81 protein-coding genes, 1 pseudogene and 2 other annotated features (2 of these 84 cut by a window edge) are annotated in these 115,343 nt (G+C 53.0%); of the genes and pseudogenes, 51 read left to right on the forward strand and 31 right to left on the reverse strand.

The window, feature by feature from the left end; all coding sequences use genetic code 11:
- Both NST69_RS03520 and NST69_RS03525 read right to left on the reverse strand, forming a co-directional pair.
- Nucleotides 1–751, reverse strand: the 5' portion of a protein-coding gene (locus tag NST69_RS03520) for a helix-turn-helix transcriptional regulator (protein WP_036723150.1). It extends 275 nt beyond the left edge of the window; 751 of the gene's 1,026 nt are visible here — the first part of the coding sequence; it begins with the start codon at nucleotides 749–751; its stop codon lies beyond the left edge, outside the window.
- A gap of 117 nt (nucleotides 752–868) precedes the next feature.
- Nucleotides 869–1,645, reverse strand: coding sequence for a polysaccharide deacetylase family protein (locus NST69_RS03525; RefSeq protein WP_342548502.1), 777 nt, complete (start codon nucleotides 1,643–1,645; stop codon nucleotides 869–871).
- 192 nt (nucleotides 1,646–1,837) lie between these two features.
- Here NST69_RS03525 and dgt point away from each other — a divergent pair, with 192 nt between their 5' ends.
- Together dgt and NST69_RS03535 are read left to right on the forward strand one after the other, a co-directional pair.
- Nucleotides 1,838–3,247 (forward strand): dGTP triphosphohydrolase, encoded by a 1,410-nt coding sequence (gene dgt / locus NST69_RS03530; protein WP_342548503.1) that lies wholly within the window; start codon nucleotides 1,838–1,840, stop codon nucleotides 3,245–3,247.
- Nucleotides 3,248–3,465: 218 nt separating this feature from the next.
- The gene (locus NST69_RS03535; protein ID WP_342548504.1) at nucleotides 3,466–5,250 is read left to right on the forward strand and encodes a HAMP domain-containing methyl-accepting chemotaxis protein; all 1,785 of its coding nucleotides are present in this window, start codon (nucleotides 3,466–3,468) and stop codon (nucleotides 5,248–5,250) included.
- Between the two features lie 388 nt (nucleotides 5,251–5,638).
- Here NST69_RS03535 and NST69_RS03540 read toward each other — a convergent pair whose 3' ends face one another.
- Entirely contained in the window at nucleotides 5,639–6,595 is a 957-nt protein-coding gene (locus NST69_RS03540; RefSeq protein WP_342548505.1) for a D-2-hydroxyacid dehydrogenase, read from the reverse strand.
- Between the two features lie 90 nt (nucleotides 6,596–6,685).
- On the opposite strand from NST69_RS03540, the gene thpR reads away from it, so the two are divergent.
- Both thpR and NST69_RS03550 read left to right on the forward strand, forming a co-directional pair.
- Nucleotides 6,686–7,291, forward strand: coding sequence for an RNA 2',3'-cyclic phosphodiesterase (thpR, locus tag NST69_RS03545; protein ID WP_036723156.1), 606 nt, complete (start codon nucleotides 6,686–6,688; stop codon nucleotides 7,289–7,291).
- A gap of 83 nt (nucleotides 7,292–7,374) precedes the next feature.
- Nucleotides 7,375–8,277: a cell wall hydrolase gene (locus NST69_RS03550; protein ID WP_036723157.1), complete on the forward strand. Its 903-nt coding sequence runs from the start codon at nucleotides 7,375–7,377 to the stop codon at nucleotides 8,275–8,277.
- Between the two features lie 125 nt (nucleotides 8,278–8,402).
- Here NST69_RS03550 and NST69_RS03555 read toward each other — a convergent pair whose 3' ends face one another.
- On the reverse strand, nucleotides 8,403–9,599 hold the full coding sequence (locus NST69_RS03555; RefSeq protein ID WP_036723158.1) for a UDP-N-acetylglucosamine--LPS N-acetylglucosamine transferase: 1,197 nt from the start codon (nucleotides 9,597–9,599) through the stop codon (nucleotides 8,403–8,405).
- A gap of 300 nt (nucleotides 9,600–9,899) precedes the next feature.
- Between NST69_RS03555 and NST69_RS03560 the strand changes: the two genes are divergently transcribed.
- From NST69_RS03560 to NST69_RS03580, 5 genes are all read left to right on the forward strand, one after another.
- The gene (locus NST69_RS03560) at nucleotides 9,900–10,475 is read left to right on the forward strand and encodes a TetR/AcrR family transcriptional regulator (protein WP_076081070.1); all 576 of its coding nucleotides are present in this window, start codon (nucleotides 9,900–9,902) and stop codon (nucleotides 10,473–10,475) included.
- A gap of 246 nt (nucleotides 10,476–10,721) precedes the next feature.
- Nucleotides 10,722–13,076 carry a YhgE/Pip domain-containing protein gene (locus NST69_RS03565; protein ID WP_342548506.1) on the forward strand — a complete coding sequence of 785 codons (2,355 nt, stop codon included), beginning with the start codon at nucleotides 10,722–10,724 and terminating at the stop codon, nucleotides 13,074–13,076.
- Nucleotides 13,077–13,451: 375 nt separating this feature from the next.
- On the forward strand, nucleotides 13,452–18,047 hold the full coding sequence (gene gltB / locus NST69_RS03570) for a glutamate synthase large subunit (RefSeq protein WP_342548507.1): 4,596 nt from the start codon (nucleotides 13,452–13,454) through the stop codon (nucleotides 18,045–18,047).
- A 941-nt stretch (nucleotides 18,048–18,988) separates the two neighbouring features.
- Nucleotides 18,989–19,915 carry an ABC transporter ATP-binding protein gene (locus tag NST69_RS03575; protein WP_036723164.1) on the forward strand — a complete coding sequence of 309 codons (927 nt, stop codon included), beginning with the start codon at nucleotides 18,989–18,991 and terminating at the stop codon, nucleotides 19,913–19,915.
- Complete coding sequence (locus NST69_RS03580; RefSeq protein ID WP_036723165.1) at nucleotides 19,908–20,696, forward strand: ABC transporter permease subunit; 789 nt, start codon at nucleotides 19,908–19,910, stop codon at nucleotides 20,694–20,696. Before NST69_RS03575 ends, NST69_RS03580 begins: the two co-directional genes overlap by 8 nt.
- Before the next feature lie 51 nt (nucleotides 20,697–20,747).
- On the opposite strand, the gene NST69_RS03585 is transcribed toward NST69_RS03580, so the two are convergent.
- Entirely contained in the window at nucleotides 20,748–21,197 is a 450-nt protein-coding gene (locus NST69_RS03585) for a polymer-forming cytoskeletal protein (RefSeq protein ID WP_339253933.1), read from the reverse strand.
- Nucleotides 21,198–21,225: 28 nt separating this feature from the next.
- Complete coding sequence (locus NST69_RS03590) at nucleotides 21,226–22,503, reverse strand: M23 family metallopeptidase (protein WP_342548508.1); 1,278 nt, start codon at nucleotides 22,501–22,503, stop codon at nucleotides 21,226–21,228.
- Nucleotides 22,504–22,780: 277 nt separating this feature from the next.
- Here NST69_RS03590 and cls point away from each other — a divergent pair, with 277 nt between their 5' ends.
- Together cls and NST69_RS03600 are read left to right on the forward strand one after the other, a co-directional pair.
- Nucleotides 22,781–24,211 carry a cardiolipin synthase gene (gene cls / locus NST69_RS03595; protein ID WP_209878257.1) on the forward strand — a complete coding sequence of 477 codons (1,431 nt, stop codon included), beginning with the start codon at nucleotides 22,781–22,783 and terminating at the stop codon, nucleotides 24,209–24,211.
- A 167-nt stretch (nucleotides 24,212–24,378) separates the two neighbouring features.
- Nucleotides 24,379–25,287, forward strand: coding sequence for a YitT family protein (locus tag NST69_RS03600; protein ID WP_036723169.1), 909 nt, complete (start codon nucleotides 24,379–24,381; stop codon nucleotides 25,285–25,287).
- A gap of 175 nt (nucleotides 25,288–25,462) precedes the next feature.
- On the opposite strand, the gene ligD is transcribed toward NST69_RS03600, so the two are convergent.
- Complete coding sequence (gene ligD, locus NST69_RS03605; RefSeq protein ID WP_342548509.1) at nucleotides 25,463–26,359, reverse strand: non-homologous end-joining DNA ligase; 897 nt, start codon at nucleotides 26,357–26,359, stop codon at nucleotides 25,463–25,465.
- Between the two features lie 187 nt (nucleotides 26,360–26,546).
- Here ligD and NST69_RS03610 point away from each other — a divergent pair, with 187 nt between their 5' ends.
- From NST69_RS03610 to NST69_RS03620, 3 genes are read left to right on the forward strand one after another with little or no spacing between them, the layout of a single operon-like run.
- On the forward strand, nucleotides 26,547–27,122 hold the full coding sequence (locus tag NST69_RS03610) for a sigma-70 family RNA polymerase sigma factor (protein ID WP_342550073.1): 576 nt from the start codon (nucleotides 26,547–26,549) through the stop codon (nucleotides 27,120–27,122).
- Nucleotides 27,086–28,282, forward strand: a complete 1,197-nt coding sequence (locus NST69_RS03615; protein ID WP_342548510.1) for a hypothetical protein — start codon at nucleotides 27,086–27,088, stop codon at nucleotides 28,280–28,282. The genes NST69_RS03610 and NST69_RS03615 overlap by 37 nt, the downstream gene beginning before the upstream one ends.
- A 37-nt stretch (nucleotides 28,283–28,319) precedes the next feature.
- Nucleotides 28,320–29,138 (forward strand): hypothetical protein, encoded by an 819-nt coding sequence (locus NST69_RS03620; protein WP_036723173.1) that lies wholly within the window; start codon nucleotides 28,320–28,322, stop codon nucleotides 29,136–29,138.
- Nucleotides 29,139–29,142: 4 nt separating this feature from the next.
- Here NST69_RS03620 and NST69_RS03625 read toward each other — a convergent pair whose 3' ends face one another.
- Together NST69_RS03625 and NST69_RS03630 are read right to left on the reverse strand one after the other, a co-directional pair.
- Entirely contained in the window at nucleotides 29,143–30,141 is a 999-nt protein-coding gene (locus NST69_RS03625) for a DNA ligase (RefSeq protein ID WP_081751031.1), read from the reverse strand.
- Complete coding sequence (locus NST69_RS03630) at nucleotides 30,134–31,114, reverse strand: Ku protein (protein WP_036723174.1); 981 nt, start codon at nucleotides 31,112–31,114, stop codon at nucleotides 30,134–30,136. The genes NST69_RS03625 and NST69_RS03630 overlap by 8 nt, the downstream gene beginning before the upstream one ends.
- Nucleotides 31,115–31,256: 142 nt before the next feature.
- On the opposite strand from NST69_RS03630, the gene NST69_RS03635 reads away from it, so the two are divergent.
- From NST69_RS03635 to NST69_RS03670, 8 genes are all read left to right on the forward strand, one after another.
- Nucleotides 31,257–31,436, forward strand: a complete 180-nt coding sequence (locus tag NST69_RS03635; protein WP_036723176.1) for a hypothetical protein — start codon at nucleotides 31,257–31,259, stop codon at nucleotides 31,434–31,436.
- Between the two features lie 15 nt (nucleotides 31,437–31,451).
- Complete coding sequence (locus tag NST69_RS03640) at nucleotides 31,452–31,637, forward strand: H-type small acid-soluble spore protein (RefSeq protein ID WP_342548511.1); 186 nt, start codon at nucleotides 31,452–31,454, stop codon at nucleotides 31,635–31,637.
- 245 nt (nucleotides 31,638–31,882) lie between these two features.
- A complete protein-coding gene (locus NST69_RS03645; RefSeq protein ID WP_036723367.1) occupies nucleotides 31,883–32,857 on the forward strand; it encodes a multidrug resistance efflux transporter family protein in 975 nt (324 codons plus the stop codon).
- A gap of 109 nt (nucleotides 32,858–32,966) precedes the next feature.
- A complete protein-coding gene (gene tsaE / locus NST69_RS03650; RefSeq protein WP_036723368.1) occupies nucleotides 32,967–33,437 on the forward strand; it encodes a tRNA (adenosine(37)-N6)-threonylcarbamoyltransferase complex ATPase subunit type 1 TsaE in 471 nt (156 codons plus the stop codon).
- A complete protein-coding gene (gene tsaB, locus NST69_RS03655; RefSeq protein WP_342548512.1) occupies nucleotides 33,434–34,261 on the forward strand; it encodes a tRNA (adenosine(37)-N6)-threonylcarbamoyltransferase complex dimerization subunit type 1 TsaB in 828 nt (275 codons plus the stop codon). The genes tsaE and tsaB overlap by 4 nt, the downstream gene beginning before the upstream one ends.
- Nucleotides 34,258–34,782, forward strand: a complete 525-nt coding sequence (rimI, locus tag NST69_RS03660) for a ribosomal protein S18-alanine N-acetyltransferase (RefSeq protein ID WP_051477836.1) — start codon at nucleotides 34,258–34,260, stop codon at nucleotides 34,780–34,782. Before tsaB ends, rimI begins: the two co-directional genes overlap by 4 nt.
- On the forward strand, nucleotides 34,779–35,828 hold the full coding sequence (tsaD, locus tag NST69_RS03665) for a tRNA (adenosine(37)-N6)-threonylcarbamoyltransferase complex transferase subunit TsaD (RefSeq protein WP_342548513.1): 1,050 nt from the start codon (nucleotides 34,779–34,781) through the stop codon (nucleotides 35,826–35,828). The genes rimI and tsaD overlap by 4 nt, the downstream gene beginning before the upstream one ends.
- Before the next feature lie 54 nt (nucleotides 35,829–35,882).
- Nucleotides 35,883–36,225, forward strand: a binding site (T-box leader).
- Between the two features lie 51 nt (nucleotides 36,226–36,276).
- Nucleotides 36,277–36,566, forward strand: a binding site (T-box leader).
- A gap of 75 nt (nucleotides 36,567–36,641) precedes the next feature.
- Nucleotides 36,642–38,204: a 2-isopropylmalate synthase gene (locus tag NST69_RS03670; RefSeq protein WP_340955724.1), complete on the forward strand. Its 1,563-nt coding sequence runs from the start codon at nucleotides 36,642–36,644 to the stop codon at nucleotides 38,202–38,204.
- A gap of 620 nt (nucleotides 38,205–38,824) precedes the next feature.
- Here the strand turns inward: NST69_RS03670 and abc-f are convergent.
- Nucleotides 38,825–40,780 (reverse strand): ABC-F type ribosomal protection protein, encoded by a 1,956-nt coding sequence (gene abc-f, locus NST69_RS03675; RefSeq protein WP_342548514.1) that lies wholly within the window; start codon nucleotides 40,778–40,780, stop codon nucleotides 38,825–38,827.
- A 216-nt stretch (nucleotides 40,781–40,996) separates the two neighbouring features.
- On the opposite strand from abc-f, the gene NST69_RS03680 reads away from it, so the two are divergent.
- The 7 genes from NST69_RS03680 (at nucleotide 40,997) to groL (ending at nucleotide 46,255) form a co-directional block, all read left to right on the forward strand.
- Nucleotides 40,997–41,659: a 5-formyltetrahydrofolate cyclo-ligase gene (locus tag NST69_RS03680; RefSeq protein ID WP_339253958.1), complete on the forward strand. Its 663-nt coding sequence runs from the start codon at nucleotides 40,997–40,999 to the stop codon at nucleotides 41,657–41,659.
- Complete coding sequence (moaC, locus tag NST69_RS03685) at nucleotides 41,650–42,126, forward strand: cyclic pyranopterin monophosphate synthase MoaC (protein ID WP_036723188.1); 477 nt, start codon at nucleotides 41,650–41,652, stop codon at nucleotides 42,124–42,126. The genes NST69_RS03680 and moaC overlap by 10 nt, the downstream gene beginning before the upstream one ends.
- Nucleotides 42,127–42,217: 91 nt before the next feature.
- Nucleotides 42,218–42,703 carry a MogA/MoaB family molybdenum cofactor biosynthesis protein gene (locus NST69_RS03690; RefSeq protein WP_036693720.1) on the forward strand — a complete coding sequence of 162 codons (486 nt, stop codon included), beginning with the start codon at nucleotides 42,218–42,220 and terminating at the stop codon, nucleotides 42,701–42,703.
- 131 nt (nucleotides 42,704–42,834) lie between these two features.
- Nucleotides 42,835–43,077 carry a twin-arginine translocase TatA/TatE family subunit gene (gene tatA / locus NST69_RS03695; RefSeq protein ID WP_036723189.1) on the forward strand — a complete coding sequence of 81 codons (243 nt, stop codon included), beginning with the start codon at nucleotides 42,835–42,837 and terminating at the stop codon, nucleotides 43,075–43,077.
- A 104-nt stretch (nucleotides 43,078–43,181) separates the two neighbouring features.
- Nucleotides 43,182–43,946, forward strand: a complete 765-nt coding sequence (gene tatC, locus NST69_RS03700; RefSeq protein ID WP_339253960.1) for a twin-arginine translocase subunit TatC — start codon at nucleotides 43,182–43,184, stop codon at nucleotides 43,944–43,946.
- Nucleotides 43,947–44,270: 324 nt separating this feature from the next.
- Nucleotides 44,271–44,552, forward strand: a complete 282-nt coding sequence (gene groES, locus NST69_RS03705; RefSeq protein ID WP_036723192.1) for a co-chaperone GroES — start codon at nucleotides 44,271–44,273, stop codon at nucleotides 44,550–44,552.
- 68 nt (nucleotides 44,553–44,620) lie between these two features.
- Entirely contained in the window at nucleotides 44,621–46,255 is a 1,635-nt protein-coding gene (gene groL, locus NST69_RS03710) for a chaperonin GroEL (protein ID WP_036723193.1), read from the forward strand.
- 143 nt (nucleotides 46,256–46,398) lie between these two features.
- On the opposite strand, the gene NST69_RS03715 is transcribed toward groL, so the two are convergent.
- The gene (locus NST69_RS03715) at nucleotides 46,399–47,376 is read right to left on the reverse strand and encodes a tRNA-dihydrouridine synthase (RefSeq protein ID WP_342548517.1); all 978 of its coding nucleotides are present in this window, start codon (nucleotides 47,374–47,376) and stop codon (nucleotides 46,399–46,401) included.
- Nucleotides 47,377–47,639: 263 nt separating this feature from the next.
- On the opposite strand from NST69_RS03715, the gene NST69_RS03720 reads away from it, so the two are divergent.
- The 13 genes from NST69_RS03720 to NST69_RS03780 all read left to right on the forward strand — a co-directional run bounded on the left by NST69_RS03720 (nucleotide 47,640) and on the right by NST69_RS03780 (nucleotide 84,216).
- Nucleotides 47,640–49,304, forward strand: a complete 1,665-nt coding sequence (locus NST69_RS03720; RefSeq protein ID WP_342548519.1) for a clostripain-related cysteine peptidase — start codon at nucleotides 47,640–47,642, stop codon at nucleotides 49,302–49,304.
- Nucleotides 49,305–49,357: 53 nt separating this feature from the next.
- Nucleotides 49,358–56,176, forward strand: a complete 6,819-nt coding sequence (locus tag NST69_RS03725; protein ID WP_342548520.1) for a hypothetical protein — start codon at nucleotides 49,358–49,360, stop codon at nucleotides 56,174–56,176.
- A gap of 3 nt (nucleotides 56,177–56,179) precedes the next feature.
- Nucleotides 56,180–61,870 carry a hypothetical protein gene (locus NST69_RS03730; protein ID WP_342548521.1) on the forward strand — a complete coding sequence of 1,897 codons (5,691 nt, stop codon included), beginning with the start codon at nucleotides 56,180–56,182 and terminating at the stop codon, nucleotides 61,868–61,870.
- Nucleotides 61,867–63,480, forward strand: coding sequence for an S-layer homology domain-containing protein (locus NST69_RS03735; protein ID WP_342548522.1), 1,614 nt, complete (start codon nucleotides 61,867–61,869; stop codon nucleotides 63,478–63,480). The genes NST69_RS03730 and NST69_RS03735 overlap by 4 nt, the downstream gene beginning before the upstream one ends.
- A 220-nt stretch (nucleotides 63,481–63,700) precedes the next feature.
- Nucleotides 63,701–77,782, forward strand: a complete 14,082-nt coding sequence (locus NST69_RS03740; RefSeq protein ID WP_342548524.1) for an S-layer homology domain-containing protein — start codon at nucleotides 63,701–63,703, stop codon at nucleotides 77,780–77,782.
- A gap of 142 nt (nucleotides 77,783–77,924) precedes the next feature.
- Nucleotides 77,925–79,700 carry a histidine kinase N-terminal 7TM domain-containing protein gene (locus tag NST69_RS03745; protein WP_342548525.1) on the forward strand — a complete coding sequence of 592 codons (1,776 nt, stop codon included), beginning with the start codon at nucleotides 77,925–77,927 and terminating at the stop codon, nucleotides 79,698–79,700.
- A gap of 29 nt (nucleotides 79,701–79,729) precedes the next feature.
- Entirely contained in the window at nucleotides 79,730–80,887 is a 1,158-nt protein-coding gene (locus NST69_RS03750; RefSeq protein WP_342548527.1) for a response regulator, read from the forward strand.
- A 205-nt stretch (nucleotides 80,888–81,092) separates the two neighbouring features.
- Nucleotides 81,093–81,347, forward strand: a complete 255-nt coding sequence (locus tag NST69_RS03755) for a hypothetical protein (RefSeq protein WP_036723207.1) — start codon at nucleotides 81,093–81,095, stop codon at nucleotides 81,345–81,347.
- Entirely contained in the window at nucleotides 81,344–81,520 is a 177-nt protein-coding gene (locus tag NST69_RS03760) for a hypothetical protein (protein ID WP_155991288.1), read from the forward strand. The genes NST69_RS03755 and NST69_RS03760 overlap by 4 nt, the downstream gene beginning before the upstream one ends.
- Nucleotides 81,507–81,869, forward strand: coding sequence for a hypothetical protein (locus NST69_RS03765; protein WP_339312976.1), 363 nt, complete (start codon nucleotides 81,507–81,509; stop codon nucleotides 81,867–81,869). Before NST69_RS03760 ends, NST69_RS03765 begins: the two co-directional genes overlap by 14 nt.
- 190 nt (nucleotides 81,870–82,059) lie before the next feature.
- Nucleotides 82,060–83,016 carry a peptide-methionine (S)-S-oxide reductase MsrA gene (gene msrA, locus NST69_RS03770; protein WP_339312977.1) on the forward strand — a complete coding sequence of 319 codons (957 nt, stop codon included), beginning with the start codon at nucleotides 82,060–82,062 and terminating at the stop codon, nucleotides 83,014–83,016.
- 74 nt (nucleotides 83,017–83,090) lie between these two features.
- Nucleotides 83,091–83,822 (forward strand): ZIP family metal transporter, encoded by a 732-nt coding sequence (locus NST69_RS03775; protein ID WP_339312978.1) that lies wholly within the window; start codon nucleotides 83,091–83,093, stop codon nucleotides 83,820–83,822.
- Between the two features lie 94 nt (nucleotides 83,823–83,916).
- Nucleotides 83,917–84,216, forward strand: a complete 300-nt coding sequence (locus tag NST69_RS03780) for a hypothetical protein (protein WP_340978705.1) — start codon at nucleotides 83,917–83,919, stop codon at nucleotides 84,214–84,216.
- 192 nt (nucleotides 84,217–84,408) lie between these two features.
- Here NST69_RS03780 and NST69_RS03785 read toward each other — a convergent pair whose 3' ends face one another.
- From NST69_RS03785 to NST69_RS03800, 4 genes are all read right to left on the reverse strand, one after another.
- Complete coding sequence (locus NST69_RS03785) at nucleotides 84,409–85,317, reverse strand: aldo/keto reductase (protein ID WP_342548528.1); 909 nt, start codon at nucleotides 85,315–85,317, stop codon at nucleotides 84,409–84,411.
- Nucleotides 85,318–85,527: 210 nt separating this feature from the next.
- Nucleotides 85,528–86,517, reverse strand: a complete 990-nt coding sequence (locus tag NST69_RS03790) for an aldo/keto reductase (protein WP_036723221.1) — start codon at nucleotides 86,515–86,517, stop codon at nucleotides 85,528–85,530.
- A 95-nt stretch (nucleotides 86,518–86,612) separates the two neighbouring features.
- Entirely contained in the window at nucleotides 86,613–87,455 is an 843-nt protein-coding gene (locus NST69_RS03795; protein ID WP_036723222.1) for an AraC family transcriptional regulator, read from the reverse strand.
- Between the two features lie 161 nt (nucleotides 87,456–87,616).
- Nucleotides 87,617–87,928 carry a (2Fe-2S) ferredoxin domain-containing protein gene (locus tag NST69_RS03800; RefSeq protein ID WP_051477839.1) on the reverse strand — a complete coding sequence of 104 codons (312 nt, stop codon included), beginning with the start codon at nucleotides 87,926–87,928 and terminating at the stop codon, nucleotides 87,617–87,619.
- Nucleotides 87,929–88,269: 341 nt separating this feature from the next.
- Here NST69_RS03800 and NST69_RS03805 point away from each other — a divergent pair.
- The 4 genes and pseudogenes from NST69_RS03805 to NST69_RS03820 form a co-directional block, all read left to right on the forward strand.
- A pseudogene (locus NST69_RS03805) lies at nucleotides 88,270–88,764 on the forward strand (general stress protein); the annotation flags it as partial.
- 863 nt (nucleotides 88,765–89,627) lie between these two features.
- Nucleotides 89,628–90,002: a lactococcin 972 family bacteriocin gene (locus tag NST69_RS03810; RefSeq protein WP_339312982.1), complete on the forward strand. Its 375-nt coding sequence runs from the start codon at nucleotides 89,628–89,630 to the stop codon at nucleotides 90,000–90,002.
- A gap of 94 nt (nucleotides 90,003–90,096) precedes the next feature.
- On the forward strand, nucleotides 90,097–92,319 hold the full coding sequence (locus tag NST69_RS03815) for a DUF1430 domain-containing protein (RefSeq protein ID WP_342548529.1): 2,223 nt from the start codon (nucleotides 90,097–90,099) through the stop codon (nucleotides 92,317–92,319).
- Between the two features lie 4 nt (nucleotides 92,320–92,323).
- Nucleotides 92,324–92,965 carry an ABC transporter ATP-binding protein gene (locus NST69_RS03820; protein WP_342548531.1) on the forward strand — a complete coding sequence of 214 codons (642 nt, stop codon included), beginning with the start codon at nucleotides 92,324–92,326 and terminating at the stop codon, nucleotides 92,963–92,965.
- A gap of 88 nt (nucleotides 92,966–93,053) precedes the next feature.
- Here NST69_RS03820 and NST69_RS03825 read toward each other — a convergent pair whose 3' ends face one another.
- The gene (locus tag NST69_RS03825) at nucleotides 93,054–94,004 is read right to left on the reverse strand and encodes an EamA family transporter (protein WP_036723227.1); all 951 of its coding nucleotides are present in this window, start codon (nucleotides 94,002–94,004) and stop codon (nucleotides 93,054–93,056) included.
- Between the two features lie 261 nt (nucleotides 94,005–94,265).
- Between NST69_RS03825 and NST69_RS03830 the strand changes: the two genes are divergently transcribed.
- Both NST69_RS03830 and NST69_RS03835 read left to right on the forward strand, forming a co-directional pair.
- A complete protein-coding gene (locus NST69_RS03830; protein WP_036723228.1) occupies nucleotides 94,266–95,690 on the forward strand; it encodes a PLP-dependent aminotransferase family protein in 1,425 nt (474 codons plus the stop codon).
- Between the two features lie 59 nt (nucleotides 95,691–95,749).
- Nucleotides 95,750–96,472 (forward strand): hypothetical protein, encoded by a 723-nt coding sequence (locus tag NST69_RS03835; protein WP_155991294.1) that lies wholly within the window; start codon nucleotides 95,750–95,752, stop codon nucleotides 96,470–96,472.
- 206 nt (nucleotides 96,473–96,678) lie between these two features.
- Here NST69_RS03835 and cysC read toward each other — a convergent pair whose 3' ends face one another.
- From cysC to NST69_RS03880, 9 genes are all read right to left on the reverse strand, one after another.
- Complete coding sequence (cysC, locus tag NST69_RS03840; RefSeq protein ID WP_339254007.1) at nucleotides 96,679–97,239, reverse strand: adenylyl-sulfate kinase; 561 nt, start codon at nucleotides 97,237–97,239, stop codon at nucleotides 96,679–96,681.
- Nucleotides 97,239–98,108 carry an STM4011 family radical SAM protein gene (locus tag NST69_RS03845; protein ID WP_036723230.1) on the reverse strand — a complete coding sequence of 290 codons (870 nt, stop codon included), beginning with the start codon at nucleotides 98,106–98,108 and terminating at the stop codon, nucleotides 97,239–97,241. Before NST69_RS03845 ends, cysC begins: the two co-directional genes overlap by 1 nt.
- Nucleotides 98,105–99,463 carry an STM4012 family radical SAM protein gene (locus NST69_RS03850; protein ID WP_342550076.1) on the reverse strand — a complete coding sequence of 453 codons (1,359 nt, stop codon included), beginning with the start codon at nucleotides 99,461–99,463 and terminating at the stop codon, nucleotides 98,105–98,107. Before NST69_RS03850 ends, NST69_RS03845 begins: the two co-directional genes overlap by 4 nt.
- 72 nt (nucleotides 99,464–99,535) lie before the next feature.
- Nucleotides 99,536–100,321, reverse strand: coding sequence for an STM4013/SEN3800 family hydrolase (locus tag NST69_RS03855; RefSeq protein WP_339254010.1), 786 nt, complete (start codon nucleotides 100,319–100,321; stop codon nucleotides 99,536–99,538).
- A 15-nt stretch (nucleotides 100,322–100,336) separates the two neighbouring features.
- On the reverse strand, nucleotides 100,337–101,773 hold the full coding sequence (locus tag NST69_RS03860) for an STM4014 family protein (protein ID WP_342548532.1): 1,437 nt from the start codon (nucleotides 101,771–101,773) through the stop codon (nucleotides 100,337–100,339).
- Nucleotides 101,773–102,618, reverse strand: coding sequence for an STM4015 family protein (locus tag NST69_RS03865; protein ID WP_342548534.1), 846 nt, complete (start codon nucleotides 102,616–102,618; stop codon nucleotides 101,773–101,775). The genes NST69_RS03860 and NST69_RS03865 overlap by 1 nt, the downstream gene beginning before the upstream one ends.
- 782 nt (nucleotides 102,619–103,400) lie before the next feature.
- Nucleotides 103,401–104,810 carry a nucleoside recognition domain-containing protein gene (locus tag NST69_RS03870; protein WP_342548535.1) on the reverse strand — a complete coding sequence of 470 codons (1,410 nt, stop codon included), beginning with the start codon at nucleotides 104,808–104,810 and terminating at the stop codon, nucleotides 103,401–103,403.
- A complete protein-coding gene (locus NST69_RS03875) occupies nucleotides 104,788–105,519 on the reverse strand; it encodes a FeoB small GTPase domain-containing protein (protein WP_342548536.1) in 732 nt (243 codons plus the stop codon). The genes NST69_RS03870 and NST69_RS03875 overlap by 23 nt, the downstream gene beginning before the upstream one ends.
- Entirely contained in the window at nucleotides 105,516–105,770 is a 255-nt protein-coding gene (locus tag NST69_RS03880; protein ID WP_036723378.1) for a FeoA family protein, read from the reverse strand. Before NST69_RS03880 ends, NST69_RS03875 begins: the two co-directional genes overlap by 4 nt.
- A 246-nt stretch (nucleotides 105,771–106,016) precedes the next feature.
- On the opposite strand from NST69_RS03880, the gene NST69_RS03885 reads away from it, so the two are divergent.
- A complete protein-coding gene (locus NST69_RS03885) occupies nucleotides 106,017–106,919 on the forward strand; it encodes an AraC family transcriptional regulator (protein WP_342548539.1) in 903 nt (300 codons plus the stop codon).
- Here the strand turns inward: NST69_RS03885 and NST69_RS03890 are convergent.
- From NST69_RS03890 to NST69_RS03915, 6 genes are all read right to left on the reverse strand, one after another.
- Nucleotides 106,911–108,005, reverse strand: a complete 1,095-nt coding sequence (locus NST69_RS03890; RefSeq protein WP_036723239.1) for an endospore germination permease — start codon at nucleotides 108,003–108,005, stop codon at nucleotides 106,911–106,913. The genes NST69_RS03885 and NST69_RS03890 overlap by 9 nt on opposite strands.
- Nucleotides 108,006–108,015: 10 nt before the next feature.
- The gene (locus tag NST69_RS03895; protein ID WP_076079529.1) at nucleotides 108,016–108,249 is read right to left on the reverse strand and encodes a hypothetical protein; all 234 of its coding nucleotides are present in this window, start codon (nucleotides 108,247–108,249) and stop codon (nucleotides 108,016–108,018) included.
- Between the two features lie 12 nt (nucleotides 108,250–108,261).
- Nucleotides 108,262–109,497: a Ger(x)C family spore germination protein gene (locus NST69_RS03900; RefSeq protein WP_342548540.1), complete on the reverse strand. Its 1,236-nt coding sequence runs from the start codon at nucleotides 109,495–109,497 to the stop codon at nucleotides 108,262–108,264.
- A complete protein-coding gene (locus tag NST69_RS03905) occupies nucleotides 109,494–110,597 on the reverse strand; it encodes an endospore germination permease (RefSeq protein ID WP_209878812.1) in 1,104 nt (367 codons plus the stop codon). The genes NST69_RS03900 and NST69_RS03905 overlap by 4 nt, the downstream gene beginning before the upstream one ends.
- Nucleotides 110,594–112,216: a spore germination protein gene (locus tag NST69_RS03910; RefSeq protein WP_342548541.1), complete on the reverse strand. Its 1,623-nt coding sequence runs from the start codon at nucleotides 112,214–112,216 to the stop codon at nucleotides 110,594–110,596. The genes NST69_RS03905 and NST69_RS03910 overlap by 4 nt, the downstream gene beginning before the upstream one ends.
- A gap of 214 nt (nucleotides 112,217–112,430) precedes the next feature.
- Nucleotides 112,431–113,597, reverse strand: coding sequence for a phosphodiester glycosidase family protein (locus NST69_RS03915; protein WP_209878807.1), 1,167 nt, complete (start codon nucleotides 113,595–113,597; stop codon nucleotides 112,431–112,433).
- A 196-nt stretch (nucleotides 113,598–113,793) separates the two neighbouring features.
- On the opposite strand from NST69_RS03915, the gene NST69_RS03920 reads away from it, so the two are divergent.
- Both NST69_RS03920 and NST69_RS03925 read left to right on the forward strand, forming a co-directional pair.
- A complete protein-coding gene (locus NST69_RS03920) occupies nucleotides 113,794–114,372 on the forward strand; it encodes a histidine phosphatase family protein (RefSeq protein WP_036723243.1) in 579 nt (192 codons plus the stop codon).
- A gap of 202 nt (nucleotides 114,373–114,574) precedes the next feature.
- On the forward strand, nucleotides 114,575–115,343 hold the 5' portion of the coding sequence (locus NST69_RS03925; RefSeq protein WP_209878805.1) for a GGDEF domain-containing protein. Its footprint extends 83 nt past the window's final position; the window shows 769 of its 852 coding nt (coding positions 1–769); it begins with the start codon at nucleotides 114,575–114,577; its stop codon lies beyond the right edge, outside the window.

Genomic DNA, 115,343 nt, shown 5'->3' on the forward strand with positions numbered 1-115,343 from the left:
CATTAATGTATCCGTTCAAGCGGGAGGACGGAATTCCATGCAGGCGCAGCTGTTCATCCAGCAGCACCCGGGCGCCGGAGCCGCGCTCACGGTTAATCAGCGTTAGCCCGTCCTGCCGGAGATCCCCCCAACTGCGGATGCCTAGCGGATTGCCCTTTTGCACATAGAAGCCTGCGCTGCGTGTTAGCAGATGCACTACAATATAGGTGAAGCCTACGAGCAGCTTACGGATATAGGGCAGGTTATACTCGCCGCTGTCGCCATCCAGCAGATGGGTACTTACAATATCTGATTCGCCCTGATACATGGCGATAAGGCTGTCCAGACTGCCCGCATAGGAACGGAGCGGGCGGGTGGAGGGCAGGGCCCGCTCCAGATGGGTCGCCAGAATATCAAGGGACATATCCTGCCCGGTAATGACTACATGTACACCGCTGCTCTTCATGCTGTGTGGCGGCGGGGAGGCGAAGGCCTGGTAAGGAGCGGCGAACGGGGGGCCCGTCTGCTGCGCTGGCTGGGCCTGCGGCAGTGCAGCTTCGGTCAGCCCGCCTCCGGGCAGCGGATTCGCATAGGCCCCGCTGTTGCGGGAATTCTGCTTGTACCTCTCCAGATCAGAGAGGTCAACCCGCATCTGCTTGCCGACACGGTAAGAGGGCAGCTCGCCCTTTTTAATGAGATCATAGACCTTGAGCTTGGAGATTTTGAGCAGCCGGGCGATTTCCTCGGTTGTATAGGAAGTATTCTCGGTCATGTATTGTACCCTCCTGGGGGATGGACTGCGGCAGATTCATAAATAGCCATATTAGGATAGCCTTATTATGCTCAAGACTACCTTATTTTGTGAACCTGTGCAATCCGGGCAGGCCCCCTAATAGGTCATATGCCGGTCTGTCTTCGCCTGCTGCACATCGGATAGCTGGATCAGCTCCGAGACGGTAACAAACCGGAAGCCCTGCTTCTTCAGCTCAGGCAGAATGATTCTCAATGCTTCCTTCGTCTGTGACGGCCCGTGGACATGATCGTGGAACAGAACGATATCGCCGCTCTTGGCATTGCGGATCACCCGGCTTGAGATGTTCCAGACGCCGGGGCGGTTCCAGTCGCGGGTGTCCTGATGCCAGGACCACAGCACGGGCTTAAGGCCCATGCTGTTGGACACATCGATCAGCGTCTCGTCATACATGCCGCCCGGCGGTCTGAACAGGCTGCTGTGTCTGCCGGATATCTTCATAATTTCCTTCTCCGTCAGCGCAAGCTCCTCCTGAATCTGCTCCCCGGAGATCGGTCTTTTGAAATAGACATGATTATAGGTATGGTTCGCCAGCTCATGTCCTTCATTAATCACGCGTCTGGCGACATCGGGATAAGCGGCGATCCGCTTGCCAATCGCAAAAAATGTGCATTTCGCTTGATACTCATGCAGCACCTCCAGAATGCCGTCCGTCTCCAGGGGGTCCGGGCCGTCATCGAAGGTCAGCGCAATCACCTTCTGACTGGTGCGCACTTCCCAGATCATATCGCCGCGCTCCTCATAGTAGTAGCGGTTTTTTGCCTTGTTCGGACTGCCAAGGGCCAGATCGGAAGGGCTGTGCATCAGCGCCAGTGCGGCAAGAACTGCGGCGGTCAATCGGGTGGCTGTTCTCATGGCTCTCAGATTCACTCCACACTTGTTTTTATAAGCGGTTCTTGCTGCTTAAGTCTTAGAATGCTCTATCCCCCTTGGTTGCTATGCATTTATAGCAGCCCGCAGGGCGATTTGCATTTTAGAGTGAAAGTTCCGGCAGAAATGACTTATAATAAGTTACTAAATACAGATCAAGGAATAGGGGCGGCGGAGATGACACTGATTGAACAAAGAGAGCATAGACAATATCCCGAAATCACGAAGCTGGAGACCTCCAGAGCCGCATATGAACGCGACTATTCGCGTCTGATCCATTCGCCGACCTTCCGGCGGCTGCAGGGCAAATCGCAGGTGTTCGGGGCCGGAACCGGGGACTACTACCGGACGCGCTTGACCCACTCGCTGGAGGTGGCGCAGATTGCCCGCGAAGCGGCCAAGAGTCTGCTGCGTTCTTACCCGGAAGTAGAGACAGGAGCCGCGGAGAATCCGGGCCTGGTCATTGATCCCGAGGTAGTGGAATGTGCGGCAATCGCCCATGACTTCGGACATCCCCCATTTGGGCATAAGGGAGAAGAGGTGCTGGACAGCCTGCTGGAGAAGCTGGTTACCCGCAAGACGGTGGAGGCATTGGCCAAGTCAGGGGCAGGTCCGGTTCAGCAGCAGACGATTCATGAGAGCATGAAGCGCAAATATGAGCATTTTGAAGGTAACGCCCATAACTTCCGCCTGATCATGTTCCTGGAGAAGCGCGAGAATATCGACGGTCTGAACCTCTCGGACGCGGTGCTGCTGGGCATTAACAAATATCCTTTTCCCGGGACGGTGCTGAAGAAGGGGATGTATCTGCACGAGTGGGAGTATATCCACGAGATCCGCACCCAGTGGGGAATTCCGGCAGGCAAAAAGACGCTGGAAGCGCAGCTGATGGACCTGTGTGACGATATTGCTTATTCGGCGCATGATCTGGAGGACGGCATCAAGGCCGGTAAGATTGAGGTACATGAGCATTTCCTGCATGACGACTATATCCAGCGGCTGATTGTGGAGAAGATCACTACGCTTGAGGATGCCTTCTGGTCCGGCTGGAACAAGTCCGCGATCCGCTTCAAGGTGGAGGAGGTGCTGAGTTCATTCCTTCGGGTCTGGAAGGAGAAGATGCCTACCTGTGAGAATGACTATTCCCGCACCCGCCGTGAAGTCAAGGCCTATTGGGTCAGTACCTTTGTCGCCAGCCTTGGCGTGATCGGGGACGGGGACTGGAAGAAGGTTACCTTCATTAAGGAAGGCAAGGAGGATGAGGATATGCTGCGGACCGTCAGTGTGCTCAAAAGCTTCGCCTGGGTAACGATGATCCGTGATTTGCGCGTGCAGCGTCTGCAGAAACGGAGCGAGTGGATATTGCGGCGGCTGTGGGAGGCATTCCTTGATCCCGAGACCTCCCGGAGCATTATCCCTTCGGACTGGCTGCAGCGGTTCGAGAAGGATCAGAAGTCGGCCAAGCCGATCTGGACCTGGGAGCATATGGTGACCGATTATATCGCCGGAATGACCGACGCCTTTGCCGAGAAAATCTACAATGAGCTGTACGGGCTGAAGGTCGGTTCGATTTACGATCTGGATTAGACCTATACTGGATTAGACCTATATATGTAGAGCCTTTACCTGTCCGCCGTTTGGGCTGGCAGGTAAAACCTTACATCGAGAGAAACATGTAAATTTTTAACCGACTGTTGCCGACATAGTAAATGTAACCTATTTTTTTTTGCTTTTTTTATGAAAATAAATGAAATCAGATGGAAAATGGTGTAAACATCCAGATATTATCAAGGGGGCACACAGGTGTGGGTATAGGTCAGCGACTGAAGGATCTGTTAGGAAAAGGGAGGAAAGGAGCAGACAAGGAGCAGCAGGCAAGTCTGTTCCGGGGCAGAAAAAGCATCGGCTCCAAGATAGCCTACGGTTATGCGGCTCTGGCTGTATTCGTTATCATCAGCGGCGTGGTTTCGCTCTATCAAATGAACAATATGCAGAAGAACACCGGGAACATCATTAAAAATATCATTCCCGAGCTGAACAAAATTCACAATGTCAATTACCTCACGGAGCATGTTATGGCCCTTAGCCTGCAGCATATCCTGAGCACTGATAACGCGGACAAAAACGCGCTTGCGGAAGAACGGTCCAAATTCATCGGCAAAGTAGCGGATACTTTTAAGGAATATAAAGCCAATCTGAAAGGAGAGCAGGAGCTGAAGCAATTACAGTCGCTCGTCGGGAAATGGGGCGAGTTCTTGACTGTCAACAATCAAGCGATCCTGCTCAGCAGCTCGAATGACGAGAAATTAGCCCTGGAGGTATCGCGGAAAGGGATTGACGCTTTTAATTCCATGCAGGTAGATCTGGATGCGCTGGTGGCGCACAGCCAGAAGGATGCTGAGGACGAGGGCAAAACTTCTGCGAGTATTTTCAATACCGCCGGGAGAATGAATATTGCGACTGTGCTGATTGTCCTGATCGTTATCGGTGTGGTGAACATGTTCGTCCGCAGAACGATCATCAATCCGCTGAAGAAAGTAACGGCGCAGCTGCAGCAGATCTCGAGCGGGGATCTGACGGCGGAAGAGACGCTGATCCGCAACAAGGACGAGATTGGCCTGCTGGCCAAGACCGTGAATGAAACGAACCGCACGCTGCTGGAAATGGTCAGCCGGATCAGAAATGTATCCAGGGTCATTACGGAGCAGGGCGATGAGCTGATGCATACAATTGCTGAAACCAAGGAAGGCAGCAGCCAGATTGCGCTGACGATGGAAGAGCTGGCCACAGCCTCCGGAAGCCAGGCCGAAGCAGCGGTGGATGCCTCCAAGGCGGTGGAGGAGCTAAATACGTTAATTGAGAATTTTGCCGGCAGAGGTACGGATCTCTCCAATCATTCAGAGCAGGTACGGCAAAAGGGTGAAAAGGGCCGGGCGCTCATGGAAAGCTCCGTGGCGCAGATGAACGAGATTGCCGATGCGGTCTCGCAGTCCATGGATACCGTAGAAGAGCTGAACCGCAAGAATGAGGGTATCTTCCATCTGGTAGGCTCCATCCGGAGCATCTCGGAGCAGACTCATCTGCTGGCGATCAATGCCGCTATTGAAGCCGCACGGGCAGGTGACAGCGGACGCGGCTTCGCCGTTGTCGCACAGGAGGTGCGGAAGCTGTCAGAGGATGTGCAACAGACGGTCTCGGAGATTACAGAGATTACGCAGGGCATCCAGCTCGACTCCAGAACCATGGTAGAGCAGCTGCGCGGCGGGGTAGCCAAGACGGAGCAAGGCAGCCGGCAGATTGTCGAGACCGGTGATGCGCTGGCTGAGATCAACGGCTCGGTCCGCATGATGGCGGTGACTATCGACGAGATGAGCCAGGATCTGCAGCAAATGACCGGTGCCAGCGAGACCATGAACGAGTTCAGCCAGCATATCTCGGCACTCTCCCAGCAATCGGCGGCAGGTGTCGAAGAGACCTCCGCTTCAGCGCATGAGCAGCTCAGCTCGACCACCGCTGTGGCTAACGGCATCTCGGAGCTGAAGCTGCTGCTTGCGGAGCTCCGGGAGTCGGTGACCCGCTTTAAGGTGTGAGGGGGATAGATTGAAGCAGCGAAATTTCGGAGATTAGGGATACGCCGTGACTGCAGAGAATGTTTGGACTTCCGGCCGCTGTTAGATTTGTATTTCCTCATTTAAGCTGCTGTAAGCAGTAGAAATACAAATCTAAAGGCGGACGCTAACGCTCCTACAGTTCCAAACCTCTCTTCCGCCACTGCTCCCTAATGGGTGAATTTCAAGTTCAATCGATTTAGTGATGGAAGTAAATAAAGAGCCTCTGCTTAGTTCTGCAGAGGCTCTTTATTATGCGTGAATTCGTGAATCACTGAATGAACTGAATTGCTTAAATTAGTTAAAAGAGTTGAACGAGCTGGGCATGTATGCGACACAGCGCACCAGTCTCCCCGGCCGCCCAAGCCCTCTAATACTGGCGGCTATAATCCACCAGGTTGCGCGAAGGCTTGCCGGATTCCAGGTAGGCCTTCATGTTCTCCACGAAGATGTCGACCACCCGGTCGGCATAGCGGTCGGTTACCCCGGCACAGTGAGGGGTGATGATGACCTGCTCCATACCCCAGAGCGGGTGGTCCTCCGGCAGCGGCTCGGTCTCGAAGACATCGAGGCCCGCACCGGCCAGCTGGCCGCTGTTCAGTGCAGCGATCAGGTCCTCCGTATGCGTGGTGACGCCGCGGCCAATATTAATATAGTAGGCCCCCTGCTTGCAGGCGGAGAAGACCTCAGCATCGAACAGCCCGCGCGTTTCGTCGGTGAGCGGCAGCGTGTTGACTACGAAGTCTGCTTCGCGGACGGAGTCCTTCAGCTCCCCGGTGGTGAAGATCTGGTCGAAGCCGTCCACCGGTCGCCCGGAGCGGCTGACTCCGACCGTCTTCATATGGAAGGCTTTGGCGATTCTGGCAGTCTCGCTGCCGATGGCGCCGGTTCCGGCGATAACAATCGTCTTGCCGGTCAGCTCGCTCTCCTGTCCGTTCGAGTGCCAGCGGCGGTTCTGCTGGTTACGGATGGCTGTGTGCATATTCCGCGTGAACATCAGCATGAAGCTGAGGATGACAGCAGTAATCGGTTCCGCATGCACGCCGCTGGCGTTCGTCAGCTGAATTTCGCGTTCCTTCATGGCATCCAGCGGAAGCTTCTCTACTCCGGCGGACCAGGCTTGTACCCAGCGGAGCGGTGAGCCCTGGCGCAGCACAGTGTCCCGGATGCCTTTGCCCCAGCCGATAATAATCTCTGCGCCGGAGAGCAGCTCCAGATCAGGGTTCCTGGAATCTCCAAGGGTAAGGGTGTACTCTGGTGCAGCGGCGCGGATCAGTTCCTGTTGAGCAGAGGACAGCTGCTGCATACAAACGATGGATTTAGTCATGATGGTTCCCTCCTGTTCTACATTTCAGTAGAGAAATAGACGATAAGTATAGATAAGCATAACAAATCTGTCTGGAAAGGTGAAATTCGCATGAGCCATTTGGACCCGGAGCAAGAAGTGGAGCGTCTGTTCGTTGCGGTGCCGTTGCCTGATACGCTGCTTGAATATCTGAAGAATGAGTCTGCCCGTGTGTCGTCCGGACTTAAATTTGCCAGATGGACACATTTCAAAGATTTCCATATTACGCTTCAATTTCTTGGAGATACCCCCAGGGAAAATATTCCACCTCTCTATGAGGCACTCCGGAAGGTTGCGCGTTCAAGTAAAGGCTTTCAGCTGAAGCTCGGCGAATGGGGCACCTTCGGTCTTCCAGACTCGCCAAGAGTGCTCTGGGCCGGGATTTCCGGCGAATTGGAGCCGCTGAAGGAGCTGCAGCAAAAGGTGGTTTCAGCGACCCTTCCCCTAGGCTATACCCCAGAGATGCGAACGTACAATCCCCATTTGACAGTAGCCCGCAAATACCGAGGAGAAGATCCGTTTACGCTGGAGCAGCTGGAAAATTTACGGATAAAGAATCAGCCCCCGGGCGAATTACTTCCAGACATAGGCTGGACGGTAGAGGGTTTTGTGGTGTATGCTACCAGGATGCATGCCATTCCTATGTATGAAATGACTGAAAAATTTACATTTTTCTGAATATAAAATCGACAAGAAAGTTTTCAAAGCTTCCATTTTCGGTTACATACAATAGGAATGTGCCGTAAAATAGGAGGTAAAACATGTTGATTTTCAAACAGAGCCGCTATATTGCGCTGCTGGTTGGTGTAATCCTAGTGTCTTTCTCAGCGATAAGTTTGATGAACCCCGAAGGAACTGCTGCTACCGGGGAGAATGTAATAGAAATGGGTAAGCTGAAGTCTGCAAGCCATCAATCGGTAGAGCAGCTTATTCCGCAAGCCGCATCGGTCCTGCACAGGACAAGCCATTCAGCCGGAATCATTACACCCATGCTCTACACCACAGCTGCCAAACCGGTTCATACCTGGACCCGCACGGTGAGTGCAGGATGGTTAAGTCCCGAGAAGCTGCAGCGCAAGGACGCTGTCAAGCCGGCTTCCATTGTGACTAAGCCTAAGGTAACTGTGGTGAAAGCATCGCCGCCAGTGGCGCAAGCGCCCAAGATCGCGGCAACGGGGACGAAGAGTGTGAAATCAAGCAAGGCTGTAACTCAGCAACATCCCCCCGCAACATTGTTCTTCTCCCGGACCAAGCTACTACCCAAGGAGCAGCAAGCTGAAGCTACCTGGAGCTACGCCGTATCCGGAGAAGACCTGCATCTGCTGCAAAAAATCGTCATGGCAGAGGCAGAAGGCGAACCGTACAAGGGCAAGGTGGCAGTTGCCAACGTTGTTCTAAACCGGCTGCGGTCAGCCAATTATCCCGACACTATTAGAGAAGTTATTTATCAGAAAAGGCAGTTCAGTCCTGTGGCCAACGGGCGTCTTAAACGCGTGAAGCCAAATGCGGACAGTATTAAGGCTGTGAATGCAGCGCTTATGGGGGTCAAAGAGGTTACGGATGATACCTATTTCTTCCTGTCGCTGACGCTGGCACAGGATCTGACCGTGCATCATTCACGGACATTCGCCAAGACCATCGGCAATCATACCTTTTATAAATAAAAAAGCCCGCTGCACATCAGACGCTATACGTCTATTCTGTTACGGCCATATGTAATACAAAAAACCTCCAGCCCGCAGGATCTATGGGCTGGAGGTTTTTTGTGTTAGGGAATCAGGATAAGGGCTTAAGGTGTGACATAGACGGCTTCTTCGCTCCGTACTTTGGGCGGAGGGGCGCTCCACGCCTCGGAGAAGACCGCTTCCGCAGCTGGCTTCCCAAGCATCTTAAGAATGGTGGCGGCGCAGTGCTGCGGCTGCTGGAGGTCCGGAGAGGCCTTGCGCTTCTGCGGTCCCCCGAATCCGGCATATTCGCTTAGCAGCATGGAGAACCATTTGTCCACGACGCCCGGATTCAGCATCTCGGCCAGCCCCAGCTCGACGAAATACTGGCTGTTCTTCTCTTCCTGGCCGGGGATGGCGTTATAGAACAGCATCGGAATGCCTTTGGCCTGACCTTCAGTGCAGGTCATTCCGCCAGGCTTCGTGATCAGCAGATCCGAGGCATCCATCAGCTTGTTGATCTCACTGCTGTAACCGAGAATCCTTACATTGGGATGGTTCAGCAGGGGGTTGGCCTGCATTTTGGCTATAGCCTTGTCGTTGCTGCCCATACAGAAGATAAGCTGGATCTCATTGATCCGGGCGGTGAGCGAGTTCATAATATCCTTGCCGAACATCAGGCCCCAGCCGCCGCCCATAATAAGCGCAGTCGGGATGTCGGCAAGCCCCAGCTCTTTGCGCAGCTTAGTCTTACCCTGGGACTCCCAGAATTTCGGATGCACGGGAATCCCGGTCACTGTCACCAGCTCGGAGGGGACGCCGCGCCCCGTAAGAATGGATTTGACCCTTGAGGTCGATACCAGATATCGGTTGGCTTCCGCATTCACCCAGCTGCCGTGGGCATCATAATCTGTAATCAGCGTATAGAACGGTACATCAAGACCCTGGTGCTTCAGCCTGGAGATGACCGCAGCGGGAATCGGATGCGTGCAGATAATCAGATCCGGCCGCAGCTGTTCAATGACCTGAGAGGCATGGGTATAAAAAATCCGGTGAAGGGCCAGCTTGGTCAACCGGTTCAGTGATTTATGATATTGGGTCTTATACATCATGCCGACCAGCTTCGGCTGGCTGCTGACAGTTTTGCGGTAAGCGGAAAGAATCCAAGGAGCGACCGTAGGATTCAGGAATTTTCCGAGCTCGAAGACCCGGCACTGAACATCGGGGTTCAGCAGTCGTATTCCTTCAGCCAGAGCATAGGCTGCCCCTGTATGGCCCGTGCCGAAGCCTTCCGAAAACAGCAGTACTCTTTTCTTTCGCATAAGTTCACCTGCAACTTTCCATTATAGATAGGTTTGTTAGATAGCTTCATTAGTAGTCCGTTTGCGGTTACCGCGTACATGCTTCTCCTAATATTATACTAGGGATTTTGCTTCTTTTCTCACATTATACAAATAAGACGTAAATAGAAAGTTAAAACACTGCAATAAAATAAAAAAATTTAGCAAAAGTATTGCAAAGGCATAGGCAAAGTGGTAAAGTTGGTCTTGACCGAATGACCGGATCAGTAAAATGGTCAAAACGGAAGTGGTAGACGATCCTTCAGGAAAGGGAGTGTATGAATGGCTGTGGTAGATCGAAGGCAGCAGGTGCTGCAGGCGGCGACGAAGTCTTTTTCATTATTCGGATATAAGGCAACAACGATGGACCAGGTCGCCAAGATTGCCAATGTCGGCAAAGGGACGATTTACACCTTTTTTACGAACAAGGAACAGTTATTTGATGAAATCCTGCGCGATGTTATCCTCGAGATGAAAATGATCGCCGAGCGGGAGATTAGGCGCGATAAGCCGTTTTTTGATAATCTGCACCGTGTGTTGGATGCCCTGCTGGAATTTCGGAGCGAACACGAGCTATTCATCAAGCTCTCCCAGGAGAGTCTGGACTTCGGAACGCCGCAGGCTGGTGAAGGACTCGACAAGATCGAGAGTGTGGTGCTTGAATATCTGGAACGGGAGGTGGAGCAGGCCATTCGTCAAGGGGAAATCAAACCCTGCGATCCCCAGATTGTGTCGGTGGTAATGTTCAGGTTATATATCGCGCTTACTGCTGAGCTGAGCAAGGTACATGTGCCGTTGACCAAAGAACAGATCAAGTATTACTTTCATCTGTTTTTGGCAGAGGGGTTGTCACAGTAGAAGTTAAGTCCGGTATAGGGATGGCGTCTCGCATTGCTGCGCTTTCCCTGATTGGAATTGATGGGCTGAGGCGGATGGTGCTGAGTTGGATCGTACTGAACAGGATAGACCCATTTTTTTTGCCTTTGAATGACCAAATGGGGAAAACAGTCATCCGGTGTTACTGTAATATTCACGAAACTATCATTTCACAGCAAGACATCGTATTTTCAAGAGAGAGCATATGATCATAAGGAGAGAACCAGAATGAAATCTTTATCCGTGTTTATGAAGGATCTTGGCGCGGTATTCAAGAATCCCAAGATGCGTATTTCCATGTTCGCCATTCTATTTATTCCTGTTCTGTACAGCGGATTGTTCCTGAAAGCATTCTGGGACCCTTACGGTAAAATGAACGAGCTTCCGGTAGCGGTTGTCAATCAGGATAAGGGTGCTGATTATGAAGGCACCAAGCTGACCGCCGGAGAAGATCTGGTCACGGAGCTGAAGAAGACGGACGGGTTCAAGTGGAATTTCGTCAGCCGGGAGCAGGCGGAAGCCGGGCTTGCGGACAATACCTATTATATGGCGATTGTGGTTCCGGAAGACTTCTCGGCCAAGGCAACTACACTGCTGGATGCAGATCCGCAGCCGGCCAAGATCATCTACGAGCCGAATGAAGGCTACAACTTCCTGGCAGGCCAGATTGGCGGCACGGCAGTGAAGGATATCAAGAGCAAGGTATCCGCCAAGATTACGGAAGCTTATACCAGTTCTGTGTTTGATAAAATCACCAAAATCGCAGACGGTCTGGGCGAAGCCGGAGACGGTGCGACCAAGATCGCAGACGGCGCCACCAAGCTGGATGACGGCGCGCTGAAGCTGAAGGACAATCTGGTTGTCCTCACCGAAGGCACCGGCAAGCTGCTGGATGGTGTAGCGCCGCTTACGCAGGGCGTGAGTGATCTGAATAACGGTGCAGCCGCACTCAAAACCGGCAGCAGCACGCTGGCCGGAGGACTGCAGCAGTTATCCGCAGCGCATAAGCAGCTGCAGGATGGGGTGACGCAGTCGGCAGCGGGCAGCAAGCAGCTGAATGCCGGGCTGCAGAAGACGGCAGCCGGAACAGCTTCGCTACAGGCTGGAACACAGTCGGCTGTCGTCGGCACCGAGAAGCTGCAGACAGGTACGAAGGCAGTTGTGGATGGCAGCGCGAAGCTTGCGGCCGGATTAAGCTCCTCCGCCGAGGGCAGTGCGAAGCTTGAAGCCGGACTTACGGCTTCGAAGGACGGCAGTGCCAAGACAGCAGCCGGAGCCAAGGCTGTAGCTGACGGTCTGCAGGCGCTGGCGAAGTCGAATCCTCAGCTGGCAGCAAGCCCTGAGGTGCAGAAGCTGGTGGCAGCAAGCGCAGCAGTAGCTGCGGGCACGGCGCAGCTGGACCAGGGCCAGCAGCAGCTCCTGAACGGAGCTGCGGCCCTGAACAGCGGCCAGGAGCAGCTGCTGCAGGGAGCGAATCAGCTGCACAGCGGTTCACAGCAGCTGGATACAGGTGTAGGTCAGCTGCATGAGGGAGCGCAGAAGCTCTACGCAGGCAGCACGCAGCTGCTGGATGGCCAGAATCAGCTGGCAGCCGGAGCAGGCGCACTGGAGAACGGCGGCGCGAAGCTGGCCGCAGGCATGAAGCAGTTCGGCGCGAAGCTGGACGAAGCTGCAGCGGGCGGCGTGAAGCTGGCAGACGGCGGCAAGGCGCTGGAAGCCGGCACCACGAAGCTGCTGGCTGGAGCAGGCAAGCTGGGCACCGGCCTCAGCTCGGTAGCCGATGGCTCGAAGAAGCTGAGTGACGGAGCGGGGCAGCTGAAGGATGGCCTGGATGAGCTGAAGACAGGCTCCGGTGAGCTGGCAAGCAAGCTGGGCGATGCGGCTTCACAGACCAAATCGGTGAACAAGACCGATGGACTGGTATCGATGTTCGCCCAGCCGGTACAGATCGAAGAAGTGAAGGTTAACAAGGTGCCTAACTACGGCACAGGATTCGCTCCTTACTTCCTGTCCCTCGGATTGTTCGTAGGTGCTCTGATCTGTACGATTGTTATCCCTATGCGTGATTCCGAAGTCATTGGCGCCAGCCGGTTCAACCGGTTCATGAGCCGTACACTTACATTCTCCATGATGAGTGTGCTTCAGGCTCTGCTGGCTGTCCTGATTGTCTTGTATGGTCTGGGACTTGAAGTACAGAATGTACCCTTGTTCTACGCCTTCTCGTTCATTACCAGCCTGGCCTTCATGTGGATGATTCAAGCGATTGTTACTTGGTTGGATCAGCCTGGCCGCTTCGTAGTTATTCTGATTCTGATCTTCCAGTTGACTACAAGCGCAGGAACCTTCCCGCTGGAGCTGATTCCTAACTGGATGAAGATCTTCAATCCGCTGCTGCCGATGACTTACAGTGTCAAAGGCTTCAAGGCAGTAATCTCTACGGGAGACTTCGGCTCCATGTGGGCCGATGCAGGAACGCTTGGCGCTTATGGGGTAATCTTCCTGGCTCTCACCTTTACCTACTTCATGACCCGCGACCGCGGCAATGAAGCGGTACTGAAAAGTGAACAAGTTTTGACTGTATAAATCAACAACATTCTTTGTAAAACATACGAACCAAAAGCGCCCCTTTACGGGGCGCTTTTGGTTTATTCATAAATATAAATAGCTAAAGGAAGTGCTGTTTTCAGGCCGGGAAAATGATTGAAACGCTTTCAGTGCATAAGCGCTTATTCGTCATTTATGCATAATTATACATTCGACAGTTTTTTTACGCTTTTATTCGCTAAAGCTGCAATGCAAAAGCAAATGTTAATCAAGCTCATAAAAAAGTTTAAATTGCGCTCATGTCAGCTCGATGATAAAATAATAACACCAATTCTGCCTGAATAATTATTAAGATTTTCCGCTGAAAAATTTTCCTGGAATTCCGTCTACTTTATAATAGAGAGGTTGCATGTGATGAGACACACTGAACTGCCCGGCAAACAGGGCCTTTATGATCCCCAGTTCGAAAAAGACGCTTGCGGCATGGGATTTGTCGCGCATATAAAAGGCAAGCCGTCCCATGATATTGTCAGTAATGCACTGACTATGCTCTTCAATATGGAGCATCGGGGAGGCCAGGGAAGTGAGCCGAACTCTGGAGACGGAGCCGGCATTATGCTGCAGATTCCCCACCGTTTCTTTGCCGGCGAAGCTGCGAAGCTGGGCTTTGAGCTTCCGGAGCCAGGCCATTATGGCGTGGGCATGATCTTTCTGTCTCATAACGAGGAGATCCGCGCCCGCCACGAGGCGCTCCTGAGCGAGATTATCGCGGAAGAGGGGCAGCAGGTACTCGGTTACCGCGATGTCCCGACCTTTGACGAAATGCTCGGCAAGACGGCCAAGGCTGCTAAGCCTTACGTACGCCAGGTATTTATCGGCCGCTCGGAGGGAATCAAGGATGATCTGTCCTTCGAACGCAAGCTGTATGTGATCCGCAAACGGGCAGAGCTGGCAATCCGCTACGGCGGGGCAGAAGAGGGCGAATCCTTCTATGTGCCGAGTCTTTCCTGCAAGAAGATCGTATACAAAGGCATGCTCACTACCGTACAGGTAGGACAATTCTATCTGGACCTCCAGGAAGAGACGCTGGAATCAGCGATTGCGCTGGTCCACTCCCGCTTCAGTACCAACACCTTCCCAAGCTGGGAACGTGCCCACCCTTACCGCTTCATGATTCACAACGGTGAAATTAATACCCTTCGCGGCAATGTGAACTGGATGCATGCCCGCCAGTCGCTGTTCAAGAGCGAGAAGTTCGGAGAAGACATCAGCAAAGTTAAGCCGGTGGTGAACCCGGACGGCTCCGATACGGCCATGTTCGATAATACCTTTGAATTCCTCTACCTGAGCGGACGCTCCCTGCCCCATGTGGCGATGATGATGGTTCCTGAGCCTTGGAGCAATCATGACAGCATGGACGAGAAGAAGAAAGCCTTCTATGAATACCACAGCACCCTGATGGAACCGTGGGACGGACCTGCCGCAATGGGCTTTACCGACGGTGTACAGATCGGGGCCATCCTGGACCGTAACGGCCTGCGTCCTGCACGTTACTATGTCACCAAAGATGATCTGATTATTCTTTCCTCTGAAGCGGGTGTCCTCGACATTCCGGCAGAAGATGTTCTATACAAAGACCGGCTGAGACCGGGCCGCATGCTGCTCGTGGATACGAAGCAGGGCCGGATTATCTCGGACGAAGAGGTCAAAGCCGAGATCGCCTCCGAGCAGCCTTATCAAGAGTGGCTGGATGAGCATCTGATCGGTCTCGATCAGCTCCCGGATGCACCGGAGCTGCCGAATCCGAAGCATGATAATGTGCAGCAGCTGCAGCAGTCCTTCGGATATACTTTCGAGGATCTGCGCAAGGTGCTGGAGCCTATGGCCTCCACAGGCGCCGAAGCTGTCGGCTCCATGGGTTACGATTCGCCGCTGGCCGTGTTATCAGACCGTCCACAGCGCCTGTACAATTACTTTAAGCAGATGTTCGCCCAGGTCACCAACCCGCCGATTGACGCCATCCGTGAAGAACTGGTAACGTCCACAGCGACTACGATCGGACCTGAACGCAACCTGCTGAAGGCAGAACCGGAGAGCTGCCGGCAGATCTCGCTGGATTCTCCGATTCTCTCGAACGAGGATTTCGCCAAAATCCGTCATGTCCGCCGTGCGGGCTTCAAGTCGATGTCCATTCCGATTCTCTTCCCGGCAGAGCTGGGGGCAGAGGGTCTCAGAATTGCGCTTGACCGGATGAATGAGGCGGCAGACCGCGTCATGGGCAAGGGACATAATATCCTTATTCTGTCCGACCGGGGTGTAGACCGCGAGAATGCGGCAATTCCGGCGCTCCTGGCAGTCTCCAGCCTGCATCACCATCTGATCCGCTCGGGAACCCGTACCAAGGTCAGCATCCTGCTGGAATCCGGCGAACCGCGTGAAGTTCATCATTATGCGCTTCTGCTGGGTTATGGTGTAAGTGCGGTCAATCCTTACCTGGCCTTCGAGAGTCTCGATGACATGATCAGCCAAGGCCTGCTCCGCGGAATCTCGCATGAGAAGGCTGTGAAGAACTACATCAAGGCAGCTACGAAGAGCGTGGTCAAAATTCTGTCCAAAATGGGAATCTCCACGATTCAGTCCTATCGGGGGGCACAGATCTTTGAAGCGGTCGGTCTGAATTCCGAGTTCGTAGACCGTTACTTCACTTGGACACCTTCGCGTATCGGCGGAATTGGCCTGGAGGAAGTGGCGCAAGAAGCACTTGCCAGCCATAACCGCGCCTTCACCGACAAAGACGGCAACGATATGGTGCTGGATTCCGGCGGTGAATACCAGTGGCGCAGCGACGGGGAAGAGCATCTGTTCAACCCGCAGACCATTCATCTGCTTCAGCACTCCGTGCGCAGCGGTGATTATGAGATGTATAAGAAGTATGCAGCGCTCGTTCAGGGTGAAAGCGAGAAGCACCAGACGCTGCGCTCGATGCTGCAGTTCAAGAGCGTAGGTGCTCCGGTATCGCTGGATGAGGTAGAATCGGCTGAATCGATCATGAAACGCTTCAAGACCGGTGCCATGTCCTTCGGCTCGATCAGCAAGGAAGCACATGAGACGCTGGCTATTGCCATGAACCGTATCGGCGGCAAGAGCAACACCGGGGAAGGCGGAGAAGATCCGGCGCGCTTCCTTACGGACGCTAACGGCGATTCCCGCCGCAGTGCGATCAAGCAGGTGGCTTCGGGACGGTTCGGCGTTACCTCCAACTATCTGGTGAACGCCGACGAGATTCAGATCAAGATGGCGCAGGGCGCGAAGCCGGGTGAAGGCGGACAGCTTCCGGGCCGCAAGGTATATCCTTGGGTTGCGGAGGTCCGCGGTTCAACGGCAGGCGTGGGACTGATCTCGCCGCCGCCGCATCACGATATCTATTCGATTGAGGATCTGGCCGAGCTGATCTATGATCTGAAGAATGCCAATCCGCGTGCCAGCATTAACGTGAAGCTCGTTTCTGAGGTTGGCGTAGGCACCATTGCCGCAGGTGTGGCGAAGGGCCGCGCTGATATTATCCTGATCAGCGGTTATGATGGGGGGACCGGCGCTTCGCCGATGAACTCCATCCGTCATGCCGGACTGCCTTGGGAGCTGGGCCTGGCGGAGACCCACCAGACGCTGATGCTGAACAATCTGCGCGACCGTGTCGTGCTGGAGACTGACGGCAAGATGCTCAGCGGGCGCGACCTCGCGGTAGCCGTTCTGCTGGGTGCTGAAGAATACGGCTTCGCTACTGCACCTCTGGTAGCCGTAGGCTGTATCATGATGCGTGTATGCCAGATGGACACTTGTCCTGTGGGCGTAGCTACCCAGAACCCTGAGCTTCGCAAGAACTTCATGGGTGATCCGCAGCATGTGGTGAACTTCATGACCTTCGTGGCACAGGATCTGCGCGAGATTATGGCAGAGCTGGGCTTCCGGACGATTGAAGAGATGGTCGGCCGTACCGATTGTCTGGATGCGGTTAAGGCATCCACGCACTGGAAGAAGAAGGGCGTCGATCTGAGCAGCCTGCTGCACATTCCGGCTATGCCGGAAGGAAGCACACGCTTCCGCAGCAAGTTCCAGAACCACGGTCTGGAAGAGACCCTGGATATGACGCATCTGCTCGATATTGCTGCACCTGCGCTGGAATCCGGCACGGCAGTAGAAGCTTCCCTGCCGATCACGAACGTGAACCGTGCCGTGGGTACGATTCTCGGCAGTGAGCTGACACGCAAATACGGCGCAGCCGGATTGCCGGACGATACGATCCGCCTGCACTTTACCGGATCTGCGGGACAGAGTCTGGGCGCATTCGTGCCGAAGGGCGTCACCATTACCGTTGAAGGCGACTCGAATGACTATGTCGGCAAAGGGCTGTCCGGAGGCAAGCTGATTATCCGGCCTTCGCGCAAGGCTACCTTCGCGGCAGAAGAGAATATCATCATCGGAAATACGGCGCTGTACGGAGCAACCGGCGGCGAAGCTTACGTGAGCGGTATTGCCGGTGAACGGTTCGCCGTCCGCAACTCCGGGGCGAATGTAGTCGTTGAAGGCGTAGGCGACCACGGCTGCGAATACATGACCGGCGGCCGTGTGGTTGTACTGGGTGCAACAGGCCGTAACTTTGCAGCAGGGATGTCGGGCGGTATCGCTTATGTATACGATCCGGATAATACCTTCATCAAACGCTGTAACCTGGAGATGGTGCTGCTGGAGCGTGTAGAGGAAGCGGACGAAATCGCTGAACTGCATGCTATGATCAGCCGCCATACCCAGCATACAGACAGTAATGCGGGCCGGGCAATTCTGGATTCATGGGATGAGGCCCTGCCGAGATTTGCCCGTGTCATTCCGAAGGATTACAAACGGATGCTGGAGCAGATCCGCAAGGTGGAGAGCAGCGGTTTGACCGGTGAAGCTGCACTGATGGCTGCTTTTGAAGCGAATATGCGTGAGCTTGCGCGTGTTGGCGGTTAAGATTTTACACTTCATAAGTGATGTGCTTCAGCATTGACGGAGCGCATTGTCAATTCAAGAGGCTACCTCTTTCCCATATGGAAGAGGTAGCCTCTTATGTTTTTCTTAAAGGAATTCAGGGTCTCGTCTGATGGTGATAAAGTATGTATAGAATTGTGGAGGAGAAATGCTCCTTCATTTATCCACAAGATGCTGGCGCGAGGGTGGGCGGGCCAAGTGTATGTGAAAAACAGCATACATTGTGCTGACGCGAGGATGAACGGGGCAAATGTATGCGAAAAACAGCACACATAGTACTCGCACGCAGGCGCATGTCCCGAATGTATGTGAAAAACAGCATACATTGTGCTCGCACGAGGGGGATGGCCCGAATGGATGCGAAAACAGCATACATTGTGCTATCCCGTTCACCCGTTAGGGTGATTTTGTGCCAATATAAGAATTTATATGTTGCACACGATAAATTATCCTTCTATTTCTCACTGAAACGGTACCGTCCTTTAGAAGGACGGCAAAGCCGTTTCCACTGGATTTCACTGCATTTCTTCCCTAATTTCAGGGAAAAGGGAAGGTGTGGTAAAATATATAAATGGTTGAAAATGGGTTGCTGATGCACTGATAAGGTTAATAATAGCTTGAACTGAAAAAGACAATAATAAGATGGGAGTAACGAAAGGGTCGTTTGGAACTGGAGGAGCGGTAGCGTCCGCCTGAAAGCTTTCCGCAGGAAAGCTCACTTCGGAAGCATATTCCAGGTTTGGATTTCTACCGCTATGAGCGGTGTAAGGAGGAAATCGAAACTTAGGCAGCGGCCGGAAGTCCAAACGTTCTCCGCAGTTACGGCTACATCTAGATTAGAGTCTCTTCAGTTCTGCTATGAAAGCGTCTTATCCGAAAGCGCATGCCTTTTTCACACCAAACCGACGAAAGGAAGTGAAGTTATGCCGAATACGGCAGAAGTGGTGAAGCCTGTAGCCAGCCTGATGGGGGTTACCAAAAGAATAGGCTCCAAAACGCTGATCAGCGACTTGACACTCGACATTCCACCCGGGCAAATCTTCGGATTCCTCGGGCCGAACGGAGCCGGTAAAACCACTACCATCCGTATGATGGTAGGACTGATCTCCATTAGCCGCGGGGATATCCTGATCTGCGGACGAAGCATCAAAGACCATTTTGAAGAGGCCATAGCTAATGTGGGGGCCATCGTAGAGAATCCTGAAATGTACAAGTTCCTAACCGGATACCAGAATCTTCGCCAGTATGCCCGCATGGTGCCAGGCGTGACCAAAGAGCGCATCAATGAAGTAGTTGAGCTGGTCGGCCTCAGTCAGCGGATCAATGACCGGGTCAAGACCTATTCCTTAGGGATGCGCCAGCGGCTGGGGGTAGCCCAGGCTCTGCTGCACCGGCCGAAGCTGCTGATTCTGGATGAGCCGACCAACGGACTGGACCCGCAGGGTATCCGCGAGCTGCGTGATTATCTGCGCAAGCTGTGTCAGACTGAGGGGACAACCGTGTTTGTCTCCAGTCACCTGCTGTCGGAGATGGAGCTGATGTGCGATAGTGTGGCGATTATCCAGAACGGCCGGCTGATCGATGTGAAGCAGCTTAAGACGGTCGGGGATGCAGCGGTACCGGTAAGCCAGACGTTCTTCGAGGTAGATAACCCTGAGGCTGCACTGGCGCAGATCGGCCAAGGTGTAATCATGGAAGGCGGATTAGCAGTAGATGCGGTACGGGAGGAGATTGCTGAGCTGAATGCCAAGCTGGTAGCTGCCGGGATTAAGGTCTACAGCATCAAGGCGATGTCCCGTTCGCTTGAAGATCAATTCTTGGAAATTACAGGAGGTGAAGGCATTGGGTGAGTTCGCTTCTCTCATACATAATGAGAATATCAAAATATTCAGACGTCTGCGGACATGGATTATGCTGGTTCTTCTGGCACTGATGAGTGCGCTGTTTCCGGCGCTAATTCATTTCACCACGAACGGAAGTAATGTAGTCGGGCTGTGGGACAGCTTCCGGACCACCGTAACCATCGCATTTTTCCTGAATACCATCTTCACTGCCTTAGTGGCTGCCGACTCCGTAGCGGGCGAATTCACCTGGGGAACGATTAAGCTGCTGCTGATCCGCCCTTGGAGCCGCTCCAAGATTCTGCTCTCGAAGTATATTTCGCTGGTTATCTTCAGCCTTGTCAGCACGGGAGTGCTGATCCTGTTCGGCTATGGCTCCGCCTTCATTTTCTCTTCCGGGGCTGCAGGGAATACTGGGGAAATGGTGATGGGCTGGGGGCAAGGGGAATATGTCTTCATGCTGATTCTGTGCAGCTACATTGAGCTGTTCCTGACAGCAGCCATTGCCTTCATGATCTCCAGCGTATTCCGTTCCAGCGGCCTGGCGATTGTGCTGTCGCTGTCGATCATGTTCACCAAGGATATCTTTATCGCCATCTTCAACCCCGACCGGTATGAGTGGGCGAACTATCTGATTTTTGCCCATATGAATCTTAGCAATTATGTGGTGTCGGATACCGGTCCCGGGGGAGCGACGCTGGGGTTCGCGATTGCCGTCCTGGCTGTGTATTATGTGGTATTCATGGCGGTATCATGGATTGTGTTCCGTAAAAGGGATGTAGCAGCGTAAGTAGCAAGATAGGGCTGGCTAGTGTAACCGTACAGGCTGAGAGCTTACGGCTCATGCGCCCTCCAGCTTACTCTGCTTGCTCTCTCTGCGCTTGCCTGCAGTCTTCTTGGTATTGACCGTATGCAGCCCGCCCGCTGTCTCAGGGGCGGGCTGTTCGGTCATGGCCACAGCCCCGTTCAGCAGGCTGCCTTCCGCAATGCTCAGGGAACCGGCGGCAATGTTACCATGCAGTTGTCCTGTTCCGGTGAGAATGAGCTTCCGCTGGGCGGTTACGTCTCCATAGACCTTGCCGGCGATAATGATCTCCTGCGCCTCAATGCTGGAGTGGACGGTGCCTTGTTCACCAACCGTCACTATACCCTCACACAGAATCTCCCCGCTGAAATTCCCTTCAATCCGCAGGTTCGTATCGCAATGCACTTTCCCTTCGAGCGTGCCGCCATGGCCGATCAGCGAGTCGGTTGACTTGGGTGAAGCACCCGGTTGACGTCTGTTCCACATTCCAGCATTCCTCCTTATATTCTTAATATTATGAAGGCTTAACATAGTTGAGCGGATTCACCGGCTTGTTCTGCTTCACGACCTGAAAATGCAGATGGGGGCCCGTGCTGCGCCCGGTGCTGCCCAGCATGCCGATCTGCTCCCCTTTGCCGACCCGCTCACCGGGGGTGACTATCATCTGGTTCAAATGCATGTACCAGGTCTCCAGTCCATTGTCATGCTTGATGATGATGTATTTGCCCCGGGCTCCCATTTGTTCTGCAGAGGTAACTACGCCGCCCAGTGCTGCGTATACTGCATCTCCGATATTTCCGGCAATATCAATCCCGGAATGATAAGCAGAGACGCCCTTGAAAGGATCGGAGCGGTAACCGAAGCTGGAGGTAATGACCTTCGAGCCGGTAGGCCACATCACGGCCCGTGCCAGCCGGGCTTGCTTCTCCTGGGCTTGTTTTGCCTGAAACTCCGCTCTTGTCTTGTGTGCCTTCTCGGCCTGTGTAATCGTGCTTGAGATACTGCTGATCATCTCATCCATGATGCTGTGGATCTCCTCGAAGTCGTCCTTTGTCTCCTCAACCAGCCGCTGCGGATCATTCTCATAGACGGCGACATATTCACCGCCGACCTGCGGATTGGCAGTCGGGCTCAGTGCTGTAGCAGCAGCCCTGATCCGGAAGTTGACGGCAGGCGATACGGCGGCAGAGAGAGCTTCCGGCTGTTCCCGGATGAACGGGCCGGCGCTTAACCGGCTGACCTTGCCATAGCTTCCGGCGGCTGCGGTTCCTGCTCCGGTATCAGGCAAATCTGCCACTACCGGCTGGCTGCCTTTGAAGGAAGCTGCTGAGGTTGACGTATCCGCGCTGTAGGTCTTGGAGCCAGCATTTTCAGTGCGGATAGCCGCACTAGAACCGCTACCGGCAGCAGAAGAAGTGGTTTCTTTGTTGATCAGTGATTGCAGTTGCTCTTCCAGCTCAGTCACACTCTTCAGCTTGTCTTTAATGCTCTCCGCTTCCTCCGAGAGCTCGCTTACCTGGCCGCGCAGCTGCTGTAGCGCCTGATCCTTATCGGCAACCTTCAGCTCCATGCGGATATTGGTCAGTGATAAGGCGGCCGCTTCGGCCTCCAGCTCTGCGATGGACCGGGAGGCATGGATATGCATAGAGGTGACCAGACTGGAGAGGGACAGCGCGGCCGCGGCAGGCAGCGCCAGAGCGAAGGGCTTTGACATTTGCAGCTGCTTCACAGGCCGTCCGGCCTCACGCATAACGAGCAGCGTAATCTTTTCCTGACTTGGCTGACTCTTCATAACGTCTCCTTACTGCGGCCATGGCAGCCGCTGGGTATGAACTGACTGAAATCATCTGTCGGGGTGCAGGGGGCTTATCCGATTCGTCCTACTACTCTATGTATTCCATAACTAAGGTGAACATGACAACGGTTTACTTGAATAAAGAAGGAGAGTTAAGGCAAAACCTGTAGTAAGCGCAGGCTTCTGCCGCCGCAGATTTCTCATGAAAGTTTGCAGGCGCTGTCTATGCCCGCAGAGATAGTAATAGTTCATTCAGTTGATCAGGAGGCCCGGAATGAGGATATTTGCCGTGATCTTATGTCTTTTTATTGTGCAGCTTGCCATTATTACCGCTTCCGAATTCCGCCGTCCGCAGCGGGCGCTTGCCTGGATATGTATTACCTTCTGTTGCCCGCCGCTTGGTCTGCTGTTCTACTATTTCCTGGGGCGCGATTACTGGCAGAGCCGCAAGCTCGTGAACCGGTGCGTCTCCCTGCTGCGGGAAATCCGTATTCATGTTGCCGGCAAGATTCATAAGGTCAAGCAGGCGGAGGATACCGGCAACCCCGGATTTGAACACCGCTCTGAGCTGCTGCATCTGTTCTCTGAACTGGCGGACAGTCCGGTTACAAGCCACAACCGGTGTGAAGTGCTGTCCAGCGCACAGGCAGCGTATAAGTCCATGCTGGAGGTGATGGAAGGTGCGCAGGAGCATATCCACATGGAATTTTATATTTTCCGGGAGGACGGGATCGGCCGGCAGTTCCAGGAGCTGATGATCCGCAAGGTACGCCAGGGGGTGAGGGTGCGCCTGCTGTGCGATGGCCTGGGCAGCCATAAACTTAGCCGGGGCTTTGTGAATACACTGAAGAACGCGGGAGTGCAGGTTTATTTTTTTCTGCCGCCGCTGACTGCACTGCCGGACCGCCGGTTCAACTACCGCAATCACCGGAAGATCCTGGTGGTGGACGGACTGACCGGATTCACCGGAGGCATGAACATCGGCGATGATTACCTGGGCAAAAATCCGGAAATGGGCTACTGGCGGGATACGCATCTGCGGCTTGAAGGGGATGCCGTCTATCATCTGCAGTATGTGTTTCTCAAGGATTGGCGGCTGGCGGCCGGTGAAGCTCTCAGCCATCCGCGCTTCTTTCCGGATCATGACTGTAGCGGAAGGGAAGCCGTGCAGATTGTCGCCAGCGGTCCCGATGCGGGCATAGATGCCACCCAGGAGATGTATTTTGCTTCCATCTGTGCCGCGAGGCAACGTATCTGGATGACCTCTCCATACTTCATCCCCGACCCCGCGATTTGCAGGGCGCTGAAGAATGCAGTCCTTAGCGGTGTGGACGTAAGGATTATTATCCCGGCGAAGCCGGATAACAAGCTGGTCTATTATGCCACGCTGGCGTATCTGGAGAATCTGCAGGACGCCGGCGTGAAATTTTACCGCTATACCAGAGGGTTCATGCATGCCAAGGTAATGATTATCGACAGCCTGCTGGCCACCGTCGGCAGTGCCAATCTGGACATGCGCAGCTTCTATTCCAACTTCGAGCTGACGGCGGTGCTGTTCCGTCCGGAGACAATTACAGAGCTGGCTGAGGACTTCAGCAGAGATCTGGAGCAGAGTGAATTCATTGATCCGAAAAAGTTCCGGGAGCGCAGCCGTAATGTCAAACGCATAGAAAGTCTGTGTCAGCTCTTATCTCCGCTATTATGACAGAAAAGATGGCCGAATCATCGATTATCGAAGGTTATATCAATTTACATGCGTTATTTGACTTTCTTTTATGATATAATGGAAATATAAGAAGAACAGGGGAGAAGGCACGACTGTACGTTCGCTTTCGTAAGCTTCTTAGATATACTATTTATAGGGGGAGTTCTATGACTGTAAGCCAACATATCTTTACGAATGAAGAACAGAAGAAGCCGGAGAAGTCTGGAGTGTTCAAGACGGCAAGACTGGCCCAGCGGATTGTGATGATTGTCATCGGAGCGGCCATGATGTCTGTTGCCCTTGAAATTTTTCTTGTTCCCAATAAGTTGATTGATGGCGGAATCACCGGTATTTCCATTATGTTGTCCCATATTTTCAATATACCGCTCGGTATTCTATTGACCCTGCTTAACCTGCCGTTCCTGGTTATCGGGTATAAGCAGATCGGTAAGACATTTGCCTTATCTACTCTATTTGCTGTAATTGTAATGTCCATCGGTACCCAGTTGCTCCATCCTGTTCATCCCATTACGGTTGAGCCGCTGCTCGCAGCAGTATTCGGAGGGGTAATTCTCGGCGTTGGGGTCGGGCTCGTTGTCCGTTACGGCGGATCGCTCGATGGTACTGAGATTGTAGCCATTCTTGTATCCAAGAGGCTTCCGTTCTCTGTAGGGGAAGTCGTTATGTTCTTCAACCTGTTCATCCTGTCCGGCGCAGGCTTTGTGTTCGGCTGGAATAATGCGATGTTCTCGCTCATTGCGTATTACATTGCTTTCAAACTGATCGATATTACACTTGAAGGTCTGGACCAGTCCAAGTCGGTATGGATTATCAGTGATAAATTCCGTGATATCGGCGAAGCTCTGACGGAGCGTCTGGGACGCGGAGTGACTTATCTTGATGGTGAGGGCGGATTCTCCGGCGATAACAAGAAAGTGATTTTTGTTGTCATTACCCGTCTGGAAGAAGCGAAGCTGAAGTCTATCGTAGAAGATTGGGATTCTGACGCGTTCATCGCGATCGGCAATATCCATGATGTTAAGGGCGGCCGCTTCAAGAAAAAAGCAATTCATTAGCATTAGCGTAACCGGTTCAGCCGGAACGCTTCGAAGGAAGGTATATTTACGAACGACAGAGTAACCCATACGGCGGTCCTGACTTGTTGCGCCGTATGCCCATATATAATAATACCTTCCGTCCTGATTCTGGACGCAAGAATAAGCCCGCAGCCTGAGAAAGGCATTTGCGGGCTTATTGCTGTCCTGAGGGCAGCTTGGCAATAATCGCATCGACCGGCTGAGGAGGAACCTTGGCAATCAGATCTCCTAACCGGCTGAGACGCTCTTCTATATTCAGCAGGTTGAAATCTGTAGGCTTGACACCCCGTTCAACCTCCTCCCACAGGAGGGGAGTGGAGACAGTAGCCAGCGTCCGGGCGCGCGGGGTGTACGGGGCAGCGAGTGTTTTGCCGCCGTAATGCTGGAGATAATCGAAATATATTTTATCCCCGCGATGCTTCTTCAGACGCTCCAGGGTGAAGAGATCGGGCCGCTTCTCGGTGACATAACGGCCTACGAAATGCCCGATCCGGCGCAGTTCATCGAAGGTCACCCCCGGCTTAACCGGAACAATGATCTGCACTCCGGTGGCTCCCGAGGTTTTGGGAACGGAGTCCAGTCCGAGCGATCTCAGCACCTCCCCTACCACAGCAGCAGCTTCCATAATCCGCGGTTCGACCTCAAGCGAAGGGTCCAGATCAATCATCCATTCGCAGGGCAGTGTACTGCCGGCATAATGGAGGGAGGGATGGAATTCGAGCGCAGCCAGATTGCCCAGCCAGAGCAGCTCCGGCAGGCCCTGCAGCACAATGTAGGTGATATTGTCCTGCACCGCCGTGTGGACGAATTCCGGCAGCGGCTCCGGGGCGTTCTTCTGATAGAAGGACATCCCGGGAACGCCATGGGGATAGCGGATCACCGTGAGCAGCCGGTCCTTGCAATAGCGCAGCAGGTAGGGCGAGAGGGCCGCCAGCTTTTGCAGATAGATCTGCTTGGTGATGCCCATCTCGGGCCAGAGCGGTTTGTCCGGATTGGTGATGCTGATTTGCTGCCCGTCTACGGTAATGGTTCCTTTGGTGGCCGCTGGCATGGGACATCCCTCCTTAGGCTTGTGTATGTCTGCCTAGTATTTGCCGTGCTGCCGGTTTTCAGTCGGGATTCCGGTCCGGGATAAGAGCAGTTCACACCTTTTTTGCGCAAAATGTCCCTTTTGGCCCGGGCAGGTGCTTATAAGGGTGTTAGCTAGAAGAGAGGAGCGTTTTACGATTTTGGATGAAATGGAACACCTCGTTGTTAAGGTTCAAAACGGCGACGTGGAGCAGTACGGGCGGATCGTTGAAGCTGTTCAGCAGCCGATGTACCGTTATTGCAGCCGTCTGCTAGGCAGCGGGGCAGAGGCGGAGGATGCCGTGCAGGAGATTCTGGTCAAAGCCTATCAAAATATCGGCAAGTACCGTCCGCTGGTCAGCTTCTCTTCATGGCTGTATAAAATCGCTTATCATCATTGCCTGGCGGTTATCCGCCAGCGCCAGCGGCAGAGCCGGGTGATGCTGCTGCTGCGGCCGCAGAAATACGCGGAAAGCCCGGAGCAGCAGATGGACCGCTTCCTGTTCGATGAACCGCTCGCTGTAGCGCTTTCCCGGCTGAAGGTGGAGGAGCGGAACCTGCTTTTGCTGAGGGTTTTTGAAGAGCAGAGCTTTGCCGAAATCGCCGTGATTCTGGGCAAGAATCAGGATGCGGTCAAAAAAAGATATCAGCGCACGATTATTAAACTCACCAACCTGCTGAAATCGCAAAGAGAGGGGGAGGAATCACAATGGACGAGCACTTCGCTGCTGAAGAAAAAAGGATAAGACGAATGGGCGCAGGTGAGGCAGCGGGCAGCATTGATGTTAAGTCATCCGTTATGGAGCGGGTACGGGTCATCCATGCACAGCGGCTTGCATCAGAGGGCGGAGGAACGCCAGCTTCACCGGGGCAAGCGGTGCCTGAAATGGTTAGGCAAGGGCCTGAGATGACCAGGCAGCCGATACCTTCGCTGCGTCCTGCGGTACAGCGGGGCAGAAGACTGGCCGCCGGACTCTGTGCGGTTGCGCTGCTGGGGCTGGCTGGGTTCAGCGTTCTCCGCCATGGGACAGACCAGGAAACTACGGGGAAGGCGCTGCACCCGGACTTTGCGGTCATCCGGCAGACGGAGGGGCAGCCTATGGTCTTGAAGGACAGCGGCGGCAGAGTTGTGGCGCAGCTTAGGTACGCTGAATCGAAGATCTACACGCCTTACATTGGCTCTAGCTCAGCCCGGGAACGTTACTTTAAGCTAAGGGAGCAATATGAACAACAGGCGCAAGCGGATTTACAGCCGGGAGAGACAGCAGCTTATTATGTCAATGACAGTGAATTGATTGCATTGATGAACGGGCTGGGGTATGGAAAACCGCTATTTTTCACCAGCAGAACGGTTACGTATACCAGCTACGCGAAGCTGTCAGCCGCCCGGGAGCAAACGGGCAAGTGGAGCTTTGCACTGCCGCCTGAGCGAATAGGCGGGTTACAGTTTGCGGAGGGCCGGCTGTTCGCCAAAACCCCCTCTGCGTTTGAGCCGGAGTATAGGCTGGCACTGGAGGCATTGAAGGCCAAAACGGAAGGTGCTCCGGACGGGAATCCGCTGGCTGCAACTTTATGGCCCTTGGAGAATCTCGCAAGCGCCGAGGTGATCTATCGGGATGGCAGCCAGCAGCTGAAGCTTCAGTTATTCTGGAATAACGCAGCAACAACCGGTCCTTCGCAAATTCACGTATCCCCCGGCCAAACGGCTGAACTATGGACCTACGAGGATAAGGAGCTGCTGTTCATTCCGGGGGCAGGCGCCGGAGAAGAGAACGGAAGTTCAGTAAGCAGACTGTATTGGTATGATAACGCCTATGGAGGGCTTGCTTTGATGACGGACCCGCCGGATAAGCGGTTGACCCGGGAGCAATGGGAGAGCATTGCCGCCGGGATGGTTCAGCGGTGAGGGAACAACAAATGAATCGGAAGGAAGGGATCGAATTATGAATCAGCATAAGAAAGCGGCGGTTGCCGCAATATGCCTGTCCATGCTGCTGAGCGCAGCAGCGGGGTCGGTGGGAGCAGCGGGAAGGCTGCCTGATAAATTAAAAAATAAAAGCAACGGCATTATGGCTACAGAAACCGCCAAGCCGGCTGCGCCATCCCCGCTGGACGCTTTGCTGTCCAAAGCGAACGAGGCTCCCTTGAACGCAGGGGAAATCCGGGCTGTGTATGTGAATGACGTCAAAATCAATACGCTGGACAGTCTGGATATCAGTTACTTGCCGTTTAGTTATACGTCTGTAAGCAAAGCGGCGCAGAAATTAACGTCAATGGGCGGAGGTGTATTAATGGCTCCAGCTTCGCTCCCGAAAGATTATGTGCTGAAGGAGGCAATCATCAGCCCTGACATTCCTTTTTCCTATGAGGAAGAATATATGCAGCTCAGGGAGAAACTCAAGGGGCAATCCACAGCAGCTGGTAAAAAGGTTATCACCAAAATGCTCCCCTGGAGCGGTCATGTCACCACGTTGACGTATACCCGCAAGGGAGAGGTGCTCAGCCTGCGTGCCGAGCCTGCAAGCAAGCTTCCGGCTGGAGTTACACTGGCCGTATTGCCGGGGGACAAGGATGAGCAGGTGCAGGTTAACGGGCAGGAGATGATGTTCACCTCCTTCGGGCCGCATCACGGCAACCTCAAATCGCAATTGCAGTGGAGCAGTGCGGACGGCAGCAGAGAGTACACATTAACGGATACCCGGAACACTGTGCAGAGTAAGGCTGAACTGCTGAAACTTGCCGGAAGCCTTACTCCGCAATAGGCAGCTAGAACCCCCTCTGGCTTAAAGAACAGGAATGGGCGGGCAGTTCGACCTGAGCCTGAATCACAGGCTGGCGGAAGGTGCCGGAGGGATTCCATTCCAGAAAATGCAGCTTAAACACCAGCTCAGGCTTAATCCAAACGGAGCCTGAGCTTCGCTGCGGGAGTGCGGCAAACGGCATATGCTCTGTGGCAAGTCCAGGAATCCGTCCGGTCAGTGTCCGCCAGTCCTGGACGGTCATTCTGCCTGCTCCGGCATGTCCGATATAATGCAGCCTGCCGGCATCATCATACAGGCCGAACAGCAACGCATTCACGATGCCGTCCCGGAAGGTGACGCCCCCGGCGACAGCGGTGACATCGGAGATGATCTTGAGCTTCTGCCAGCGCTTGTCCTTGCCGCCCGGCGCATAAGTGCTGTCCAGATCCTTGCAGACGATCCCCTCCAGACTGCCCTGCCGCGCCGCAGCGAGCAGCTGGACGGGATCCGGGTAGCTGGGCACCTGCTGCATATGGGGATGGGGCAGCAGCATCTCCTTCAGCAGCTCCTGCCGCCGGGACAGCGGTTCATCCAGCAGCCAGATGCCGTCACAATACAGCATATCAAAAACCATATACAGCACCGGAACCTGCGGCTGCACTGCCCGGATCGCCGCCTCGTTCTTCAGGCTGTCCCGCCGCATGACCTCATGGAAGGAGGGCTTGCCGCCGCTGAGTGCAATGATCTCGCCATCCAGAATGAAGGAGCCGGCCCGGCAATAGCTTCCTGGTTCGGCCAGCTCAGGATATTGGAGCGTGCGCCGGTTGCCACGGCGGTTAATCAGTTCGGCATGGCTCCCGTCGTAATAGGAGATCATCCGCACGCCGTCCCATTTGATCTGGGCGATCCACTGTTCTCCGCTTGGAAGCACAGAGGCCAGCACAGGCTCAAACGGAGTGATGGTCTTAAGCTGAAGGGAACCGGCTGGCCTTGCAGCAGGCGCAGAAGTCCGTCCCCTAGGCACCGGTGACCTTGCTCTTCGCGCTCCGGCGCTTCGGCTTCGGGGCAATCACCGGAATTGGTCCGGTAGCTTCATCTACAACCGGAGCGGCGGCTGTATCGGTTGAAGTCCCTGCGGCAGTGGCCTTGGCCGGACGTTTCTTCGCACCGGCGGCTGTCCTTGGCTTAGACCCGCTGCCTCCCTTAGCCGGTCCGGGATCGGAAGGAATATGCTGCACAGCCTCGATACTGGCCTGCAGGGCAGCCATCAGATCGATAACATTGTTCTCCTGGCGGGCCGGAGCAATATGGAACTCTTCGCCTGCAATCTTATGTGTAATCAGATCAAGCATCCGCTGGCGGTAATCATCGGTGTATTTGGCAGGCTCGAACGGGGTGGACAGCTGTGAGATCAGCAGCTTGGCCATATCCAGCTCTTTGTCGTTCACGCTGCCCGGCTCCGGCAGGCCGGGAACCTGCGATACCGGACGGACCTCGTCCGGGTAATAGATCGTTTCAATCGCCAAGCAGTCCGCCAGGACGCGGATGGCGGCCAGACTGCTTTTGGAGCGGATGGAGATCTTGGCAATACCGATCTTCCCGGTCTGACGCATCGCCTCCATCAGCAAACGGTAAGCATTGGCGCCTGCCTGGTCTGGCGATAAATAGTAGGTCTTCTGGAAATAAATCGGGTCAATCTCCGTCAAATCCACGAAATCCAGTATGGTGATGCTCTTACTGCTCTCCTCGCTTAGCTGATCCAGCTCCTCCTTGTCGAACAGAACAAACTTGCCCTTCTCATATTCGTACCCCTTGCCGATCTCCTCCCAGGTGACTTCCTTGTCACAGACAGGACATTTACGTACATAAGACAGCGGACTGCCGCATTCTTTGTGGATGTAGCGCAGCGAGATGTCTTTATCCTCCGTAGCGGAGAACATCTTGACCGGAACATGCACAAGCCCGAAGCTGATGGCTCCTTTCCAAACGGTATGCATGAGAATCGCCTCCTGATGGGATGTGGTATGGCTTAGTATGGGGAGGCAGGGCTTTTTCTAGCCGGATGCATGTTTTGAGAGTCATGGGAAAAAATAAATGCTGCTCAGCTTGCACAGACCCAAAGCGAGAAGAGGAGGCATTATGGACAAGGAGCACTATCACTGGAGCGATGTGTTATCCGAGCAGGATATTCCGGCTGAGGCGGTCAATTGGGACAATATTATTGCCGATCCGGAGGATGCCGGACTGGACGAGGACGCAGTACTGCTGGATGCTGATGCAACGATCGGGGAGCTTCCAGCGGAAGATGAAGAGGAATAGGGGGGCAAGAAAAGAATGGATATAACACGTGCGCAGGATATTTACGCTTCCAAGGACAAGATTGCGGTGCATCTCGACGGAGAACCGGTTTGGATTGAGCATGTAGATTCGGATAACGGTATGGTAACGGTTCAGGTAGGCTCCCGGCCGACGAATACACAGACTGTTGGTGTTGAGCGGCTGGAGGAACAGAGGAAGTAGCGGGTCAGCACAATAAGTCCTGGTAGGTATCCAGGTAAAATACTAATTAGAGCAGGCGTTCTCTTGGCGGTGACACCATCGCGGGAGTCTCCTGCTTTTTGTGTGGCCTGACCTCCTACACACGTTATGCTCAGGGCCGGGGTATGGAGCTGTAGCCTCTAATAATAGCTGACACAGATATTGACGCCGGGCGTGGTGACCCCCTATATTTGGAAGAAGAATTTTGACGAAAAGAGATGATGAAAGTGCGTCCGATATTGCTGGGTGTGTGCTCGGCGCTGTTTTTTGCGGTGACGTTTGTGCTGAACCGGAGGATGGAGCTTGCGGGAGGAAGCTGGGCGTGGAGCGCCTCGCTGCGGTACTTGTTCACGCTCCCGCTGCTGCTGGCGATTGTGGCCGGAAGAGGGAGGCTGAAGCCGCTGCTGGCTGCGATGAGAGAACGGCCTGGAGCCTGGCTGCTGTGGGGAACTGTCGGGTTCGGCTTGTTCTACGCGCCCATCTGCTTCGCCGCTACCTATGCACCGGGCTGGCTGAGCGCTGGAACGTGGCAGATCACCATTATCTCCGGTTCGCTGCTGGCTCCGTTCTTCGGAGAATGGGTTGGCGGACCGGGAGAACAAGTATACATAAGAGGTAAAATCCCGCTGGGCGGGCTGCTGCTCTCCCTGATTATTCTCGCCGGAGTAGCGCTGCTGCAAGTGGAGCAGGCGCGGCAGCTTGCCCCATCCCAGGTCCTGCTGGGCATTGTCCCGATTCTTATCGCTTCCTTCGCTTATCCGCTCGGAAACCGTAAGATGATGGAGCTGTGCGGCGGCCAGCTGGATGTATTCCAGCGGATTCTTGGCATGACGCTTGCCAGCCTGCCCTTCTGGCTGGCTGTCGCTCTGTATGGTATGGCAGATACAGGCCTGCCCTCCTCCTCGCAAATAGGACAATCAGTCATTGTTGCACTCAGTTCGGGAGTTGTGGCTACGGTGCTGTTTTTCCGGGCTACCGATCTGGTCAGGGATAGCATGAGCAGTCTGGCAGCCGTGGAAGCGACCCAGTCACTGGAGGTGCTGTTCGCCTTGCTGGGGGAGATGCTCCTGCTGGCCTCGCCGCTGCCATCCCTCCTGTCATGGGCGGGGATTGCGGTCATTATTGGTGGTATGGTGCTGCATAGCCTGTTCTCCCGGCATCCGGGGAAGCCTGCGGCGGCTCCGGCGTTCACAACGGACTGACAGGCTGTTGCGGTGCAAGTAGCATACCGATATAATTAAAAGTATTGTTAACTGTTAAGGGATCTTCAAAAAGGTGGTAGTTGCAGCTTTGGACAATAATACACAAACGGTGTTTACAACCCGTTCATTCGGCCTTCAGGATACGGAGGCACTTGCCGCCGCCATTGCTGCCGCGTCATCGGCGGGGATGGTTATCGGACTTGACGGGGATCTAGGTGCGGGCAAAACAGCGTTCTCGCAGTGCTATGCACGCCATTTGGGTGTGGAAGGTATTGTGAATAGTCCTACTTTTACCATTATCAAAGAGTATGAAGGACGTCTGCCGCTGTATCATATGGATGTATACCGGATATCGCTGCAGGAAGCGGACGAGCTGGGACTGGAAGAGTATTTCTACGGTCAGGGTGTGTGTCTGGTGGAATGGAGCCGAATCATTGCTGATCTGATGCCGCCGCGGCATCTCCATATAGAGCTGAAGACCGCCGGCCCGGATGAACGGGAGATTACGGTGACCGGAATCGGAGAGCCTTACGGCGAAGTGTGCCGGATGCTGATCCAGAAGTGGGGTAAAGAAATATGACGAACTCGAATAATGAGCCGCGTAAGCGGTTTTTGGCGCTGGATACATCAACGGCAGTTCTGGGAGTGGCCGTGACTGGCGGCGGGGAGCTGTTGCATGAGATTAATGCTTCCGGGGAGCGGAACCATTCGGTTCATCTGCTGCCTATTATTGAGCAGGCACTTCAGGCGTCTGCCACTACGGCCGAAAGAATCGGCGGAATCTCGGTCGGGATCGGCCCGGGCTCCTATACCGGAACACGGATCGCTGTGACTGCAGCCAAGACGCTGGCCTGGGCCTGGAACGTACCGGTTACCGGTGTATCCAGCCTGCATGCGCTGGCCTGGGGCGGATACCATGCGGCTTCTGCGCAGCAGGAGCAAGGCTCCATAACGTCCCCGAACGGCACGGCAGGAACAGACTGGATCATTCCGCTGATCGATGCCCGGCGGGGGCAGGCATACACCGCTGTATTCGCGGCGGACGGGGACAAGCCTCCCCGGCGGCTGGCGCCGGATGCCATCAGGCTGATGGCCGACTGGGTGCAGGAGCTGGCGGTACGGCTGAAGGAAGCCGCAGCTGAGGGCAATCTGCCGGACACACTGTGGTTCGTAGGCGAGACGGCGCTGCACGGAAGTGCGGACATGCTGGCTCCGCTGATGGAAGCCGCCAACGTTCAGGCAGTGCCTTATGAGCTGGAAGGACGCTGGACTGGATTTCTGGCGGAAGCGGGTCTCTACGAAGAGAGCGGAGATTTGCATACGCTGATTCCCAATTATACGCAGCTGTCGGAGGCGGAGGCGAATTTGCGCCGCAGCAGCGAAGGGAGTCTGAATACACGATGATTGAACCGGAACGTAGACCAGCTCAGGGGACTGAGCTTGTTTTTCGCCTGATGCGGCTGGAGGATGTGCCTGCGATTCTTGTGATTGAACGGGAGGCCTTCACCATGCCTTGGACAGAGGAAGCCTTCCGCAACGAGCTGACCCACAATCATTTTGCTAAATATATGGTAATGGAGCTGGCAGGGCATATTATTGGATACGCAGGAATGTGGGCGATTGTCGATGAGGCGCATGTCACCAATATTGCACTGCTGGAGGCATACCGGGGACGTAAATGGGGCGAGCGGCTCCTGGACGAGCTGATGAAGACGGCGGCTTATCTCGGCATGCAGTCGATCACGCTTGAAGTACGGGTCTCCAATGAGGTGGCCCAGAATTTATACCGCAAAAAAGGCTTCAAGCCTGCGGGTACCCGCAAGGGCTATTATTCGGACAACCGCGAGGATGCGCTCATCATGTGGGCCGATCTGCCGGAGTACGGGGAGCAAGCTGTAACGGAAGGAAGCGTGGACTTGAAATGAAGACAGACACGGGCGCAAGGGAGCCTGTATTGATTCTGGCGATTGAAACCAGCTGTGACGAGACCTCTGTAGCTGTAGTGAAGGATGGCTGTGAGGTGTTGTCCAACATCATCTCCAGCCAGATTGAGACCCACCGGGCATTCGGGGGAGTGGTGCCTGAAGTGGCCTCCCGCAAGCATGTCGAGGTGATAACGTTGGTCATTGAAGAAGCCTTAAGCGTAGCCGGCGTACGTCCGCAGGAGCTGACGGCTGTGGCGGTAACGCAGGGTCCGGGACTGGTGGGGGCGCTGCTGGTCGGAGTCGTGGCTGCCAAAAGCCTGGCGCTGGCCTGGGGCAAGCCGCTCATCGGCACGCATCATATTGCCGGTCATATCTATGCTAACCGGCTGGTCAAGGAATTGAAGTATCCGGGCATGACGCTGGTGGTGTCAGGGGGGCATACGGAGCTGGTGCATATGGAGCGGGAAGGAAGCTTCCGGATCATCGGGCGCACCCGTGACGATGCCGTCGGCGAAGCGTACGACAAAGTGGCGCGGGCCCTGGGCTTCCCTTATCCGGGAGGGCCGCATGTGGACAAGCTGGCGCATGAAGCGGAGGAAGCCTTCGCTCTGCCGCGTGTGTGGCTGGAGCCGGGCTCGTATGACTTCAGCTTCAGCGGGCTGAAGTCTGCGGTGCTGAACGCGGTGAATCAGAGCAAGATGAAGGGGCTTGTGCCGGATGTCGCGGCTATTGCGCGCGGCTTCCAGGAATCTGTAGTTGAAGTGCTGGTCGAGAAGGCGATCCGTGCTGTCCGTGAATACCACGCAGAGCAGCTTCTGCTCTGCGGAGGGGTAGCGGCGAACAAGGGGCTGCGCGAAGCCCTGATCCGGCGCTGCGGAACAGAGGGGATTGAGCTGGTTATCCCTCCTCCCGTGTATTGCACGGATAATGCGGCGATGATTGGTGCCGCAGCTTACGTGAAATGGAGACATGAAGGCGGGATTCCGCTGGATATGGTCGCCGACCCCGGCTATTCGCTGGAGAAATGGTCGGTATCTGCCTATTGACTTTTGCAGATGCCGCCGGGTATAATCAGTTCAATTCAATCATCTTATATTTGAACAAACGCAATGATCGGAAGCAGTAAGGTCACTCCGGGATAAGAGAGCTGCGGGAAGGTGCGACGCAGTCGATGGAGATCTGAACTCGTCCGGGAGCGGAGCGGTGGAAGCAGGGAGCTCTTTGAACAGGAGCGCTGGCCGGCACAGGATGTAATCCGGCAACTTTAGGTACACCGTTACGGTTAACCTCCGTGAGAGGGTGGTCAGTCAAGGCTTGGCGGAGTGGGAACATTCCGGGAACCTTGCAGACATGGAGTGGGTATCGCAGAACAGCTGGAAGGTTAGCGGGTTCGGATATCAACAAGAGTGGTACCGCGACAGTGAACAGCCTGTCGTCTCTTGAATGAGACGGCAGGCTTTTTTTGTGCACATTTTGTGAGAAGTTATATAGGAATGACACGCAAGGATCGGGAGCAGTAGACGGCTAAGGTGAACAGAGAGCTGCGGGGAGGTGCGACGCAGACACCAGAGGCCGGCGAATCTCGCCCGTGAGCGGAGCGGCGGAAAGAGCTACAGGTACGCTGCTACGGATGTCCCCGTTACCGGACCCTTCAGATCTTTATAGCTTCCGTTATCGGGGCTGGGAGATCTGATCTAAGCTGGACGCAGCCAGGACTTCTGACATCAGGGAGCCTATGCGTCAAAAAGAGTGGTACCGCGGAGGGCTGACCCCCCGTCTCTTTATAAGAGACGGGGGGTCTTTGTGCTTTTTAGGAGGCAGCCCTCCATTAGATAAACCTAATTTGAGGAGGAATTACAATGATTATTCCGGTAAAGAAACGAATTCAGATTTTTGACACGACGCTGCGTGACGGGGAGCAGGCCCCGGGAGCCAGTCTTACCCCTGAGCAAAAGATTATTCTGGCCGGCAAGCTGGCGGACCTGGGAGTGGATGTCATGGAGCCGGGATTCCCTGTATCCAGTCCGGGGGATTTCGCTGCGGTGGAGACGATCTCCCGCAACATTCAGGGCGTGGAGATCTGCGGCTTCGCACGGGCAGTCAAGGGGGATATCGATGCTGCTGTTCGGGCCACCCGGGATGCCGCGCGGCGGCGGATTCATCTGTTCATCTCCTCCTCCGACATCCATCTGCGACATCAGCTGCGCATGAGCCGCCCTGAGGTTGTAGCGGTTGCCAGAGAGATGACGGCTTATGCCCGCCAGTTCTGCGATGTGGTAGAGTTCACTGCAATGGACGCTGCGCGGACGGGCATCGACGATCTGATCGAGATGGTCGAGGCGGTGATTGAAGAGGGCGCTTCGATTATCAATCTGCCGGATACGGTAGGTTATGCGCTGCCTCAGGAATACGGAGAGATGTTCCGGCGTGTGCGGCTCGGGGCCAGGGGCGGAGACAAGGTCATCTACAGCGCCCACTGCCACAACGATCTGGGCCTCGCCGTAGCGAACAGCCTGGCGGCCATTGAAGGCGGCGCCACACAGATTGAGGTTACGGTCAACGGAGTGGGCGAGCGGACCGGCAACTGTGCGCTGGAGGAGCTGGTCATGGCGCTGGAGACACGCGGAGACTCTATCGGCGCCGAGACTGGAATCGTGCTGGATAAGCTGTATGACACCTCACGGATGATCAGCGGGGCGATGCATTTCCCGATTGCCTTCAACAAGCCGGTGGTCGGGCGCAATGCCTTCCAGCATGAATCCGGCATCCATCAGGACGGCCTGCTGAAGGACCGCAGCACCTACGAGATTATGGACCCGGAGCGGCTGGGCATCCCGCGCAGCATGATTATCCTCGGCAAGCATTCCGGCAGGCATGCGCTGAAGGACCGCGCTGCGAAGTACGGCATTGCCCTGGATTCGGCGGAGCTGGACGCGCTCTACGAATCCTTCAAGGAAACGGCTGACCGCCAGAAGGCTGTCAGCGATGATGAGCTGCTGCGGATGGTCAGCAGCACCACAGGACAGCAGGCGCAGGTCTATGCGCTCGGCGAGGTCCAGGTCCTGGCCGGCAGCGCGCCGCGCCGCGTGGCCGCAGTGACAGTGCGCCATCTGCAGAGCGGCGCAGAGACGACCCAGACCAGCACCGGAGACGGTCCGCTGGAAGCAATCATTGCCGCTATAGGGCAAGGGATTGCCGAGGATATCCGCTTCGACGGGCTGGAGCTGCATTCCCTCGGCAGCGGCGGGAATGCCCAGGCCGAGGCCGCCGTCATGGTGGAGTGGAAGGACACCAAGTTCCGGGGCACGGCCATCCATCACGATATCGTGATGGCCGCAGGCATTGCTTACATCGCCGCTTGTAATGCGGCACTGCTGTCGGAATCGGAGGTGCCCTCTCCCGGCTCGGCGGTGAATAGCTAAAAAGCTAGAGACCCAAGAACAGAGCGAAGTTACCGGCGCGGGTTCAACGCTTTTCAAGGACCGGATGCCTCTGCCATGTCACCAACATCGGCAGGGGCATTTTTGCTGTCAGGGGCTAGCAAAGCGGCGTATGGCCGAATGTAGTCGAAAAACCGACCACAATGCGCCGGGTGAGGGTGCGCGAGCCAAATGTAATCGCAAACAGACCACGTTCGGCGTTGCCTGGGAGTGTGCCGGATGGCGCACAAGTGAACGTGCATATCGCCTAAACCTAACATGATTTTTGCCACTTGCGGCATTTGTCAACCTGTGGACAACGTTATCCACATATTCCGCACGAGTTGTGTAAAAACCGTGTAAAATCAGCAATAACGCCTTTTTTGCGAGCACCATAAACAGGAGGTTATGCAATGAAACAAAATTGTGAGAATTGTGGATAATGTGGATAGTTCGGTGGATAAAAAGTCCTTGACAAGCAAAGCAGCCATTTTACGCATGAAAAAAGCCCCGAAGGGCTAATTTTAGACGATAGTTATGCACGGAAACTGTGGATGAGCCTGTGGATAACTAGATTTGAACAAATTGGAAACTGTTAAAATTTTTTTTGATGCGCCTTTACATTATTCCTCAGCCAGTTTCTCCCATTCGCTAAATAAATCTCCCAGCTCGCGTTTTTTGTCCTTAAGCTCACTTTCATGCTCCTGAAGCGCCATATAATCCTGATACACCTCAGGCTTAGTCATTTCATGCTCAATCCCCGCGATGGCTTCCTCCAGCTTCGCGATTTTCTCCTCCAGTTCGGAGATGCGGCGCTGGCGGTTTCGTTCCTCGCGTTTGGCCTGCTTCTCCGCCTCATAGGAGAGGGAACTGCCTTTCTCAGCGGATACCGCTTCAATGTCGGCATTGCGGGAGGACTTGGCGGCGGCAAGCTCGGCTTCCTCTTCGGCAATCGCTTTGAGCTCGAGCTTTTTCTCGATATAGTCGTCATAATTGCCCAAATACTGATCAATTCCGTCCGGGTGCAGCTCCAGTACCCGTTCAGCCATCTTGTTGAGGAAATAACGGTCATGGGAAATGAACAGCAATGTGCCTTCAAAATCGATCAGGGCCGATTCGAGCACCTCACGGCTGACGAGATCCAAATGGTTGGTAGGCTCATCGAGAATCAGCATATTGGCTCCGCGAAGCATTAGCTTGGACAAGGCCACCCGGGCCTTCTCGCCGCCGCTCAGCGCAGCTACCTTCTTAAGCACATCCTCTCCGCTGAACAGGAAGTTGCCGAGAATCGTACGGATTCTCGCCTCCTCCAGCATCGGATACTCACTCCACAGCTCCTCCAGCACAGTATTGCGCGGATTCAGCCGGGTCTGCTCCTGGTCGTAGTAGGCGATCTTCACCTTGGTTCCCCAGTTCACGGTTCCGCGGGAAGGCTCGCGGGTGCCGGTCATGCATTGCAGCAGTGTGGACTTCCCGATCCCGTTTGGTCCGATCAGCGCCGCTGTCTCGCCGCGCCGCAGCTCGAAGGAGGCATTGCGGAAGAGCGGTGCAGCCTCAGGACTGAAAGAGACTGCGACCTCCCGGACCTGCAGCACTTCCTTGCCGGACATGAAGTCAGGCTCGAAGGAGAAGCTGGCCTTCTTCAGGTCGCCCAGGGGCTTGTCGATACGCTCCATCTTGTCGAGCGCCTTGCGGCGGCTCTGTGCCCGCTTGGTGGTGGAGGCCCGGACAATGTTGCGCTGCACGAAATCCTCCATCCGTGAAATTTCGTCCTGCTGCTTCTCATACTGCTTCATACGAATCTCGTATTCCGCAGCCTTCAGCTCCATATAACGGCTGTAGTTGCCTGTGTATCTGCGCGATTGGTGCCGCTCGATCTCCACAATGGTCGTCACCAGGCGGTCAAGGAAATACCGGTCATGGGATACGACCAGGATGCCGCCGGCGTAGCCGCGCAGATAATCCTCCAGCCAGGTGAGCGTCTCGATGTCCAGATGGTTAGTCGGCTCATCGAGCATGAGCAGATCAGGGGCTTGAAGCAGAATGCGGGCCAGTGCCAGACGTGTCTTCTGGCCTCCGCTTAACGTTGAGATCGGAGTATCCGGTGCGAACTCTCCAAAGCCCATCCCGTGCAGCACGCTGCGGATACGCGTATTGATCTCATAGCCGCCGTGATCCTTGAACCAGTCGGAGCGTCTGGCATAGCGCTCCAGCAGATCCTCATAACGCTTCGGATCTTCGGCAAGTGCCGGATCGGCGATATCGGTCTCCAGCTGCCGCAGCTCGGCCTCTGCCTCCAGCAGCGGCGCAAATACCGCGAGCATCTCTTCCTGTATGGTGTTATCCGACTGCAGGCCGCTGTTCTGGGCCAAATAGCCAATCGTAGTCTCTTTAGACTTATGAATTTGTCCGCTGTCATAAGACATCTCACCCGCGAGAATCTGCAGAAAGGTCGATTTGCCTGCTCCGTTGACGCCAACCAGCCCGACTCTCTCCCTCTCGTTCACCATTAGGCTAATGCCGTCCAGCACGCTTTGTATACCGTATGATTTCGTAATTCCTGTCGCTTGAAGAAGCATTCTGATGAAACCTCCGCCCTTGCAAATTGGCCCCGGCGGCTTGCGCCCAGGCGATTGTCTAATCTTATTCTCCAGTTTACATGAAAAAGGTGGGGCATGCGAGGTTCATTCTTCTAACAAGGGGAATGAATCAACCTTGGCGAACCGGTGAGAAGAGTGGTAAACTGAGCTTACAAACTATGATAAGCTAGGAACAAGTGAAGGAGGAGGCTGCCTATGCAGGAGCACAGCATGCAGCTTGCCGGGCGGAAGCGCGAGCTTCGCACCGGGAATACCGCGCTCCGCGATGCCTTGCCCATGGAGCAGCGGGAGCTGTTATCCGCCCGGGTGTGCGCCCATGCCTGGAGCTGGTTCTCACAGGAAGGCGCAGCTTCACTGCTTGCGTATGCGCCGTTTCGCTCCGAGCTGGACTGCCGTCCGCTTCTTACGGCGGCATGGGCGGAAGAGCATAAGGTGCTGCTTCCCCGCGTTAACGGGGAGAGCGGGGACTTAAGCCTTCACCAGGTAAGCTCCTGGGATGAGCTTGTCCCTGGAACCTACGGGATCATGGAGCCGCCGGCCGGGAGTGCTGCTCTTGCCGGAGCCCTCGCACAAGCAGGACGTGGAACCGGCTGCCCGGAGGTTATCTTCGTGCCCGGACTGGCCTTTGACCGGCGGGGCGGACGCCTCGGTTACGGACGAGGATATTATGACCGCCTGCACACCGCATTGGAGGCAGGAGTCCCCGGTACGGCTGCCAAGCCTATGTGGATTGGTCTGGCCTACGGCCTCCAGCTGGTACCGGAAGTACCGCTTGAGGAGCATGATGCCTTAATGGATCTGCTGATTACGGAGAACGGCATCTGGGATTGCCGGAAGGAGAGGGCTGCATGGAATTAACTCATTTCAACGAGCAGGGCAGAGCCCGCATGGTGGATGTGAGCGACAAGGAGGTTACCAGGCGGACAGCGGCAGCCAGAAGCCAGGTGCATATGGCCCCGGAGACGCTGAGCGCCATTAAGGCGGGAACGGTCCGCAAGGGCGATGTGCTAGCGGTAGCTCAGGTTGCAGGAATCATGGCGGCGAAGCAGACCGCAAGCTGGATTCCCATGTGCCACCCGCTGCCGCTTACCGGAGTGGATATCCGCTTCATGGATAACAACAAAGATGAACTATATATAGAAGCAACCGTCAGCACTACCGGTAAGACCGGGGTGGAGATGGAGGCGCTGACTGCCGTATCGGCAGCGGCGCTGACCGTATATGATATGTGCAAGGCGCTGCAGAAGGACATGATTATCGGACCTACGATGCTGGTGTCCAAGAGCGGCGGCAAGAATGGGGATTACGCGCTGGAAGCAGAATAGAGCAGCAGCAGGGAAGGATACAGCCGAAGGCGCAGCGGCAGCTGCTTCAGCAGCCGGATATACATAGTACATAGAGAGGGAGGGACAACCTATGGCGTGGAAAACAGCAATCCTGACGGCCAGCGATAAAGGGGCCAGGGGCGAACGGGAAGACACGAGCGCCCAGGTGATTCGGGAGCTGGTGGAGGAGGAGCTGGGCGGCGAGATCATTGAATACCGGATCGTGCCTGATGAGCAGGATGAGATTATTGCTGCATTGATTGAGCTTACGGATTATTTCCAGGCGGATCTGGTGCTGACAACCGGCGGAACCGATCTGGCCATCCGCGATGTTACGCCGGAAGCGACGCGGCGGGTCATTGAACGCGAAGTGCCCGGACTCTCCGAGGCGATGCGCAGTACGGTGATGCAGAAGAACCGCGCAGCTATGCTGTTCCGGGGAATCTGCGGCATCCGCGGAAGAACTCTGATTGTCAATCTGCCCGGTACCCCGAAGGGGGTACATGAGAATCTGGCGGCGATTATGGATCAGCTTCCGGAAGCTCTGCTAATGGTTACGGGACAATACCGTCAGTAATCGGACTCTGCTCTCTTCACTTTTGTCTAAATCGTTCAGGATACACAATGGATGTGTGATATAAGTTATGGTATTATTATTTTATCGTTAACTATTGTCATGAACGGACAGAAGGATGGGAGGAAACCGGTATGTTAGGTGGTATTGGCACACCCGGAATTATCTTGTTGGTTATCTTGGCATTGCTGCTCTTCGGTCCCAATAAGCTTCCTGAGCTGGGGCGGGCAGTCGGGCGTACCTTCCGTGAATTCAAGGACGGTGCTCGGGAGATTGTGAACGAGCCGGAAGCGGCCAAGCGGAGCGAGACTGTTGCCCCTGCGGCTGCGCAGACGGCAGCAGCAGAACTTCCGCAGGACCGCCGTCTGCCGGAATAATTTTAAGGTTCCCACGCAGGGGCGTCTTTCCCAGGTCTGCTTTTAGACCGGGGCGGCGCCCTTTTTTTGAAGATGAAAAAATGTCAATCCGGGTGGTGTCAGTCATGTCTCTGGAAGCGGAAGAAATGTCCCTCGTCGATCATCTGACCGAGCTGCGCAGACGTCTTATCTACGTGCTGATCGTGTTCGTAGCAGGACTTGTGCTCGGCTTATTCGTCGCCAAGCCAATCTATCTGTACCTGATCAGCGCCGATGCTGCGCAGGGCTTCGTCCTGCATGCGTTCTCCTTCTGGGACGGAATCGGGATGTATATGAAGATCGCTATGGCGGTCTCGCTGGTCTTCTCCGTGCCGTTTATCGTCTACCAGCTATGGGCGTTTATCAGCCCCGGCCTGCGGCCTGTGGAGCGGAGCGCTGCCCTGCGTTATGTGCCTTATGTGTTTGTGTTGTTTATTGCCGGTATTGCTTTTGCCTATTACATAGTGTTCCCTATGGCCTTATCCTTCACGATTTCGATTACGCGGAATATGGGGCTTGAGGAGACCTACGGCATCGCCGAATACTTCGATTTCCTGTTCAGTCTGGTGATTCCGCTGGCCTTGCTTTTCGAGCTGCCGCTGATTGTCATGTTCCTGACCAAGCTGAGGGTGCTGAACCCGCTGCGTCTGCGCAAGATGCGCCGTTATGCCTATTTCGCGCTTGTGTTCATTGCCGTGGTCATTACGCCGCCTGATTTCATCTCGGACTTTCTGGTGACGATTCCGCTGCTGGTGCTGTATGAATTCAGTGTGTTTCTGTCCGCATTCGTCTACCGCAGGCAATTGGCTGAGGACGCTAAGCGGGAGTCGCGGTATGTGAAGGCAGATTAGTGGGAAGGGGGCATAATATGCCCCTTGCTGGATAGAATGTAGGAGAGTGTGTGACGGACAAGCGCTGAAACCATAATTTTGGCAAAAACAAATACGATTTTACGTAAAAGGACTTGAAATTCGCCTTCAAGTTGAGTATCATAAAAATTGTTGTTAGCACTACAGAGGGTTGAGTGCTAACGCTGCGAAAAAACCGGGAATAGCCGGAGCAACATCCCTTATCAAGATGCTGATCCGCTATATTGCCGCCCTGACGGCAGATCCCCGCAGCTCAATCTATGTTTTCAAGGCAAATCACATAATTTCAAAGGAGGCTATTTTTTCATGATTAAACCACTAGGTGAACGCGTATTGGTAGAACCAAGCGAGCAACAGGAAACCACTTCTTTCGGGATCGTGCTTCCGGACTCTTCCAAAGAGAAGCCGCAAGAAGGTACTATTATCGCTGTAGGCAGCGGAGCTTTGAAAGACGGAGTCCGTGTAGCGCTGGAAGTGAAAGAAGGCGACCGTGTGCTTTTCTCGAAATATGCCGGAACTGAAATCAAATACGAAGGCAAAGAATATCTGATTATGAAAGAAAGCGACATTCACGCTATTCTTGACTAGTCTTAAGCGTCTCTCATAACTCAGATTCAGAATACATTCACAAATTATATTAGGAGGTTAACTATACAATGGCAAAAGAAATTAAGTTCAGTGAAGATGCTCGCCGTGCAATGCTGCGCGGGGTTGACGCTTTGGCAAATGCAGTAAAAGTTACACTGGGTCCAAAAGGCCGCAACGTGGTACTGGAGAAGAAATTCGGCAGCCCGCTGATCACGAATGACGGTGTAACCATCGCCAAGGAAATCGAACTCGAAGATGCCTTCGAGAACATGGGCGCACAGCTCGTTAAAGAAGTAGCTACCAAGACTAACGATGTAGCCGGTGACGGTACTACAACTGCAACGGTTCTGGCTCAGGCTATGATCCGCGAAGGTCTGAAGAACGTAACTGCAGGCGCTAACCCGATGGTTATGCGTAAAGGGATCGACAAAGCAGTGAAGGCTGCTGTCGCTGAACTGCAGAATATCGCTAAGCCGATTGTGGATTCCCAAGCGATCGCACAAGTAGCTGCAATCTCCGCTGCTGACGAAGAAGTGGGCCAACTGATTGCTGAAGCTATGGAAAAAGTGGGCAAGGACGGCGTTATCACCGTTGAAGAATCCCGCGGATTCCTGACAGAGCTTGAAGTGGTTGAAGGTATGCAGTTCGACCGTGGTTACATCTCCCCGTACATGATCACCGATACGGACAAGATGGAAGCCGTTCTGGAGAACCCGTACATCCTGATTACAGACAAGAAAATCAGCAGCACTCAAGAAATTCTTCCACTCTTGGAGAAGATCGTTCAACAGGCGCGTCCGCTGGTAATCATCGCTGAAGACATCGAAGGCGAAGCTCAGGCGATGCTGATCGTGAACAAGCTGCGCGGAACGTTCAATGCAGTAGCGGTTAAGGCTCCTGGATTCGGCGACCGCCGTGAAGCTATGCTGCAGGATATCGCTGCTCTGACAGGCGGCCAAGTGATCACTGAGAAGCTTGGACTGGATCTCAAGAGCACTTCTATCGAGCAACTGGGTAACGCCCGTCAAGTGCGCGTAACCAAAGAAAACACTACAATTGTAGACGGAAGCGGCGACAAGGCGGACATTAATGCACGCGTTAGCCAAATCCGTTCCCAGCTGGAAGAAACCACTTCCGAGTTCGACAAAGAAAAACTGCAGGAGCGTCTGGCTAAATTGGCTGGCGGCGTAGCCGTTGTAAAAGTCGGTGCTGCTACTGAAACTGAACTGAAAGAGCGCAAGCTTCGCATCGAAGATGCCCTGAACGCAACCCGCGCTGCGGTTGAAGAAGGTATCGTATCCGGTGGGGGTACAGCTCTTGTGAACGTATATGCTGCTGTAGCTGCTGTTGTAGCTGAAGGCGACGAAAGAACGGGTGTGAACCTCGTGCTGCGCGCACTGGAAGAGCCTGTTCGCACCATCGCTGCTAACGCAGGCCAGGAAGGTTCCGTTATCGTAGACCGTCTGAAAAAAGAAGCGATCGGCATCGGCTACAACGCTGCTACCGATGAGTGGGTTAACATGTTCGAAGCAGGGATCGTTGACCCTGCCAAGGTAACACGTTATGCTCTGCAGAACGCGGCTTCCGTAGCTGCTATGTTCCTGACTACTGAAGCGGTTATCGCTGACAAGCCAGAACCAGCCGCTGCTGGTGGCGGAATGCCAGATATGGGCGGCATGGGCGGTATGGGCGGCATGATGTAATAAGGGTGACAAACCCTTATGCATCAAGGGTTTCCTGAGAAGGAAACACCGTTTGACCACATAATGCAAAAATAAGAGGCTTCCTATGAGTTCATTGAACTTGTGGGAAGTCTCTTTTTCGTAGCTGAAATCTTTAATATTCTTCAATCTAATTCTTGATCTAAAAGAGGTTTTACTAAACGACGCACTTCGTCTGTTGAAGTGGTTTCCATTAATTGGTCTCTTAGTTCGTCTGCGCCTCTAAATCCACGAACATAGATTTTGAAATAGCGAAGAAGGGGTCTAAATGAACGTGGCAGGGTTTCTGTTGAATATTTATCGTGAAGATCCAACTGTAACAGAAGTAAATTGAGAAAATCCTTCGCGCTATGTTCTTTAGAGTCTTTCTCAAAAGCAAATGGATTAGTGAAAATGCCGCGGCCAATCATGATACCATCAACGCCGTGTTGTTCAACTATTTTTAATCCTGTTGCGCGGTCCGGAATATCTCCATTAATGGTTAACAACGTATTTGGGGCAATTTCATCGCGCAATTTTTTTATTTCAGGAATTAGTTCCCAGTGTGCAGCTACTTTACTCTTTTCTTTTTTGGTACGCAGGTGAATGGAAAGATTCGCAATATCTTGTTTCAATATATGTCCTAACCAATCGCGCCACTCATCAATTTTAGAGTAACCTAATCTTGTTTTAACACTAACCGGCAATCCACCTGCTTTTGCTGCTTGAATAATTTCTGCTGCAACTTCAGGATGACGTATTAATCCGGCCCCTTTTCCACTGGCTGCGGCGTTTTGTGCTGGGCATCCCATGTTTATATCGATACCACGAAAACCAAGTTTTTTCATATCAATACTCATCTGTTCAAAAAGTGCAGGTTTATTGCCCCAAATATGAGCGACAATCGGTTGCTCATCAGCTGTGAACATTAACCGGCCACCTACATTTTCTTTTCCAACAGGGTGACAATAATTTTCTGCACTTGTGAATTCTGTGAAAAACACGTCAGGTTTTGCAGCTTCACTAATGACGTGACGAAATACAATATCTGTGACGTCTTCCATTGGAGCTAATATAAAAAACGGTTTCGGTAAATCCAGCCAAAAGTTTGGTTCGTTACTCATATTATCTTCTCCTGTTGCAACATATAAAAACGATATAGTCTATAGCAAAGTCCTTTACCCATCATACATAGTATCATTATTTTTCGTTTGATGCACAGAATCAATGGCGTGAGCGACGGACACATTTGTGGTGTCTGCCAAAGTCGAGCGGCAAGTGAGAACTTAAAGATTTCTTTAACTTTCACACAGGGGTTAAACTGTCATGTTAGAGTAGCTTGATAGGGTTAATCAGCTAATTTAGGAGCAAAGAAGGGGATTTCCAATTGAAAGACCGGAACTTGATGGGGAAAATCCGAGGTTTTATCATTTTTTTAATCTTTCTTCTTGCATCAACTCCATCAGCAGCGGCACAAAGCTCAAATTATGCAGAAGCGCTTAACCACTTGGGATTGTTCAGTGGAACGGAGCATGGATATGAACTGTCGCGGGTGCCTACCCGGGCAGAATCCCTTGTAATGATGCTGCGGCTGTGGGGGAAGGAAGAGGAGGCCCTGAAAAGCACCTATAAAAATCCATTCACTGATACGGGGTGGGAAGGCCGCTACGTGTCGTATGCCTATACCAAGGGTGTAGTTAACGGAATTGATGATTTTCGTTTTGGCGGTAACCGGCCCATCTCTCTTAACCAATATTGTTCAATGGTATTAAGGGTGTTGGGATATTCAGAAACCAAGGGCGACTTCACCTATGGAACTGCGGTTTCTTTCGCCTCCATAGTTCTAGGAATAGACCTTACCAAAGAACGCGAATTCAATCGGGGAACGCTTGCAAAAATAAGCAGTTATGTTCTAAACACAAGACCCAAAAACCAACTTGCCACGCTAGGTCAAACCCTTAGTGCAACAGATGTCTTCACCACGCAACAATTAAACGAGGCAAGGGCACTTTGGGAGCAGGATAAAAATCTGGATGGAGCGACGATTTTAATCTATGCGGTTGGTTCTGATCTTGAATCTCAGCAAGGCCGGCTCACCGATGATTTGGAAGAAATTTTACGTGGTCAGCCAAACCAAAATACGAAAATCCTGATTCAAACAGGCGGAACGCTCAACTATCACAACAAATATATGGCCGATGGAGCATCCGAACGCTTTGAGGTTAGTCATGGACAACTTAAAAAGCATGAAAGCCAGATCCAAACCGCCGCATCAGACCCTAAAACATTAAGGGATTTTCTTGTATGGGGCAAAGCCGTTGCACCAAGTGAGCGTTACATCCTGATTCTATGGGACCATGGGTACGGTACAATGGGCGGATTTGGCGCAGACGAGCTAAATGGACGAAAAACGATGAAGGTCTCGGAGCTTTCCAAAGCAATCGGTTCATCAGATCTGTATTTCGACTTAATCGTCTTTGATGCATGTCTTATGGGCACCGTTGAAACTGCCTATGCTCTTAGAGATCAGGGCAAATATCTCATAGCTTCTGAAGATTCAACCCCCGCAGCAGGCTTGTATTATACCACATGGATAGGTGCGCTAGAGCGAAACCCGCAGATTAGCACGGAAAGAATAGGGCGGTTAATTTTAGATTCTTTTACCCTTCATTCGGGGATGGAAGCTAAGATGCAAACAACCATGTCCATGATGAAGCTGTCTCAGGCTGAATCCTTGGTTAAGGCCATAGAACACGCAGAGTTTGATCGCTCACTAACAGACCTTGCAAACCGCTCAGAGCTATTAGGCAAAAACGATGGGATATTCGATCAATATGATCTTATAGAGATTATGGGCCAATCATCAGAAGTCACTGCCGCCGCCCAAGCACTTTCCTTCGAAGTAAGAAATTCAGCAGGCTATAACCACCGCAACGGTGTAGCTGTATATGTCCCTAACCAAAAAATCGAACTCACCCATCAAATGAAACAAGAGCTGAAAGCCATTGGTCTTAGCTCAAAATACATAGAAACTATTTGCAGCGGAAATTAGCTGTAAAGGCTGATCGTTGTCCAGAATGTGGTCTTATAACGAGGAGGTATTTTATGAAGAAGATTTTAAGCTTGATGCTGGTACTATCGCTTCTCGCATCAGTAACGCCTGTTTATGCGAATGTAGCAACAGAGTACAATTATGAGTTTGGTGTGAAAACAGGAGGAAACGATGACGGCGGAACAGGTGATGGTATTTACATGGGCGTGAGTACCTATGAATCTGGACCAGCCTCTGATTATGCAGCAAATTTTGGCGGAGCTCCCGCTTGGTCTGATATAAGACATACCTTTAAAATGGAAAATATTCCACCATGGAGAATGAATGAGCTCGTTTTTTGGCTGGTGGGCAGTGATGACTGGTACGGTAAATCTGTGGATTTGTATCTTCCCTATCTTGAGGGGAATACCAATCCGGCTAAGGTACAGACCATTAAAATAGATTCCTGGACAAGAGACCAGGGCAGACTTTACCGTGACATTTCGGACGTAACCAAAAGAAAATTCACAGATATGGGTTATGTTGATGAGCTCGGCGGAGAGTTCTACCTGGATGCGAATTCGTCGGGCTCTGAACATGCAGAGTGGAACAAATATGTCAGAGATCAATATGGTTACTATGACATCATGCAATATGAGGATGCTCCTGTATTCAGCTATTCTGTTTCGGACGACGCTGTAGGCAGGGATTGGTTAACATTTGAGGAGCCTACAAAAACAAAAACGTTTCAGCTCAATATTGACCGCAAGAAGCTTCACGATCAAATGGTTGCACAGAACAAAGCAGAGATTTCGCTAACCTACAGGGTGGCGCTGCTTGCCCAGTCTACCAATGCTGAAAGCCTCGGGGGGACCTTTGCCCATACAAGCTCAGGCGATCCCGAGGTTAAAACCTATTTAACAACAAAGATAGGGCAAGAGAATTACTATTATAAAGATGTAACTTATACGTTCTATCGTAGTATATATAACCTCGGCAACCCCGATATCAATCAGACGGTTACCTATTCGCCGAGCCAGGACAACCGGTATCTGAATCGGAAATTGACAGATGTTAACATCACAGTTGAAGCGGTGTCCATTCATAAAAAAGCTATGACGCAAGAAATTAAAACGGAGCTCATCACAAACTTCCAGGCAACGCCTGTGTTATATCTTGGCAACAGTACGGAAACACCGCTTGCCGACCTTACCATGACCAAACTGCAGGGCAATGACGGTAAACCAAACGGCAAACTTCAGTTTACCGGACAAGTCCCGCTGGATGTTAGCGCAGTTGAAAGCGAGGGCATAAGGCTTCAGCTTGACAACGTATCTACCCATCTAACGAAAAAAGGCCAGGCGCAGGCCTATTATTTAGAGAATCCAACTCCAGAATCACCGACATCACAAAGTTTTTATTTCTCAACTCATAAAGTGGACACAAAAACACCAACTGTAAGAGTGACCGATAAAAATGGAAATGACCTGGTGGGCGAAAACTCCATTCAAAACAACATCAAAAAGCTGCATGAATTTTATATGGTTGCCAGCGAAACACTCTATCCAGAGGGAAATGTCGCCCACAGCGAGTCGAATCAAAACTATTTGAATTATGAGCTGTACAAGAAAACCGGCGATTCCTATGAACCGGCCGTGACAAGAATAACAAACTTTGACGGTACAGGAAACAGAACAAGAGTTACCGCTCCTATTAACACGCAGGTTATCAATGGAGTCAGCATAAAGCTAAGTCCGATCGATCGGGCGGAAGGCGAATTCAAGCTTCGTCTGTATGGATGGGATCAAGCTGACAATCCGCTGGGCGGAGATGCCGGATATGCAGAAATTGAAAATATCAAAATCGACAACCTGGCTCCGCGGGTGACCGTACATGAAACTGTACATCCGCAAGATGCACAGCTTCGCAAAAGAAATGAATACCGCTTTGAAATGAACGACCTTGAGCAAAGCAACAACGGCTGGTCAAGGACTTATTATACCTTTGTAGACGGAATTGCGGCGCCGCCTGACACGCCAATCAATCAAATTAAACCTGCCTCCGCAGAAATTGCTTCAACTCAAGGGCTGTGGGCATTTGTAGACTCAGAAGGTGACAGCACAACTGCCATTCTATCCATTCCAAAAGGGGACAACTTTGAGGGAACGCTCTATTATTTCACAGTAGACTCACTGGGGAACGATTCAAGAAACGAGCAAGCATCAAGATACTATAAAAAATCTGTGAGTATGTTCAATGGAAATGTTGCCGACACCCTCCATACGGAGGATTCCAGTCTTCCAAAGCCGTATTTTGACATTAGCTTTGACGTAAGCAATCCAAACTTTGAAACGAGTTACCGATGGATTTCTGATCCTGGCAATGACAAAAGCTTTACGCAAAAATTTAGAGTATACGAATCAAGCGATGATGTTGGTGCAGCTGAAAAAACTAATGTTAGCGGAACTAAAGTTTTGATGGACGGGAAATATATACTGGAATATCGTGTGAAAAATAAACAGTCTGGTAACACTGCTGAATTTTCACAAGTCTACACGTATGACGCCTATTCCCCGGAGATTAAATATACCGCAATAAGTCAGCACGATCATTTCAAATCATCACAACAGTTTAACGTGAAAGTGACAGATCGCAGTGGAATTGCCAGTGCCTATTACTATTTATCTAAGCCAGACTCAGAGATCAGAATTGAAGCTATGCCTAACTATCCGCTGACTCTGACGCTGGACAGTGACAATATAGCACAGGTTAATCAGACCTTGACTCTAACAGGACTCCCAACAGGTGCGTACAGCATTGTTGTTGTGGCACAAGATCCGCATGGACGAGAGAGCAAGAAAGTTTCCCCCTACTTTGGTATGAGGTCAGAAGCTGCGATCATTGACACATTGAAATTTACGGAGTCAAAGACTGTAAACGGAATGGGTACAACAACGGATGGAACCTATAGTGTCTATGCTGTTTTGAATGAACCGCATGCAGCATGGACTTCTGATAGCGCATTGAAATATCAAAACCCGGTATATTATGCAACAACGGACGGCATGCCAACAGATAACGGCGCTTTAGTTCCTGAGTTTACAGCGAGCAACAATTCCGGCGGGAATTATGCATTTACACTCGACACACCGGTTCCGCTTGAGGAAGGTGTCAACACGATCTATTTCCAGTTTGGACTCATCAATGCTCCTGCGGACGACAAACCTGAATTTTTAACAGAAGCAAAGCCGCTCACCATTCTTTATGATAGCCAGGCACCAACCTTTGAATTGCCGGACTATAGCACCATTCAGCCAACCAACGCCTCCGTGACAGCAACAATCATCGCAAGTGATGCTGGGACAGGGATTAGTAAGCTGACAGTTGCACCAGAGGATGCAGACAAAATCACGGTTTCTCCATATACAGACGGTGCATTCACAGTAACGGTAAGCGAAAATATATCAACAAACCTGACCCTGTCTGACGAGCTTGGAAATCATGTTCTGGTTCCTATTTCCGTATCTAACATTGACCGGGCAGCTCCATCTGCGCTTGCTTCAAGTAACATCGTGACCAAAGGAGTAAGACAAGATGGTGTGATTACCGTTGAAGTGTCAGACAAGAACGATACAACCGTTTCATTCGCGCTTATTCAAGACCCGGCAGACAACCATATTCTAACCGAAGCGGACTATGCGTTGTTTCAATCAAGCCAATCCGTGGAAATGCAGAGTAGTCCGGTAATCATTAATGGCGCAGGCAACAAACAGAGAACCTACTCCATTGAGTTGAAGGGGCTTAGTGGAAGCTATGCCATTGGGGTCAAAGCTGTCGAAACAGCAGGAAATGTGACTGAAAAAGTGTTCTTTGACTCAAAACTAGACCTGGTTGACGCGGAGGCAGCAATTGTAAGTGTCAGCGCAAACCCTGCAACCACAAAAACCACCGCAACGGTTAGCGTTTATTTTAACGTTCCAGTCACCGTGATGCCTAACGCACCTGTAGAGGGTGATGTTGTGGGTGAAATGGCAAGGTCGAACCTTCTGTATACAGGACTTCTAACAACATCGGCTGACTATGTCATGGACTACGAGGTTGTAATTCAAAACAATAATACAATCAGCCTCTATATTCAGGACGAGGTTGGAAGGGATAGCGTTCTAGAATTCACACCTGATGTTAATTTCGTTACAGGATTCGACATTTCCGGTCGTGTAGAGAAAAATGGTCAAACCATCCAAAACGGCGGGTTTATATCCTATAACCAGGGCGATAAGCTGTATTATGTTGTCGTTCCGGATCCAAAGTATTCCGGACAATATTTCTTTGTTGAAAATGCAGTGTTATCCGGATTAGAACTCAATACAGAGCTAAGTGTTCCGGACCCTTCATTTACAGAAGAGGAAGGAAGAACAGCTTATTCAAAGCTGGTATTCGAAGCGCTAAGAGACGGCAAAACAACAAAATCAGCTTATTTCGAGTCATACACGGCAGAAGGTATGGAAGCTGACCGGATGGAAGCTGAATATGTTGCAATTACAGTGGTTGATGAAACTGCACCTGTTGCCAAGGTGGACTATTCAAGCACAGAGTCAACCAACCAAAATGTTACCGCAACACTTTCTGTCTATGACCCGGAAAGCGGGATATTAAAACTTGAACGTTCGTATGACGGCATAAGCTTCAGCCCCATTGACTCTGTTGTTTCGCATACCGAAACCTTCGAGCAGAATGCAACAGTATATTTCAAAGTGACAAACAAAGCCGGAATAGCAACGGTACTGCCGGTCACAGTCTCGAATATTGATAAAACGCCAATTACGCAAGACAAGCACTACACGGTGGAATACAGCTACGAGAACTATCTTGGGAACTGGGTTCCAATCACAGAAGGAAAAGCCTATAGAAGGGTTATGGCAACGCTCAAGTTTACCGGAGGCGGAAAAACTCTTTCTATGACAAACAACAACGCAGCATTCTCAAGGACTCTAACTGAGGATAATAACACCTTCACATTTGAGTTTAGGGATCATTCGGGCAACACAGGTTCTCATATAGTTCGCTATAACCAGTTTGACAACACCATTGGACAAACATCCTATGTGTTATCGAATACGGCCAAGACCAACCAAAATATCTTTGCAACGATCACTTTAACGGATGATTCAGGTGAAATCGCATTCGCAGAGGTGAAGAAGGGCGATGTGGTTTATCCCTTCAAAGGGGAGCCGCTTGAGAATGAATATGTCGTTGAACTGGACAGCTTAGGAATTTACAATGTGACAGCCTATGACTACGCTGGAAACCGTTGGATGACTCCGATCACCGTCTCAAACATTAACAAAATAGTGCCAACTGCAATTGCAAAAACGTACAGCACGCCACCAACCACCATTACTGCACAAAGCGTGAATGTGGAGTTGACCCAGTTCAGCAAGGATATCAAAACGATTACAGTCACCGGTGTAGAACCTACCGGAAGCCTAACTGCGGGCGATATCGTACATATCCCCGGCACAAAAGCTGTTCGGTTTAGAAAAAATGGTACAGTGTCCATGTTCTTTGTTGACGACTATGGCAACGAAGGACAGGAAGTGATTACCATATCGAATATTGTGTCCACACCGCCGCAAATCAAAGCCACTGCCACATTAGCTGAAGATAAGCTGAGCGTGAATGTAACCTTTGACCAAATCCGTGACAGTGACGGCGTTCCGCTGGACATTCTTAGAAAACTAACAGAGCTTACCGTTTCTTATCGTGGATATAAACATGCACTTCTGACTGAAGTGAAGGACGAGTCCGGCGATGCCCTGTCCTATAAAGAGGCAGTAATCAACGTTAAAACTAACGGGGAGCACGTTTTTCAAGTTAGGGACCAAACAGGTATCACGCAAAAAATTCTCGTAACGGTTGAAGGCATTGAAGTGGGCGGCCCAAGGGTTAAGGAAGTCCGCTGGACATACAAATATCTCGAAAAGAACCAAAGCGGCGAATGGGTGGAAAAGGATCATCAAAACAAGATTGTTGTTGGTGTGGACACCTCTGGAAAAGAAGAAGGATATGTTGTGGGAATCGACAAGAACCCGGCAACAAACCAGAATGTGAATGTCACGGTAATCACGGATAAAGATGCTAAACTCGTGGGCGGAAACGATCCTTGGGAACAAGAGAAGTCAATGAACTATAGAGAAAATGGACTTTACAATTTTAACCTTGAAGGAAGAACAGGGACCTATACCTCGTATGGTGTCGACATTGGTCTAATCGATAAAACATCCCCAGAGCTAAAACTTAAAAATGGGGAAGAGCTAATCTTCATCGAAGGCATGACGCCTAAAAAAGATGCCTCCATTGCCTATGACAAGTCCAAGCTTCTAGACTTCGAAGCATGGGATATGGTTGCGGGTAAAAAGGTCGACCTGACGAACCGGGTCACCATAAGCTATGGATCAGGCGGACGGGTGTTTAACCCTGACAACATCTCGGCAAACGAATTTGTCCGCTCGAACCCGTACTATATCGACTATACGGTAAGAGATGATGCAGGGAATCAAACCACCATTCGCCGGACCGTTCGCCTTGTGGGTCTGTATGACACCATAGCTCTTGTGAACGGCGTTATGCCAGACAGCTCAAATGCTGCGTCCGTTCTTGGAAACAAGGTTGAAATTTCATTGAAGAACTTTTCCGGGATCTCGTATGCACGTTATGAAAAAGGTGTCTTAACACAAGGTCAGATGAAAACAAAAGGTACTGTCCTGCAGGAGAAAAGCGGAGTGTATACCCTCGATAATGTTACGAGCGGCTGGTACACCGTATATATCCAAACGGATAAACGCGACTATTTCAACATTCATGTATATGTCTCAAATCAAGGAGGGAAATAGGCAATGACGTTCTATAGAACAATGAAACGCAGCATCGCTGCAGCTATTATTCTATCCATGCTTTTCACTTTTGCCAGTTTCCCTGTTCATGCTGACGCTAGCAATGCGGATTATTCCATTGCGAACGAATTTATGAAATATTCAATCAATTCAAAAACGGGTGGTTTCTCCATTGAAACCATTGACGGTCATCCGCAAAAAGCGTTTGACAACAACCTTCCGCTTCTTTATAAGGAAGATGCGTCAAGGAGCAATGGAACATCCTTCACAACCGTTCGTATCGACGGAAAGGATTTTATTTTCGGTCAGGAGTATGGCTGGTTTGGCATCGATACCAAGCTTCATGAACCTGTCGTTTCAGAGCAAAACAGGCTTTTAACCATTGCCTGGGACATTAAGGGCTATACCATCACACAAAAGGTGTCCATTTCGATTGACCCTAACAACTCCAGAGCTGGAAACATTGGTATTTCATATGATGTGAAAAATAACAATGCCACAGCCGGAACGGTGGGGATCCGGCTTCTTCTAGACAACGCGCTTGGTTCAGAAATTGATGCACCTTATGTGTTGGTTGACCCGTCGCAGCCGACAATCGTTGAAACCGAATATAGCGGTGACAACCTTCCGCAGCAAATCAGATATGTTGATTCGCTTTCAGCTTCGAACAAGACGGCTTATGCCCTCTTGTCCGGCTGGAGCGGCAACAAGGATGTGAACGTTGATAAAGTGATTGTGGGACACTGGATTAATCTTGCAAACACAAGATACGATTATACACCAAACCCTAGTGTCGACTTTACGAATTACTCCAACAAATATTTAGTTCCTGACACTGCAACGGCTTATTATTGGAATGAAAAAACCATTGAGCCGGGTCAAGTCAGAATTTCTGAAATGCTCTATGGTATCGGTAACTTTGCTGAACAAACCAAAAAGGAGCATGTATCCATAGGGATCCACACTGAACAAGTATTACTTACTAACGACAAAAAAGCTTATGAAAACAATGGTGTTTTTAAAGCAAATGTAGTCATTGACAATAGTGTCTCAGGAGCAAAAGAACTTATAGAACCCATTGTGAAGCTTAGCCTCGAAGAGGGACTTGTGTTTGCAGCCACGAATACACGGGAATACACGGTGAAGATTTCGGGCGGTCTTAACATTGGAACGGTGTTTAATATTCCGGATGTTGACATTATTGCAGAGACACAGTCTATGATCACATCAAAACGTCTGGTCGTTTCGTTAAACGCCACAGAAATTATTGATGCTAGCACAAATAAAGTGGTTGACTATAGTGCAAACACAAACATTTTGATTCCTGCAGTTAAAGGAAAGCTCCCGGAAGTTTCAATGAAGCATGTTTTCCCGGCGGCAGTTTATTATGAGGGTGACAAAAACCTTACCGTTTCTGGCGATATGAAGGTTCTGATGGAGGCCCTTTCGGGAAGTGACGGATGGAGTCTGTACCTTGTTCCATCATCCAGCGCTGAGGCTGTTCTGATTGACAAAAGAAAAATAAGTTTTGTTGAGGAAGGTCAAACGCTTGCCTTCTCAACGAATCAGACGTTGGCGGTTGGAAAGTATGACATTGAATTTAGATTTACGAATCAACAGCTGATCGATGCCTTCGGTACAAAAATCCAAGCCACAACTAAAGTGGACGTCACCAATAAAATAGCGGATAAAAGTGCAAGCTACGGTATTGTTTCGCTAGTCCGGTTCACAGACGCTGCAAACAACAGACAGTTATATGATTATATTAGTTTTACAAACGAAGATGTAATGAAGAAATTTATATCCGGCGGCGTGAAAAAAGATGGCATTCTTCACAAAGAAATAGCATTTGAAGAAAATAAAACAGAAATCCTGTTGACCCTTCGCGGAAAAATCAGGCTTATGGATACGGGTAAAGAAAAATATTACTCTGCCAGCAGAGCCGATGGCGATATTACCATTAACAGCATCCTGACCTATGACAGCAACGAAGCTCTTAAGATGACCGTTGACAAAAAAGGTGCAAAGCTGGAAGGCGATGGTACCGTCAAAGTGATCAACTCGATTAATATTTGGCATAATAAGTGGCATTTTGAAGCAGGCAATGGAACTAAATATACCCTGGATCGGGAGGCTGTTGCCGAGAAGACTGCTCAAGCATTTGAACTTCAGCTCGGAGATGCCGGTTCTATGATGCAAAATATTGCCGGTTTTTTGATCAATATTAAATATGGTGTGATGACCCGGGACGATGATGATTTCGGAATTAGCTTCGGCGGAAGAATTTCAATGCCGTTAAAAGCTGCTGATCCATCGAAGGGTGAGGAGCATTATGATTACAAAGGCTCACTGACAGCGAACGTTCAAGATGTTCTCTATGGAAGTAAGGACAGCAAAATTGGTTTTGTTGGCATTAACACAACACTGTCTGTAGCCCTGCCCAAAGATATATTAGGCCCGTTAGTAGGAAACGAAGCCGGTGTTAAAGCGGATATAACCATTAATACCATTGATGATATTTATAGCATTGATGCCGGTGTTTCCGTTACCATGCTGGAAGTAGAAGGGTCACTGGCACTGAAGAAGGTTCCTATTAACGAAGTTCCCAAGATGATGCTGGACAAGCTCACCTTCTTTTTAGCGCCAACTACAATGAAGGTTCCTGTGGTTGCACCTTATGTATTTATCACAGGCCTTGGCGGAGGAATTTCGAACCTTGCAGACACCGTTGCCGGAGACCCGGCAGGCGAGCTTCCACCCCTCACCATCCATCTTCAAACAAGGCTTTTAATTAATGCCATTATTGTAGGTGACTTCAAGCTGGATGCGAAACTATCCGGTCTTGCCATAGAAGGCAGCGGCCACTTGGAGAAGGACGAAGAGGCAAGGCTGCTTAATATTCAAGCGGGAATGAATGTTCAATGGATCTCGCCGTTTCAGCTTAATGCCTTCGGCAGCATCAGTATTCATGCCGGAGCCATTCGTGGCGGGATAACGATTAAAATTACGGAAGATTATTTTTATGGTTATGTTTATGCAGGGCTGTTCATTCCAGACTCCATCCCGCTGCTCGGGGGCAAGGAGATCGCAGGTGTTGAGGCAGCCGTCTCATCTGACTTTGTGGGTGCAAACTTTAAGGTCATTGGGGTGAAGCTGGGCTTTATCTATTATTGGAACGGTGACCTAAGCTTTGGCGGGTCCATCGACCTCTCTTCAAGAGGAGACGCCGTTCACTATGTCCACTCGGAAGCGCTGGACGAGAGCGGCAACCTTGTGCCAACCACCATGATCTATGGAACGAATATGAGAAGACTGAGTACGGAGGCCATCGCTAAGACAAGGGCCGGGAATGGGGTTACAAAAGAGATTAACCCGGCAACAAAGGATGCACTTCTCTTTGAAATTCCACTTCGTGGTTTAATCAAGCCTTCTGCATCAGAAATTAATATTACCAATCCAAATGGAAAAAGATTGACCATGGTTGAAGACGATAATAAGGGCAACGGAAACTATCTTGTTCAATCTTTAGATGGCACTAATTATTTGTACATTTCAGTCACTGATCCCTCTCTGATTGTTGGGGGGAACTGGTCCATTTCAGTTTCAACACCTGACGTTTATATAGACAACTTTGCAGTAAACAGTGTTGACTATATGCCAGAGCTTACAGGAGTTAGTGCTTCTACTAGCACAAATACAAGCCGTGAACTTAACGTTTCTTGGACAACGGACAAGCAAGGCCAATATTCGGGTGCACTTAATGTCTATGTCACGAAAGACCCGTCAATCATGAAAACCATCGAATCTTCTAACATTCAAGATACTTCATCCTTAATTAGTATTGGCAACCTGGAGTTAGATGAAATCGAATCAGGTTCTCATGTATTCACGCTTCCTGAGTCTTTTCCTGAAGGGAAATATCACGTGGTTGCAATGCTTGTTAACCATCAAGGCGGAATGAGCAAGAAAATCACTGCTTCAACATTCACTTTCACAAATCCATTGCTCCCTCGAAACCCAAAATCTGTGTCTGCGGTCTACAGTGGTGACGGTTATGTGAAGGTTGGCATAACGGGAAGCGACGACACTGCAACCCATTATCTTGTGGCGATCCAAGACGAAGATGGAGTTGAGGTCGAGAATTCCTTCGGTCAATTTAAAGTGGGCAGTGACATCATTCTAAAACCATTAGAAAACCAAACCAACCGGCCTCTATTAGAGGAAGGCAAGACTTATTTTGTTAAAGTGCAGGCTGCTAGAATTGTGGAGTCTGCCCTGAAACAGGCGGAATATTATCGTTCAACCGAATTTGCATCATCGCCAGGCTTTGTTATGCCTTCAACGGATAAACCTCAGCTTGTAAGCGTTGAGACAAACATTGACAGATCCAAAGATCGGTACTATTTAAACACTGACCAAGTAAAGGCAACGTACACCTTCGACAGACCTGTTAAATTGACCTTCAACCTTAATACCGAAGATAAAAACACGCCTCAAGAGTATAAGAAGGTCTGGTCATTTGAAGAAAGTGTTGAAGACGGCCAGCAGCTGATTGACTTTGTAGCGGTGGCTGAAAACCGTGACACCCTCCAAGGCAGCAGGTCATCAGGGGCTATTGGATTTACTGTTGATACTCAAGCACCTGCGTTACTCCTTGATGAAGATGTTCAAACCAGCCTTGACGGGGAAAACGTTGATAACACCGTCAGCAATCAAGTTGTTTTTGTTGGCGCAGACTCAAGCTACAGCTTCCGTGGTCTAACAGATCCATCCGCAACATTAACGCTAGACGGCACTTCAGACGGAATTGTTATCAGTCCGGACGGAACCTTCGTTGTCAATCGTAAGGCCTTGAGTGAGGACCCGAACCAAACCCTGATGCTTAAAGCGGTTGATGATGCCGGTAACGAAACGGCTGTTCCAGTGTATCTTGTGAATCGTGTTTTGTCAGAGTATGAAAGCATTAAACTAATCTCTGACCTGGAAGGCTCCGAGGATCAGCCTGATTCGATCGAGCTTGGCATAGGCGGGACAACGGCGCTGTCTGTGAAAGCTCTCCGCACAGTTAACGGCACCGTTCTAAAAGCAGAAGACGTTGTGTGGGACGTTCTGTATAATCAGAACATCATCAGACTCTCGCAAGATGGGACCATTGAAGCATTAGCTCCAGGCGAAACTGCCATCAAGGTTAGTTATAGACTGTCTGCCTTTGAAGGCCAGGACGGGAAGACGGTCTATAAAGAACTGTCAGACGTTATCAAAATCAAAGTAAAAGATTATGGTTACCGTTATGAAGTTCGTCAGACACAAGGGTTCTCGTTGTACACCATATACACTGAAATGAACATGGGCAAGGCAACGGTTGTGATTGGAGGCAACAAACAAACACTGTTATATGACAATCTCAAGAAAGCATATATTGGTGCTTCAAAGGAGCTTGTCACAGGTGAGCAATTAACAGCCAAGCTTGGTTTTGAACCAACGGTGAAATCTCCTGTTCTTCTGCGTGGAGACACCGATGGCAGTGGTGATATTGATAAAGTCGACGTTTTGGCAACATTGAATGCTATTTTAGACAATGTTTACAACGGTTTTAGTTCTGTAGAAAATTGGATGAGAGCTGATACAAACGGTGACGGCATTGTTGATATTGTAGATGCGCAGCTCACACTAATGGAGGCACTTAAAAGATGATCAAATACTTAAAAATCATTTTGTGCATCATGCTTCTAGGGGCTGCCCTACCCTCATATGCCTATGGCGCAAATGATGCTGCAGACCTTAGTTATCGTGTGGACATCACAGTAACGGACAGCTCAGGTTCCTTGAAATCATCTTTTGAAGTTGGAGAAAAAATATTTGTTAAGCTAAGTCTTTCCTATACGGGTGCCGGAAGGGCGCCTGTATATGGCTTTCAAGGAAAGCTGCAGTTTGATTCTTATGTACTGGAAAATACCGGTGTGAATGTGGAAAAGGACATTTCAATGAAATATTCCGATGGTGCCATCAACTATGTCTATCTGGATATGACCGCCAAGGGAAGAGAGGATTCCATACTGAAAAATATTGGAACGGCTGTATTTCAAGCTAAGAACAGCGGCACGTTCAGCATCTCTTCAAGCAGCTTCATTTTGACGAACAAAGATGCGACACACCGGTATATTGAACCGGTTGAAGATGTGCAAATTATTGTGGGCGATGGAGTAAAGGACCCCTCAAAATCTCTATTATATGAAGACATTGTTGCTGCAAAAGCTTTACTTGCTTCAGTTACTATTGCGGATAATCCCAAAAACATCTACTATCCGGATCATTGGTATCCGACAAAATCCGCTCAAAAACTGAGAGAGGTGATTGCCGGGGCTGAGGCTGTTTTTAATAACAAGGATGCGCTGGCGTCTGAAATCACTGAAGCTATTGAAAAGCTTAGCACTGGTGTTTCCGATTTCGAGAACTCCAAAATTGTCGGCCCGAAACGTTGGGCTGCTCCGGCCGACAATACCACAGTCAATAACACCGCAGTTGATCTGTACTATTCAGTTAAAGCTTCTGTTAAAGGCGGAAATGGCAAAATTGCCGAGGGCTTTGAAGCTCAGACCATTCGTGCAACAACCTCTGCCACCATCAGAATGATTCCGGATGAAGGGTTTGAGACCGAATATATCTTTGTCAACGGTGACAAATTTATAGGCCATGACATTTACACCATTCCAGAGGTTAGCCGTGACACCATTGTGGTTGTAACCTTTGCTAAGAAAACTCCTTTTACAGATATAGCACATGACGATTGGTTCTATCCTTCTGTAAGGTATGTGTACAACAAGGGACTATTCACGGGAACCTCTGAGACAGAATTCTCACCCTCCGGGAAAATGAGCCGTGCGATGCTGGCCACTGTAATCTATCGTATGGAAAATAAACCGAATGTTACATTTGCCAATGTATTCTCTGATGTTCAAAGTGGCCGTTGGTATTCAGATCCGGTGATTTGGGCAAATCAAAGTAACATTGTTAACGGGTATGATAAGGGTAAATTCGCTCCCAATGATGCCATCACCCGTGAGCAAATTGCTGTTATGCTGCATAGATACGCAAAGGTTAAAGGTGTTGACCTTCAAGCTAAAACTTCCAGCCTGAGCTTCAAAGATGCAAATCAAATTTCAGGCTATGCCAAAGCGTCCATTACTTGGGCTGTGTCTAAGGGCATTATGAAGGGCAACACGGATTTGACTATTAATCCTTCGGGTCTTGCAACCAGAGCAGAGGTTGCCACTATGCTCGAAAGGTTTAGTGAGTTGGACTGAATTTAAAATAAATACAAACCGCCCCGAAATATTTATCTCATTAAATAAAAAACCGCGAAGCCTTGCTGCTTCGCGGTTTTTCTGTGTTTGCTCTCCAAAGCTTTCATTATTCTTTTATTCCCTTCCTGTAGACTCAAATATACAAGATATGATTCTGTCTATGAGAAAAATCTCATAGATTGTCGAAAAACAAGGGTGCTGTGATGAAGGGGGAATTGGCGTGAAGAACCGCCGGGCAAAACAGAGAATAAGGCTCTTGCTCCATTGGCTGTTGATTGTCAGTCTAATTGCGGGGCTGTGGAGTCCCGGACTTTGGCAGACAGGCCAGGCAAAGGCTGCGGCTGTGAACGGGACAGCCTCTGCTGCGAGCGATATTAACGGTCATTGGGCGGAGCTGCAACTAAGCGAATGGATAGGAGACGGGTATATCAAAGGCTTCCAGGATGGAAGCTTCCGGCCTGATCAGACTATCTCACGTATAGAGTTTGTGGCGTTAGTGAACCGCTTGTTTGCTTACCAGGGAACGGGAAAGATCAGTTTCAAGGATGTTCCCTCTGCGGCCTGGTTCGTCTCACAGGTGCAGGCAGCGGTCCAGGCCGGATATGTGAAGGGATTTCCTGACGGTACCTTCCAGCCGGACAAGCCGTTGTCACGGGTGGAGGCGGCCGTAATGCTCGCCAAGCTTACGCCTGTGCTGATGAAGGACGGCGAAGATCCGCTGAAGGTATTCAAGGATGCCGGCAGTATTCCGGGCTATGGCCGTGATGCGCTGGGTGCTGTGCTAAGTGCCGGTTACATGAAGGGTTTCCCGGATGGAACGATTGCAGCTTCACGGCAGCTTACACGGGCCGAAGCCGTTGTGCTGCTGGATCGTCTGAAGCAGCAGTCCGGCAGCCATGCAGAGGGAGGGATCATTCCTCCAGCGAAGACTCTGGAGACGGGCGGCACTTATGGTCCTGCTACAGGCTCGTTCACCGTTGCCGGTGATCTTACCCTGAATGCGCCGGGCATAACGCTGCGCAACGTTCAGGTTCAAGGAAATCTGCTCATCGGCTCCAAGGTTGGAGACGGAGAGATCTACCTTGAACAGGTGACGGTACAGGGCAGCACAAATATTCAAGGCGGCGGTGCCCATAGTGTACATATCAATCATTCGCAGCTCGGTGTTGTAACCGTGGATCGGGCGGACGGTCTGGTACGGGTTGTGGTCGGCGGGACAACGATCATCAGGCAGTTGAATGTCCAGTCCGATGCTAAGCTTGAGTCAGAGCAGAGCGGGACAGCTTCCGGCGGTATTGAGGGGGTTGTTATTTCAGGAGCGGGTGAAGTCACCCTGAGCGGGGACTTCAGCTCGGTGGAGATTAAGAGCAACGTCAAGGTTGTGGTCACCTCGGGGACCATAGGCCGCTTAAGCGTTGCCGGGGGAGTCAGCGCTTCGTCCATTACGCTGAACGAAGGCGTGAAGGTAAGTGATCTGGAGCTGCATGGCACAGCAAGTGTATCAGGCGCGGGAGAAATCGTGAAGGCACTGGTAGATGCTCCAAAAGTAGTGTTTGAACGTTCCCCCCGCAGCGTGGAAACTACGACACGCGGAGAGTATACGGTTACTGCTCCGGCTGCAAGCACGGCTCCTGCCGGAGCAGGTGGAGCGGGTGGAACTGGCGGAGGAAGTGGTGGTGGCGGTGGTGGCGGTGGCGGAAGCAACCCGACGACCCCGCCATCTCCAACATCTACTCCATCCCCAACACCTCAGCCAACCCTGCCGCCTGCAGAGCAGCCGCTTGAGGTGGCAGTTACTGCTGCGCTCGGTACTCCGAGCGGCTTCATGCTCAGCTTCAACAAGCCTGTTGCGAACCTGACAGCAGCAGAGCTCTCGCTGAAGGATGCAGCGGGACAGGCCATAGAGATATCCTTCATTGGCTCACTGAACGGGGGAAGCTCTTACCGGGTTGCCGCAGCCTTGAATGAGGGGGAGACCTACACTGTTACACTCTCCAAGGCAGGGTATGCCTTCGGCGCCCCGGTAACCTTAGTTATTCCGGTGACTACACCGGAGGATATTCGGGTGGCCACGGCGGTGCAGAATATCAGCGTAGCGGGCTTGGAGGTCCAGTTCGATCAGCCGGTAGCCGATTTGCTGCTGTCTGGCTTCACCCTGAAGCGCAGCGGGACGGGCGAAGCTGTCGCTATTCAAGAGGCTGCTGCCCATAACGGCGGAAGCTCTTACCAGCTGACAGCTGCCTTGCAGGAAGGGGCTACCTACTTGTTAAGCGTGACGAAGGCGGGCTACCACTTCGGCGGGGTTGTGTCCGTATTCGTTCCGGTCACGGACCCGGTAGTGATCTCGGTATCTGCTGAGGTCTACGGCATCACGGAGACGGGCTTCCAGGTATCCTTGAATCCACCGGTTGCGGGATTAACCCCAGCTCATTTCGCTTTGACAGCGGGGGATGGCAGCAGCATTCCGGTGGACGGAGCGGCCTCCGCAGAGGATGGCGGTGTATACACGATTACTGCAGGACTTGCCCCGGGCAGCACCTACACGCTTAGTATGGAACGGAGCGGCTATAGCTTCGGGACAGCGCTTGAAGTGACTGTACCAGCCGTAGGCAAGGTGAAGGTTGAACCTTCGATTGGCACCGTGCGTACTTACGGCTTTATCCTGTCCATGGATAAGACAGTGCCGGAGATAGATTCTCTGAGCCTGGTGCTGGAGAACGCGGCGGGCGGGCAGGTCAGTATCGATATGCTCAGTACAGTGGTTCCCGGCCAGCAATATGAAGTGTGGGCCAGCCTGGCCCCGAAGGATTCGTATACCCTTTCGCTTGATATGGACGGGTATGAGTTCACGGAACCGGCGGCTCTGGCGGTCCGGGCAGAGGAAGTTCCCTCTTCGGCAGGCTGGGTGACGCATAGCGGATTTGAGCTGCAGTTTGCGCAAGGTACGCCAGACTTCTCGGCAGGCGATATGACTCTGCAGGCTCCGGGCGGCGGGGCCGTAGCCGTGGATGAAGTCCAGCTTGGTCTGGACAGGAAATCTGCAGTGATAGCTGCGGATTTGCCCGCAGCAGGAAGTTATGCTTACCATGTCAATCTCTATGACGGACGGTTCATACAAGGGACCCTAGTTGTTCCTGAGACCGTGGAGATCAGTAAGTATACGACCTTCGACGGGTACCCCGGTGCTTATAGCGGCCTTACGGTTCACTTCGGGCGGGCGGTACCGGGGTTGACAGTCTCAGCCTTTGAGCTTAAGACTAGCAGCGGCGGGGCGGTTGTATTGGACTCGGCGGGCTCCAGTGACGGAGGCCGTACCTACAAGCTGCTTACTACGCAGATTAATGCCGGAGGCCCATTTGTACTTGGCATTACGGCTCCGGGCTACAGCTTCGGGAAGCCGGCCACACTGGTGAACGCGACTCTGAATGTGTGGGGCGCGGGGCGGAAGCCGACCCAATTCATGGCCGGACTGAATCCGCGCGTGCCGGATTTGACCGCTGAACATTTCAGGGCCACGGATCTGGCAGGCCATGAGGTTGCGATTACAGGTGTCACTTGGGATAACCAGCAGCGGATCTATGTAGTGGCTTTTGACGGAGAGGGCGGTCAGAGTTATTACGTATCGGTTCAGGCGGACGGGTATGACTTCGGCGCGCCGAAGAAAATTTATGTGTATGCCCAGAACACGGTAGTAGTTCCGACATACGGCGGCTTCACGCTGGTGATGTCACCTGCGATGAAGATCAATATGCAATACGGCTTTAAGTTAACCCGGGCCTTTGAAGGCACAGTGGTTCCTATCCAGAAGGTTGTCATGAATGACCCGGAAGGCGGAAGCTATCAGTTCTCAGCCGCCCTGACCCCGGGCTACTATAGTCTCGCGCTGGATGCAGATGTGGACCCGAATGTGGTCTCCTTTGCGGTTCCGCTAATTGCTACAGTCTCTGTCGATGAGATTGAGAACAGTGGGCTGCTTGCGACGCTCGATTATGCCGTGGATGGGCTGGGTGCAGGGAATTTCGTATTGTTGAACAACGATACAGGAGATCCCGTAGTGATATCCTCAGCAACAACGGCGGACCAGGGCGCAAGCTACCGGCTGTCGGCCCACCTGGCGGGAGGCAGCTATACTCTGAAGCTGACCGGGCATCTACCGGAAGCAGGGGTGAATTTCAAGGTTGCAGCGACCACAGACGCAGGGACAACCAGTGTCTCGAAGATCACGAGTGCGGGCTTCGAGCTTTCTTTTGCCAACCTGGTGCCGGGCCTGCTGCCTGATGACCTTACGATCACGGATGCGCAGAATAACAAGCTGAACGGAGTTACGTTAACCACGAGTGATAATGGCGGGACCTATCAAGTGCGGGTAACGCTTGCGGAGAATGCGGACTACACGATTGTGCTGAAGAAAGGGTACATCCTCTTCGACTCGCCGGTCACGTTCCATGTGAATAAGTGGATTGCCGCCAGCATAGCGGATGTAACGAAGGACGGGCAGTTCACCTTGAAGTTCGCTCCCGCGTTCCCGGAGATTGAGAATTATCTGGGGCTGTCGTTAACGGATGAAGCCGGCACGCTCTATTATCCGAATCTGTTCGAGTCGGCAGACGGCGGGGCGAGCTACCAGCTTCGAGTGCCGGGCAATCAGTTGAAGCCGGGTATGGCCTACATGGTCAAGCTGGACAAGGATGAATTCTCAATGAATCCAGTCTCCTTCCGGCTGCCGCCAACGCTGACAGTTATGGAGGCGACAACAGCAGGTGTGAAGGTGCAGCTGGATGCGCCGGTTCCGGGGCTGGCCCAGCGGCATTTTGTAATCCGAAATGCCGCTGGTGACAGCATTGCACTGACTTCAGCGGCAACAGCGGATGCAGGCGCTCACTACACCCTTGCCGGTACCTTTGCCGGAGGGCAAACGTATACGGTACAGTACAAGCCGGATGTAACTTATCAGGTGAATGAACCCGTAGCTTTTCCAATATCGAAAATCATTACGGCTGCGCTCAGCAATATAACGGTACTGGGGTTCAAGCTTCAATTCAGCTCCAAGGTTGCCGGATTGACCCCGCAGCAAGTGATCCTCCGTGATCCGAGCGGGAATCCAATCCCTGTGAATGAGTATTCACTCAAGACAACGGATCAGGGCCTAAGCTACCAGGTGACGCTGAATGCGGTGGCCGCGGGCAAGGGGTACACTCTGGATCTGGCGCGAGAGGACTTCCGGCTGGCTTCTCCGGTCTCCTTCGATATCTCGGCGTCGGCTGCCCTCCGGCTGGTGGGCACGGTGCTGAACAAGATTGTGGTGTCTGTCTCTCCGAATCTGCCGGATATGACCGAAGAGCATTTCGCGTTGTATGACAGCAAAGGCCGCAAGATCGCGATTACGGTGACTTCTCAAGGTCCGGCAAGCGCGATGTACAATATTGAAGGGAAATTCGACGCCTTCGAGACGTATACCCTGCAAGCCAAGTATCCCGGCTATCTGTTCGGGGCTCCGCTTACGGTGGGCTTCCAAGTAGGGGTGTATGCAATCATTCACAGCCAGTCGCGGAGCGGCTTCAAGCTCGTATTGAGCACGGAGGTGCCTGGTCTAAGCGCTGCGGATATTACCGTCACTGATAAAGAGGGAAATATCGCTGCAGTACAATCCCTCCAGGCTTCCACTGCTCCAGGGAGCTACAACGTGCTTGTTCCGCTGACCGGCGGCAAGACGTACACGGTGAAGATTGCTGCGAAGACGCCGTATGTTTTTGACAGCATTGACCCGTTCACCCTGAATGCGGCCGCGGCCACGGTGGATCAGCTCTCACTGACCGGCTTCAAGCTGAATCTGTCCTCACCGCTCAGTCTGGACCCCGGGAATCTTAGCCTGACGGATGACCAGGGCGAAACGGTTAACCTCCGTTCGATCCTTACCCGGGATGCGGGCCGGTCTTATGAGATTAGTGTCTATCTGAAGGCGGGCGTACAGTATAAGCTTGGCCTGCATGTGGCGGGATATGATCTGGGTACGGAGCTGCCATTGTCCATCCAGGCTGTAGCGGCTGCGTTAGAGGGGATGGAGACCGGGAACAATCAGGCGTTCACTGTACGCTTCGATCAGGCGATGCCAAGCCTGCTGCCGGGTGATTTCAACATCAAGCAAGGAGACAACGCTACAGTCTACCATCCTATGAAAATATCGACAGCGGACGGGGGATTCACTTATAAGGTAGAAGCGAGCTTCTGGGGAACAGAGCGTTACTCGCTGCGTATTGTCAAGCACGGGTATGACTTCGGCACCCCGATCTTCATTGACGTTCCGGCTATGATAAGCGCGGCAGTGTTGAGAATAGGAGCGGACTACGTGGAGATCGGACTGAATCCCGGTGTCTTTGGAATGAGTGCCGCTGATTTCACGGTGAAGGATAGCGCAGGGCAAGTGTTGCCTGTGTCCTCTGCGGTGACGGACGACCATGGCTTGACTTACCGCCTGAAGGCAGCATTTGCCGGAGGCCAGACCTATACGATTGCGCTGCAACAGACGGGTCATGACTTCGGGGAAGTCTTGTCGGCTACGCTGCCGAGTGTGATTGCAAGTGAGGTTGGTCCTGTTAACGGGCAAGGCGTGAGTGTTCTCCTGAACCCGGCTGTTGGCGGGCTTAAGGCTGGCAGCTTCAAGCTGGTGGATGCTGCCGGGCAGGCCGCTCCGGTTACAGCTGTTAAGGAACTGAACGGGGGAGCCGGTTATACATTGTCCGCTAATCTGGCGGCTGGTGCGGTCTATACACTGATTGTGACCGGGACAGGCTATGACTTTGGGGCAGCTCTTACGGTGAAGGTGCCGGTACAAGTTGCACTCAGCTATGACAAAATTCAGAATGACGGGCTGACGGTGAAGCTGGACCCGGCTATTCCGGGACTTAGCGCAGCCAGCTTCATCTTGAAGGATGCGGAGGGCAATCAGAGCGTTGTGTCTGCGGCAACCACCTCAGATGGAGGTGCGACCTACGCCATACGGGCGGCGCTGCAATACGGGGCCACCTACAGTCTGAATATAGCGGTAGCCGGTTATGATTTCGGCACGGTGCTGCCGTTCACGGTACTGCAGCCTGTCGCCAAATCCATCGAGGCGCTGTCAAAGAACGGGTTCACCCTGCGGCTGCAAGCCGCAGTCCCGGATTTGAAGGTCAGCCACATTCTGCTAAAGGACAGCAGCGGCGAGGCTGTTGCGCTAGATTCCCTGGTGACGGCGGACGGCGGGCTGACGTATCAAGCGGCGGCGAAGCTGACGGAAGGGGCGGCGTACCGGCTGGCGCTGACAGCTCAGGGGTATGATTTTGGCCCGTCGGTTCATGTGGATGTTCTTCCAATGCTGCAATTGACAGCGAGCAGCATTAATACCTCCGGCTTCAGTCTGCATCTGAGCACGGCCGTGCCTGACCTGAATCTGTCCTCCGTGCATCTCAGTGGACCCGGCGGGCAGAGTGTAACCCTCACTGCAAGCTCATTCTATGATGCTAATCCGGGTACAGCCGAAGCGGGCAAAATCTATCTGGTGCGTGTGCCTATAGCCGCCGGTCAAACGTATACGCTGATGGTGCAAGATCCGTCCCACCCGGTAGAAGGGCCGCTCGAAGTGGTGCTGCCAGTTGCGGTTACGAGCCAGGTCACCCGTGCGGATGCCGGCGGAATAAGTGTGCTGCTGGGCCGCAAGGGAATTGATGTGCAGCCTGAGGATGTGGAGCTTCTTACGGCGGCAGGCGATAGGATCAAGGTGACGGGGACCGCTGCGGGAACAGACGCAGGTACCTACATCATTCAAACCCAGCTTGCCGAAGGCAGTACGTATTCGCTGACTCTGAAGAAGGCGGGGTATGACTTTGGGGCAGCGGTTAAGGTGTATGTGGCTTACCGTGTCACTTCAAGTATCACAGGTGTGAATGAGAATGGCTTCACTGTAAGCTTCAGTACACCGGTTCAAGGTGTACAGTTCAGCTTGCAGGATGCCGGCAACAACCAGGCAACACTGGGTCCGGTATCCACTGCAGACTTCGGACAGACGTACAAGGTGGCAGCGAACCTGGCTTACAATAAGGAATTCAAGCTGCGGCTGGATGCAGCGGGGTATGATCTCGGTGCGGAGCTGACGGTGAATAATGTAAGCACGCCGCCGCTCCTGATAGATGCGACCTCTTCGGAGAATGGGACCCAGGTTATCCTTACGTTTGACAAGCCGCTGGCCAGCGTGATTTCAAGCGGGTCCTTCTCCGTCAAGATCGATGGTCAATGGCAAAGCTCCGTGACTGCGGCACTCGGGGCAGATCCGGCGCAGATCCTCTTGAGCTGGAACAGCAGCGGCCGGGTGATTGGTTCAGCCTCCGCGGTATCGGTGGCTTACACAGGGGTGAACCGGGTAAAGGCGGTCAATCAGACGTATCTGGCTGTCTTTGACGAATTGCCGGTGGCTAATGTGGCGACCCTGCTCGGGTTCGTCTCCAGCTATGCTTATAAGAATGATGCGGCCTACCCGGCTCAAATTCTTCAGACGCAATATGGCAAGACGGCGCTGGAGACGGCGGTACTTCTGCGGGACGGCGGCTTCAAGGCAGCGAATCTGTACCGTGCGGTGCTGGTCGAGTACGGGATGATCACTTCAGAAATCACTCCTATCCTGCATGCAATGCACGCGGATGCGTCAGCGCTCTATGATGCTTACAATTCGCTGAAGCGGCCTACTTCTAAATATGATGGATTGATTGTCCCAGAGTTTCTCTCGGCAGGCTATTCGATCAGTGAGATTGCTCCAGTGCTCCAGCGATTCGGTCTGCTCAGCAAAGACATCCTGGGATATCTGAAGCGCTACAATGTATCCGTTACAGAAGCGGCGAAGGTCCTAAAGGATAACTGGAATGAAACAAGCGGCAATACCGTACAGTTACTCCGGTTGACAGGTTATGACAGCCTCGGGATTGCCGGAGCTGTCCAGAGTGCATATGGTCTGAGCCATGCACAGGCCGTGTCCGCCATGGCCGAAGGCAAGCAACCGGCAACGGAATCGGCAGCGGTCATCAAGGAGCTGTACTCGGGCGATGCCGTTACCAGTGCGACTTGGCTGTCCCAAGCGGGATATTCGGCGGCGGATGTGAGCAAGGCGATTGCAGAGCAATACAGCTTTGCTGGCGGGGCAGAAATGCTGCGGGCCTTCATGGGCGCCGGCTTCCCGGCGGCGTATACGTATTCTCTGCTGCGCCGTGAATATTCGCAGCAGGATGCGGCGACAGAGCTGCTGAACGCGAAGGTGTCTGCACGGGAAGTGGCCGAAGCGGTTAAATCGGCCGGAGATGGTGCCTCCGTGATCATTAGCGCCTTAATGGCCAAGCACTATGAGGTGCAGGAAATTGCCATCATCGTGAATGATTTATGGGTGTCGGCAGGTGTCACTTTAAGCGAGGTACTCGCTCAATTCGCCGCCAGCGGGTATCAGGCTTCAGAACAGGCCGCGCTGTTGCGTGAACAGTTCGGTGCAGAACTCCCGGCAGCGATTGCGGCTCTCTCTCCAGGGCTTACCCAATCCCAGCGGGAGCATATCCTGAAATATCTTCTGGACGGGGGATATGATCCGGTTCAGCTGGCGGACTATTATCTGAAGCAGGGCAGCAATTCCTATGAACTGTTCAGACAGTTCAGGCTGGCGGGCAAAACGCCGGTACAATCGCTGCAGACTATGTATGATGCTTACAGACAAGCGGGAACAGCGCTCACGCTGAGCGGTGCAATGGATCTGTTCTACCATGATTACAACAACCGTTATGAAGCAGCCGATGTTCTGACGGCGCTGCGTACTGTGTTCTCCCAGGATGCAGATGAGAAGGCGGATGCTACCGCGATAGCGGCAGCCATGAGTAATTCCAGGCTGTGGGATAAGGTTGAGATTGCAGGGCCGCTTATCCGGCAGATGGGCCTCACGATGCAGGATTGGGTGGAGCTGGAGCGCACCGAGGCCTTTTCCCGATTTGGCTGCGCCTGTGATGTGCGGACGGTGGTGAAGGATACCCAGTATTTATTCGCTGGTGCGACGCTGCCGGATATCACTGTTGCCATGAGCTTATCCAGCCGGTATACCTTGAATATGATCGTGGAAGGAACGATTAATCTCTACCCTACAGGGGGTGTCAGAGCGAAGGGAATGCCTTACCTGATCTCTGCGCTGAAAAATGCGGGGTATTCCTTTGAAGAGGTCGCTGCTGAATTCGACAGTCAGGGGTGGAGTGAATGGGTGGCCGCTTTCAGCACATACGGAATTGCAGCAAATGATGTGACTGCCTATCTGGTTACAAAAGGTCTTACCATGAGCCAGGTCATTGACCGGCTGGCTCCGTATCCGCTGAAGGACCGGGCGCTGGTGCTGCGCGAAGCCTACGGGCTGGATAGCCCTGCTGCGATGGCACTGCTCCTCCAGCAGACGAACGAGGATCAGGAGGATATCGGCCGGGCGGCGGCCTGGGCCTACGGCAGCGATCCAATCGCGCTGTGGATTCAGACGCTGCGGGCACAAGGGGCTACAGCTGCCTCCGTGATTAACACGCTTGCTGCGCGTTACCCTGCCTACTGGCAGTCGGACAAGGTGGGTCCGGCCCTGATTCAGGGCGGATTCAGCCAGGACGAGGTCATGCGGGGGCTGCTGATCCATGCCGGAGTGCGGGGCAACCTGCAGGCGACGCTTGCGCTGCTGCAGTCGCTCTATAGCCAGCAGCAGATTACCATTGCCCAGCTCCTGAGCGCTGCCAAGCTCGTATCGCCGGAGGACGGGCTGGAATTTCTGCAGAAGGGCGGCTACAAGCTGCCGGATATGGCCCGCGCACTCAAGGATTATTACGGGCTTACGGCCGGAGAAGCGGCCAAGCTGCTTACCGCCGCTTATCCGAATGATCAGAGTCTTATTCTATCCGGGCTTGCTTCCGTATACGGACAGACGCTCGGAAGTACGATAGCAGAAGCACTGCAGGAGCAGGGAATTACTGAAGTAAGCGCAGCTGTTGAATATCTGTGGAATGCGGGATTTGCGCCTAGAGATATTGCCAGCTCAGCCAAAGACGCCTTCCATCAGGAAGCAGGTCAGACGGCGCTGCTCTTCGTGCAGAAGAATATTCTGGCTGACAGGAATGTGCTGGTAACGACCCTTGCCGCAGTCTATGGACAATCTGTTGAACAAGTGATTCATGCACTGCTTGTCCGGCAGGGATCCCCCTCCTTCGAGGAAGCCATTGCCTTTGTGTTCCAGGCCCGGTTCAGTCTGGCGAACAGCATCAGGCTGGCCAAGACAGAATACGGATTATCTGCGGGAACAGCCTTGCAGCTGCTCACAGATTCCCGGCTATACCGCCAGGAGGATATCCTTGCGGGAGTGACGGATATCTACCGGACCTCGCAGCGTGAGAGTATCGTGGATTCACTGGCAGCCAGCGGGCTGGTCACCCTGGAATCTGCTGTATCCTTCCTGCGCAACATGAAGTTCGATCTGAACGGGATCGTCCGGGTGGGCAAGGAGCATTACCGGTTAACGGCCGGAGAGACTGCCGCCGCTCTGACCGTCGAGGGATCTTATGGTGATGAGGACATACAGAATTCGGTGTCCTATGTATACGGGCAGAATCTGACGCAGACCCGGCTGGATACGCTGAATGCGCTGGGGATCACCGTGTTCGCCGATGCTGTGCCGGAGCTGAGAAGCGCCGGATTTGCAATCACCGACCTGGTGCTTGCAGGCAAGACGCACTACAATCTTAGCGCCGGAGAGACGACTTACAGCCTGCTGCAATCCGGTGGCTATCCGGTGGCTGACATTCTGGCTGCTGTGGCGGAATACTACGGGAAACCGGTGAATGAGAGCGTGGAGGAGCTGCTGAACCGCAGCGGCATTGCCTCCATCCAGGATGCAGCGCCATATCTTCGTTCGCTGGGCTACACGCTGCAGGATGTGATCGAAGTATCCAAGAGCTATTATGGAAATTCGCTACAGGCTACTCGGGATGCTTTGCTGTCGCTCCAATTGGAAGACGCCAGCATTATAGAATGGACGGTGCGGCAGGTCTACGGGTCAGCTGTGGAGGAAGGCACTACGGCTGCAACGCCTCAATCTATCCTGCAGGAAGCCGGAATTACAGGAGAGCAAGCGGCCATTGCCTATCTATGGACTGCGGGCTACCCGCTCCAGGATATTGTCAAAATGCTCAAAGAGTATAACGGCCAATCTGCGGCGGCTGCCGCAGCGCTGCTGATTGCAGACGGATCATTCAGTGCTTCAGCAGTTCTGAGCAGCATCAGCGCCATTTATGGGACCACGTATGATGCCGCCACAATGGAGTTCTTCAGAGCGCAGGGTATTTTCACAGATGCCCCGCAAGCGGCGCAGGTCTTGAGCACAAGCGGCTACCGGATGGCGTATATCGCTGAACTTTTGAAGAAGAGCTATGGCAAGACAGAGGCGGAGGCGAAGGCCCTCCTGAACGGACTGGGCATTTACAAGGCGGATGCGGTACAGAAGACAGTGGCTGAGGTGTATTTTGCAGTGGGCACATCCTCTGGAACTCTTCAGCAATTGCTTGATCTGTATGGAATCACGGGTGCAGAAGCTGCTGTAAGCCTGCTCTATAAGCAAGGTACAGCGATACAGGATATCCTCCAGTATTTGAAGGATGCTTATAACTTGGGTGCCGATGAAGCAACTGCCCTGCTGGCAGTGCATGTCAAAGGTCCTGAGCTTGGTCTGGCCGTCACTACGGTGTATTACAGCAGCACGAATATCGGCTACCTCGCGAAGCTGATTCCGGTAACCTCTATGGGCAGCCCGGGAACGGTGGCGAACTATATGAAGGCGAAATTCAGGGATACCGATATCGTGCTTGCGCTGAGGGTGATGTTCAATCTGGACGCTCTGGGAGTGCTGGATGCAATCACTAATGCGGTGATGCCTGCAGAGCGTGTCCGGGCAGCAGTGACCGAAGTATTCGGAGCTGATCCGCTCTATGCTTATCTGAAGCGTATGAAGGACAGGGGAGCGAATGCCAATGATGTGGCTGCCGAGCTGGATCTGCGGGGACTGCTTGAGCTGGCACAGTCCGGCTACCTGGTGGATACGCTGAGGAGCCTGGGGTACGACAACGCCAGCATTCTGAAGATGCGCTACAATTACTTCAACGAGACACGCAAGAATGCAGGCTCGGAAGAGGAGCAGGGAAAGCAGCTGGTGCAGTTCGGCGTGAATACGCCAGCCGCCATCGTTCAATATTTGCGCAAGTGGAGTCTGGCCCCTTACAAGGTTCTTAAGATCGTAAGAGCGGGATTGCCGAATGCGCCAATCGCGGAGATTGCCCTTGCCATGCGTGAACAGGGCTACGATGGTGAAGCTATCATGGGAGGCCTTGATATCATTGGAGAAGGCGGGGATAGCATTGCTGCGATTCTCAGAAAGCTTGGACTTCCGGTAGTGCGGGCGCTGGTCTTCTTGGGCAAAAGCTGGTCCGTGGACGAGCAGCTGCAATGGCTGATCCGCAATGGCTATACGCCAAGCGAATACATTGCTTATCGGAATGTGCAGACCGATAATACCATTGCGATTCTGCGGCAGCAGCTCGGCTTGTCCGCGAACGATATTGCCAAGCTGCTGATTCAGTACAAGGGCAGTCTGGGCCATTATTATATAGCCAAAGTGCTGTACGATGGAGGTTTTACACAGGTCAGAGAGGTGGCAGGTGCTCTGATCTCGATCAATTATCAGCCGGTCTGGCTGCTGGAATTGCTGGTGGGGATTGGCGGCTGGACAATGGATGATATCGCCCAGGGGATGCTGGATTCCGGTCTGATCTCACTCGTGGATCTGGGCACTGCAATTCAGATGGCCACGGGCGGCGTGCTCAAGGAGACCTACCGTATTCTCAAAAAGGTGTCCACCGCCAAACAGCGTGAATTCTATGACAGTCTGAGCAGCGTGGAGCGCAGGCTGCTGGATAACAATGAAATTGCTATGATTGTAGTTGTGTCCGCCATGCGTAACGGAAGGATCAGTATCGCCGATGTTACCAATCAGCTGAAGGTGACGGAAGGGATTGAACCGGAGGATGCACTGAAGGTGCTGATTGTATCCGGAGCCAACGTGCTGGATTCGGCTGGGGCCGTATGGGATGTCTACCGCGATTATATCGGGGCGAAGATTGTGCTTAAGATGTTCGAAAAGGCGGCAGGCCAGTATATCTCGGACTTTAAAAATTACTATACGCTGGTAATGACGTTATCCAAGATTATCTACAAAGTATCCAAGTAAGAAATGAGGCTACAGCGAAGGCCGGTCCACATAAGGACTGGCCTTTGCCGGTAACCTGTTATGGAAAATCAAGGCGTGGACACCCCGCCCCGGAAGGTGCTATCCTAACTTAATAGAATTTGTTATTAAGGGAGACGCAGCCGTGGAAAGTAGGCACTGGATGTCGATTATGCTTTTTATTGCAGCAGCACTGATGCTGTTTGTGTCGTTCCTGTCGTACCAGAAAAGACATCTGCCTGTTGCCAGAACGATGATTCTGATTATGCTGACAGCAGCCTTCTACGCCTTCGGCTATGGTCTTGAGCTGCTTAGCGGGAACTTAAGCCAGGTGAAGCTGGCGCTGCACATTCAATATCTGGGTATTCCTTTTGTCTCCACCTTATGGCTGGTACAAGCGATTCAATTCACCGGAGCCGCTGCGCGCTTCCGCAAGCGACTGATCGCCCTGCTGTTCCTGATCCCCGCCGTCATCTTCATCCTGCAGCTCACCAATGACTGGCATCATCTAATCTACCGGGATTTTCTGCTGAATACGGACCCTTCGGTCTCCTTGTATTACACCGTCAAGGGGCTGTGGTATAACATCCATGCTGCGTATAATTATCTGGTGCTGCTTGGCGGGATTGCGCTGTTCATATCCATGTTTGTGCGGGCGCTGCCGATTGTACGCAAACAGATTGCTGTTCTGCTTCTGGGTGCGGTTGCGCCTATGCTGCTCAATCTGTTTCTGTGGACCGGAACCCGGATAGATCTCACGCCGTTCGGATTTGCAGTGTCGGGCATCGCCTACGCCTGGGGCATCCTCAGATTCAACCTGCTCCGCCTGACTCCGCTGGCGATGGCGCAGGTGTTCGAGACGATCCGGGACGGTGTCCTTCTGTTCGATTATGAGAACCAGATCGTCAGCTACAACCGTGCCGCAGAGAAGATGTTTCCCGAGCTTGGGAGCAGGAGGCGCTACCCGGCGGATATGACGGAGGTGCTTGCCGGCAGCGGGGAGCTGCTTGAACGTCTCAGGGGCTTAAGCGATGAGGACGAGCGGTTTGCCTACGAGCGGCTTCAGGCCGGAAGACGCCTGTACTATAATTGCAGTCTGTCCTTCATTCATGATACAGGCAGCACCCCTATCGGCAAAATCCTCTTGTTCAGCGACATTACGGAGCTGAAGGAGAGCGAGGTCCGGCTGCGCGAGAATGCCCGGCAGCTATCCGAGCTGAATGCCTTCAAGGACAAGCTGTTCACCATTGTGGCCCATGATATCCGCGATCCGGTAGCACTGCTGGTCAGCCTGACAGAGCTGCTGGGCGACGAGCTGACGGCTGCGGATGCTGAGCACGCGGAGGTGGTGCGTGAGATCAAAGGGCAGGTCCGTAATACATTCCAGCTCGTTGATAATCTGCTGGACTGGTACCGCAGCCAGAAGGGAAAGGTCTCCTTCCATCCGCAGGCCTGGAGTGTACAGCAGGTGGTCCGGCAGGCCCTGATGCTGGCGGGTACGAAGGCCGGGATGAAACAGATCCGCCTGACGGAGCGTATCGGCAGCGAACTGACCGTCCGGGCGGATAAAGAGATGCTGGATCTGATCCTGCGTAATCTGCTCTCTAACGCAATCAAATTCACGGGAATAGGCGGCTCTATTGAGGTTGATGCCGTGCTTGAAGAGGAGAAGGTTATCTTGTCTGTGCGAGATGACGGGATTGGTATTGATGAAGCGACCGCAGACATGCTGCGCCTGGAGGAGCCGATTCTGAAGGCGCCACTGGGGGAGGAGTCAGGAGATGCCCGCTTCGGCCTGGCGCTCGCGCGTGAATTCGTGCGCATCCATGGCGGGAGCCTGTGGTTTGAGAGCAAGCCGGGAAGTGGAACGATCTTCTACTTCACGTTGCCGGGATCGGCAGGAGGAGAACGGATGGAGTAACGGGGCAGCGGGAGGGAGGAGATATACAAATGAAGGTTATACTGGTCGATGATGAACGGATGATGCATCTGATTCTTAGCACTATGCTGCTTAAGCTGCCGGAAGTCGAGCTTGCGGGTACGTTCACAGATACGAAGCCGGCTGCTGCCTTTCTGGAGGAGCACCCGGATGTGGAGCTTGCTTTCGTAGACCTCTCTATGCCGGGAGAGGGCGGTATGGCCTTTGCAGCCAGGCTGGCGGCTGCCGGTTCTCCAGTGCAAATTGTGTTCGTGACCTCACATAAGGAATTTGCCCTGGAGGCTTACGACTTGTCCGTGCTGGACTATCTGGTCAAGCCGGTCTCCCAGGAGCGGCTTGCGCGTACGGTGAACCGGGTGCTTACCCAGCGGCGGGCTGCTCCGGCACGGCTCTCCCCTCTGCCGGAGGTGCAGGCTCCGGCCGGTTCCGGCCGGGTAAGGCTCACGATGCTCGGGGATGTTGCCGTGAGCAGTGGGGCAGGCCGGGTCAAATGGACCTCCCGTAAATGTGCTGAGCTGTTTGCCTATCTGCTGCTGCTCCGGGGAAAGCGTGTCCCCCGTTCCAGGCTGGTTGCGGATATCTTCGGCGGCATGCATAAGGCCAATGCGGAGAGTTATCTTAACACTACCGTCTATCAACTGCGCAAATCTCTGGAGCCGCTGGGTCTGCGTGAAGCGATCCGCTCGGAGAACGACGGGTACGCGCTTGAGCTTCAGGTGCCGGTTATCGACTATCTGGAATTTGAACAGGAGGCAGCCGCCTTGCACACCATAGAACCCCCGGATATAGAGCGGGCTATGCGTATCGAGCAGCTCTATACAGGAGAGCTGTTCGGCGACAAGGCTTATGTGTGGGCCATCCATGAGACGGAGCGTTATGCGGAATTGTATGCCTCCTTCGTCAAACGGCTGGCCGCAGCGCTCATTGCCAGCCGGGATTCCACTGCGGCCTCCAAGCTGCTGCTGAAGCTGAACAAGCGAAATCCGCTCGATGAATCGGTGATCCGCCAGCTGATGGCCGTGCACGAGCTGGCCGGAGACAAAAAAGGTCTCAATGCCGTCTACACAGACTACGTGCGGCTGCTAAGCCGCGAGCTTGGCATCAAGCCCTCCGGCGACCTGATCTACCTCTATGATTCCCTGGTCCGGCGGATCTCGGAACTCAAATAATCTTTGTTTCAGCCTTCTCCGGAGGGCCCGGATTACGGGTCCTCCGGTTTTTTTTGCTGATCAACCCAATCAGAATGGCTATTGCTAGAGTAGATTACCTTGAGGGTGATTCTGTTAGAGTGGCGGCAAGGAATTTCGCCAAAAATGTGGACAGGGGTAAAGGCGCGAATCCGTTCCGATTACATTAGGAAATGGGGGGATACAGATGGATTTCAGTGCATTGACTGGCCTTTTCGTAGATAACAACGGTTCAGTCGTGCTGAATGTTCTGTTATCTACTGCCTTGATCTGGAGTGTTAAGCAAATTGCGAATAAAGAGAAAGTGATTCAGAATTATCAGAAACGCGATGAGGAGAATGAGAAGCAGCTTAGCGAATATAACCGTACGCTCGTGAAGCTGCTGATTGAGAGAGGAACCGCAGAGAGAAAACCTAATGATGAGGAGGTCGTCAACAAGTGAAGCTCCTCGATATCTTTCGCAAGCACGAGCTGAAGCCCAGCCGGGTCAAACGGGAAATTGAGACCCTGGGCCAAATTCAGGAGGCGTATGAATCCAATGATCTAGAGAGGCTTATTGATCTGCACCGCACTGGCTTAGGTAGAAGGGGAGATGATCTGCATGGACATTATTGACTTGGTACTGATTACACTGGAACTGATCGCCTTGATCGCTTTTACCGCATATGTTATCCGTTACAGCAAATATTTCATCGGACGGGGGCCTATGCGCACCTATAATTTGTACCTCCGCAGTGTATGGGTAACTTATGGGGCAGTAGCGCTACTGTGTCTCAATCTGCTGTGGGGAAGGCTGAACATTATTCTTGGGCTGAATCTGTCCGGCAGCTTATCCGATATCCTGCGGGAGTATGTGCTGGTGCTGACGCTTGTCATGCTTGTATTCGCAGGCTTGATGCACAAGGAGTTATGGGACAGCAACCATAGGCACAAGACCCGCCGTGAGCGCAAGAAACTGAAATAGCAGGCCCCATTCCCCATCATTCCCCATCATTCCCCCTCGGACACCCGTCCTCCGCCACGTTCATCTCTCTCAATATGAAAAAGCACCAGCTCCAGCTGAAACAGCTGTCTCTAACCATCACCCTGACCGTTTTGGAGAAGCGGGATATTCAGATATAATAGGGGGAAAAGCATGCAGGGAGGCGGTCTGTTTGACTTCGAGTGATACGCTGCAGCTGGCGACCTTCGCCGGCGGCTGCTTCTGGTGTATGGTCAAGCCGTTCGACGAGTTGCCGGGCATCGTCTCGGTGGTATCGGGTTATACAGGCGGGCATACGGAGAATCCAACCTATGAAGAGGTAGGGTCAGAAGCTACCGGGCACCGGGAGGCGGTGCAGATTGTCTATGATCCGAAGCTGTTCCCGTATGAACGGCTGCTGGACATCTATTGGCAGCTGATCGATCCGACGGATGACGGCGGGCAGTTCATGGACCGGGGGCATTCTTACGCTCCGGCGATCTTCGTTCAGAATGAAGAGCAGCGGAAGCTGGCGGAGCTGTCGAAGGAGAGGCTGAAGGCCAGCAAGCGCTTCAAGGCGCCGATTGTGACGCCCATCCTGCCGGCTGCGCCGTTCTATCCGGCGGAAGCGGAGCATCAGCACTATTACCAGACCCATCCGCTGGATTATAAGCTATATCAAAAGGGCTCAGGCCGTGACGACTTCACAGCGCTGCACTGGAACAGCCGTGAGGACAAGAAGCGGCTGCGGGGCCGGCTTACAGAGCTGCAATATGAGGTCACCCAGAACAAAGGCGCGGAGCCTGCCTACCAGAATGCGTATTGGGACCACTTCGAGGAGGGCATCTACACAGATGTGATCAGCGGTGATCCGCTGTTCAGCTCGGCAGACAAATTCGATTCCGGCACAGGCTGGCCCAGCTTCACGGGTCCGGTGGAAGAGGGGATAATCCGGCGGGAAGCCGATTATAGCGGCGGACAGGTGCGGACCGTGCTGCGCAGCAGGTTAAGCGGAGCTTATCTGGGGTATCTAACCTTTGACGGACCGGAGCCGGCGAAGCAGCATTATCATATCTATTCTGCCGCCCTTCTGTTCGTCCCGAAGGCAGAGCTTGAAGACCGGGGGCTGGGACGGTATGTGAGACTCTGAAGCTTAGGTCATATTTATAGCTGCCTTGAGCATATGCTTGATCTATAGTCCTGTCCACAAAAGGGGTTGAAGATTTGGCGGGTGCACTTTTAGGCAGCTTTTTGTCTGCAATGGCAACGGTGCTGGGCGTTATTCCTATTCTGTTCGTAAGGCGGCTGTCCGAGCTGTGGAAGGATGTGCTGGTGGCCTTCACTGCGGGGATCATGGTCTCTGCAAGCACCTTCGGGCTGATGCCGCAGGCGATTAAGGAATCGGGCATTACCGCGCTGACTCTGGGGCTGATCACCGGCGTATTGCTGCTCGATCTGATCGAGAGCCATATTCCGCATATCGATGTGGAGAATAAGCCCGGCCTCAGCAATCTGGATTCCAAAGCGCTGCTCGTCATGATTGCGCTGTTCATTCATAATATCCCCGAAGGGCTCAGCACAGGCTTCAGCTATGCCAGCGAGCAGACAAGCCTCGGCCCGATGGTGGCGATTGCGATCGGCGCTCAGAATATGCCGGAAGGGCTGATTCTGGCGATTTTCCTCATGAATGCCCGCGCCAGCCGGCGCAAGGCCCTAATGATAGCCGCACTGACCGGACTGATGGAGATGGTGTCGGCTGTGATCGGGTATTTTACAGCCAGCTATGTACAGAATGTGGTTGGATACGGGCTGGCATTTGCTGCCGGGGCAATGCTCTTCATCGTGTATAAGGAGCTGATCCCGGAGAGCCACGGCCACGGATTTGAACGGCCCTCGACGTATTCGTTTATCTTCGGGCTGCTGGCGATGGTCTATATTACGCAGTTTTTTGGCTAGGGTGCTTCAGCGGCAGTGTCATTTGCATCTGCCTACCGCAGCCGCTATACTATAACGCAATCCCCGGTTCCTATGTAGAAGGAGTGATGACAGGATGGTTAGACTGGAATGGGAAGCTGTATTATCCTTCGTATTATTGATTGCTTCATACCTGTGCTTATACGCGGCTATTCAGAAGCGGACGAATTTCGCCCGCTACAGCATGACGGTTCTCCTGATAGCCAGCGGAGCGCCGCTGGCCGTGATGCTGATTCTGGAGAGCAGAAGGGAAGCGCTGGATGCCAATATCGGGCTGGGCATGGCGTTTCTGCTGACCTGGCTCATTACTGCAGTGGTATTTGTGGCTGCATTAATTACGTGGATAGTTAAGGCAAGGAATCGCGTGCGTAGGTAGAAAATAAGAAGCTAAGCAAAAAATAAGAAGCTGTCCAGAGACTGTAATGCCTACAGTTTCCGGACAGCTTCTTCTGTTAAAATATAAGAATTTATATATTTTACGCTATAAATTATCCTTCTATTTCTCGCTGAAACGGTACCGTCCTTTAAAAGGACGGCGAAGCCGTTTCCACTTGGCCGTAAGCACGCTCTATACGTGCAGGGTATACCGTCCTGCCTTGCTGAAATCCCGTACAGCTTCAAGCTCCAGTACAGAGAGCGGCTGCGAGCGGGCAGCCGCCATATTCTGCCGCAGCTGTTCCAGGCTGCTGGCCCCCGGGATCACGGCGGCAACCGCCGGATCGGCCAGCGGATATTGCAGCGCGGTCTGCGTCAGCGTCCGGGTAAGGGTAGTCTGGCTCATCAGTTGATCATGCAGCTCCGTAAGCTCTGCCTCCGTATAGTCGAGATACGCCCGCTGTGCCTTGCTGCGGCCATGATCGGTCAGAATGCCGCTCGCCAGCGGCCCCCGTGCAATCAGGCTGATGCCCGCGCGGCCCAGCAGCGGAAGAATGCTCTCCTCCGGGCGTCTGTCGAGAATGCTATACTGGCTCATCACGCTGACGATACCGGAGCGCTGCACATATTCCCGGATCACATTCGGCCGGATGGAGGAGATGCCGTAATGCCGTATTACCCCTTCCCGCTTCAGCTCCTCGAAGGCCTCAATCGTCTCATCGATATCATCCTCCAGCGTTCCTCCGTGCAGCTGATACAGGTCAATATAATCGGTCTGCAGCCTGCGCAGACTCTCCTTCACAGCGGAGCGGATATAGGCCTTGGAGGCATCCCAGCTCCAGCCTTCCTTGCCGGGAATTCTGCGGTTGCCCACCTTGGTCGCCAGGATCACATCGGCGCGGCGGTGCCGGATGGCCTGACCGACAATCTCCTCATTGCGGCCCTCATCGTAGAGGTCGGCGGTATCCAGGAAGTTAATTCCGCGTTCGAGCGCTTCGTGGATAATGGCGGTGGCCTGCGCTTCCTCTGTCCCCAGCGACATGCAGCCAAGCCCCATGGCACTTACATGTAAATCGGATTGCCCCAATCGGTTAGTCTTCATCGGATGTCCTTTCGTTACGCAGTGATGGTTATGAATGAGTTCATTATAGCATTCACGCATACCGTAAGCACTCGGGAGGGAATGCTTCAAGGTTCAATGGGTTAGGGAGATCTGCACAAAAAAAGAATCCTGCACCACCGCGAGCGGTGGGCAGGATTGCCGTCATAATCTATGATCTGTAGGTTCGGCAGGTGCAGTATCCGCCCCGGCTTATCCGCGCAGAATCGTCTCAATCTGCTCCAGCTCTTCCGCGCTTAGCTCAGGCGCATTCAGTGAAGCTACGGCATCCTCGATCTGGCTGATCTTGCTTGCCCCGATCAGTGCAGAGGTCACCTTGCCGCCGCGCAGTACCCACGATAAGGCGAGCTGGGACATCTTCTGTCCGCGTGCCGCCGCAATCTCGTTCAGCTTGCCAACCTTGGCAAGCACCTCAGGCGTGAGCTCCTTCTCCGAGAGGAAGACACTCGGTCCGGCTGCGCGGGAATCGGCTGCGATGCCGTTCAGGTAGCGGTCCGTCAGAATCCCTTTTTGCAGCGGGGAGAAGGCGATGGTGCCGATGCCCTCTTCCTCCAGCACATCCTGCAGGCCGTCCTCGATCCAGCGCGACATCATCGAATAGTTCGGCTGATGGATCAGGCAAGGCGTGCCCAGGCGGCGGAGAATCTGCGCGGCTTCACGCGCTTCCTCCGGTCTATAGTTCGAGAGGCCCACATACAGCGCCTTGCCCTGGCGTACCAGCAGGTCGAGGGCGGACATGGTTTCTTCCAGCGGCGTATTCGGGTCTGGACGGTGGTGGTAGTAGATGTCTACATAATCCAGCCCCATCCGCTTCAGGCTCTGATCCAGACTGGAGACGAGATACTTCTTGGAGCCCCATTCACCGTAAGGGCCGGGCCACATATAGTATCCTGCTTTGCTGGAGATGATCAGCTCATCGCGGTAAGGGGCAAGATCCTTCTTCAGCATCTGCCCGAAGCTCTCTTCGGCAGAGCCGGCGGGCGGACCGTAGTTATTAGCGAGGTCGAAGTGGGTGATTCCTAAGTCAAATGCCCGGCGGACCATAGCGCGGCCGTTCTCAAAGACATCATTGCCGCCGAAATTATGCCACAGCCCGAGGGAGATGGCCGGGAGCAGCAGGCCGCTGCGTCCGGTGCGGTTATATTTCATCGTGTCATAACGTTCAGGATTGGCGATATACATATTGGATTCCTCCTAAATTTAAGTTGTGCGGGACTTCATACCTCCCTAATTGTAGCGGATAAACGCTTTCAATCGTATGTCAGCAAGGATGATTTTTATAGCACAATGTCCGTATCTGCATGGCGGAGCCGGTATTCTTTGGGCGAGCAGCCCTTCACCTTCTTGAACATCCGGGAAAAGAGCAAAGCATCCTGATACCCCACGGATTGCGAGATCTCCCCGATGGTGCAGCCTGTCTCTGTCAGCAGCTCGCAGGCTTTGGACATACGGAATTGGAGCAGATATTGCTGCGGCGGCAAGCCGACCGTCCGCTTGAACAGCGCCGACATATATTTGCGGTCCAGCTTCAGGGAAGCGGACAGACTCTCCATCGTCACATTCTCGGCGTAGTGGGCTTGGAGGTAATGCAGGCACTGCTCCACATAGACACTTCTGCTGCGCGGAGCCGGGCTGTCGGCAGCCGGGACCGTGCGCAGCAGCAGGGCGAAGAACTCATAGAGCATCACCTTCAGCGGCAGGTCCAGCAGCTCCCCGCTGCTTCCCGTCTCCGATAACCTGGCAGACAGCGAGGGCATCAGCACCTGGTCCATCGGGAACACCGGCTGCTCCGGGGTAAGGGAAGTCCGTCCCAGCAGATAACTTGCCTCCTCCCCGGTAAAAGCAATCCAGGAATACAGCCAAGGATCATCCTGATCTGCGGCATAATGCGTGACCACATGCGGATAAGTGAGGAAGGCCTGCCCTGCGTTCAATGTATGGGTGGCTTCACCGACGGTTACCTTGCCGGTTCCGGCGTGAATGAAGTGGACTTTGTACAGGTTGCGTACTCCGGGTCCGAATGAATGACCGGGTGCGCACTGCTCCTGGCCCCAGTAATGCAGGTATAAGTCAGGATTGGCCCGGTGAGGGCGATGGGCGTTATATTTGAATACAGTCATGCGTGCAGCCTCATTTCCTAAAAGGATGATGACACTCCTAATGAACATATACCTCTAGTATACCTCAGAAGGAGGAGGACCGGACAACCGCAAATAGTCCCAGCCCGGGGAGGGGAGGGACTAGGAGTAAAAGGCTGAAGGCAGGCTGGGGCTGCTGGGAATCAGGCTTCCATTTTGAGCATAACCAGCTCTTCTACCGGCTGTCCGTTCACCAGATGCTCCTCCACGATACGGGCCACATTCTCCGTCGTTACATTGTAATACCAGACCCCGTCCGGATACACGATGACAAAAGGGCCGTTGCCGCATAGGCCGAGACAGCTGGTTTTGTTGATTTTGACCGTCTTGTTGATCCCTTGCTCCACTAGTTGCTCTTTGAATTCCTGCATGACATCCAGGACATCCTGGTTATTGCAGTGCTCACTGCAGCAGAAGAGCAGATGTTTCTTGAGTACCTTCAGACGCATATTCATCGCGGTTTCCCCCTGGATTCTATAAGAGTAGCTTACCTGTTATACGAGGAGTATAGTCTCTTTTGGCCGCGCTGTAAGGAGATTGGAGCATTGTTCCCAAAGGCTTAATAACTGTCATCAATTGGAGAATTCAGTGTGATCTAAGCTGACTTCAAATCACTGAATTTGTGGAAAATGTGTCCGGCGGGCAATTTCCTGTTTCATAAATTTTTTTGCGGAACCCGGCTCAAGATCGAAAGTTACCAGTTTCGCGGAGAAGGGTTTGGTTAAGTAAGGGATGTGAAAGTAAAGCGAGAGTCAAACCATTAACAACCTAAATCAGCTACCAGGAGGGAATCGTTATGAATAAGAAAATTGTAGGTGTGTTCCATACAGAGCATGAAGCTTCACGGGCTATTGAAGACTTGAAGGCGCACGGCTTTCTGACAGAGGATATCTCAGTGATAGCGAGAAATAAACGCGATGTGGAAGCGATCAATGATGAGACCGGGACGAAGGTGCCGGAGGGTATGGCTTCCGGGGCGGCGACCGGCGGTATCCTTGGTGGTGTGACCGGACTGCTGGCAGGCATCGGCGCCCTGGCGATTCCGGGAATCGGGCCGATTATCGCAGCGGGGCCGATTGCAGCCACCTTAACAGGCGTTGCGGTAGGGGCTGGAACGGGTGGTCTGGTCGGCGGGCTGATCGGATTAGGCATTCCGGAGGATGAAGCTGCGAGTTATGACAACTATGTGGACGAAGGCCGCATTTTGGTCATGGTGGATGCAGATATCTCCCGCGAAAAGGACGTATACACTGTATTCCGCAACCATAATTCGGCGAATGCTGACCGCTATATGAGGGATGCGGGGACTGCCGGAACAGCTGCAGAAATGAATGCTCCTCGGGACTCCGTAACAGATGCGGTGGATGCGGCGTTCAATGGCTCAGGTCTGGAAGGCAGACATGATACCGGGCTGGACACGATGAATTCAGCCACGGAGCATGATCTCCCGGAGCGAAGCGCAGTGGAGGATATGAAACGGCCGGGAATGACAGGAGATCTGTATTCCGGCACGCGTAACGGCATCGATAAGTTCCCGGATCATACCGCGGAACGCAGGCTCGCCGATCGGGAGGAACAGCAGGCCCGGGAAGCCGCCAGACAGGAAGAAGCCCGGCCCGGCAGCTTTGTTGATGAGAAGGCGAAGGATAACAGCGAGCTGCTCAGAAACCACGGGCGCATTCGCTAAGCGGCGCAAGAGCAGTGGATGACGCATAAGCATAAGTTGATAAAAGACAAGGGTTTCCCGAAGTCCTGCCGGACTTTAGGGAAGCCCTTGTTTTGTGATGTGGATCGTAACTGAACCGGGGAATTCGCTATTGTCTGATATAACATGAAATGATGTTTTTGCCCATGATTAGACACCAAAGTATTGAATAACAAAATTTGGTGTGTTAAGCTTGTTGAAAGGAAAAAATGGAATGATATAACATATCATTTCTTTTATTTATAATTTAGTTTTATTGATAATGAAAGGAGGTGAGAAGAATTATGTCAAATATTAGGCCGCCGAATGAGGAAAAAGGGTTCCTATATACCTCCATATCTTGACCCTGAGAAAGTTTTGGATTGGGTGGGTATCTAAGAACCTATGTAGCATTTTACATTTTAACTTTATCTGTGTAAACTCAAAAATTTATAAGGAGAGGTTCATAAATGATCAAAAAACATACATTAAGTTCAATAGTAATAGCAGGAGTACTTACCTTATCATCACTAACACCAGCCATGGCTGCCAGTGCAAATGGAGCAACAAGCGGTTCTGTAAAATTAACCAATGCAATGATTACTCCGTTTGCAAGTACAAGTGTGGGTGGCGGAACCTGGAACTACGGAACTGAAAAAGTTGGAAATCAAAAGCATGTATGGTCACAATATGACCATTCTGAGTTGTCGCATAAAGCTTCGACCAAATTAGGGAGTGAATCTCATACAAGTGGTTGGAAATATGCAAAAACCACAGCTAAATCCGAGATCTATGGTAACAAAAGCAGCACAGGATATGCATACTGGGATGTTTATAAAAAATAATTGGGATTTAGATAAAAGTCATCATTAAAATGATGTGATATTCCACTTTTGAAGTGGAGTATCACACTTTTTTCTTATAAGGAGATTGTTGAACTTGAAAAAAATATCCTTACTATTTCTAGTAGCGGCATTTTTGTTTTCTTATTATACTGCATATCTTCGAACGGATTATGAAGAATTTGAGAAGGTTAAGAATATAGAACAAACCGTGGGCAAGGAATTTGTAATTCCGAATTTACCCGGACTTGCAAGCCCTGAGGAGGTTTACCCGATATTAGCTTCAGCAGCAGAAGCTTCCAAAGTGAATATTTTACGGGCCGGTATTAATTATAAAGAGAACGATGAAGTAGAGATTTTTAAATATATATTGCTGACAGCCAGCACAGATCTTTTTAATCATTTTAAGCTTACCCAGGGAAGATATCTAACACAAGCAGACACCAAACAAACTAATTTCTATTTATCCACAGTTCATTTAGAAGGTAGTCATCAGATTGGTGAAATTAGAGATTTCGGAGATAACAACAGAATCAGTATAAAGCCGTTAAAATCATCTTATGAGATTTTTCCTGTTCAAGGAACATACTATGCAGAAGCAGCTGACGACAAAGCTTTTAATGATTTTATAAACCTATTTGTGGATAAGGCGAATAAGTATTATAACAAAAATGATAGTATTTTTACTGCTGAGGATTTTGTAAAAGATTCAAATGGTGATGAAATGCACATGGTTACCTTTCCCTGGATCACCATTTTAACCTATTTAAGCTATGCCATTTATGGATGTGCAGTAGTTTTACTTATCTATTACTTATTCAATGAGTCCAGAAGAATAGGAATATTGAAAATGCATGGCGTATCAAATATTCGTGTATGGTTTGTGCTGGTAGGAAAACTTATAACCTCTGTGTTTATATTTTCTGTAACCGTTTCATTTCTTCTTGCCCTTTTAGTAAAAAATACATCTTACATATTTATATACACAGTGATTTCAAACCAGCTTAAAGTTTTTCTTCTACTGATCATCCTTTCCCTAGTTTCACATTTGTATATTATGAGGATTAAGATCATTAGTATTATCAAACATTACAAATACACCAATCCTATCTTTGTGTTAAATATGCTTATCAAGATTGGTTGTTCCATCCTTTTGGTCTTAGTAGGACTTTCAACATGGTCGGAATATACATCTATTAATGATAAGCAGCATGAGTTGAAAAATTGGGAGCATAGTAAGGACTACGGAGTACTTTATCCGGTAAACAATGGCTACGACGGAGATAGAATATTTGGAAGGGATTCCTTATTTGAATTAACTTCGCATGATGAGCTTTATTTCTTGCTGAATAAGATGGGGGCTATATTAATAGAAACCCAAAGTTATGAGGAGGATCAGCTTCTTTTAGACAGGAATTGGAAAGGAATACGTTCTATAAAGGCAAACAATAACTACCTGCAAGAGTTTCCGGTTTTTGATATCAATAATGAGGCTGTGCAAATCTCTGAGGATATTAGCGACTGGGTGTTGTTGGTGCCTGAAAAATATCGGGACAAGGAAGAAGAGATTGTAAGTTTCTTTCTACAAATGAGAAAAAATAATATGGGAAATGATCAGGAGTTTTACAAAAAGGTGATTCCTGATCGGATCCAAAATCAAAAAATTGACATCAAGTGGATTAGTAATAATCAAAGGATATTTAGTTTTAATCCGAAAGTATTTCCTTCTGAGAACAATGTGATAGTTGATCCCATTATTGAGGTTGTAACCGAGTCCAACAGTGTGCTCACAGACAGAGATTCCATATTAGGGCGGGGACCGGGAGATCCGTTAAAAATAAAGCTGATGAACAGAGATCCGCTGTTAACGTATAAAACGCTGGAGCCAAAGTTTAAAGAATTGAAAGTGGATGATAATTTAAAACACTTGGTTACGATTGATCAATATATTTTAGAGGAAATTTATCAAAAGCAAAAATCAATGAAGGAAAGCCTCCTTACTATTGTGGGACTGGTGTCAGGGTTCATATTGCTTTCAACTCAGAATATTATAATTTATTTCAACAAAAACCAGCATAAGCTTATCGTTCGAAGATTATTTGGTACAGGGTTTTTCAAAACTTATAAGGAATACGCCATTTTATTCTCACTCGTATGGTTAGTCCAAATAGTGATCTGTGGTGTCATGGATAAAGGAATTGAGCCTAGAATGCTTATAGTTGCAGCTATTCTGCTATTGTTCGATTTTATAGCTTCTTCCGTAGCGATTTTACTCATAGAAAAGAAAAACAAAGTGAAAGTTTTAAAGGGGGGGGATTAAAGATATGAATACTATATGTGAGCTTGTTGATATATGTAAAAAGTATAATAATCATAAAGTCATAGATAATATCAATATGACCGTCTCAAAAGGGGAGATGGTAGCTATTACGGGGAAAAGCGGTTCGGGGAAGACGACCCTATTGAATATCCTTGGGTTACTTGAAAAACCTGATAGCGGCAGGATCAAATTGTTTGACGAGAAAGATCAGAGAATTGGTCCCCTCCGTAGAAACAGGCTTCTCCGGACAAAGATCTCGTATCTGTTTCAAAATTATGCATTAATTGATAATGAAACCGTTGAGTATAATTTGGAAATACCACTTATGTATTCTAAAGTAGGAAAGAAAGAAAAGCGGAAAATGAAAATGGCTGTCCTTAAGCGGATGGGTCTAGAGATTTCACTTAAACAAAAGATACATGAACTTTCGGGTGGAGAACAGCAAAGGGTTGCTATCGCAAGAATTCTATTAAAACCTTCCGAAATGATATTAGCTGATGAACCTACAGGCTCGTTAGATGCGGAGAATAGAAATGAGATTATGAGGATTCTAAAGGAGCTTAATGACGAAGGGAAAACGATTATAATCGTTACTCATGATCAATATGTGACTGAAAAATGCAGTAGAGTTATAAAGCTTGAGTGATGAGGTGAAGCTTGTGAAAATAACAGAACAGCCTGCATCCCTTTAAGTCAGGGTGCAGGCTGTTTGTGTTCGGGGAGAAGCGCAGCAGTTACTCCTGAACCAGGGGTTCAACGCTTGCTTTTGGAAGAACGGGTATTACCGGTTTAGGCTTGAAGAACAGCTGCTTCAGTGCGCCGGCATTCACAAGGATGGTTCCCAATATAATCGTGAACACGCCAAGCAGCGTTACCCAGGTCACGGTCTCGTTATAGAACAGGAAGCCTACCCCGACGGCAATCGGCGGAGAGATATACAGCCAGGTGGATGGAAAAACCGGATTCGTCTTGGAGACAAGCCAGTAGAACAGGGTATGTCCGACCATGGAGCCGACAACGGTCAGGTAGAGCAGGGAACTTGCGGTCTTGAATGACAACAGGAAGGACGGGTGCAGCGGCTCTGTGAACAGGGAAATGATGAACAGCAGCGCCCCGCCGTACATCATCTGGGCAGCGTTCAGAGCCACGGGGGACTCGGCGGAGAAGGTGGTGATTACTTTTTTGGAATAGATCGCCCCCGCCGCGTAGCAGAGTTCCCCCATCAGCACCACCACACAGCCGATCAGCCAGAGCGGAGTGACGTCAGCCGCCAGGCTGGGCAGCACCAGCAGCAGGACTCCAGTGAACCCGATAATACAGCCGAGCAGGGAGTAGGCGGGAGCTTTTTGGCGCATGAAGACCGTCTGCATCAGCAGAATCATCATCGGTCCGGTGGCTGACAATACGGCAGCAAGCCCGGAAGATACATATTGTTCCGCCCAGTAGAGCGCGGCGAAGGTGCCGAAGGTCAGGGCTGCTCCTGTGAGCAGCATTTCTTTGCGCAGCAGCAGGGAGAAGCGGGCTTTGCCCCGCAGAACCATGAACAGGAACAGCACCGCACCCGCCGTGAAAAAACGCAGACCCGCAGAGAAGAATGGCGGCGCTCCGGCATCTACGCCGATTTTGATGGCCAGGAAGGTAGTGCCGAAGATCAGACAGACAAGTGAATAAGCTAACAGAATCATGGTTCAGTTCCCCTTTGCGGTGGTAATGTGCCACCCTCTTACAAGATTTCAGTTAATCATAGCCTCATAGCCACAGAACAGATTGGAGATAGTAGAACAGTTGCGGGAGGGAATGCTGTACAATAGGGCAAAGAGAAGTTAGCTGCTGGGTGTGCGCGGATGTGTAGAAGTCAGCAAGCGTCAGAGGGAGCTGTGTCGAGTGAAGATTGAGCGATGGAGCGGGGGCGACCCCGGTATATGTTGCAGAAAGGCGGCAGGTTGATGAAAAAAATAGCGGGTGCCGAGCAGAATAATCCCTTATTCCGCCAAGTCTATGAGTTCATGCTGAACCGGATGGAGCGCGGGGAGTGGAAGGCCGGTGATAAGCTGCCGTCGATCCGGCTGCTGGCGGAGGAGCTGGGAGTTCACCGGCTGACAGTGTTCAAGGCCTACCGTGCGCTGACCGAGAGCGGCAAGCTGTATGTCAAAGACAAATCCGGTTATTATGTGGCCCTGGGCAGCAGGCTGGACCCTACGGTGGACGAAGGGGCGGCAGTACCGGGGTATATGGTCAGGAGCCCGATGTCGGACATTCAGCGGATGCCGGTCACGTACCAGTTCTCTCAGGCCTTGATTGATCCGGGGCTGCTGCCGAACCTGTTCCTGTCCGATTATGTCAAAAAAGTATTCGATCTCTACCCGAAGGTCATGGGCACCTACTCCTCCGTGGAAGGGGATGAAGAGCTGCGTGTTACGCTGAGCAGCCATTTCGAGGAGCGGTATAAGCTCCAGTTGTCGGCCCGTGAGCTGCTGATTACTTCAGGGGCACAACAGGCCATCAATCTGATTGCCGGGATCATGCTCGGTCCGATGGATGCGGTGCTGGTGGAGCGGCCTACGTATAGTGTGGCGCTGGATATTTTTCGGCGGGCAGGGGCGCGGCTGGTAGCTGTGGATATCACGCCGCAGGGCTATGATCTGGCGGCGGTGGAGGAGCTGATGCGTAAGAATAAGCCGCGGATGTTCTATATCAACCCGACCCATCATAACCCGACGGGGTATACGATTCCGGCGAAGCAGCGCAAGCTGCTGGTGGAGCTTGCAGAGCGCTACCGCTGTCTGCTCGTGGAGGATGATCCGTTCCGTGACATGTACTTCCTAGAGGAGCCGCCCCCGCCGTTCTTCGCTTATGATACAGAGGGCTGGGTCATGTATATCAGCAGCTTCAGCAAGTATGTGGCCCCCGGCCTACGGATCTGTGCGGTGGCCTGCCGTTATCCGTTCATGGAGCGGCTGATCGCCGCCAAGTCCTTGGCGGATAACGGGACGCCCCTGCTGAATCAGAAGATTTTCCTGCATTATTACACCTCGCCGCGCTTACAGCAGCATCTCGGCAAGCTGCGGATTGCCCTTCAGGTGCACAGGGAGATTATGGAGGAGGAGCTCGCCGCCACCGGCTGGGAATGGACAACTCCGCAAGGTGGGCTTAATCTGTGGGTCAAGCTGCCGGACAGTGTTCCGGTAGCTAAGCTGCTGGCCCGTTGTCTGGAGCAGTCCATCTCCTTCGTTCCCGGTGAGCTCTGCGATCCGCTGGGGGAGATGAAGTCCTGGCTGCGCCTCAGCTACTCATTTGCCAGTGAAGCCTTGCTGCGCGAGGGAATGCGGCGGCTCACTGCCATTGCGCGGGAGATTGAAGCGGGGGAGTAGATAGCGGGCGTGTGTAACCTTTCTCTGGAAATTTCCGTCTGAGGGTTATGAGGAGCGTGATGATGATGGTAACGAGAAGGAAAATACGGAGCGCCTGTCTGATGACTCTCTGTACGCTGATTGTCTTCATGACACTGCTGACTGTACGCCCGCAGGTAACCTATGCCTGTTCTTGCGTAGTGTCTCCTTCACCGCTGGAAGCAATGGAGAAGAGTGCAGCTGTTTTTGAGGGAACAGTAGTTTCGATTAAAGAGGAAGTTAAGCCGATGCAGTCCAGTATGGACCCGGTGTCAGTAACCTTTCAAGTAGGTTCCCGCTGGAAGGGTGAAGTGGGAGAGAAGGTTACTGTAACTACGGCATTGTCGGGGGCGAGCTGCGGGTTCGAGTTCACCAAGGGGGAACGCTACATCGTGTATGCAGGCGGAGAGGAAACAGCGGGTGAAGGAGGGACAGCTAAGCTTACAGTCAGCTTGTGCAGCCGGACCGCATTATTCTCTGGTGCCCAGGAGGATCTGAATGAGCTTGGCGCCGGAATGTCAGGGGGCTCGCCCACGGAGCCGCCCGGGATCGCTGATGATCCAGGGGCGGTCTCTGGTAACAACCCAACCTCAGCAAACCCTCCAGTTTCTGAAAATAACCCAACAACTGAAAATAATCCAACGGCCGTGCCTGAAACAAACTCTGCAGCTTGGCTGATTTACGCTGGAGCAGGTATCGGTATAGTAGTCCTTGGAGCCGCCGCAGTGATTCTCCTGCGCCGCCAATCTAACTCGCGCAAATAATCTGGAGTACCGGCAGTATCCGTAACTCCAGAATGCAGCGGATGGGGAGTGACGTGCATAGGAAGGACTGAAGTGCATCTGAATTCCCCAGATGCGCACTAAACGAGTGAATGAGGTGCACTAGTGCACCTGAATTCCCCGGATACACGCTAAATAAACAAAGGAGGGGCATAATGCCCCTCCTTATTCTGTATGCTTCTATTCCATCACAGCCGATAAAGCCGATGCTCTGTGAGCCAGCTGATCAGCTCTTCCATGCACTGTTCCGGTGTACGCTCCGCTGTGTGCAGCGTCAACTCCGGGTCAGCCGGAGCTTCATAAGGGTCTGAGATCCCGGTGAAGGCCGGAAGCTCACCGGAGCGGGCCTTGGCGTACAGCCCTTTGACATCCCTTGCTTCACAGACGGGAAGCGGGCAGTCCACATAGACCTCGACGAAGCCCGGCAATTCCTGCCGGGCATAGCTGCGCATCTCAGCATAAGGACTGATTACCGAGACCACGGTAATCACGCCATGCCGGTTCAGCATTCCGGCGAGGTAGACCGCTCTGCGGATGTTCTCGAACCGGTCCTCACGGCTGAAGCCGAGTCCACGGCCCAAGCTGCGCCGCAGTTCATCGCCGTCCAGCCATTCCACCGCCTGCCCCTGCTCCCGGAGCCGGTCTGTCAGCAGCGCGGCAAGCGTAGACTTGCCCGCTCCCGACAGACCGGTAAGCCAAATCGTTAACCCGGCAGAGGTCTTGTGTGCCTGTAGCTTACCAGTAGTCATTACTCTGTCCTCCCTGCGCCGTAAGGAATCCGCTCCAGCAGGCCGGAGCCGTAGATCTGCTCCAGGCCAAGCTCCGGCATATGAATATAGCCGATATAACAGTCACAGACCTTCATGCGGCAGCTACGCTGGGCCGCCAGCCCTTCCAGTCCGTCACGATAGAGGTTGCCGATGACCGCACGGTCCTTGTAGCAGCGTTTCACCAGGCCGGGGCCTTGCACGTAGAATACGCTGCTGCCGGCATTACAGCTGGCGCCGAGGCTGTCGTAGTCCATGGCATTAATCTGGAAATGCGGGTCTATCCCGCTCAGGAAGCTTATATCCTCCGCCGTATAATAATCCCGCTTGTCCTTGTAGGCGTTAACCCACAGATACACGTCCTCCGGCAAGGCCGCACGCAGCGAGGCGATAGCCGGGAAGGCACTATGCACCCCCACACTGCCTACGCTAAAAGGAATTCCCCGGCGGTATACGCTCATACACTGTGCCAGGAACCGCTCCTCACTGACCTGACCCGGATGATAGGTTGCCCAGAAGGCGGCCTTGGCCGGGTTCAGTTCAGCGGTGAAATCAAGCCGGGCAGACAGATTGGTCTGGATGGCGACCTTGTCCACATGCTCCATATGGGACAGCGTGATCAGCGCATCCCGGTACCAGCGGTGCGTCAAGCCCTCGCCATACGGATTGAAAAAAATAGACAGGCGGTGGCCTGCAGCCCCCTGCTCCGCCACCCAGCGGACGAAGGTCTCAAGACCTGCGCGGTCTTTGGCGAGGGTGGCGGCGCTGTCTTTGGTTTTGCCGAAGGGGCAGTATGGGCAGTCATAATTACAGGAGGAGAGGGAACCCCGGTAGTAGAGGACTGCCTTCATGGCAGGACGAACTCCTTCATCTGCTCGCGGATCTCACCGGAGATGAACCAGTCACCGATGGAATCGGAGTAGCCCAGCCCATCAGGAGTCAGCCGCAGAATGCCCTCATCATCCGTGGCGAACCCGCTCTGTACCAAGAGGCCAAGCTCGGGGTGATCCTCCCATAGGGTAGTCCCGAACCGCTGGTTATAGTCCGCAATTGTCAGTCCTTCGCTGTGCAGGATTGCTTTTAGAATGAACCGCCGTTTCTGCTCGTCCAGGCTCAGCACGATGCCATAATCGGCTGTATCATAACGCTCGGCTGCAACATAATCCGCGATAATGCTCTCCGTGGCCTTGCGGCTGACGCCGTAGCGGGAGGCATAATGAACATTCCGGGTATAGGAACGCGCGCCGCACCCGAGGCCGACCATCCCTTCCTCCTGGCAGCTGTAGTCGAGAATATTCTTGCCGGTCCCGGCATCCTCCTTGGCGAACCGGCGCATCGAGTATTGGCGATAGCCACGCTCTGCCAGCACTGCACGTGCCGCTTCATAGCATTCGTGACGGATATCCAGCTGGTTCACCAGGTCGCCCGGCTTCACAATCGTATGCTCACGGGTGTAGAGCGGATAGAGGAAGATTTCCTCCGGTTCATGCAATAGCGCCTGGTTCAGCGAATAGAGCCAGGAGGCCACCGTCTGCCCCGGGAGTCCGTAGATCAGATCCAGATTGAGAATGGGAAAATCAAACTGCCCAAGCAGCTCCAGCGCACGGTAGACCACCTCGGGGTCCTGCGGGCGGTAGATCGCAGCCGACTCGGCGGCTACGAAGCTCTGGATGCCCATACTGACGCGGTCCACAGTATGATCCTTCAGAATCGTCAGCTTCTCCTCCGTCAGCGTTTCGGGTGAGGTCTCCACGGAGATAGAGGTGGTTCTAAGATTAACCCCCATGATATCCGTTGCAATCCTGAACAGCCGGTTCAGCTGCGCAGGAGCAAGAAGACTGGGCGTTCCGCCGCCGATGGCGAAGCGCGCGTAAGGCTTATGTCCCGTGAAGACTGCCCACTCCCTCGCCTGCCGCTCCAGTGCGTCAACGTATTCGGCGTGCACATTCGCTCTTTTATCAGGCAACGTGAACAGATTGCAGAAGCCGCAGCGCGCGCCGCAGAACGGAGTATGCATATATAAGAAGAAGCTCTCCGCAGGCTCATCCCTCCACAGCTCCTCTAAAGGAAGGGGGGACGCGAACTCGCGGTAAGCGGTTTTGTGCGGATAGGAATAGAGATAATTGCGGTAAGGATGGGCCGTGATTTGCTCCGTCCATTGCTGAAGCTCCCCAGCGGAGAAGGGAGGGTGTCCGTCTTGGTTCATGTGATGCAGAGATTGCCGGATGGACGTCATACGTTCTCCTTCCTTGTGCGGGATCGAATTTCAGTTCAATGCTTATAAAATAAATTCCCGGTACGGAACATTCCATACCGTGTCATGCGCCAGCCGGTGGCCCTGATAGCCGTCTTCGCCGTAAGCTGTGCCGTGATCGGAAAAAGCCAGACAGAACACCGGATTACCCCGCTCCCGGAACGCATCGAACAGACGCCCAAGCTCTTCGTCGGCATAACGCAGCGCAGCCCGCTGGCTGTCCACTGAATCCTTGCGCGCACCCGGCAGGAATATATGGTTCGGGCCATGGATCGCCGAGACATTCATGAACAGGAACAGCCGCTGGTCCAGCGGGGTGTTGCCGAGCAGCTTGAGCGCGTGATTCACCTGATGCTCCGTCGAGCGCGGGTTCGTGACCCCGAAGGTCATCCGCCAGTAGCTCTGCTGGAAATAACCGGGGAGGACGCGGGCGAGGGGCACTTTTTTACTGAAAAAGATTACGCCTCCTATACACACCGTCTGATAACCCGCCGCTGCCAGCCCCGACACCATATCCGGTGTATCGAACAGCCAGGTATGGGGATGGGTCTTCAGCCCGGTATTCCGGGAGTGGAACAGCCGCACATGCTCAGCCTTATTCGTGTTAGCCGGAGTGGGCAGGAAGCCGCCGAAGAAGGCATGATGGGCCGCATAGGTGAAGCTGCCGGGGGTATGCCGCTGCTCCCAGGAGCCGCTGCCGCACAGGTTGGGGCAATTCGCCTCCTCCAGCACAGCCGCATCGTAGCGCAGAGTATCGAGTGTGATCATTAAGATATCGTGGGTGCCGACAATGGCGTTCATATCGGTCATGGGGCCGGATTCCTCCTAAGACAGCTGCTTCATTTCCCATTCGTAGGTGCTGCAGCCTTGGTATTCAACATCGTACAACAAGTCGCCAAAAGGATTCACATCTGCCGTATACATCCGCCCGGAGCTTCCCGCCAGCACATCAATGCCCGCAACCGAGCAATTTGGAAAAGCGGCCAGCGAAGCCTCCGCTGTCCGGCGTACTTCTGCCTGCTGTGCCTCGCTCAGCCCGGCCTCCGCCGGAGTCATCCGCCGGCTGCGCAGATGCAGATTCGTAATGGGTGTGGTGCTGACTCTAGCGACTGCATGGCAGGCTTCACCAGCGACAACCAGCTGACGGATGTCGAAGGAATGTCCGTCCTTGCCGGGCTTCGGAATCCACTGCTCGGCATAGGCGCCGTGGCGGTAGAGCCAGTTAATAATTCCGGCAAGGCGGGCAGAATCGGTATAACGCTGCAGCTTGCCGGAATTATAATACACCGGGGGCCGGGTGATATAGCTCTCGACCCCGATGGTGGTAACCGCCGACTCAGCTCCCGTGGCCGGGTTCAGCTGATAAGCAATCACGCCGGAGGCGGCGGAGCCGCTGGCCAGCTTGATGAACACGCGGTGCATCCGCTGCGACAGCATCAGCTCGCGCAGGGAAGCATAGTCCACGGGGACTTGTCCGCCGCTGCCGCGAAGCGGCCGGGGAACAGACACGCCGGACTCGGCGAGAATCTGCTGGGTCCGGCGCTTGTCCGTCATGGCTGCGATCTCCGCCGGATCGTTGGTCCAGCGGGAGGCGGGCAGAAGCTGCCCGGCCTCCCGCTGGAGCCGCGCCAGCAGGCGGCAGTAGCCGCGGAACCACTGGGACGGGTGATGCAGCACGCCAGGCAGGTCCTTCAGGGCTGAGGCCGCTTTGAAGCTGAGCGGCCTCAGGTCCGGCTGCTGCCCGAACGGGTGCAGCGAGTCGTCCGGGTCCGGCGCATCCGGTGCGCCCAGCGCGATAAGCGCCCGCTCCAGCGCGAAGCTGCCGCCGGGGGACTCCAGCCGCAGCAGTGGCGGGCACGCTGCGGATTCCGGCGCCGCGTGCCTGCTGAAGCTGCCGCCCGGAGAATCCGGCAGCAGGTGCTGCGCTTCCGATTCGGAGGATCCGCTGAAGCTGCCGCCAGCGGACTCTTGTGTGGGATGCCCGCTGGAGCTGCCGCTAGCGGACTCCCGCTCGGAGGGCCCGCTGCTGTAGTCGCGCAGGGATTCCCACTGTTCAAGCAGCGGTTGCCCCGGGCCTCCGTCCCGAATCTGCCGCTGCACAGCCAGCGTAAGCAGATCAGCTAGCGGCTGGCCCTCCAGCAGCCCGGCGTAGGGAATCAGCAGCGCCGGTGGCATCCCGAGACGCGAGCGCGCCTGCTGGATACCGGCTGAGCGCCGGTCGCCGGGCTGACAGAAGACAATCAGCGGTGCAGCGGGCTGCATTATTCTGTGATCGACGGATAGCGCCAGTCATCATCGTCATCGGCCTGCTGCTGGTCGCTGACATCCACCGGCAATCCGCTGTTCTTCAGGCGCAGCATCATCTCGTCAGACATGTAGTGATGGCTCAGGTTGAGCAGCTTCAGTCCCTTCACCCGCTCGCTGGCGAGCAGCGCCTCTGCGCCGGTATCGCTAAGCGTTCCCAGCGACATGTCCAGGGTATGGAGCTGGTCCAGAATCGGCGCATCCGCCAGGGCTGCGGCAATTTCGTCCTGGATCTCACTGTTTTTGAGTCCAAGATAAGTTAGATTAGGGAATTTCCCGGGCTCGATCAGCGGCAGAAGGTCCTCCAGCCCGCCGTCGAAGCCGTAATTGTCTACACCAAGGTATAATTCCAGCTTGCGCAGATTCGGCAGGCGAGAAGCGGCAATGTCCGCCAGCACGGCCTTACTGAGTCCGCCGGTAATAATAATGAGTTCTTCGAGCTTGTCATGCTGCAGTTGGCTTAGACGCAGATCGGTACCGCCTTGTGCAGTCAGGGATTGCAGCTCAGGAAAAGCGGGCAGCAGCGGGGAGAGATCGGTCTGGTTAATCCACGAGATTTCACATTCCTCATAGCTCATGTCTCCGATGAACAGCTTGCGCAGCGCCGGGAAGCTTGCACTATGCTTCACCAGAGCCTCAACCACATGCTCCGAACTCTGCTCATAAGCTTGTCCCCAGTCGCCAATCGTAAGGCTGGTCAGCCCGGCGGCTTCAGGACTTTCGCTTAAGCGTTCAATCTCCGTTTCTATCCGTTTGCCTTCCTCAAATCCATCGTAATCAATACTGAGCTTCACTGCTGTCATGAACAATCCCTCCCGGAAAATAATAGTTTCCAAATCACCCTAACATGTAGGGTGAGGGAGAGTCAAATAGCAGAGGAACAGGTGTCCCTATTTGCCCGTTAACTCCTGTAACCACGGGGTGTGCGGACCAAATATAGTCGAAAAACCGATCACATTGGGCATGGCAGAGGCATGTGAGCGGAATGTAATCGAAAAACCGATCACATTGGGCGTGGCAGAGGCACGTGGGCGGAATGTAGTCGAAAAACCGATCACATTGGGCGTAGCAGAGGCACGTGGGCGGAATGTAGTCGAAAAACCGAACACATTGGGCAGTGCGGAGGCGCGTGGACCAAATATAGTCGAAAAACCGAACACAATGGGCAGGCACGAGGTGAGTGGGCCAAAGGTAGCGAAAAACCGAACACATTGGGCAATGCGGAGGCCCGTGGACCAAATATAGTCGAAAAACCGAACACAATCGCAATCTGCCAGCGTGGAGGCGCGTGGACCAGAATGTAATCGAAAAACCGATCACATTGGGCGTGGCGGAGGCGAATGAGCGGAATGTAATCGAAAAACCGATCACAATCGGGGGCTGCAGAGAATGTGGCAGGCGTGCCAGGGCTTACCGCGAAGAATGCGCCCCAGGCCCGCGCTCACACCCCCGCCGATATGAACCACCGCGCGCACAAAAGCGCAAAAGAGCACTATCCGCCCGGACGGGAGAATAGTGCTCTGTTTGAAGGAGCCGGTACTTGACGTAAGCTTCTGCCCTACCACCGCCCGCAGCTCCCCTGCGCTCACACCCAGCCGAACAGCCGGGCCGCCGAAGCCACCGCGAAGGTCACGCCGATAGCGATAGCGAGCGGGATTACAGCGGAGAGCACGGCCCACTTCAGGCTTTTGGTCTCCTTGTAGATGTTCACGAGTGTAGTGCCGCAAGGATAGTGGAGCAGGGAGAAGAGCATCATATTCAGCGCCGTCAGCCAGGTCCAGCCGTGGCTCAGGAAGATGTCCTTAATGCTGCCGAGACCTTCGCTATCTACCATGGCCCCCGAGGACATGTAGCCCATCAGCAGGATAGGCAGCACAATTTCATTGGCGGGCAGGCCGAGGATGAAGGCCATAATAATGAAGCCGTCCATGCCGAGCAGCTGCGCGAACGGATCGAACCAGGCCGCCATATGATTCAGCACACTCTCACCGCCGACAAACACATTGCCGAGAATCCAGGTGATGATCCCTGCCGGAGCGGCCACGATGATGGCGCGGGTCAGCACATTGAGGGATTTTTCCTTGGAGGAGCGGACAATGGTCTTCCAGATCTGCGGGCGGCGGTAAGGCGGCAGCTCCAGGGTATAGTGGGTAGGCACACCGCGCAGCGCGGTTTTGGACATGATCCACGATACACTCAGGGTGACGATAATTCCAATCAGCACGATACCCATCAACACCAGCGCAGTCGCGAAGGTGCGCAGTGCCCCGGTGGTTGCCGCCCCGACCATGAACATGGAGGAGAGCAGAATAAGTGTAGGCCAGCGGCCGTTGCACGGGACGAAGTTGTTGGTCAGAATGGCCAGCATCCGTTCACGGGGCGATTCAATAATGCGGGTGGACAGAATAGCGGCAGCATTGCAGCCGAAGCCCATCGACATCGTCAAGGCCTGCTTGCCATGCCCCCCGGATTTCTTGAACAAGCGGTCCATATTAAAAGCCACCCGGGGCAGATAGCCGAAATTCTCCAGCAGCGCGAACACCGGGAAAAAAATCATCATAGGCGGCAGCATGACGCTGATGACCCATGAGGTGCCCCGGTACAGTCCCAGCACAAGGACGCCGTGCAGCCAGGCCGGGGCATGAACAGCCTCGAAGCCGGCGGTCAGATAGCCTTCGATCCAGCTGAAGAGGGAGGCAATCCAGCCTGAAGGATAGTTGGCTCCGGCAATGGTAATCCAGAATACCAAGCCAAGGCCGGCGAGCATAATAGGGAAGCCCCAGATCTTCGAGGTGACGATATTATCCAGCTTGTAGGTGCTGCCGAGCTTCTTCTTGTCGTGATAGGTAACGGCATCGCTACAGATTCCGGCCGATACGCCGTAGATTCCGCTCACGATCTCGTCGCGGACCGCCCCTTTGTCTGCCAGCTTCTTCGCGGTAGCGAGCAGGGAATCAAGCGGATCTTGGCCGTTAATGGCATGCGGTGACTCCATGGCGGGCCACCTCCTTCGCTACAGATGTATCCTTGCGTCTCATATGGGCTTTGAGGGAAGCCAGCAGGCTATGGTCACCGTCCAGCAGGCGCAGGGCAATCCAGCGTGCCGGATATCTGGCACCGACTGTCTGCTCTACCATCGGGATCAGCTCGGCAATGCCCCGCTCAATCTCATCGTTGTAGGTGATCTTCAGAGGCTCAGCCTTGAATTCACCGGTCGCTACGCGTGCGATCTGATCCAGCAGCGCTTCAATACCGATCCCGTTGCGGGCCGAAATGGCCGTGACAGGCACCCCGAGCCGCTCTGCAATCCGCTTCAGATTAATATCAATGCCCAGCCGCTTGGCTTCATCGATCAGATTGATGCAGACTACGGCGCGTCCCGTTATCTCCAGCACCTGCAGGGCCAGATTGAGGTTGCGCTCCAGCGACGTTGCATCCAGAACCACCAGCGTTACATCCGGCTCCTCGAAAATAATATAGTCCCGGGCCGCCTCTTCATCGGCGGAATTGGAGTAGAGCGAATAGGTGCCGGGAAGGTCAACGGCCCGGTAAGTATGCTCCTTGTGGGTGAACCGCCCTTCGGCGGTGACTACGGTTTTGCCGGCCCAGTTGCCGGTATGCTGGCGCATGCCGGTCAACAGGTTGAACAGCGTGCTCTTGCCTGTATTGGGGTTGCCGGCAAAAGCGACGGTATACTCACTCATCCTTCTCCGCCTCCAATCAGTTCGCCATAAATGAGGGAACTCTCTTCCCGCCGCAGGGCAATGGTCGTATTGCTGATCCGGTAAGCCGTAGGGTCTCCAAGCGGGCTGCGCCGCAGCACTTCTACGCGGTTCCCGGCAACAAATCCGAGATCAAGCAGTCTTCTCCGCAGCACACCCTGGACCTCGATGCCGCTGATCCGCAGCGTGCTGCCGTTCGTAGCTTCAGACAATGGAATTACGGCTCCGGCCATAAGCTCTCCCACTTTCGTATGAATAATGAATGAATAGTTATAGTTATCCTTAAGTATGAAATATGCACTTGTATAGTATATTGTGCACGGCACAGAATATTGCATCCTGCCACAAGATTAGTATACGTAAATAAATTTGTCCTTGAAACAATAATGTTTCCCTAGGGAAAGATAAATACAGCAAGATTTATCAAAAGTATTTCCGGTGTCTGCTATATACTTTGAGTTGTGGAGGGGGTGAGAGTCATGCACTATCAGTTGATTCACAAGAGCATCGAATTTATTGAGCAGCATTTGGAAGAGGAGTTGGATTTGGAGAAGGTGGCTAAGGCCGCAGGGTTGTCCAAATATCATTTTCACCGGATTTTTCGGAAATATGTGAATAAAAATGTCCATGAATATATCCGGGCCCGCCGTCTCAGCCAAGCAGCCAATCTCCTGCTGTACTCCGAGACACGTATTCTTGAGATTGCGCTGCAGTGCGGCTTTGAGAGCCAGGAGGCTTTTACAAGAGCTTTCAAGGAAATTTATGATTTGCCGCCTGCTCAGTACAGATCGCAGGTGAGACTATTGATTCAAGAAAGAGAGGTATTTACAATGTCAGAGATTACAGGCTGGTATATTACAGGTACCCACCAGGAGAAATATAAGGTCGAGATTGATCCCCGCGTCTGCTATAAGACAAGTCCCTCGATGCATCTTCACTCCAAAGAAGAGGCTGCGCAGGACGACAATGGTTTTGGAACCTTGATGCAGCAGTTTCAGGCAAGAGAGTATCGGGGGAGACGGATGCGCTTCTCCGGGTTCGTTAGAACGGAGGATGTCACCGGCTGGAGCGGCCTGTGGATGAGGGTGGATGATCATCAGCAGAATATGCTGGCATTTGACAACATGCAGAACCGGAGCATACAAGGAACCACGGAATGGAACCACTATGCTTGCGTCATGGATATTCCGTCCGAAGCCGATGTGATCAATATCGGAATTCTGCTGAGCGGAAGCGGACAGGTATGGCTGGGGGAATGTGAATTCGAGGAAGTAGGCAAGGATGTTCCCGTAACGGATGGCTCTACAGGTGCGGAGAACCTTCCGTCCGGGCCGCAGAATCTGAAGTTCGACCAGCAGCCGGAGCACTCTGCTTCAAGCTGAACGCTGTAACCGGCCCCGCACCCAGATCGACAGGGCCAGCAGCAGCGGAATGGCGACCTGGAAGAGCGGGTCAAGCTTCAGACTCGGCCCCAGGCCGACGGCGATATGCTGGGTGTAATCCCGTTCCAGGAATGAGGAGCCGTAGATGACTGCCCCCACAGGGAAGACCCACCATTTGGCCGGTTTGCCGGTCAGCTCTGCAAGAGCTTTTACGGAACAGAAGTAGAAGAGCATCATCTTGATCAGCAGCCCCAGGAAGAGCTGGATCGTGACCAGAATATCAAGCCGCTCGACAAATTTGAGATTGGACAGTACCCGGACGGTTTTGAGAAAAGGCAGCTGGCTCACTCCCGCTATCGCCGGGCCGAGGACGGCCACATTCAGCGCGTTCATGAAAATCAGGAATGCGCTGATGAGCAGATAGGCGTTCACTGTGTATTTTACAGGCACACCGGGCTTCTCCCATAGCGTCCACAGCATCAGAAAAACAATCATCTGCCCGAAGGGAAATGAGACGATCTCCGGCAGTGCCGCTTGCAGAACCGGCATCAGCCCGCCCTCCATCACCGGCGCCAGACGGCTGAGATCAATCGCCCCCATGATGCTCAGCATCACAACAAGCAGGAAATAGAAGAACAGCATGACCGGCAGCAGCACCTCAGGCAGCCTGAAGACAACCTCCGCCCCCTTCCAGATCGCATATAGGGCCAGCAGCACGAACACCAGCATCGTAATGGCCATTGGGGTTCTCGGCAGCATGGTCATCGCCGTCAGCTCGCCGAGGTCGCGGACATTGCGCATGGACTGATAGGCGAAATACAGGCTGTATACCGCGCCGATGAACGCCCCTGGAGCTGTGCCGAAATGAGCTTTAAGCATTCCGATCAGGTCCGTGCCCGGAGACCGGTGCTGAATCCACATCAGCACCAGGAGAAGGGCGAAGCCCGCCGCTGAACCTGCACACATCGCCAGCCAGGAATCCTGCTTAGCGGTGCCCCCAAGCAGGAACAGCGGCGTGCTGCCGATTTCAAACAGCATAATCATGAACGCAATCTGCAGGGAAGAGACCTGTTCTTTGTTCACCATGATTGCATCTTTAGCCTCCTAACCAATAGATAATGGCTCTGCCGACAGGCTGGAAGAACGCCGTATACAGGCTGCCCAGCGATACATGAGGGGTATTGGTAATTCCGCATAGATTAAGATACGCCCCGTACCCCATAATGCAGCCAAGTAAGAGCCGTCGCCGGCGGCGCTCTTCTCCGCGTAGCTTCGTCCACCCCCAACCATAGGCAAGCGCATAGAGTAGAAGAGTAATAGCTATTTTCATAGATATGCTCCCTTACTTCTGCTGGACAGACTTGAATGATTTATTACTGAGTCCGGTCCGTTCTATCTCGATGGAGACCTGCGGGCGGAGCTCAATCTCCTGAAAGACGCTGTCCCAGCTCTTCTCCTTCTCAATCTGCTTCCAGCGCTTCGGATCGCTCCGGTGTACCCTCACAGCAAATCCGGTGACGTCTGCCCCCAGCCGCTTGACCTCCGCCCAGGCGTTATTCATTAGCTCCAGCACCCGCTGCTCCAGCGAGGCCTCCATTTCACTGATCGCCTTGCGGTCGTTCAGATCCATGACACTGCCAAGCTCCGTCAGCACACCGCTGCCCTTGACGTTAACCTCCATCACATAATGATCCTTGTCCCAGACCGGGTGGACGGTGGTGGCCGAATTCTGCAGGATGAAGGAAGCATCCAGCTTGTCGCTTGTTGCCGGCCGCGAGGGGAAGGCGATGGTGGCAGAATCAATGTTATCGGTCAGAAAAGAAAGCCCAAACGCCTGCTTCTGGCTGAGCCAGCCCGCGAACGTATCCCCCTTAATGACGCCCAGCCTTCCCAGCGCCAGCCGCGAGGGCAGGTCGGTAACTGCGGTCTCACTGGTCTCATCCATCGTCCGGGAGCCGGTCAGCAGTATCTCCGGCAACACCGCGCTTTTGGACTCGGAGGACAGCGCCATCGCCAGCTCATACAGCCGGGTTCCCGGATAGTAGGACAAGAGCCTTGATTCCTGTTCAATCATAAGCTGGATGCCGGCGCCCTGATTCTTGGTCATTTGCATCAGCTGATCCAGAATCATCCCGGCATCTCCCTGGGAGATGAACACAAAGACCGTTTCTCTGGCATCCTGCTTGCGCAGGAACATATCAATCAGCTGATTGATCCCGTGTCTGGCCAGGCTCTCGCCGATGACGGTGATTCTGGAGTGGGAGAAGAACATCTCCCGCGTACTGGTCAGATTCGTTCGTTCAATGGCTTCCATGATCGTCCGCCCCTTGACGGTGAACGTGAGGAAAGGCGGCGAGCTGGTGCTGCCTCCTCCGCTGCCACCCATCCCGCTGGCGCCTGAGGAGGGGTTAATGACCTGATAAGTCGCCTTCCATTGATTGTCCTCCCAGTCATAGGCGGAGCCGGAGGTAATGCCCAGTTCGTTAAGCTCCCGGTCATCCCAGCAGCCGGAGAGCAGAACGGATAGAAGCGGGAGGCAGAGCAGGAGGCGCAGCAGGGTGCCCGGTTTGTTCATCATGTCTCCAGCCCCTTCCGTTTAGACCGGGCCTTGTGCAACCTGTTCAGCAAGACTGCGCCCAGCGGCACCAGGACGTTGAACAGGAAGAAGACCACGAACCGCCCTTCCTGATTGTAGTTGTTCAGCTTGGCTGAGCTTTGCCAGGAGAACAGGCATTCCAGGGCAATAATCAGACCTAGAGCTCCAATGAAGGGCCGGCTGCTGCTGACCCGGAACGTCTGCTTGAAGCACTCCACTGTCACGAACAGGAAGATGGCAAATTTCAGATAGATCGACAGCACCCAGTAGGAGATGAAGAGAATATCCAGCTTCTCTATGAACCGGCCGACCCGGAGGATGCTGATGGTAGCGAAGCCGGGGTAGGCACTCAGCTTAATGAATTCCGGGCCGAATACCATCAGGGCGGTGATCAGAATCAACATCATCAGGATTGCAACGAACAGCAGGCCTGTCCAGCCGATAATCTTGGCCCGCTGAGGATATTGCAGATAAGGGGCAAGGAACAGCAGTACCGCCACTTCAGACATCCATGCTGTCGGTGTCAGGCTCGCCAGGGTGATCTCAGCCAGACTATGGTCGAACATGGGCAGCAAATGATGCACATTCAGGTCGCTGTACAGCCCTAGCAGATACAGCGGTACGAAGAACAGATAGAGCAGAATCACCAGACTGTTCACTCTGGCGATAGCTTCAATGCCCTGCCTTACCATATAGATGGTGATGAAGAGAATCAGAATGACGAGCACCGTGATCGGGGTGTTGATCAGGACGTTGTCTTTAAGGAAATTAACGAATTCACGCAGAATAGTTGCCGTGGTGTCCAGGTAGAACTGGAGCATCAGCAGACCGAGGATCACGGACACTACCGGAGAGCTTTTCTCCCCGACCCAGTCCAGAAAAGGAGCGCCGTTGCTGTTCTGAATCACAGTTCCGACAATCCAGGCAATAAGCAGACCCGCCAGGGTAGACAGAATAATGGCGAGCGGAGCGTCTTGCTCAGTATAGGTGCTGATAATGATAGGAAGCACGACGGTAGCTGTCGGCAGTATGGTATTGACGACAAGCAGGACGGCTTGAGTGGTGCCGATTTTTCCATTCATGCTGGACCCTCTCCCTGCGGCTTAGGCTGTGCCGGTGATGGCTTGGCTGTGTCTTCAGCCGGCTGCGGCTTCTGGTGCGGTGATTGTCTGCGGGTCTCCTTGCCCAGATTGGTCTTGGGACGCATATTCATGCCCCATAGCGGAACGCGGATGAAGATATCCTTCAGATAACGCGGAATCATCGGCGCTACCGGAGACAGATAGGGAACTCCGAAGGAGCGCAGGCCTGCCATATGAATCAGCAGCACCATCAGGAAGGACATAATGCCGAACAGGCCGAGCGAGGCAGCGATGAACATCATCACGAAGCGGATCAGCCGGATGGAGTTGGCGATGGCCAGTGACGGAATCACGAAGTTCGAGATGGCGGTAAAAGAAACCACAATGACCATCGCCGCCGAGACCAGCCCGGCCTGAACGGCAGCCTGCCCCAGCACCAGTGCACCGACGATAGAGATAGCCGGTCCGATGGTCCGCGGCATACGTACCCCCGCTTCACGCAGGACGTCGAAGGTCAGCTCCATCAGCAGTGCCTCTGCGAAGGCGGGGAGCGGAACGCCTTCCCGCTGGGCAGCCAGACTGATCAGCAGCGTGGTCGGCAGCATCTCCTGGTGAAAGGTAGTAACGGCAATATAGAGTGCAGGCAGCAGCATAGAGACGAAGAACGCGCCGTAGCGGATCAGCCGCAGAAAGGAGGAAATATCATACCGCTGGTAGTAATCCTCGCTGGATTGAAAAAAGTTGAAGAAGGTGGACGGGGCCAGCAGGGCAAAGGGGGTGCCGTCAATGACAATCCCCACCTGGCCTTCCAGAATGCCCCCGGCCATGGCGTCGGGACGTTCGGTATTCTGAATGGTGGGAAAAGGCGTCAGTCCGCCGTCCTGTATGAATTCTTCAATATAATTGCTCTCCAGAATGGCGTCGGTATTGATGGCGTTCAGCCGGCGGCGGATTTCGGTCAGCACCTGTTCACTGGCAAGGCCCTTCAGATAGACGAGGGCAATTCCGGTCCCGGTACGCTGTCCGATGGTATATTCCTCAATCCGCAGATCGGCGGTTTTCAGGCGGCGGCGCAGCATGGCGGTTCCGGTGCGCAGGCTCTCGGTGAAGCCTTCCTTGGGCCCGCGGATAACCCCCTGGGAGGTCGGCTCATTAATGCTTCTTTTCTCCCAGCCGGAGGTGTCGGCGGCCAGTGCGACCTGAAGCCCCTCGAACAGAATCAGGGTATAGCCGTCAAAAAGCAGGGGCAGCAGCACCTCCAGGGTCCGGGCCTCCTTCACTCCCCCAACCGGCAGAATGTGCTCCTTGATTAGGTTGAAGGCAGCTTCTGTGGTAATGCTATCTCCGTTCAGCGTGCTGTTCTCCATCAAAGACTGGAGCACCGCCTGGTTGACCGTATCTGCGTTGACCAGACCGTCAATATAAATGAAGGCAAGGGTAAGTGGAGGCTTGGCTTCACTCTTATAATGGCGGATGACAATATCCGAGCTGCTGCCGATCCGGCGGCTGAACTCCTGTAAATTATCCTCAAGGGAGAGCTTCAGCGGAAGCGGTGCAGGCACGGAGGTTTCTACAGGATCTTTGGTAGTCTGGCGGCTCTTCTTCGGCTCTTGAGGCATGACGGGGGCTCCCTTCTGCTGAAATCTGGATGTGTTGGTGTATTATCCCCCGTAGGCGTATTCCTTATTCTGCCTGATTACAGACTGAACTGAGCCCGCTTGAGGAGCCGCTGGAATCAAAAAAAGAAACTGCCCATAGGAATGGCCGCTTCTCAGCATTCCATAAAGGCAGTTTCATCAACACACTTAAGATTTACACTCTAAGCTTGGTGCATTATTTTGTCTGTACGACCAGAGCGTTGCTGATCAGGCGTCCCGGAGTCGTCAGATACTTGCCATTGTAGTACAGGCCGCTGGAGGCACCGCCATCCAGGTTCATCGCCTGGTAGGCTCCGGCCTGCTTCATAATTTCCGCCAGCTGGGGGATGGTTGCCCCGCCGGAGGTCAGCAGAATCAGCTTATGATCGCGGGTGATGCCCAATGCGCTGCGGGCGCCACCGCCAGTCAGGATTTTGGGGTCCCGGAAGCCTTCGGCCGCCACATTCAGCGCGACTTTCCCGTTGACCAACAGCCGTGGTCCCGCCTGGAGTGCGCCGAGAACGGAACCGGAATCGAAGCGTGCCTTGAATTCACTGCCCGGAATCAGCTCAGCCAGCATATTACTGTCGTAAGCGAAGACAGCCCGTTTATCTCCGGAGCTGTTCTTCAGCATCTTCCCGCCGCTGATGATGTAGCCGTAAGGAACCTTGAAGGCGCCGTCAGTATAGGCGGCGAAGAATGTGCCGTTGATCGCGGCGGCGGCATTGCTGCGCTTGGCGATGCTGGCAAGAGCTTCTGTCTTGCCGACGGTATTCCCGGCCAGAACGGCATCCAGCTTCACCGAAGGATGCAGCAGGGAGACTGTGACCGTCTGGACGCTGAAGGAGCGGCCGCCGACCTTGTAGGTATGATGTCCGCTGACTACAGCGGGCGATCCGCTCTTGATCAGGCTGCCGTTCTGTACAGGCAGGGTGGCTGTCTCAGCGGTGCCTGTTTCAGCCCCGCTTGTCAGCGTAAGCGAACCGGCCTCCTTGTTCCACTGGAGCTGTATGCCAAGTGTCTGGCTTACAAGAGATAAGGGGACGTAGGTAGTCCCGTTCTCACTGAAGGGCCGCACACTTGCGGTAACGGGCTTGCCGTTGACGGAAGCCCCGGGCTTGCCTGGAGTGAAGCTAATGGAATTCTCGCCGCGTGATATCTCAATCTGGCCGCCGGAAGCGGTAAGCACAGACTGGATACCGGCGAAGCCGTTCAGGAAGCGGACCGGGATGAAGGAGTGATTCTCCTTGTCCACATATACGGCAAGCTTGGCCTGCGGCGCCGCAGCGGCACCGGATTGCAGTGCTGGAAGAAGGACAGCCAGCAGACAGAAGGCGGTAAAGAGGGTGAGCATTTTTTTCATGATACACAAAATCTCCTTTGCTTATAGCAGGTTGATCTGCAGGTTAGGATGATTCTGGAACAGGCCCCAGAATGCAGCACTTGAGCTACCATCATATAATCGTCTTCCGTTACCGTCAATGGAGCATGCATCCAGCAGCGGGTTAGTTTATAATGGGAACACATTAGAATATCTGCATATAAGGGTGGTAGCGATCATGACAAGAATAGGCTTAATCCGGCACGGCAGCACACGCTGGAATCAGGAGGGCCGGGTCCAGGGCCACACGGATAATCCTCTGGACGAGGAAGGCTTCCGGCAGGCCGGCGTGCTTGCGGAGCGGCTTAGCGGCGAAGCGTGGGATTATATCTATTCAAGCGACCTGCTGCGGGCCAGACAGACGGCGGAGACCATCGCCGGGAGGCTGGGCATCCCGCTGGCCGGTCTCCTTCCGGACATCCGGGAGATGAACGGCGGATTGATTGAAGGAACCACAGAGAGTGAGCGGATCGAGCGCTTCGGCAGCCAGTGGAAGACGATGGATCTGAAGCTGGAGAGTCAGGAGCTGGCCCGCGAGCGGGGAGTCCGGGCGATTGAAGAGCTTGCTGCCCGCCATCCCGGCAGCAATGTGCTGGTCGTCAGCCACGGGGCTATTCTGCGGAGTACGCTGGCCGGACTTGTGCCTTCCCTGGATGTGAGCGTGCTGCTGAAGAACACCTCTATCACCTGCCTGGTCAATGAGAATGACAGCTGGAGCTGTGAATTGTACAACAGCGCGGAGCATATGGACCGATAGGACGGGATATTTCCGAGCATTTCATTACAATAAAGCGCCGGTCCTGCCGATAATATGCTTAGTGCTGATCCGGTGGGGGTATTAATGTCCAGCATCCCCTGCCGGAGTTGTTCAGAATATGTTCAGTCGGATCCTGTACAGTAGCGCTTGAAAGCGATAAAACCATAAATTCATTGATAGGCTGAAGGAGGGCGTAAGACTAGTGGAAGAGGCCCGCAATTATATGCTGACGATTCTATCCATACTTATAGGGGTCCTGACCGTATATAGCACGCTCAGATTGACAAAGGATTTCTCCAGACAACCGCAAAGAACCCGGGCGGTCCGCTCGAGTCTTGTGGTGCTGGTAATTAGTGCCGGGCTTGGCGGCATGCATCTGCTGGGCAGAAGAGCCATAACCGGCTTCACTACAGAAGGCAGAAGCCTGCTGATCTCTTTGTTCCTGTACATGCTGACACTTGCCGGTATTCTGTATCTGTTCCTGCGGATCCGCATGATCCTTGGTGAGCGTGACCAGCTCAAGGAGTTGGCATACCGGGATACGCTGACCGGCCTGCTGAACAAGAACGGAATGGATCATTTCTGGGATCACTGCAAATTGAGCGAGCAGCTGTCGGTATTATATCTGGACCTGAACCGGTTCAAATCGATTAACGATACCCTCGGCCATCATACAGGGGATCTTTTACTGGAGGCTGTAGGAACCAGCCTGCAGCAATTTACCTGCAAAGGCAAGCGGCATATTTTCCGGGTGGGCGGAGATGAATTCGTCATTATCGCTAAACGCTGCAGCCGTAAGGAGTCAGAGCAGCTTGCCCTTAAGGTTCTGGAGCGCATCACCCGGACCTATAAGCTGGAGAGCCATGAATTATTCGTGTCCGCCAGTGTAGGCGTGACGATTAGCCAGGGCCGGATTGACCCGAAGCAGCTGCTTCAGGAGGCGGATTCTGCTATGTACAGTGCTAAGCAGC

This window comes from Paenibacillus sp. FSL P2-0089 (assembly GCF_038595095.1).
GTDB lineage: Bacteria > Bacillota > Bacilli > Paenibacillales > Paenibacillaceae > Paenibacillus_AQ > Paenibacillus_AQ silagei.

Bases quoted from the DNA above. Each gene is read 5' to 3' on its own strand.
- NST69_RS03525 (WP_342548502.1), bottom strand. From the start codon at position 1,645: ATGAGAACAGCCACCCGATTGACCGCCGCAGTTCTTGCCGCACTGGCG.
- dgt (WP_342548503.1), top strand. From the start codon at position 1,838: ATGACACTGATTGAACAAAGAGAGCATAGACAATATCCCGAAATCACG.
- NST69_RS03540 (WP_342548505.1), bottom strand. From the start codon at position 6,595: ATGACTAAATCCATCGTTTGTATGCAGCAGCTGTCCTCTGCTCAACAG.
- thpR (WP_036723156.1), top strand. From the start codon at position 6,686: ATGAGCCATTTGGACCCGGAGCAAGAAGTGGAGCGTCTGTTCGTTGCG.
- NST69_RS03550 (WP_036723157.1), top strand. From the start codon at position 7,375: ATGTTGATTTTCAAACAGAGCCGCTATATTGCGCTGCTGGTTGGTGTA.
- NST69_RS03555 (WP_036723158.1), bottom strand. From the start codon at position 9,599: ATGCGAAAGAAAAGAGTACTGCTGTTTTCGGAAGGCTTCGGCACGGGC.
- NST69_RS03560 (WP_076081070.1), top strand. From the start codon at position 9,900: ATGGCTGTGGTAGATCGAAGGCAGCAGGTGCTGCAGGCGGCGACGAAG.
- NST69_RS03565 (WP_342548506.1), top strand. From the start codon at position 10,722: ATGAAATCTTTATCCGTGTTTATGAAGGATCTTGGCGCGGTATTCAAG.
- gltB (WP_342548507.1), top strand. From the start codon at position 13,452: ATGAGACACACTGAACTGCCCGGCAAACAGGGCCTTTATGATCCCCAG.
- NST69_RS03575 (WP_036723164.1), top strand. From the start codon at position 18,989: ATGCCGAATACGGCAGAAGTGGTGAAGCCTGTAGCCAGCCTGATGGGG.
- NST69_RS03585 (WP_339253933.1), bottom strand. From the start codon at position 21,197: ATGTGGAACAGACGTCAACCGGGTGCTTCACCCAAGTCAACCGACTCG.
- NST69_RS03590 (WP_342548508.1), bottom strand. From the start codon at position 22,503: ATGAAGAGTCAGCCAAGTCAGGAAAAGATTACGCTGCTCGTTATGCGT.
- cls (WP_209878257.1), top strand. From the start codon at position 22,781: ATGAGGATATTTGCCGTGATCTTATGTCTTTTTATTGTGCAGCTTGCC.
- NST69_RS03600 (WP_036723169.1), top strand. From the start codon at position 24,379: ATGACTGTAAGCCAACATATCTTTACGAATGAAGAACAGAAGAAGCCG.
- ligD (WP_342548509.1), bottom strand. From the start codon at position 26,359: ATGCCAGCGGCCACCAAAGGAACCATTACCGTAGACGGGCAGCAAATC.
- NST69_RS03610 (WP_342550073.1), top strand. From the start codon at position 26,547: ATGGAACACCTCGTTGTTAAGGTTCAAAACGGCGACGTGGAGCAGTAC.
- NST69_RS03615 (WP_342548510.1), top strand. From the start codon at position 27,086: ATGGACGAGCACTTCGCTGCTGAAGAAAAAAGGATAAGACGAATGGGC.
- NST69_RS03620 (WP_036723173.1), top strand. From the start codon at position 28,320: ATGAATCAGCATAAGAAAGCGGCGGTTGCCGCAATATGCCTGTCCATG.
- NST69_RS03630 (WP_036723174.1), bottom strand. From the start codon at position 31,114: ATGCATACCGTTTGGAAAGGAGCCATCAGCTTCGGGCTTGTGCATGTT.
- NST69_RS03635 (WP_036723176.1), top strand. From the start codon at position 31,257: ATGGACAAGGAGCACTATCACTGGAGCGATGTGTTATCCGAGCAGGAT.
- NST69_RS03640 (WP_342548511.1), top strand. From the start codon at position 31,452: ATGGATATAACACGTGCGCAGGATATTTACGCTTCCAAGGACAAGATT.
- tsaB (WP_342548512.1), top strand. From the start codon at position 33,434: ATGACGAACTCGAATAATGAGCCGCGTAAGCGGTTTTTGGCGCTGGAT.
- rimI (WP_051477836.1), top strand. From the start codon at position 34,258: ATGATTGAACCGGAACGTAGACCAGCTCAGGGGACTGAGCTTGTTTTT.
- tsaD (WP_342548513.1), top strand. From the start codon at position 34,779: ATGAAGACAGACACGGGCGCAAGGGAGCCTGTATTGATTCTGGCGATT.
- NST69_RS03670 (WP_340955724.1), top strand. From the start codon at position 36,642: ATGATTATTCCGGTAAAGAAACGAATTCAGATTTTTGACACGACGCTG.
- abc-f (WP_342548514.1), bottom strand. From the start codon at position 40,780: ATGCTTCTTCAAGCGACAGGAATTACGAAATCATACGGTATACAAAGC.
- NST69_RS03680 (WP_339253958.1), top strand. From the start codon at position 40,997: ATGCAGGAGCACAGCATGCAGCTTGCCGGGCGGAAGCGCGAGCTTCGC.
- moaC (WP_036723188.1), top strand. From the start codon at position 41,650: ATGGAATTAACTCATTTCAACGAGCAGGGCAGAGCCCGCATGGTGGAT.
- NST69_RS03690 (WP_036693720.1), top strand. From the start codon at position 42,218: ATGGCGTGGAAAACAGCAATCCTGACGGCCAGCGATAAAGGGGCCAGG.
- tatA (WP_036723189.1), top strand. From the start codon at position 42,835: ATGTTAGGTGGTATTGGCACACCCGGAATTATCTTGTTGGTTATCTTG.
- tatC (WP_339253960.1), top strand. From the start codon at position 43,182: ATGTCTCTGGAAGCGGAAGAAATGTCCCTCGTCGATCATCTGACCGAG.
- groES (WP_036723192.1), top strand. From the start codon at position 44,271: ATGATTAAACCACTAGGTGAACGCGTATTGGTAGAACCAAGCGAGCAA.
- groL (WP_036723193.1), top strand. From the start codon at position 44,621: ATGGCAAAAGAAATTAAGTTCAGTGAAGATGCTCGCCGTGCAATGCTG.
- NST69_RS03715 (WP_342548517.1), bottom strand. From the start codon at position 47,376: ATGAGTAACGAACCAAACTTTTGGCTGGATTTACCGAAACCGTTTTTT.
- NST69_RS03725 (WP_342548520.1), top strand. From the start codon at position 49,358: ATGAAGAAGATTTTAAGCTTGATGCTGGTACTATCGCTTCTCGCATCA.
- NST69_RS03730 (WP_342548521.1), top strand. From the start codon at position 56,180: ATGACGTTCTATAGAACAATGAAACGCAGCATCGCTGCAGCTATTATT.
- NST69_RS03735 (WP_342548522.1), top strand. From the start codon at position 61,867: ATGATCAAATACTTAAAAATCATTTTGTGCATCATGCTTCTAGGGGCT.
- NST69_RS03750 (WP_342548527.1), top strand. From the start codon at position 79,730: ATGAAGGTTATACTGGTCGATGATGAACGGATGATGCATCTGATTCTT.
- NST69_RS03755 (WP_036723207.1), top strand. From the start codon at position 81,093: ATGGATTTCAGTGCATTGACTGGCCTTTTCGTAGATAACAACGGTTCA.
- NST69_RS03765 (WP_339312976.1), top strand. From the start codon at position 81,507: ATGGACATTATTGACTTGGTACTGATTACACTGGAACTGATCGCCTTG.
- NST69_RS03780 (WP_340978705.1), top strand. From the start codon at position 83,917: ATGGTTAGACTGGAATGGGAAGCTGTATTATCCTTCGTATTATTGATT.
- NST69_RS03785 (WP_342548528.1), bottom strand. From the start codon at position 85,317: ATGAAGACTAACCGATTGGGGCAATCCGATTTACATGTAAGTGCCATG.
- NST69_RS03790 (WP_036723221.1), bottom strand. From the start codon at position 86,517: ATGTATATCGCCAATCCTGAACGTTATGACACGATGAAATATAACCGC.
- NST69_RS03795 (WP_036723222.1), bottom strand. From the start codon at position 87,455: ATGACTGTATTCAAATATAACGCCCATCGCCCTCACCGGGCCAATCCT.
- NST69_RS03800 (WP_051477839.1), bottom strand. From the start codon at position 87,928: ATGAATATGCGTCTGAAGGTACTCAAGAAACATCTGCTCTTCTGCTGC.
- NST69_RS03810 (WP_339312982.1), top strand. From the start codon at position 89,628: ATGATCAAAAAACATACATTAAGTTCAATAGTAATAGCAGGAGTACTT.
- NST69_RS03820 (WP_342548531.1), top strand. From the start codon at position 92,324: ATGAATACTATATGTGAGCTTGTTGATATATGTAAAAAGTATAATAAT.
- NST69_RS03825 (WP_036723227.1), bottom strand. From the start codon at position 94,004: ATGATTCTGTTAGCTTATTCACTTGTCTGTCTGATCTTCGGCACTACC.
- NST69_RS03830 (WP_036723228.1), top strand. From the start codon at position 94,266: ATGAAAAAAATAGCGGGTGCCGAGCAGAATAATCCCTTATTCCGCCAA.
- NST69_RS03835 (WP_155991294.1), top strand. From the start codon at position 95,750: ATGATGATGGTAACGAGAAGGAAAATACGGAGCGCCTGTCTGATGACT.
- cysC (WP_339254007.1), bottom strand. From the start codon at position 97,239: ATGACTACTGGTAAGCTACAGGCACACAAGACCTCTGCCGGGTTAACG.
- NST69_RS03845 (WP_036723230.1), bottom strand. From the start codon at position 98,108: ATGAAGGCAGTCCTCTACTACCGGGGTTCCCTCTCCTCCTGTAATTAT.
- NST69_RS03850 (WP_342550076.1), bottom strand. From the start codon at position 99,463: ATGAACCAAGACGGACACCCTCCCTTCTCCGCTGGGGAGCTTCAGCAA.
- NST69_RS03855 (WP_339254010.1), bottom strand. From the start codon at position 100,321: ATGACCGATATGAACGCCATTGTCGGCACCCACGATATCTTAATGATC.
- NST69_RS03860 (WP_342548532.1), bottom strand. From the start codon at position 101,773: ATGCAGCCCGCTGCACCGCTGATTGTCTTCTGTCAGCCCGGCGACCGG.
- NST69_RS03865 (WP_342548534.1), bottom strand. From the start codon at position 102,618: ATGACAGCAGTGAAGCTCAGTATTGATTACGATGGATTTGAGGAAGGC.
- NST69_RS03870 (WP_342548535.1), bottom strand. From the start codon at position 104,810: ATGGAGTCACCGCATGCCATTAACGGCCAAGATCCGCTTGATTCCCTG.
- NST69_RS03875 (WP_342548536.1), bottom strand. From the start codon at position 105,519: ATGAGTGAGTATACCGTCGCTTTTGCCGGCAACCCCAATACAGGCAAG.
- NST69_RS03880 (WP_036723378.1), bottom strand. From the start codon at position 105,770: ATGGCCGGAGCCGTAATTCCATTGTCTGAAGCTACGAACGGCAGCACG.
- NST69_RS03885 (WP_342548539.1), top strand. From the start codon at position 106,017: ATGCACTATCAGTTGATTCACAAGAGCATCGAATTTATTGAGCAGCAT.
- NST69_RS03890 (WP_036723239.1), bottom strand. From the start codon at position 108,005: ATGGTGAACAAAGAACAGGTCTCTTCCCTGCAGATTGCGTTCATGATT.
- NST69_RS03895 (WP_076079529.1), bottom strand. From the start codon at position 108,249: ATGAAAATAGCTATTACTCTTCTACTCTATGCGCTTGCCTATGGTTGG.
- NST69_RS03900 (WP_342548540.1), bottom strand. From the start codon at position 109,497: ATGATGAACAAACCGGGCACCCTGCTGCGCCTCCTGCTCTGCCTCCCG.
- NST69_RS03905 (WP_209878812.1), bottom strand. From the start codon at position 110,597: ATGAATGGAAAAATCGGCACCACTCAAGCCGTCCTGCTTGTCGTCAAT.
- NST69_RS03910 (WP_342548541.1), bottom strand. From the start codon at position 112,216: ATGCCTCAAGAGCCGAAGAAGAGCCGCCAGACTACCAAAGATCCTGTA.
- NST69_RS03915 (WP_209878807.1), bottom strand. From the start codon at position 113,597: ATGAAAAAAATGCTCACCCTCTTTACCGCCTTCTGTCTGCTGGCTGTC.
- NST69_RS03920 (WP_036723243.1), top strand. From the start codon at position 113,794: ATGACAAGAATAGGCTTAATCCGGCACGGCAGCACACGCTGGAATCAG.